Below are 110,064 nucleotides of genomic sequence, written 5' to 3'. Positions count from 1 at the left end.
GCCGGACCGCCGTGCCGAGCGTCGCCGGAAAATATGCCCGCACCGCCACCAGACCGCCCCGCTCGTCCGTCACCCGCGCGAACAATCCGCGCCCGCCCATCTCGGCGATGCGCAGCCCCAATTCGTAATCCTCCACCAAACTCGCCGGATCGAAGGGATCACCCCCGCGTACCGCTGCGATCCGGGCGATCATCGCCGGCGCCACTGCGCATCCCGTGCCCGCCAGCGGCATGCCCGCGCCAAGCGCGGTGCGAACCACCAGACTCTTGGCATGTGCCTCTGCGAACTCGTCCGCATAGTGACCGGACACCAGCCGCGATCCGCGCTTCACCAGCGGCAGCACCGGCAACTGCACCACCGCCCGCCCCTCGATCAGCGTGTCGAACACGGTCAATTCATCGGGATGGACGACATCCTCGGCGTCATGGAACACGATCGCCTTCGTGACGCGTGCGTCCGCCGCATCCGCCGCCAGCAAGGCATGCCATAACGTATTGAGACATCCGGCTTTCGTCGTCGGTCCGGGCGTATCGCCGATCACCAGCCTGATGCGGGGGTCAGTACGGGCCACCGCCGTCGCAGCGGCGATCGTCGGCCCGTCATTGGGGTATAGACCGACATAGATCCGGTAATCGTCATGGCGATACCGGTCGAGCGCGGTCGTCAGCATCGCGCCGATTACCGCTTCCTCGTCCCACGCCGGCACGAACACCGCCATGCGACCGGGCCGGGTCGGTGCCGACAGGGTCATCACCGACAATCGCCGACGTCCGCCTCGCCACGCCCGGCGGATCAGGAAAGCGGCATCGATCAGCAGGTCGTCGATACCGCCGATCAACAGGCCCACGCCGGCGAACAATATTGCTTCCCGCGCGATCGCGTCGATCGCCCCCTGCACTGCCCCCACCGCCGCCCCCCCCTGAAATTACGTCCGAAATGGACGTTTCAGAAGAATGTCGCAACGGGTCAGATCGGGGACCATTGTCCCAACGCGAGCCAGATATAACAACGGGTTGGGTTAACGAAAACGTCAAATGTTGGGGAGCGACAGGCCGGCCAGCCAGTCCCGCCGATACCGGTCTTACGGGGTATCGCGGTTACCGCCGCCGCCGCCGCCGGCACCCGCGGCGCCGACCGTACCGATATTGCCGAACAGATCCTGGAAGAACCCGCGCTGGCGACCCAGCGTCGGCGTCGTCTTGCCATAAGGCGTGATCGACGCCACCTGCTCGATGTCGCCGCGACGGATCGTCGTCACGTTACCGGCGGGGTCGAAGCTGATCTGGATGGTGATCTGCGATTTCACTCGCGGCGTCTGGAAGCCGTAATTGCGGCTGTCGCGCGCGATGTAATACCAGTCGCCGCCGGTGCCGGGCGCGAACTGGCCAGCGATGCTCGGCTTGCCCAGCACCTGCTGCACCGACTGGCGGGTATCGACGCCCGGCTGCACCGAATTGACCAGATCGGCATCGATCACATAGCCCTGGTGCGAACGCAGCGGCGCGCAGCCCCCGACGAGGACGCCGGCGACGAGACTCGCGGCGAGCGCGGCGCGGGCGGACGGGAAACGCATGAAAACACTCCAGGCGGGCGACGCTGGGGTACGAAGCGGCCACCGCCCGCGATTGCATCGGCCACCGAACGCCTCGATATGCGAGGAGCCGGCGGTGTACAAGTCGCACGGCATAGACGGGCGTGGAACATCAGACGTGGAACGATGGAGAGGATGCGGGGCTTGGACTGGCTGAAACGATTATGGCGACCACGGCGCGACGAGGCGACCATTCCGCTCTATCGCGCGATCGTCACCCGTGCGCGGGCCGAGCACTGGTACGTCGCCGGTGCCGTTCCCGATACGGTCGACGGCCGCTTCGATGCGATCGCCGCCGTCCTGTCTATCGTGCTGCTGCGGCTGGAACGGGAACCGGAGGGTGCCGCCCCCGCCACCGCGCTCGCCGAACATTTCGTCGACGACATGGATGCGCAGCTCCGCCAGATCGGCTTTGGCGACATGGTCGTCGGCAAGCAGGTCGGCCGGATGATGGCGGCCCTTGGCGGGCGCCTCGGCGCCTATCGCGACGCCTTTGCCGATGGCAGTCTGGAAGACGCACTGATCCGCAACCTCTATCGTGATGATGCCCCGTCGGCATCGGCGGTGGAGCATGTCGCGACCGAACTGCGGTGCCTGCACGACGATCTATCGACGCGACCGATCGCGACCTTGCTGAGCGGAGAACTGCCATGACCCCCGAATGGAGCCGGCCCGAACGGCTCGACACGATCGGTGAACAGGATCGCACGGTCGATATCGTCGCCGACGAGCACGAGCGCGCGGCACTGGCGCGTCGGTTCGGCATCGTCGCCATCGACGAACTGGCCGCGCACCTGATCCTCCGCCGGGAGGCAACGGGTATCCTGGTCACCGGCACCGTCACGGCTGCGCTGGTGCAGGCCTGTTCGATCACCGGCGACGCCCTTCCGATCGCGATCGACGAGCCCGTCGCGGTTCGCTTCGTCGAACCTTCCCTCAGCGGCGAGGAGATCGAACTGTCCGCCGACGCGCTCGACACGATCGAGATCGAGGGCGGTGCGATCGATCTGGGTGAAGCGGCGGCCGAAACGATGGCGCTGTCGCTCGATCCGTTCCCACGCGGACCAAATGCAGCGGCCGCCCTGAGGGACGCCGGCATCGTCAGCGAGGAAGAGGTCGTCCCCTTCAACGCCTTTGCCGGATTGAAGGCCAAGCTGGAGGGTCGCGACTGACATCGGACACGGCAGCTTGATCCATATCATCCGGCATCGGGACCCAAACCGTAAACTGTCGGTTAAGGACGAAAGGTCCAGAAATAGGGTCGAAAGGGTAAAGGCACGCTATGGCCGCACGCGATGACTGGACCGGTAAGGTCGCCAACGACATGCAAGGCATCTTTGCGTCTGCCGGTCTGGCCGGTGATCGCATCGATGACGCGCGGCTGTCCGGCAGCGCCTTTGGCTCGGTCAGGCGCGGGGCACCACCGCGACGCGCCCGCTGGCTGACGCTGGGCGCCCCCATCGCAGCACTCGTGACGGCGGGCTTCCTGTTCACGCAGATCGACACCGCATCACCCCTGAATGCCGCATCGACGCAGCACGTCACTCCCCGCAAGATCGACCATGTCGCGGCCTACACGGCGATCGCGCCATCGGCTGAGCCGCGCGTCGAGGATGCCGCTCTGCAAACGGCCGACCAGCCAGACGATGCGACGCCGTTGCCAGTTGCGAACGAGGAACGGATTGACGCCCCCCGCATCGTCAGGGTTGCGGCGAAGGTATCCGATGAACGACGACAACCTGCCGTTCGCCGCGTGGCTGTCCCGGCCGATGCAGGATCGCGGGCGGATGGTTGTCGCGCCGGTAGCACCGAGGATGCCTGCATCTATCGCGACGTTCGTGCCGCCGATCGACGTCTGCTCGTGGCATATCAGCGAGCGGTGCAAGCAGGCGTACCGCGTCGCGATCTGGTCGAGGTCCGCCGCGACTGGACGCGCGCATTGGCGATCTCGCTCGACGATCCCGATGAAACGATCCGCCGCTATGATGATCTGGCCGATCAGTTGCGCTATTTGACCGATGCCGGACCAGCGACCCGCTTCGTTGCCAGTGAATAACCGCCCGTGATGTGGACGAAGGCAGCCAGCGACATACCCTGGGGTACGAACGCGTCGGTAGCGGGTGAGCTGGTGTACGCGATCGGCGATGTGCATGGCCGATACGACCTGATGACCCGGTTGCTTGCCCGCATCGCGGACGATGTGAAGGCACGGGGCAACGGTCGGCGGCCGATCGTCGTTTTCTGCGGCGATTACGTCGATCGCGGTCCCGAATCGGCGAAGGTGCTGTCGGCGCTGATCTGGATGCGGACGCACGCCGAATTCGACCCTCATTTCCTGAAAGGTAATCACGAGGAAATGATGCTCGCCTATATCGACGATCCGATCGATGCGCGGGGGTGGCTGAACGTCGGCGGTAGGGAGACGCTGCAATCCTATGGCGTGACGCTGCCCGATCCCGCCGCGTCGGCCGACTATTACCGCGCGCGGGACGAGTTACTGGAACGGATGCCCGCCTCTCACCTGCGCCTGTTGCAGACGCTGTCGTTGTCGCACCGGATCGGCGATTACGCCTTCGTGCATGCCGGCGTACGACCCGGCATCCCTCTTCACCGTCAGGTCGCAGCAGACCTTTTGTGGATTCGCGATGATTTTCTCCATCACAAACGGCGGTTCGAGAAGATCATCGTGCATGGCCATAGCTGGGATTCGGACCAGCCGGTCATTCGCGAACAGCGCATCGGCATCGACACCGGTGCGTACAGGACCGGTGTGCTGACGGCGGTCCGGCTGGAGGACGGCCGGGTCGAATGTCTGCAGGCGCGGATCGATCAGCCGGGCGATCCGGTCCCATCGGTGTCAGCGACACTTTGAATTCTGCGACGAACCCTTTTAGGTTGCACCGCTGCCCCCGCTGGAGTTCGTGAGTGGAATGATAAAAATCCGGTTATGGGCGGCGCTGTGGGCGCTGACGACCCTGGCGCTTTCCCTGTTGTTGTTCGGCAGCCCGGTGGTGAAGATCGGCCTGCCGATCGCGCTTGCCCTGTCCTCCCTGTGTCTGGTGGCGATCGTACCATTCAATGCCCGCAAGCCGGGCGCCCGCATCCGGGTGGCGTTGGGCTGTGCGCTCTACTCGCTGGGAACGCTCGTCGCTCTGGGCGTGGCGATCGTGCAGCAAGCACCGTTGCCACTGGCGGCGCTGGTGCTGCTGTTCGCGCTGTTCGGCTTCTTCCTGACCGGCTGGGCGTGGTTCACCCGCAATCGTCAGCGGCGCGCCGGGTATTTCGACCGCGAGGATTAGCGGCCTATCCGGCGGTCGGCGCAAGCTGCGACGCGATCGACGCCTTGGTGACCATCGCGGTGCCGTTGGGGTCGATCGAGACGACCCAGGGATTGGTCCGATCGCACAGGACACCCCAGGCGGGACGGTTTTCGATCGGTGCGATCGCGAATTCGCGCGTCACATCCTGACACTCTTCACCCGCATCCCGGATTGCGCGCAGGAAGACGCCGGATCGCAATCTGGGCGATAGCGCCTTGATCCGGGCGGCATAGCCGCCGTCCGGTGCCGCCGTCGCGGTGTTCGCCACCGGCGCGGTGGCGGAGGTGCCGCCGTCGCACGCGGCCAGCATCAGCAGGGGCAACGACAAAGCGATCGGTCTGGACATCGAAGGGCCTCCTGATCGTGGAAACGAGTGTCGTTGCCACGGGTTGCTTCACTCTACCGTAATGACGCGTGTTTAACCTGACAGGAATATAGAAGCCGGCTAAACCGCTGAAGGTAAGTGGGAAGAATCGATGAGATCCAGATTCGTCGCGGCTGTCAGCCTGTTCGCTCTTCTCTCCGGATGCGGCGGCGGGGGCGATGACGGCGGCAATTTCACCGGATCGACCCCGACCGGCAGCGCCACGCCGACCCCCACCACCGCAGCCGGCTGTTCCCTGACGGAGCGACAGAACTGGGCGGCGGCGCAGTTGCGCGAATGGTATCTGTTCCCCGATCTGCTGCCGGCCACGCTCAGCCCCGCCGGATACACGACGGTCGACGATTACATCGACGCCCTGACCGCCACCGCCCGCAGCCAGCGGAAAGACCGGTATTTCACGTATCTGACGTCGATCAAGGCGGAGAACGCCTATTACGATGCGGGTGCGAGCGGTGGCTTCGGCATCCGCCTGTCCTACGACAACGCCAACCGCCGGGTCTTCGTGTCGGAGGCGTTCGAGGGCGCGCCGGCACTGGCCGCGGGGATCGATCGCGGTACCGAAATCCTCGCGGTCGGATCGAGCAGCGGCAACCTCGTCACCGTCTCGGCCTTGATGAGTGCGTCCGGCGCGGGGGGCGTGGTCGATGCGCTGGGTCCGGATACCGCCGGCACGACACGGGTGTTTCGCATCGCCAGCGCCAGCGGCGGCACACGCGAGGTGACGGTCGCGAAGGCGGATTATACGCTGGCGCCGATATCCTCCCGCTACGGTGCGCAGATCATCAGCGATGGCGGCAATCAGGTCGGTTACGTCAACCTGCGGACCTTCATCGAGACCGCCGACCCGGCGCTGCGCGAGGCGTTCGCGCGGTTCAAGGCAGCGGGCGTCACGCAGGTGATCGTCGATGTCCGGTACAACGGCGGCGGCCTCATCAAGATCGCGGAATTGTTCAGCGATCTGCTGGGCGGGGCGCGATCGACCAGCGAGGTGCAAAGTTATACCGTATATCGATCGGAGAAGTCGGCCAGCAACTCCACCCGCCTCTACCAGCGCCAGACGCAGGCGATCGCGCCGACGCGGATCGCGTTCATCGGCACCGGCGGCACCGCCTCGGCCAGCGAACTCGTCATCAATGCCGCGATCCCGTATCTGCGGGCCAATGCCGCTCTGGTCGGGACCAATACCTATGGCAAGCCCGTCGGCCAGATCGCCCGCGATTACGACAAGTGCGACGACCGCCTGCGTATCGTGGCACTGGCGACGCAGAACGCGTCGCGTCAGGGCGATTATTATGACGGCCTCGCCAGCAAGGTGGAGGCGAGCTGCCGGGCGACCGACGACACGACATATCAGATGGGCGACCCGCGCGAGGCATCGACCAGGGCCGCGCTCGACTTCCTGGCGGGCCGGGTGTGCAGCCCGATCACCGGCGATGCCAGCGCGCAGTCGGTCCGGGCCAGCGCCACGCGTACGCTGCTGTCGCCGACACGGCCGACGACCGCGCAGCGCGAGGTGCCGGGGCTGTTCTGACCGCCTCAGTCGAGCTTGCGGATCGTCTCGTCCAGCGTGGCGACGGTGATGCCGAACTTCTTGGCGGTCAGCCGGTTCTGCGCCGAGCGGCCGTCGGCGGCGATCGTCAGCCATTGTTCGACCGCGAAACCGCCGGTGCTGGTGAAGGCGAGATGCAGCCGGTCGCCGGTCGTCTCGCCGGTGATCGCGCCCTTCGCGTCGGTCAGCGTGCCGGTGTAGCGGCCGGGTGAGACCTCGCGGATGCGCCATTGGCGCGGCTTGGGGTCGGTGCCCTCGCGGGTGACGATCTGGTCGAGGATCAACGTGTCGCCGTCCATCCGGCCATGGCCCTGCACGTGCACGTCGTGGCCGGCGCGCAGCGCGACCTTGAACCGCCCCTTCCCCTCGGTCCTGCCGCTGAAGAAGCGCAGCGCGTCGAAGGTGGGCGGTGGTGGCGCCGCGGCGGTGAGCAGGGCGAGGGCCGGCAGGGCGGCGACAAGGAAGCGCATGACGGGAGAACGCGCGAAACGGCTTTCGGGTGGCGGCGGGCTGCTCTAGCGCGGACGGCGCAGCAGGAGCGATGGCGTGAGCGACGACGATTACATCTATGACGAGGCAAGCGGCGAGTGGGTCAGTGCGGCGGATGTGGCGACCGCCAGTGCCGAACAGACCGTCGAGGTGCGCGATTCGGTCGGCAACCTGCTGGCCGATGGCGATCAGGTGACGCTCATCAAGGATCTGACGGTGAAGGGCGCGGGCCAGACGCTGAAGCGCGGGACGCTCATCAAATCGATCCGGTTGACCGGCGACGCGCAGGAGATCGACTGCAAGTTCGACGGCATCAAGGGGCTGGTGCTGCGCGCCGAGTTCGTGCGGAAGCGTTGAGCGATGGGTGACGTGCGTCTTGATCCGACATGGCTGGAACCGCTGCGAGGGGAGTTCGACAGCGAGTACATGGCCGCGCTCCGCGCCTTTCTCGTCGCGGAGAAGCAGGCGGGCAAGCGCATCTTCCCGCCCTCGGCCGACTGGTTCCGGGCGCTGGACCTGACGCCGCTGCCGGCGGTGCGGGTCGTGATCCTGGGGCAGGACCCCTATCATGGCGAAGGGCAGGCACATGGCCTGTGCTTCTCGGTCCAGCCGGGGGTGAAGCCGCCGCCCAGCCTGCTGAACATCTACAAGGAACTGCGCACCGATTGCGGGATCGAGCCGGCGACGCATGGCCATCTGGAGCATTGGGCGAAGCAGGGCGTCCTGCTGCTGAACAGCGTGCTGACGGTGGCGAGCGGACAGGCGGCATCGCACCGCGACCGGGGCTGGGAGCGGTTCACCGACGCCGTCATCCGGCTGGTGGCGGCGAAGCCCGATCCGGTCGTGTTCATGCTGTGGGGCAGCTATGCGCAGAAAAAGGCGGCGTTCGTGAAGAACGACGGCACGCATCTGGCGCTGAAGGCGCCGCACCCCTCTCCCTTGTCGGCATACAACGGCTGGTTCGGCAGCCGCCATTTCTCGCAGGCCAATGCCTTTCTGACGAGCCATGGCGAGGCGGCGATCGACTGGGCGTTGCCGCCCGGCTGAGCCTTTCGCCCGTTCTGCATCCGTTCTATGATGGACCCATGCAGACGTCGTTCGGATTCGCGGTGCCGGATGTCGCGCGCTGGGCCGCGCTGCTGGCGCCGGTGCTGATGGGCGTGCCGCCCTTGCTGGTGCGACGGCCCGTGGGGCAACTGGTGAAGTCGATCATCAGCGGCCGGACGCAGGATGCGGTATCGCTGGCGGCCTATGACCGGCTGGTCGCGACGTTCGGCGGTCCCGGCCGGCTGGCGGTCGCGGAACCGGCGGCGGTGGCGCGGGTGATCGCGGACGTCACCTTCGCGGATGACAAGGCGGCGTATGTGGTCGGCGCGATGAAGGCATTGAAGGCGGGGCCGCTGGGCTTCGACCTCGATCCGCTGGGCGGATGGCCGCTGGACGAGGCGCTGGCCTTTCTGGAGACACTGCCCGGCGTGGGGCGAAAGGTGGCGGCCTCCACGCTGAATGCCAGTACGCTGGCGATGCCGGTGATGATCGTCGACGGGCATGTGCTGCGGGTACTCCAGCGGCTGGGCACCGTCGGCCCGCGCGGCGATATCCGCGACGCAAGCGAGACGGTGACGGGGGCGATGCCGGACTGGACGGGCGTGGACTTCCTGCATTTCCACATGGCGACGAAGCGGCTGGGGCAGACGATCTGCCGACCGGAAGCGCCGTTGTGCGATGCCTGTCCGCTCGCCGGCATCTGCCCCGGCGCGCTTGTTGCGAATAGAACTTCGCACTGATTCGCACTCAGACGGGCTTTTTACGTCGCTTCCTGCGGAAAGGATCGCGGGTCGCCGCTTCCCGCTTGGCCGCTTCCAGTTTGCGTTCGAACTCGGGGTCGACATCGGGCATCGTCGCGGGCGGCCGTTCGGGGTCCATATCGGGATCGCGGTGCCAGTGCGGCAGATTGCCGGGGTCGAGATCGGCGCACAGCAGCGCGGTATCGAGGTCGTCCGGCGCCATCAGGCGGTGCGGCTCGGCCGGCGGCACGGGATCGAGCAGCGCCAGCGCATCCTCGATCGCGACGGTCCGGCGCGACGGCGCGTAAGGCTCGGGCGATACCGGCCGGAAGCGATCGGGCATGTGGGCGCGCAACAGGAACATCGCGAGCCGGTCGCTGTAGCGGGTACGCGTGCCGATCACGTTGCCGGTGCGGTCATAGACCTTCTCATCGACCCCCTCGATCGCGCGGCGGGTGACGCTGTCGAGCAGCACCTGCATCGACTGGTCGAGCGCCGCATTCCATGCCGCGGCGAATCCCGCGCCGTCGCGGTCGCGGCGCAGCATATAGGCGCTGCGGGGCGACATATGGACCTCGCGCGCCGCCTGCGTCACCGACCCGGTATCGGCGAGCGCCTCGATAAAGGCTCGCTGCTTCTCGCGGGTCCAGCCATCAGGGCGGCGCTGGCGACGGACGGGGACCCAGTCATAGGCGGCCGGATCGAAGCCATGCGCGTCGAGCGCGCCGTCCTTGGCATCGGTGGCGGTGACGAGCGCGGTGCCGCGCGGCGAAGCGGGATCATGGTGGTCGGTCATGCCCGCCAACAAACGTGAATACCGGCGTGTAGGACAGAGGCGCCGCGATGCTGTTGGACGCTTTTGCGGAACGGTGTGGCCACCGCGCCTCCGTCAGCGGCATGTCTGTCATCGTCGGCGCAGGAGGTGTAGGGTCCGGCCGGGGCCTTCCGCCCCGATCGGAACCGGTCATGGCCAAGAGCCAGCAGAAGTCGAACAAGGAAGTCCGCAAACCCAAGGCGGCCAAGCCGCCCAAGCAGAACGCCTCTGACCCATCGACCAAGGATCGCCCGGTCGGCATCGTCGGCGGCCCCAAGGACTGACACCGTCCTGCCCCGGCGTCCGTGATCGGTGCGTCGGGGCGGATGCCGTTTGCGGGCGGCGGCACGATCGGTAGGGGTCGGGCGTTGGATCGCTTTCAGGAGACCGACATGGCCGAAGCATGGTGGAACGACACGCGCATCGCGGCGAGCGACGATATCGTCACGGTCGAGGGCAACAGTTACTTCCCGCTGTCGTCGGTCGATCCGGCGATGCTGAAGGACAGCGCGACGACGAGCGTATGCCCGTGGAAGGGCACCGCGCATTACTATACGCTGGTCGCGGGCGGCGCGGAGAACCGGGACGCGGCGTGGTATTATCCGGCGCCGAAGGATGCCGCGGCGGCGATTGCCGGGCGGGTGGCGTTCTGGAAGGGCGTGGTGGTGCGGTGAGATTGACATTGGACAATACGTTGTCCATGTTTTGATGATGCAGACCGTGACCTATTCCGAAGCGCGTGAGAATCTGAAGGCGGTGATCGACAAGGTCGCATCCGATCGAGCTCCCGTGATGATTACCCGGCAGCGGGGCGAGAACGTCGTCCTGATTTCCGCCAGCGAATGGGCGGGGATGGAGGAGACGCTGCACCTGATGGCATCGCCGGCCAATGCGAAGCATCTAATGGAGGGCATCGCCCGCCTCGATGCCGGCGAGGGCAAGGAACGGGCGTTGATCGAACCGTGAAATTGACGTTCGACGACGTCGCGTGGACCCAATATGTCGATTGGCTAAACGAGGATAAAAAGGTTGTGGCGCGGGTCAACGCGTTGATCGGCGAGTGCCTTCGCCATCCCTTTACCGGCACGGGCAAGCCCGAGCCGTTGCGACAGAACCTGACGGGTTGGTGGTCGCGACGAATTACTGGTGAGCATCGGCTGGTATACCGGGTGCGGGGATCGGGTGACGCGCAAGCACTTGAGGTACTGTCGTGTCGATATAATTATTAGCGTTTCGGAGAACAGCAACGATGCTATATAGCGAGCATGGCTTACCAAGAACCCCCCGGTAATAAATCCGCGGTACGACGTGCCGGACAAGCAATTTCTCTTGGGACCGCGACTGAAGACGATTATCTAATCGTCGATAAATGGCGCGCGGCTCATGGATATGTTATAAATACTTTCCAAGCGTGGCTTAAAGGTCACATTAATAAGCGAGAAAACTATATCGAGTTTGCCCAGCGCCTTAAGCGCAGGAACACGGTTATAGACAAGCTAAAGCGTAAGAATAGTGTAGGTGATTCCTTGATTGCCGATGTCTCCGCAATGCATGATTTTGCGGGATGTCGAATGATATTTAACGATATTCAACAACTTGTAGAGTTTCGATCATATATACATTCCTCTCAAGTCATGAGAAATGTAGAACATGTTCTTCGGCACGAACCAGATAAGTATAATTATATTGATCGCCCCAAGTCTACTGGATACCGCGGAATACACGATGTCTACCGGCATTTCCCAAGAGGAAGTACGCGAAGTCAGGAAAAAAAGCCTTGGGACGGACTTCTCGTTGAACTTCAATATCGGACACGCGCCCAACATGCTTGGGCGACTGCCGTAGAAATATCAGACCTGCTGGACGGCGAACGGACGAAATTTGAAGTAGATACAAGCGAACGAGGCCAATTTTTTGCAATCGCAAGCGAAATAATAGCTCGCCGCCACGAGGGTCTTTCAAACGCCTTTATTGATGTACCAACACAAACCCTACAATCAAATCTGCAGCAACTCGAAGAAAAAATGGGAATTTTAAGGCGCCTTGAACTACTGAAACAGTTTGAAGATGAAGAGAATCTTCAAAATCACAACGTACTTAACATTCATCGTCGCCCGGATGGGTCGCTAGAATTGGAAGTGCTACCTTTTAAAACTGCTGCAAGTGCTATTGCAAAAGCAAGCGCACTTGAAGCAAGTGAAGAAAGTGTCAATGCAGTTTACGTCCGATCAGACAATCCAAAGCAGCTTAGATCAGCTTATCGAAATTACTTTTATGATCCGATCGATTTCGTCAAAATAATTCAGGCAGAGGGCGGCTTGTAATATAATTAAGAGGTCACTCCGCCGGCAGGTAAACCTCCCCGCCCTTCTCCCGGAACTTCTCGCTCATTTCGGCCATGCCGCGTTCCGCGTCGGCGATCGTGTGGCCGGTGGCGAAGATCGCGCGGTCGGCGTCGGCCTGATCCGCTACCGCACCCGCCGCCAGGAACGTGTCGGCGGGCTGGTTCTGCTTGGCGGCGAATTCGCGGACTTCGGCGGTGATCTTCATCGAGCAGAATTTGGGGCCGCACATCGAGCAGAAATGCGCGGTCTTGGCGCCTTCTGCCGGCAACGTCTGGTCGTGATAGTCCTCGGCCGTGTCGGGGTCGAGCGACAGGTTGAACTGGTCGCGCCAACGGAAGTCGAAGCGGGCGCGGCTGAGGGCGTCGTCGCGCATCTGGGCGGCGGGGTGGCCCTTGGCGAGATCGGCGGCGTGGGCGGCCAGCTTGTACGTCACCACGCCGACCTTCACGTCGTCGCGGTCGGGCAGGCCGAGATGCTCCTTGGGCGTGACGTAGCAGAGCATCGCGGTGCCGTACCAGCCGATCATCGCGGCGCCGATGCCGCTGGTGATGTGGTCGTATCCGGGCGCGATGTCGGTGGTTAGCGGCCCGAGCGTGTAGAAAGGCGCCTCGCCGCAAACCTGCAGCTGCTTTTCCATGTTCTCCTTGATCTTGTGCATCGGCACGTGGCCGGGGCCTTCGATCATGACCTGCACGTCGCTTTCCCACGCGCGGTGGGTGAGTTCGCCGAGCGTGTAGAGCTCGCTGAACTGCGCCTCGTCATTGGCGTCGGCGATGCTGCCGGGGCGGAGGCCGTCGCCGAGCGAATAGGCGATGTCGTACGCCTTCATGATCTCGGTGATCTCGTCGAAGCGTTCGTAGAGGAACGATTCCTTGTGATGGCTGAGGCACCATTTCGCCATGATGCTGCCGCCGCGCGAGACGATGCCGGTGACGCGCTTTGCGGTCATCGGGATATAGGCGAGGCGGACGCCGGCGTGGATCGTGAAATAATCGACGCCCTGTTCGGCCTGTTCGATCAGCGTGTCGCGGAACACCTCCCAGGTCAGGTCCTCGGCGATGCCACCGACCTTTTCCAGCGCCTGATAGATCGGCACGGTGCCGATCGGCACGGGGCTGTTGCGGATGATCCATTCGCGGGTGTCGTGGATGTTGCGCCCGGTGGACAGGTCCATGACGGTGTCGGCGCCCCAGCGGATCGACCAGACGAGCTTGTCGACCTCTGCCGCGACGTTGCTGGCGACCGCGGAGTTGCCGATATTGGCGTTGATCTTGACCAGGAAATTGCGGCCGATCGCCATCGGTTCGGATTCGGGGTGGTTGACGTTGTTGGGGATGATCGCGCGGCCGCGGGCGACCTCGTCACGGACGAATTCCGGCGTGACGAAGTCGGGAATGCTCGCACCGAAGCTCTCGCCGTCGCGGACATAATCCTTCAGCATGGCACGGCCGAGATTTTCGCGGGTGGCGACATATTCCATCTCGGGCGTGATGATGCCGCGACGGGCATAGTGCATCTGGCTGAGGTTCATGCCGGGCTTGGCGCGCAAGGGGCGCTTGATGCTGCCGGGAAATTGCGGGACGCCGCCGGAACGGTCGGGGCCGAGCTGGCCGTTATCCTCCGGCCGAAGTTCGCGGGCGTCGTAGGATTCGACGTCGTCGCGTGCCTCGATCCACGAACGGCGCAGTTGCGGCAGGCCGGCCTGGATGTCGATGTTCGCCTTGGGATCGGTGTAGGGGCCGCTGGTGTCGTAGACGCGCAAGGGCGGCTCGTTCGCCGATGGATCGAGCACGATCTCACGCATGGCGACGCGGACGTCGGGGCTGGTGGGGACGGCGACGTGGATCTTGCGGCTGCCCCGGATCGGGCCGGTGGTGACGCCGATTTCGGTGCGGGCTTGAATGTCGGCCATGTCGTCTCTCCAAAGATCGGAGAGCGGGCACGGATTTCGGGTGAAAACCGCTCCCTCCCTCCGCCGGTGTCAACCGGATCAGGTTCGGCGGGTCGCAACCTGCTGGCTGCCTCTCAAGCGCGCATGAGCGCTCCCCCGGGGATGGCGCCAGCATAGGCGCGTGTCGAGGCGGCCACAAACGAAAAGGGGCCGCGCCGATGTAGCGCGACCCCCTCTCCGGTCGGAGCTGGTAGAAACTCAGGCGGTAGTGCGGACCGCGCCGTTGATACCGGCGGGAAAGAAGCCGCCGCTGCTCGTGCCGGCCGCGCCGTTCAGGTACACGATGTTGAGCACCTGGCTGGGCGAACGGACGAAGGCGATGCCGTTGGCATCGGTCGGCACGATGTTCGAGATCGCGTTCGTGGCACCGACGATACCCTGATCGCGCGAGGAGCCCTGATTGAGCAGACCGGTGTTCGCTGTACCGTCCAGCGTGTCACGCGCTGCCGAGATTTGACCGGTGGCGGTGATGAGCGACTGATTGCTCAGGCCCTTACGGTAGAGGACGGTGCGGATGAGACCGGCATGATATGCCTCGGCCGCATGGATGCCGGCCGCCGCCTCGATCAGCGCCGGGGTGCTGAGCAGCTGGACGCCGCCCATATAAGCCGTGACCCCGACATCCTCGAAGATGAACGCGCCGAGGAGGAAGGCCTCGTCCGATGCGTAGGGATCGAAGGTGGCGGTGCTGGCGACCACGCCGGAGGCGCGGGCGGCGACTGTGAACGAACCCGTGGCGTCACCCGAGATGTTGATCGCCGGTTGAGCGGCGGCCGCGGTCGCACCGATCGCGTTGCGCAGATAGGTGACGTGCGCGATCTCGTCATAGGCGATTTCACGCGCGTACTGAGCCACGACCGGATCGGTGAACTGCACCTGACGCGGGCGACCCGCCGTGGCGGTACCCGACGGTAACACGACCGACCCCTGCGTACCGACACCGGCGGTCAGCGTGCTGCTGATCGGCGTGCCGAACGCGGCGTAGCTGTAGAAATTGGCTTCGAGATATTCGAGCTGCAACGCGAAGTTGAGTACGTCGACCTCGGACACGCCGGTCGTGGCGGTGGGGGTCGGCGTCGGCGTGACGACGGGATCGTCGTCATCGTCGTTACAGGCGGCCAGCATCGACAGGCCACCGGCGGCGACGGCGGCACCACCGGCCATCCGCATGAACCGGCGGCGTTCCAGGCGACGCTTGGCGTTGGCTTCTTCGATCACGTCCAGAATGAAGCGTTCTTCGCTCATGACAGGTCCTCCCTAGAGGAAAAAGTTGGATGCGGGGTGCGGATCAGGATGCTGCGACGCTGGCGCGCAGGTTGCCGTTCAATCCGTTCGGGAAGAAGCCGCCCATCGTGGCTGCCGCGGCGTTCAGATAGACGATGTTCAGTACCTGACTTGGCGTACGGCTGAAGGCGAGACCGTTCGAATCGAGCGGCACGATGTTCGACACCAGCGCGCCGTTGACGGTGGTCGGCGAGATGCCTTGATCGAGATCGCGGGTAGCGCCATCGAGCGAATCGCGGGCGTTCGAGATCAGGTCGGCGTTGGTCCGCAGCGCCGGTACGTCCACGCCCTTGGCGTAGAGCGTCGTGCGGACGATCGCGGCGTGATATGCCTCCACCGCCAGGATGCCGGCGGCTGCCTGAAGGAAGGTCTTGTTGGTGACGAGGGGCGATGCACCCTTGTAGGCGGTGACGCCGACATCTTCGAAAATATAGGCACCGAGCAGGAAGCTGTTGTCGTCCGCATAAGGATCGAACGGCGTCGTCGTGTTACCGGCGGGGATCACACCCGCGGCGCGAGCAGCCGCCGTGAACGGACCGTCGAGCGCGCCGGAGATATTGATCGCCGGCTGGGCGACGGCCGAAGAGCCGAGCGCGCCAGAGCTGCGCAGGAAGGTGACGTGGGCCAGTTCGTCGGCCGCGATCTCGCGGGCATAGGCGCGAACCGCCGGATCGGTGAAGTTCACCGCACGGGCCATATTGGCGCCGGTGCCGGTGATGACCGCACCCTGCGTGCCGGTACCGGTCAACAGATTGGCGGCCAGACCCGTGCCGTTTGCGGCGTACAGATAGAACTGCGCTTCGAGATATTCGAGGTTCAGCGCGAAGTTCAGGATGTCGGCATCGGTGATGGTCGATGTCTGTGCGCTGGCTTTGGTCGAAAAGTTGAGCGCGGCGGCACCGCCGATGGCGAAGGCGCCCATGCCGAAGGCGGCCTTGAAAAACTCGCGTCGGTGGTCGCGTCGCGCGACCCGGCGGTCGAGTGCGTCGATCAATTCTACGCTATCGGTCATGTGTTGATCCCCTGGCAGGCTGCCGACACCAGGGGCGCGACAGAAATCCTCTCACTGCGATCCACGACCGTTGCCGGCCACGAACCGACAACAGAAACGCCGGTGCGTTCCCAAAGGACGCACCGGCGCAAAACTTTATTTACACTATTTTTTACGCCGCATTGCAGCGTGATTTGATGGACTTAGAAGGTGTAGCCGATCCCCGCCGCCGCCAGCCACTGGCCGCGCGATCCGGCCACCGAGACGACGGGGCTGTCGGCGAAATCGTTCAGCATCCGGCGATAATTGACGCCGCCGATCGCCTTCCACCCGTGCAGCAGATCGCCGGTGAGCGAATAGGTGCCGGCGAGGCCGACCGACCAGTTCTTCCAGCCGCCGCGCGCATTGTACACGGCCAGACCGCTCGCCAGGCTCTGCGTGCCGTCGATCGAGTAATAGCTGCGGGCATACCCGCCACCGGCGCGCTCCGCCGAGACGAACAGGCCGACCGCGGTCTTCACGTTCAGCGGCGTGAAATAGGCGACCGTCGGCTGCCAGATATCGCTGTCGTGTGCGTTATTGACGTCGTGGCGATAGCTGAGCGTGGCGGACAGCTTGTCGTAATCGCTGGTGATGACGCCGGTCTTGCCGATGCCGACGAAGCCGCCGAGTTCGATCGCGGTGTTGCGCTCGCCCAGCGCGCGGATGCGGCGATCGTCGATGTTCTTGTTGTTCTGGCGGTTGAAGTTGATGACGCCGATCGGGCCGGCCTGCAGGTCCCACACGGGGCCGGGCCGGTCGCGGATCAGGTCGACCGAGGCGCGGTTGCCGAGGACCTGGATATTATACCCGCTGATCGTCGCCTGCACGGCAGGCGCCGGGACGAAGCGATAGTCGTTCGAGCCTTCGTAATCGGTCAGGTACGCGCCGGCCACCGCGACGGTGATCGTATCCTTGTCGAGGTCGGCGGCAAGCGTCGACGCGGGTGTGGACGATGGCGGCGGCCCGTCCTGCGCCAGGGCGGGAGTAGCGGCGACCAGCGCCGCCGTAGCGGTCATGGTGAATAGGGCGAGACGCAAGACGAGGAACTCCACGACAATATATTACGGCCCCGAAACGCCGCTTCCCCGCTTTGTGTCCGCCCGTGCCGGATCAGAAGATGTAACGCATCCTGACCTGTTGCTCTTCGGCATCACTGTCGATCTGGAAACGGGCGGCAGTGAAACTCGGTGGTCCAAACCCTATCCTGGGATTGCGCGAGAAGCCGAAGCCTTCGCGCGGGATACCGGCAAAGGTATCGAGCCGCTGATTGCCGTTCTCGTCATGGATCACCGCCACTGCATAGCCGCCGCGCGGCAGACCGGCGAACGAGACCTGATGCGTCCCGGCCGGAACCGAGCGGGTGACGGCGTGGGCATCGTCGACGCAGGCGGGGAAATTGTCGGGATCGGCGGTCAGGCAGACGCGCAACAGGCCCTTGGCCGAGCGCATCTGCGCGACATCGACGTCAAGCCGGGCGACCTGCGTCGCGCCCACCAGCAATGGCAACGCCAACAGCGCCATCGCCGCCCGACGCAGCCGCCGCCCGCCGCGCGGCGCGGGCGTGTTCGCGCGTGAAATCACCGATTCCCTTGTCGGTGCCGCACAGCCTGTCCCAGTGCCGGAAATAAAGGCCATAATTGCATCCGTACAATTCATGATGCCGCTGATGATGGCTAGCGGTGATGAGCCAGCCCCCCAGTGCCCCTCTCCACATGAACCGCGGGAAAATCTCCCACCCCATGTGATTGGTGACCCCCATAACCGTCATGATGGTGAGGACCAATGCCAGACCGCCGACATGGATCGGAATCAGGAAGACCAGTAGCGGAATTACCACAGCGCCGGTCAGCGCCTCGATCGGGTGGAACGCCATCGCCGCCCAGGCGGTGGGCGGGCGGCTGGCATGGTGCAGCGCGTGCGCCAGCTTGAAGGGCTTGGGCCGGTGCATCCAGCGATGCGTCCAGTAGAACCACGCATCGTGAAGCAGCAGATAGAGGAAAACCGATACCGGCCAATACCATAGGGGCCAGGCATGGATATCGTCATACACCCGCGTCCAGCCCCGGTTCTGCCAGCCCCAGGCGACGACCCCGGCGGGGATGCCATAGATCGCCGCCGAGGCGAGGCTCCAGATGACCTCGCGGCGGACCTGCGGGTCGAGGCCCATGTACAGGCCGGGATGCTTGCGGCGGGTCGCCCAGGCGAAACCGCCCGATACGATCAGATAGCGGACGCCGACGATCAGCGTCATCGCCAGTGCAGACAGAATGATCGCGATCGTCACGGGCGGGGCCTTAGGCCGGAAGCATTACCAAGTTGATGGGCACTTGCCTGATAATCACGCCGGCGGGCAGGCAGGCCCCACCACGGCGTACCGGGCGACAGGTGATGTTCGTGGTGATAGCCGCCGAAATGGAAGCAGGTCAGCAGCGACAGCGTCGGCGCGATGCGGGCGCTGCGGGCGCGATGCCGGTCGGCGAAGGGCTCGTCGCCTTCGCGATGGGGCAGCCAGGTGCCGAACACGAACAGTTGCGCCACCGCGCCCAGCGCCGGGATCGCCCAGAAGATCGCGATATTGCCGAGCGGTGCGCCCAGCAGCAGGGTATAGACGAGCGCGACGATAGTGATGCGGGCGATCTGGCCGTGCGAATAATAGGTGCGGAAGAATTGGCGGAACCAGCCGATCAGGCGCGGATCGCCGCCATGGAAATCGGGGTCCCCCGCCCCGCCGGCGTGGCGGTGGTGGAGGTGATGCTGGGGCAGCAGCGTGGCGTAGGACAGGCAGGCATAGAGCGACAGGCACGTCGCGCCGACCATGCGGTTCAGGCGCGGATGGCCGGGGGCGAGCGCGCCGTGCATCGAATCATGGGCGATGATGAACAGGCCGGTGCTCAGCCAGGTCTGCACCAGCACCATCACGACGGCGACCGGCACCATGGCCAGGCTCCAGCGCCAGAAGAAGATGCCGGTGATGTGGATCGCCAGCCACGCCGCCACGATGGCGGCGGCGAACGACAGGCCGATACGCGCCTGACGCCGGGCGGCATCCGCCGGTGAGGCCCCGGCGGCACTCATCGCTCGGGCGATGCCGCGTCGGTAGCAATGTGTTCGACCGCCATGTGTTCGGGAGGGTGCGCGGGGCGGCGCTGCGGATCGGCATTGGCGCGCAACTGGGCCTTCAGAACCGATGGCTTGCGCGCGAAAAGGAAGCCGTGGCTGACGGTGCCGTCCTTGCCCTCGACGGCATGATGCAGGCGGTGGGCCTGTAACAGCCGCTTGAAATAGCCCTGCTTGGGCACCCAGCGGAAACCGCCGCGTTGGTGGACGAGCATGTCGTGGACGAACGCGTAGATGCCGCCATAGACGGTGATACCGAGCGCCATCCACCACAGCGGTTCCCACCACAGGCCGACGACGAACAGCACGATCGGCACGATCGCGAAGACGATGGCGTAGAGGTCGTTCTTCTCAAACCAGCCGTCATGATCCTCGTGATGCGACTTGTGCCAGCCCCAGCCCCAGCCATGCATGACGTATTTATGCGCGGCCCAGGCGAAGCACTCCATGAACAGGACCATGAAAGCGACGATCGCGACCTTTTCGACCCATGACATCAGCGGGTGATCCCGTGGCCGGTGGCACAGCGATGCAGCGATTTCAGCATGCCGGCCATATACGCCCGATGGACCCCGGATGCGAGGGGGTCATGCAAGGCGTTCGAGGAACAGCGTCGGCCGATCGCGATACAGCCCCTCGGCATAGACGCCGTAGCCGACATGCGCGGCGAGGCGGAGCGAGGGCGCATTGGCGGGATCGATGATGCAGACGGTGCGCGGCATCCGGGTATCCGCCCAGTCGAACAGCGCCGCCAGCGCCTCGCGCGCGAACCCCTGCCCGTGTGCCCAGCCCATCAGCGTCCAGCCGACCTCCGGCACCCCCTCGAACGACGGCTGCGTGTCGCGGCGGGAGTCCATGATGCCGACGCTGCCGATGCACCGGCCCGATGCGGTTTCGCGGACCATCCACGTGCCATAGCCGCACCAGTCCCAATGGCCCTGGAAGCGCAACAGCCGGTGCCATGATTCCTCGCGAGTCGCAGGACGGCCGATGAGTCCTTCATACACCGCCGGATCGGCCCAGATCGCGGTCAGGTCGTCATGGTCGCCCAGCGCCGGCGGCGTGAGAATCAGGCGCCGAGTTTTCAGGAGGGGGGTGGTCAAAACGTCCATGCCGTGGACGGTAATCCATGACGCCGGGGTGACGGAAAGATTTTCCGCTGGGCGTCGATCTGCGCTAGTCGATGGCGATGGCGACTGTTCACCACTGCGATGTTGCGATCGTCGGCGCGGGCCTGGCGGGCGGGCTGATCGCGCTTGCCTTGCGCGCGCGGCACCCGACGCTCGATGTGCGGCTGGTCGATGCCGCGCCGGTGGTGGGTGGCAACCATCGCTGGTCATTCTTCGGCGGCGACGTGGCGGCGGACGCCCTGTGGCTGGTCAAGCCGCTGGTGACGCATAGCTGGCCGGATCATGCCATCCGATTTCCCAGCCATGCCCGGACGATCGACGAACCCTATTATTCGATCGAGAGCGAGCGGCTGGACGAAGTGGTGCGGCGCGCGATGCCGGCATCGGCGCTGATGCTGGGCCGCAAGGTGCTGGCCGCGTCGGCGACGGCGGTGGTGCTGGCGGACGGCGACCGGATCGAGGCGACGGGGGTGATCGATACGCGCGGGCCGGGCGATCTGTCGACGCTGGACCTCGGCTGGCAGAAGTTCGTCGGGCGCGAGCTGCGACTGGCGGCGGCGCACGACCAGCCGGTGCCGATCATCATGGACGCCACCGTTCCGCAGATCGACGGGTATCGCTTCGTCTATTGCCTGCCGCTGGCGCCCGACCGGATGTTCGTCGAGGACACCTATTACAGCGACACGCCCGATATCGACCATGCGGCGCTGGGCGCACGCATCCATGATTATGCCGCCACGAGGGGCTGGGCGGTCGAGCAGGCGGCGAACGAGGAATCGGGCGTGCTGCCGGTGGCGATGGGTGGCGATTTCGAGGCGTACTGGCGATCCACCGGCAAGGTGGCGAAGGCCGGGATGCGCGCCGGGATGTTCCATCCGACCACCGGATATTCGCTGCCCGATGCGGTGCGTACGGCGATGATGATCGCCGATCGCCGCGATTTCGGCGGCATGGCGCTGCACGATGCCACCCACGCGATGGCCAAGGCGACATGGGCGGCGCGGGGATTTTACCGGATGCTCGACACGATGTTGTTCAAGGCGGCGGAACCGGCGGAACGCTACCGCGTGCTGGAACGCTTCTATACCCTCTCTCCGCGGCTGATCGGCCGCTTCTATGCTGGACAATCGACGATGACCGACAAGGCGCGGGTGCTGACAGGCAAGCCGCCGGTTCCGATCAGCCGCGCGGTACGCGCGATACTGGGTGCCGACCTGAGGACCGGCGCATGAGGCGGGCGATCGTCATCGGTGCGGGCTTCGGCGGCCTGGCGCTTGCGATCCGGCTGCAATCGGCGGGGGTGGAAACCACCATCGTCGAGTCGCGGGACAAGCCCGGCGGGCGTGCCTATTACTGGGAGCGCGAGGGCTTCACCTTCGACGCCGGTCCCACCGTCATCACCGATCCGGCGTGTCTGGAGGAATTGTGGCAGCTGACCGGCCGCGACATGCGCGACGATGTCGTGCTGGAACCGGTCACGCCCTTCTATCGCCTGAACTGGGCGGACGGCACGAATTTCGATTACACCAACGACGACAGCATCCTGCGCGGCGAGATCGAGCGGCTGCACCCCGGCGACTGGGAGGGGTATCAGAAGTTCCTGACCTATTCGGCGGGCGTCTTCCACGAAGGGTATGAGAAGCTGGGCCATGTCGCCTTCCTCGACTTCGCGTCGATGATAAAGGCGGCGCCGGCGCTGGCGAAATATCAGGCGTGGCGGTCGGTCTATTCGATCGTGTCGAGCTTCGTGAAGTCGGAAAAGCTGCGCGAGGCGCTGAGCTTCCACACGCTGCTGGTCGGCGGCAACCCGATGACGACGAGCGCGATCTATGCGTTGATTCACAAGCTGGAACGCGATGGCGGGGTATGGTTCGCCAAGGGCGGCACCAACCGGTTGGTCGCCGGGCTGGTCGCGCATTTCGAGCGGATCGGCGGGACGCTGCGGCTGGGTGATCCGGTCGTGCAGATCGAAACGCTGGGCGACCGTGCGACCGGCGTGGTGACGGAAAGCGGCTGGCGCGGCGAGGCGGACATGGTGGCCGCCAACAGCGACATCATGCACACGTACCGCGACCTGCTGTCCACCTCGCGATCCGCGCAGCGGACCAAGGGAAAGCTGGAGCGCAAGAAATACTCGCCGTCGCTGTTCGTCACGCATTTCGGCATCAAGGGCACATGGCCGGGCATCCCGCACCACATGATCCTGTTCGGCCCGCGCTATAAGGGCCTGCTGGAGGACATCTACGATCACGGCGTGCTGAGCGAGGATTTCTCGCTGTACCTGCATCATCCGACCGTCACCGATCCGGCGCTGGCGCCCGAGGGTCATTCGACCTTCTATGTCCTCGCCCCCGTGCCGCACATGGGCAAGTTCCCGGTCGACTGGGCGGAGGTGACGCCGATCCTGGAGAAGCGCATCCTGGACGAGGTGGGCCGCCGCCTGATCCCCGACATCCACGAACGGATCGTGACGAAGTTCAGCTATGCGCCGAGCGACTTCGCCGCCGACCTGAACGCGCATCTGGGCAGCGCCTTCTCGCTGGAGCCGATCCTGACGCAGAGCGCGTATTTCCGGGTTCACAACCGCGACGATGCGATCCCGAACCTGTATTTCGTCGGCGCGGGCACGCATCCGGGCGCGGGTATTCCCGGGGTGGTCGGAAGTGCGAAGGCGACGGCGAAGCTGATGCTGGAGGGGCGGTAACGAGGTAGCAGACGCCGATGCTGCCCCGCCCCCGTTCCGCCGTCATCCTGCTGGCGTTGATCCTGTCGGCGTGCGGCGGCGGGCGATACCGGCCGGTCAGCGATACGCCGGTCAGGATCGGCCCGCCCTATACGGTACGCGGCACCACCTATACCCCCGTCGCCGATCCCGGATACGACATGCTGGGCGAAGCGAGCTGGTATGGCCGCGAATCCGGCAACCGCACCGCCAATGGCGAACGCTTTCGCGCGAAGGGGATCACGGGCGCGCATACCACGCTGCCGCTGCCCAGTTATGTCGAGGTGACGTCGCTCGATACGGGCCGCACGATCCTGTTGCGGATCAACGATCGCGGGCCGTTTTCCGGACGGCGTATCATCGACCTGTCACGCGGGGCGGCGCAATTGCTGGGGTTGCGGGCGCAGGGCCATGCGGCGGTGCGCGTCCGCCGCGTCGATCCGCCGGAACGCGACCGCGCCCGGCTGCGTGCGGGCAAGCCGGCCACGCCGCGCCCCGATGCCAGCGCCGCGACGATCGCCAACCTGCGCGCGCAACTGGACGCCGCGCGATAACGGCGCGCTGGCGGCTGGATGCGGTCAATCATCTGATTATACGCTTGTATATCTCCACCATTTGCCGTCCCATGCCGATGGGGCGGCGAAGCATATCGCGGTGGGGGCAATGGGCGAGCGAACGAGCGAAGAAAGGCGGCGGGCGATCGACCTGCTGGGCGTGCTCGACACGCCACCGGAAAAGGCGTTCGACGACATCGTGCTGGTCGCCAGCCTGTGTTGCGATACGCCGATCGCGCTGGTCAGCCTGCTCGATGTCGAGCGGCAATGGTTCCGCGCGAGAGTGGGACTCGACGCACCGGAAACGCCGATCGACTGGTCAGTGTGCCGGATCGACATCGATCGCGCGACTTTCCTGTCGATTCCTGACCTGACCGCCGATCCGCGCACCCGCGACAATCCGCTGGTGATGCGTCACCCGCATCTGCGGTTCTATGCGGGCGCGCCGCTTGTCATGCGATCGGGCGCAGTGATCGGCCGGCTGTGCGTGATCGATACGATCGCGCGGCCGGATGGCCTAAGCGAGCAGCAACAGGTGCTGCTGGAGGCGCTGGCGCGGCAAGTTGCCGATCATTTGGAACTACGCCAGATCGCGCGAACCAGCGATCATCTGGCCCGGTTGCAGGCGGCGCTGCTCGACATCGGCGATCGTATCCGTCGCAGCCGGTCGGTCGGCGAAATGACGCAATCGATCGCGCAGATCGTCGGTCATGCGTTGCAGGCGGACCGCGCCGGGTTCGGCACGGTCGATGCCGCCACCGAGACGATCGAGGTCGAACCGGACTGGACCGCCGACGGCGTCGCCAGCGTCGCCGGCCGGCACGGGTTCGAGGAATTCGGCCGTCTGCGCGAGGGGCTGGCGAAGGGCGAGATGCTGGTGATCCACGACGTCACCACCGATCCGCGCACCGCCGCCGATCCATCGCGGATGTTGGCGGTCGGCATCGCGGCACTGGTCAATGTACCGGTGCGCGATCGCGGCCGTACCATCGCGGTGTTCCTGGTCCACGCCACGACCCCGCGCCGGTGGACCTCCACGGAATTGTCGTTCCTGCACAGCGTCGCCGACCGGCTGGAAGCGGGCGTGTCGCGCCACCGGCTGGATCAGCAGCAGCGATCGGTGAACGGCGAGATCAGCCACCGGCTGAAGAACATGTTATCGATGGTGCAGGCGATCGCGACGCAGACGCTGCGCGATGTTCCCGATCGCGGCCCGGTGGCGGTGTTCGAGCAACGCTTGCTGGCGCTCAGCACCGCGCACGACGCGCTGTTGAAAGGCGAATGGATCGCGGCGGATATGGCCGGCATCATCCTCGGCGTGCTGGCGCCGTTTGGGTTTGAGGAGCGGATGCGGCGGACGGGTCCGGTGGTGACGTTGGATGCCGGTGCGGCGATGTCGGTGTCGCTGGTGATCCACGAGATGATGACCAACGCCTGCAAATATGGCGCGCTGTCGAACGACGCGGGCCAGATCGACATCGATTGGACTATCGCCGGCGAAAGTGACGATGCGACGCTGACGATGACGTGGAAGGAACAGGGCGGCCCACCGGTGAAAGAACCGACACGACGTGGATTCGGCGCCAAACTCATCCGCCAAGGTTTGATCGGGACAGGGGGCGTGACCCTTCGTTACCATGAGGCGGGGCTGACGGCGGTGTTCGTCGTACCATTGTCGGCCCTGACGCAAACGTGACGGGGAGTAACGCGTGAACGGCAGGCCACAGGAGATCACCGTACTGGTCGTGGAAGACGAACCGATGCTTCGCCTGCTGGCCGTGGACATGGTGGAGGATGCGGGCTTCACCGCGCTGGAGGCCGCCAATTCGACCGAGGCGGTCCGCATTCTGGAGACGCGGCGCGATATCCAGATCGTGTTCACCGACGTGAACATGCCGCAGGGGATCGACGGGCTCGACCTGGCCACCTGCATTCGTGACCGGTGGCCGTGGATCGAGATCATCATCACATCGGGCAAGCCGTTTCCAATCAACACGCCGCTGCCCGCGCGCAGCGTGTTCTATACCAAGCCCTATCGACAGGCGCAGATCATCGACCAGATCAAACGCATGGCGGCGTAGCTCGTGCACGCTGGCGTAGCTTGCAGCCGCTGGCGTAGCTTGTCGCCGCCGGCGTAGCTTGTGCACGCCGGCGTAGCTTGCAGCCGCTGGCGTAGCTTGTCGCCGCCGTCGCCATCCCCTAGCTGACGGGCATGAAGCGTCTTGCCATCTATTGCGGGTCGGCCACCCCCGCCGACCCCGTCTATCTTGATTCCGCGCGTGAGGTGGGGGCGACGCTCGCCCGGCGCGGCATCGGCGTCGTCTATGGCGGCGGGCGCCTTGGCCTGATGGGTGCGATCGCGGACGGCGCGCTGGCCGCGGGCGGCGAGGTGATCGGCGTGATCCCGCAGGCGCTGGTCGATGCCGAGGTCGCGCATCGCGGCTTGACCGAACTGCACGTCGTGACCGGCATGCACCAGCGCAAGCAGATGTTCACCGACCTGTCGGACGGGTTCGTCACCATTCCCGGCGGCACCGGCACGATGGACGAATTGTGGGAGGCGCTGAGCTGGGCGCAACTGGGATACCATGCCGATCCGGTCGGGCTGCTCAACACCGCCGGCTATTATGACGAGCTGATCGCGTTCTGGCACAAGATGGGGACGGTGGGGTTCCTGCGCCCGCAGCACCGCGACCTGTTGATCGTCGCCGATACGCTCGAAATGCTGCTGGAGCGGATGGGCGCGCATGTGCCGACGCAGCCGATCGTGCGGATGAACGCTTCGGATCTGTGATGGCGGGGGGACCTGTGACGACCCCGGCCGAGCGGGCGGCGCTGGTCGCGGCGGCGCGCACGTCGATCGCGCGTGGATCGAAGAGCTTCGCTGCCGCCAGCAAGCTGTTCGACAAGCCGACGCGGGAGCGCGCGTGGCTGCTCTATGCATGGTGTCGCGCGTGCGACGACATCGCCGACGGGCAGGACCATGGCCATGGCATGACCCGGGTCGACGATGCCCCCGCCCGGCTGGCGATGCTGCGGGCGAAAACGGAGGCGGCGCTGGCGGGTGAGGTCGTGGGTGATATGCCGTTCGACGCGCTGCGCGTGGTGGTCGCCGAGACAGGGATGCCGCACGCCTGGCCGCGTGACTTGATCGCGGGCTTTGCATTGGATGCCGAGGAATGGCGGCCGCGCACCGAGGACGGTTTGTACCGATATTGCTATCACGTCGCGGGCGTCGTCGGGTGCATGATGGCGGTGGTGATGGGCGTGGCGCCGGCCGACGAGGCGACGTTGGACCGCGCCTGCGATCTGGGCATGGCGTTCCAGCTGGCCAATATCGCGCGCGACCTGGACGAGGACGACCGGGCGGGCCGCTGTTACCTCCCGACCGACTGGCTGGTCGAGGTGGATATTCCGCCGGGCGAACAGTTGAAGCCGCAATATCGCCCGCGCCTCGCGATGCTGGCGCGGCGGATGGCGACGCGCGGGGCGGCGTTCGAGGACAGCGCGCGGCGGGGCACGCCGGCGCTGCCTCCACGTGCGGCATGGGCGGTGCTGGCGGCGGCGGGCATCTATGGCGCGATCGGGCGTACGGTCGCTGATCGCGGCGAGCGGGCGTGGGATACGCGGGTAACGACCTCGACCGCCGACAAGCTAGGGTTCATCGCGCGGGCGGGGGTGCAGGCGTGGCGGCGGGCGCGGCTGTATCCGCCGGTACCGCGTGATGCGGCGCTGTGGACGCGACCACGATAGGGTGACATCTCTTGGAGCAGACATGCTCCGACGTCCCCTTCACCGTTTTCCCGCGAAGGCGGGAATCCAGGGTTTTGCATAACAACGATGGTATGTGGTCGTGGCTCTGGGCTCCTGCCTGCGCAGGAGCACCGGGGGGCCTCAGAAAAATCGGTCGATGACGCTCTTCGCCAGCCGCGCCGGGCGCAGCGTTTCCGCGTCCAGGCAGCACCAGCTGGACTTGACCTCGGCCAGCACGACCTCACCCCGGCGGATCACCGTTTCGTAGAAGGCCCGCGCGCCCTGCACCTTTTCGAGAATGACCGTGGCGATCACCTCGTCATCCAGAAAGGCGGGTTTGCGGTACGTGATCTCGTGCTTCAGCGCGACCCACAGGTGCTCCGCCACCGCATCGGCTGGCGCGATCTTTTGCCAATGGCTGACGACCGCCTCCTGTACCCATTTCAGGTAGCTGGCATTGTTCACATGCCCCATGAAGTCGATGTCGGCAGGATCGACCGCGATGGCATAGGCGTGGGGAATAGCCGACATGGATGCATCATAGCATGACGACGGCGGCAGTGCGAACGGCATTGTCGGTATGGGGCGGACAACACTGCCTTTCGCCGGGCCGGGCCAGCGCCTATCTGATATCGATGAAAAGGACCCCATCATGAGCGTCGCGTTCCGGCGCGAGAGCGACGAGGAGCATCTGGAGCCTCGCTTCGAACTGCCGATCCCCGCCGGCCCGAATTTCGTCACCGCCGCCGGCCCCGCGCTGATCGCGGCGCGGGTGGCGGCGCTGGAGGCTGACGTGGCCGCGGCGACCGACGAGTCGCGCGACGTGCTGTCGCGCGAGCTGCGGTACTGGAACACCCGCGCCGCTACGGTCGAGGTGGTCGCGCTGCCGACCGACGACGAGGTCGGGATCGGCAGCCGCGTGACGTTCCGTCTGGACGGACGCGAGCGGCACATCGCCATCGTCGGCCATGACGAGGCGGATGCGGACGAGCGCATCGCCTTCGCCGCCCCGTTGGCGCGCGCGCTGATGGGGACGGGACCGGGCGATCTGGCGGATTTTCAGGGCAGGACGGACGCGATCGAGGTGATCGCGGTGGAGAATAGCTGATGGCCGAGAAGTTCGAACGACACCGCCAGCCGTGGAAGACCGACGAGATCCAGAAGCTGCACCAGCTGGCGAAGAAGGACATGTCGCTGAAGGCGATCGCCAAGGCGCTGACCCGCAGCGAGGAATCGGTGAAGGACCGCGCCAAGTCGGACGGGCTGACGATCGCGAAGTTGCGGTAGTTCCATCTTTGGTTCCCCGGCGGAGGCCGGGGTCCAGTTGGAGAGGTGGATGTAACGGCCACTGGCCCCCGCCAATCCATGTTCCCCAACTGGGCCCCGGCCTTCGCCGGGGAACTTCGCTTTCGGACCCCCCGCATGACCACATCCTATGACGCGATCATCCTGGGCGCCGGGGCGGCGGGGATGATGTGCGCCGCCGTTGCGGGGCAACGGGGGCGGCGCGTGTTGCTGGTCGATCATGTCGCGCGGCCGGGGGCAAAGATCGTCATCTCCGGCGGCGGCCGGTGCAACTTCACCAATACCGGCACGGTGCCGGATCGCTTCCTGTCCGCCAATCCGCATTTCGCCAAGTCGGCGCTGGGTCGCTACACCCCCGCCGACTTCATCGCCCTGGTCGAGCGGCACGGCATCGCGTGGCATGAGAAGACGCTGGGGCAGTTGTTCTGCGACGGATCGGCGAAGCAGATCGTCGAGATGCTGGTCGGCGAATGCGAGCTGGGCGGCGTCGAATGGGCGCTGGGGCAGCCTGCCGACGTCGCGCATGACGGCACCGGTTTCCGCGTGACGATCGGCCCCCGCACCGTCACCGCGCCGGCGCTGGTGATCGCCACCGGCGGACCGTCGATTCCCAAGATCGGCGCGACGGACTTCTCCTATCGCCTTGCCAAGCAGTTCGGGCTGAAGCTGGTCGAGCCGCGCCCGGCGCTGGTGCCGTTGACGCTGGGGCCGGACGAGGCGCTGTTCCGTGAACTGGCCGGCGTGGCGGCGGAGGTCGTGGCGAGTGCGGGCAAGGGATCGTTCCGCGAGGCCGCGCTGTTCACGCATCGCGGCCTGTCCGGCCCGGCGATCCTGCAGGCATCGTCCTATTGGCGGCATGGCGACACGGTGGCGATCGACTTCACGCCGGGTCGTGACCCGGACTGGCTGGTCGAGTTGAAACGCACGCAGCCGCGCGCCAGCCTGCGCCGCTCGCTCGGCCTGCCCGATCGGCTGGCGGAGGCGCTGGCGGGGCAGTTGCAGGTCGCCGACCGGCTGGCCGATGCCCCCGACAAGGCGTTGCGCGGGGCCGCCGAGCGACTCGCGACATGGCCGTTCCGCCCCAATGGCAGCGAGGGTTATGCCAAGGCGGAGGTGACGGTGGGCGGGATCAGCACCGCCGAATTGTCGTCGCAGACCATGGAAGCGCGAAGGATTCCGGGGCTTTACGCGATCGGCGAGGCGGTGGATGTCACCGGCTGGCTGGGCGGGTACAATTTTCAGTGGGCATGGGCGAGCGGATCGGCTACAGGTAACGCGCTCTAGGGCTATGCGCCAGAGACCACGATACGCGATGGTCCGGCGGGCGAAAGCCCCCATATTGGAATTTGATGCTCCCCGATAATCTTCCCGCGTCTCTCTCAGAGGCGCTTGCCGCGCGTGGATACGACCAGCTCACCCCCGTGCAGTCCTCCGTCATCGCCCCCGAGGCGACCGGTCGCGATCTTCTCGTCTCGGCCCAGACCGGGTCCGGCAAGACCGTCGCGTTCGGCCTGGCCATGGCCGACGAGTTGCTCGTCGACGGTGCGTTTCCGGTCGCCGGCCCGCCGCTGGCGCTGGTGATCGCCCCGACCCGCGAACTGGCCCTGCAGGTCAGCCGCGAACTGGAATGGCTCTATGCCGGTGCGCGCATCGCCACCTGCGTCGGCGGCATGGATGCCAGCCGCGAGCGCCGCGCGCTCAACCACGGCGCGCATGTCGTCGTCGGTACGCCGGGCCGTCTGCGCGACCATCTGGAGCGGGGCGCGCTGCGCCTGACGAGCTTGCGCGCCGCCGTGCTGGACGAGGCGGACGAGATGCTCGACATGGGCTTCCGCGAGGATCTGGAACAGTTGCTCGACGCGACGCCCTCAGAGCGGCGCACGCTGATGTTCTCCGCCACCCTGCCCCGCCCGATCGTGGCGCTGGCCAAGACGTACCAGCGCGACGCGCTGCGTATCTCGACGGTCGGCGAGGATCGCGGGCATGGCGACATCGAATATCAGGCGGTCGCGGTCGCGCCGTCCGACATCGAACATGCGGTGGTAAACCTGCTGCGCTTCCACGAGGCGGAGACGGCGATGCTGTTCTGCGCCACGCGCGACAATGTCCGCCATCTGCATGCCAGCCTGGTCGAGCGCGGCTTTGCTGCCGTGGCCCTCTCGGGCGAGCACTCGCAGAATGAGCGCAACGCCGCGTTGCAGGCGCTGCGTGACGGCCGGGCGCGGGTTTGCGTCGCCACCGACGTCGCCGCACGCGGCATCGATCTGCCCAGCCTGAGCCTGGTGGTTCACGTCGAACTGCCGCGCGATGCGGAGACGTTGCAGCACCGGTCGGGTCGTACCGGCCGCGCGGGCCGCAAGGGTATCGCGATGCTGATCGTGCCGTATCCGCGCCGCCGCCGGGTGGACATGATGCTGCGCGGCGCGCGCATCGCCGCCAACTGGCTGCCGGTGCCGTCCGCCGACGACATCCGCAACGCCGATCGCGAGCGCCTGTTGACGAAGCTGGCCGAACCGGTCGAGCTGGACGACGAGGATCGCGCGCTGGGTCAGCGTCTGCTGGAAACCAAGTCGCCCGAGGATGTCGCGGCGATGCTCGTCCGCGCGCTGCGCGCCAGCATGCCGAACCCGGAAGAGATGGCGGACGGCGCAAACGAGCCGCAGCGTCGCGAGGACGGGCATCGCCCCGGCTTCGACGACACCGTCTGGTTCCGTCTCGATATCGGCCGCAACCAGAATGCCGATCCGCGCTGGCTGTTGCCGCTGCTCTGCCGTCGCGGTCACGTGACGCGCGAGGAGATCGGCGCGATCCGCATCGGGCCGGGCGAGACGTTCGTGCAGATCCCGCGCACCGCCGCCGCCAAGTTCGCGGCCTCCGCCGCCAAGACCTCGCAGGGCGGCGACGACGAGAGTGGCATCGCGATCACCCAGTCGGACGGCCCGCCCGCCGGCGGCCAGCGCGCCGCACCGCGTGGCGGTCGCCCACCCAACGCCGGCGGCGGTCGCCCCGGTGGCGCACCGCGCTATCAGGCCAAGCCGAGCCGCCCACGGCGGTAAGAGGGTCGACCTCTACAGCATTGTTCCCCGGCGGAGGCCGGGGTCCAGTTGGGAAGGCCGTGGTGAATTATCGCTGCGCTTCACCCAACTGGACCCCGGCCTCCGCCGGGGAACAATGTATCTGGACCGGATGAAACGCCTTTACACCACCTCGGCCGTCGCATCGGGATCGATCGGTACCGGCCGCAACATCGCCCGCAGCGTCGCCAGCGGCTCAGCATCGGCGGCGCGGGCCAGATCGGCCTCCATCCGGCGATAGGCGGCACGTGCCTCGCGTCCCGCCGCCGTCAGGCGCGCACCGCGGTTCTGGCCACCGCCGGCCGTCGTATCGACCAGCCGGTCGGTGAAACAGCGGTTCATGCCGTCCACCAGTAGCCACGCGCGGCGATAGCTCATGCCCAGCAGGCGGCCGGCGGCGGAGATCGATCCCTCCCGCTCGATCGCGTCGAGCAGCGACACCTTGCCGGGGCCGAGCGCCGCTTCGGTGCCGCAGAACAGTTGCGCCTTCAGCTTCAGGCGGGGCGGGGTGTCGGTCATTTGCCGATCAGCACGTCGCTCGCCTTGACCAGCACGGTCACGGTGTCGCCCTCGGCCAGGCCCAGATCGGCGATCGCCTCTTCGGTGATGCTGGCGGTGACGATGTGGCCGCCGCCGATATCCACCTTCACCGTGCCGTTGACGGCGCCGGGTGCGATGGCGGTGACGGTGCCGGCGAACTGATTGCGCGCGCTGATCTTCATGTTGGTCGCTCCTTGCAGGGCGGCTCTCCTACCACCTCGTCGCATCGCGATCATCGGTCTTTCGTCTCGGGTGGCGGTCGCCGTCTGGCGGTGTATGGGGACGGAAACAACGATGGACAGAGAGCGATGACCGATCCCGAACTGTATCCCGTTCCGGCCGAGTGGCAGGCAAAGGCGCGCATCGACGACGATGGCTATCGCGGGCTGTACGACGCCTCGCTGGCGGACCGCGACGGATTCTGGCTGGAACAGGCGCAGCGGCTGGACTGGATCACGGCACCGCGACAGGCGGGCGACTGGTCGTTCGACAAGGATGATTTCCACATCCGCTGGTTCGCGGACGGCACGCTGAACGTCGCGGCGAACTGCATCGACCGGCATCTGGATACATTGGGCGACACGACCGCGATCATCTGGGAACCGGATGCGCCGACCGAGGAACCGCGCCACATCACCTATCGCCAACTGCATACCGAGGTCTGCCGCTTCGCCAATGTGCTGAAGGCGCAGGGGGTGGCGAAGGGCGACCGGGTGACGATCTACCTGCCGATGATCCCGGAGGCGGCGTTCGCGGTGCTGGCCTGCGCGCGGATCGGCGCGATCCACTCGGTGGTGTTCGGCGGCTTTTCCGCCGACGCGCTGGCCGGGCGGATCGAGGATTGCGGATCGACGCTGGTCATCACCGCCGACGAGGGGCGACGCGGCGGCAAGCGCATCGCGCTGAAGGCGTGCGTGGACGAGGCGGCGAAGAAGGCGCCCTCACTGGAACGAACGATCGTGATCCGGGCGACCGGCGCCGACGTACCGATGGGCGACCGCGACATCTGGTATCATGACGCCGCCGCCGATGTGGTCGCCGACTGCCCGCCGGTCGAGATGGCGGCGGAGGACCCGCTGTTCATCCTCTACACCAGCGGATCGACCGGCCAGCCCAAGGGCGTGCTGCACAGTTCGGGCGGCTATCTGCTCTGGGCGGCGTACACGCACGAACTGGCGTTCGATTACCGGCAGGGCGAGGTGTTCTGGTGCGCGGCCGATATCGGCTGGGTCACCGGGCATACGTACATCCTCTATGGTCCGCTCGCCAATGGCGCGACGACGCTGATGTACGAAGGGCTGCCCAACTGGCCCGATGCCAGCCGTATCTGGCAGGTGGTCGACCGGCACAAGGTCAACACGCTGTTCACCGCGCCCACCGCGCTGCGCGCGCTGATGAAGGAGGGCGATGCGCCCGTCCACGCCACCTCGCGCGCGTCGCTGCGCCTGTTGGGATCGGTCGGCGAGCCGATCAATCCGGAGGCCTGGCGCTGGTATCACGACATCGTCGGCGATGGCCGCTGCCCGGTGATCGACGCCTGGTGGCAGACGGAGACGGGTGGCATCATGATCGCTCCCCTGCCCGGCGCCACCGCGCTGAAACCCGGTTCCGCCACCCGCCCGCTGCCCGGGGTCGAACCGATCCTGGTCGATGAACAGGGCAAGGTGCTGGAGGGCGAGACAAGCGGCAATCTGTGCATCACCGCTAGCTGGCCGGGACAGATGCGCACCGTGTGGGGCGATCACGACCGGTTCTTCCAGACGTATTTTTCGACCTATCCCGGTACCTATTTCACCGGTGACGGCTGTCGCCGCGATGCCGATGGCTATTACTGGATCACCGGCCGCGTCGACGACGTCATCAATGTGTCCGGCCACCGGATGGGCACCGCCGAGGTGGAAAGCGCGCTGGTGCTCCACGCCCATGTCGCGGAGGCCGCCGTGGTCGGGATGCCACACGACGTGAAGGGTCAGGGCATCTATGCCTATGTGACGCTGAACGCCGGGGTCGATGCGACGCCCGCGCTGCATGACGAGTTGCGGCAATGGGTCCGGCGCGAGATCGGACCGATCGCGACGCCCGACGCGCTGCAATTCGCGCCCGCTTTGCCCAAGACGCGCAGCGGCAAGATCATGCGCCGCATCCTGCGCAAGATCGCCGAGGGCGATACCGGCAGTCTGGGCGACACATCGACGCTGGCCGATCCGGCGGTGGTGGACGATCTGGTGGCCGGGCGGATCGGTTGATTGCCGGTGCGAGACACGGCCACCTCGCGATACTAATCTGCGTTGTGGGATTGATGCAACACTGGCACGCGTTTCGGTCGACGAAGACGGGCCGTTGCTTGACGGGCAACGGCCTTGTCCAATAAAACAAATTAATAGATATTATACGTAGGCGATCGGAAGGGTACCCATCAGGGAGTGTCCTGATCGTCAGGGGAGAGGATATGACTGAAAAGCTGAGCGCCCGCGTGGCGCTGTTCACCGCCGCGTCGGTGATCGCGATGGTCCCGGCCCAGGCATTCGGCCAGAACGCCGCCGTTCCGGGTCAGGAAACCCCCGCCGCCCAGCAGGACGTTCCCGCCACCGCCGACGCGCCCGCCGATGAGGGCGATATCGTCGTCACCGGCATCCGCGCGTCGCAGGCGCGCGCGATCGAGGTGAAGCGCAACGCCGACAGCATCGTCGAGGCGATCAGCGCGCAGGACATCGGCAAGCTGCCCGACGTCACCATCTCCGATTCGCTCCAGCGCATCCCCGGCGTGCAGATCCGCCGCGAGGCGGGCGAAGGCGGCGCGATCAACATCCGCGGCTTGCCGCAGGTGACGACGCTGATGAACGGCGAGCAGTTCCTGGGCGCCAACTCGGTCACGACGGTGCAGCCGAACTTCACCGACATCCCGTCGCAGCTGTTCTCCGGCGCGACGGTGTTCAAGTCGCCGACCGCGTCGCTGCAACAGGCGGGCCTGTCGGGCACCGTCGACCTGCTGACGCGCCGTCCGTTCGATCTGAAGCGCGGCCTGACGCTCGCCGCCGCCGCCGAGGGGCAATATGGCGATCGTACGAAGAAGTATGATCCCTCGGTCAACGGCCTCGTCTCGTACAACTCCGGCCGGCTCGGCATCCTGGTGTCGGCCGCGTACAGCGACCTGAACCTCAGCAACAGCTTCCGCGGTATTCAGGACTACGGCGTTTCGCTGCGCACCGAGCGTGGCAGCGATGCGATCCTGAACCCCAATGGCACGATCACGCCCCCCAACCGCGGCGATTTCGCGGTCGGCAACAACGGCATCAGCCGCGGCACGCCGATCCGCAATGCGGCGGGTGTCCTGCAGGGGTACGACGTCAACGGCGACGGCGATGCGAACGACGCGTTCATCACGCCGCAGTCGCACACCGCGTGGAACAAGATCACCAGCCGCGAACGCTTCGGCGCCAACGCGTCGTTGCAGTTCCAGATCAACGACCAGCTGACGCTGACCGCCGACGGCTTCTACACCCGTCAGACGCAATATGACCGCACCGCCGGTTTCCAGTTCCAGGCGGTCGACTGGCAGTCGTCGCCCTACCTGCCGACCAATTCGCGCGACACCGGCGCGATCGTCAACGGCCTGCACCTGAACACGGTCCAGACCTACACCTACGATATGCCGAACTTCGACAGCTATGCCGAGACGTTCCGCGTGAAGTCGGAGTCGCAGAACTACAACGCCCAGCTCGACTGGAACAACGGCAGCACGCTGAAGGCGACCGTGCGCGGCATCTATGGCAAGGCCAGCCGCAAGTCGGATCAGGGATATGTCCAGTACAGCCTGACCAACGGCAAGCAGTGGGCGTATAACGGCATCGGCAACTACCCGGCGTCGATCGGCGGCGACCGTCAGTTCAATCCGACCGGCTATCAAATCTACAGCCAGAAGGCGACGGTCGACTATTCGAGCGGCGCCCCCGTCTTTACCTTCCCGCAGGCGTTCCTCGATCAGGTGCAGGACCCGTCGCGGTACGGCCTGAAGACGATCTCGTCGGAGAACAACGTCTATCAGGACGGCGACATCTGGGCGGTGCGCGGCGATGCCGAGTGGAAGCCGAGCGAGCAGTTCGGGCTGAAGATCGGTGGCCGTTACGGCAAGCGCAGCGTCGACCAGTTCACGTTCGAGCGCGTGTCGCCCTTCTATGCCGGCAACCGTGACAATGCCCAGAACCCGGCGGCGGGTTGCCTGGTCAAGTGGAAGGCGTTCGACGTCAACCTGAACGACCGGTCGTGCAGCGTGCTCGATTCCTCGGGCAATGCCTATACCGCCGGCCTGACCCGGCTGGCCAACGATCCGATCTTCGCCGATCGCCTGAAGCAGGTGTCGCTGCCCGCCAATGGTGCGCCGTCGATCTATGTCTTCGATCCGAAGGCGATCGACAATTCGGAAGCGCTGCAGAACGAATTCTATCCGGGCAGCATCAACAATGTGAACCCGGCCGACTCGTTCAGCATGAACCTGAAGCAAATTTCCGGTTACGCTCAGGTCGATGGCAAGGGTGAGGTGTTCGGCCTGCCCTTCAGCGTCAATGGCGGCCTGCGCGTCGTCAACACGCGTTTCACCGTCCGCCAGAACGTGGTCGGTGCGCCGCAGCCCTACGGCGTGTCGGGGGTGGATGCCGGCGATGTGTACACCAAGCGTGACTTCACCGACTTCCTGCCCGCGTTCAACCTGACGCTGGAAATCACGGACAAGCTGCGCGCGCGTGCCGCCTATGCCAAGACGATGACGCTGCTCGACTTCCTGCAGTGGGGCGGTGGTCTGAACGTCAACTATGCGATCAACACCACGATCAACCCGGCGCGGTTCGAGGCGCAGAGCGCCAACAGCCGTGGCAACCCGAACCTGAACCCGTGGCGGGCGGACAATGTCGAGGCGAGCGTCGAATATTACACCGGCCGCTCCAGCCTGATCGCAGCGGGCGTGTTCTACATCAAGGTCGACAGCTTCATCGCCAACGCCACCATATTCCGCAGCGATATTCCGGACAATGACGGCGTCGTCCGCCGTACGATCCCGGTCAGCACCGTGGTGCAGGGTGAAGGCGGTTCGCTGAAGGGGGCCGAAATCTCGGCCCGGCAGGCATTGGCCGATTACGGCGTGAACGGGTTCTTCGGCGGCTTCGGCGTCGATGCCAACTACACGCTGTCGCTGGGCGATGCCGGCCTGACCGATCTGGCCGGCAAGCAGCAGCCGTTCCAGGACAATTCCAAGCATCAGGCGAACGCCGCGCTATGGTACGAGCAGTACGGCCTGCAGGCGCGCGTTGCGTATAACTACCGCTCGAAGCGGCTGGTGTCGTCGGATTACGGCGGCATCACCGGTCTGGCCCAGTATCAGAAGCCGACCAACTATCTCGATGCGTCGATCGCCTATGACGTGACGCCCAACGTGACGCTGTACGGCCAGGCATCGAACCTGACCGCCGAGACGGAGCGCTATTACCTGACCTTCACCGATCAGGTGTTCAACGAGAACATCTACGAGCGCCGCTTCATCGCCGGCGTTCGCGTGAAGCTGTAACGGCCGACACGATACCCCGAGCCTGCCGCCGTCGTCCCTTCCGGGTCGGCGGCGGTTCTTTTTCGGGGGAGGCATCAGGAACGATCTGGTGGAAGAAGCCCTTGCCAGCCAATCTGCCTCCCCGGCGGAGGCCGGGGCCCAGTTGGGTAAGCGGCTGCGATGAACCACTGCGGCCTTCCCAACTGGACCCCGGCCTCCGCCGGGGAGGCATTAATGGGGCTAAGGGTTCCCTCCGCCACGTAACGATGGAAGAGGTGTCAGCATGAACCAGCAACCAGGCCGCGCGATCCGCTCGATCGTCATCGTCGGCGGCGGCACCGCCGGGTGGATGTCGGCGGCGTATCTGGCGCGGATGCTGGCGCATCTGCCGATCGCGATCACCGTCATCGACAGCGCGGCGATCGGCACGGTCGGCGTCGGCGAGGCCACGGTGCCGGCGATCCGCGACTTCCTGGCCGCCGTCGAACTGGGCGAGCCGGAGGTGCTGCGCGAAACCAGCGGCACGATCAAATACGGCATCCGCTTCGATGGCTGGGCGGCGCCCGACAAGGCGTTCTTCCATCCGTTCGGCCTGTACGGCGTACCGGCGCGCGGGGTCGCGTTCCACCAATATTGGCTGAAGCTGAAGGCGGCGGGCGACGACCTGCCGATCGGCGATTACTGCCTCGCCACACAGCTCGCCGAACGCGGCCTCTTCCTGCCGCCGCCGGACCGGCCTGCGAACGATCTCGGCGTGTTCAACTTCGCGGTGCATTTCGATGCGTCGAAGTTCGCCGCGATGCTGCGCCGCCTGTCGATCGCCAACCGCGTGACGCATATCGACGGCCGCATCGACCGGGTCGACCGCGACGGCGAGGATGGCCGCGTCACCGCCGTGCAACTGGAAGGGGAACGCCGGGTCGAGGGCGATCTGTGGATCGACTGTTCCGGGTTCCGCAGCCTGTTGCTGGGCGAGGCGCTGGAGATTCCCTATGTCGACTGGCGCCACTGGCTGCCCTGCGACCGCGCCATCGCCCTGCCCTGCCGCGCCGCCGCCGTGCCGCGCCCCTTCACCACCGCAACCGCGCGGCCGGCGGGCTGGCAATGGCACATCCCGCTCCAGCACCGCGTCGGCAACGGCCATGTCTATTCGTCCGATCACATGAGCGACGACGAGGCGGAGCGTATCCTGCGCGCCAATCTGGAGGGCGAGGCGCTGGCCGAACCCAACCGGCTGCGCTTCACCACCGGCCACCGCGAACGTTTCTGGGACCGCAACGTCGTCGGCATCGGCCTGTCGTCGGGCTTCCTCGAACCGCTGGAATCGACCAGCATCACGCTGATCCAGTCGGGGCTGGAACGCCTCGTCGCGCTGTTCCCCGACCGCGATGTCGATCCGCGCCTCGCCGCCACGTACAACCGGCAATCGACGCTGGAGTTCGAGCGGGTACGCGACTTCCTGTTCCTGCATTATCAGGCGAACGGGCGGACCGGCGAGCGCTTCTGGGACGAACGCCGCGCAGTATCGCTGCCCGAGACGCTGCAACGCAAGATCGATGCATGGCGCAGCGGCGGCGAGTTCGTCCGGTACGAATGGGAATCGTTTCAGGACGCGAGCTGGCTGAGCATGTATGCTGGCTTCGACGACCTGCCCGCCCGCCACAGCCCGCTCGCCGACCGGTTCGACACCGCTGCCCTGCGCGGCACCTTCGCGCGGATGCGCGATGCGATCGCCGGTACGCTGGCGCATGCCGAGCCGCACGCCGCCTTCCTCGCCCGCCACCCGGCCAACAAATAGCGGCCCGGTAGCTAGGGCTACCGGGCCGAAGTTGACGCCTAGGGAGCTTAAACCTGGCGCGTTCCGTGACCGCCGCCGTCAGCGGCGGTGAACTGCTTAAAGACCGTTGCCCGGCGCCCCGGCGGCGTTGCCGATGGGTGCGGCCTCGTTGTCGAGGTCCACGGCGTTGTCCAGCCCGGTCGCGCCGTTGCCGAATTCACCGTCGAACGCGCCGGCGTTACCCTCGGCCGGGATATCGGTGCTGTTCAGCGACAGGTCGCTTGCCGCCGCGCTGTTCGCGCCGCTGTCGGACGGCGAGCACGCAGCCAGCGAGGCAGCGGCGACCAGCAGCGAGGCGGCGATGATCTTCTTCATGAATAGTCCCTTTCGTGTTGAACCTGATGGTGCGCCATCGTCAGTGCGCGACGCCGCGTAGCGACGCGCCGACCATGGCGAAGAAAGCGCGGCTGCCTGCGCAGCGTTCGGCATTCCATTCGGGATGCCACTGGACGGCGAGCACGTCGGCGCCGCAGGGCTGCGCCCAGATCGCCTCGACCAGCCCGTCACCGGTCGCCACCGCCTCGACCGACAGGCCATGGCCCAGCCGGTCGACGCCCTGATGATGCACCGAATTCACCGACAATTGCCGCGCGCCCGTCGCCCCGGCCAGCCGGCCGCCATGGGTCAGTTCGACATCGTGGCGATGCGCGAACAGCGCCTCGTACGCGTCATCGGGATCGGCACGATCGTCGGCGCCATCGTTCGCCCGGTGGTGACTGCCGCCGCGATCCATCGCCAGCGTACCGCCGAACAGCACGTTGATCTCCTGCATCCCGCGACAGATGCCGAAGACAGGCTTGCCGACCTCGATCATCCTGCCGGCCAGCGCCAGCGCGACCTCGTCGCGTTGCTCGTCCAGCGGCCCCGCGACGGCGTCGCTGCCGTAACGGGCAGGGGCGACGTGCGAGCGCGATCCGGTCAGCAACAGGCCGTCGAGGATGCCGGCCATCTGCGTCGCGTCGGTGATCCCGGCCAGCGCCGGCACCAGCAGCACGGTCGCGTCCGACAGCGTGGTCAGCGGCGCGACGAAGCGGCTGGCAACGACCTGCACCGGCCGATCGACCAATTCGTTGCAGCACAGGACGCCGATCACCGGCTTGCGGGGGATGCTGCCCATCGCTCAGTCCACGCCCAGCAGGGTGTCGCGCACGGCATTGGCCTCCGCCACGGCGGCGACGCGCGCCTCCGGCTGCACGACGATGCTGTGCGGCGGCACGTCGCCCAGCAGCCAGACATTGCCGCCGATCGTCGATCCCGTGCCGATCGTCACCCGCCCCAGGATCGTCGCGCCCGCATAGATCACGACGTCGTCCTCGATGATCGGATGGCGGGCATAGCGTTCGTGCGGCCCCGGTGCCCGCTCGCCGAACGGCGTCCGCGCGCCCAGCGTCACATGCTGGTACAGCCGCACCCGCGCGCCGATGATCGACGTTTCGCCGATGACCACGCCCGTGCCGTGATCGATGAAGAAGCCCTCGCCGATCGTCGCGCCGGGATGGATGTCGATGCCGGTGCGCTCGTTGGCGATTTCGGAGATGATCCGCGCCACGATCGGCGCGCCCAGCACGTGCAGTTCGTGCGCGATCCGGTGGTGCAGGCTGGCGGTGGCGCCGGGGTAGCAGACCAGGATCTCGTCAACGCTGCGCGCCGCCGGATCGCCCAGGAACGCCGCCTCGACATCGCTGTCGATCAGGCGGCGCACCTTGCCCAACGTGCCGGAGAACAGGCGAACGATCGCACCGGCCTGATCCGCGTCGAACCGGCTGCCGCGCGCTTCCGCCTGCCAATATCCCAGTTCGGCGGCGACCTCGCGTTCCAGTTCGGTGGTGGCGCCGATCAGCTTGGCGACGACGAACGCCTCCTCCTCGGTGCCGCCGCCCCGGACATGGCCCAGCCGCCGAGGGTACAGCGCCGCCGCCAGCGTCTCGACGATGCGTTCCAGTGCCGCGCGCGACGGGAAGCTGGCGACGTCGCGCCCCTCGCCCTGCCGCGCCCGCCAGTCGGTCTGCGCCGCCAGCAGGTCGCGCGCCACGTCGGAGATCGACGAGCCGGTGGCGGGGGATTGGGTGAAACCGAGCATGGCGATCAGCGCACCCGACCGATCGACGCCGTGCCGCACGCGGCGGTGGCCGTGGCGTGGTGAATGGCGGGAATCGGATCGGGCAGCATGTTCGTCTCCTTGTCGCGACAATACTACACTGGATCAATAGGAATTGAAAGAAAACCTGTCTGCGACGAAAGCCCGGCTGTGGCGCGACGGTTCGACGCGTCCAGTCCTCCATCAGGCGTTTTCGGCTGGGCAGGCTGCGCCGTTTGGGGTTTGATGCGTTGTCGACCCCAAGGAGACGAGCATGATCGCACTGGCCGGGCAGGATCGCTTTTCGATCGTCACGATAATCGGCGGCGGCACCGGCGCGGATACGCCCGCGCCCGCATGGGAAACCATGTTCGGCTGGCCGGCGAGCGGCGTGCACACCCTGCCGCTGGACGTCACCTCGCTGGGCGATCGCAACATCTGGGCGGCGCGGCTGGACGAGATCGTGCGCGGGGCGGACCGGGCCGTGCTGCTGGTGGCGGACGGGCTGGGCTGTGCGGCCAGTGCCTGGTGGGCACGCCTGTCGCCCGCTGATTACGTCGCGCGGATCGCGGGCGCGGTACTTTTCACGCCCGAGGCCGATGCCGAGAATCGCGACCGTGCCGGCCTGTTCGATTCGCCGCAGACGCGCCTGCCCTTTCCATCGCTGGTGATCCAGCCGGGCGGATCGGCGACCGGCGCGATGCGAGACACCGTCGCCGACTGGGGCAGCCGGCTGGTCGTCAGCGACCGCGAGCGCCAGCGCGACACCGGACTGGTGGCATGGCGGCAGGCGCAACGGCTGTTCCTGCGGCTGACCAATCAGGTGGTCGAACATGAGGTCGGCCGGGCCGAGGCGCTGGCCGGCCGACGCTGAACACCCCACGCGACATAGCCCGTCTTTACGGCACCCGAGCGAAAGCGCCTTCAATTCCCACTCGATAAGTGGATATTAGGCCGTCCTGACGAAGGAGTGGCCGATGAATCGACGACGGGGCAAGGGCGTGGAGTTGCCGACACTGGCGGTGACGGCGATCGTCTATGGCGGCTGGATCGCGCTGACCGCCGTTCACGCGCTGATCCCCTGGCCGCTCCTGATGCTGGCGGGTGGCTGGATCGTCGCGTGGCACGGATCGCTGCAACACGAGGTGATCCATGGCCATCCGACCGGCCGGCGGCGGATCGACGATGCGATCGGGTCGGTGCCGCTGTCGCTGTGGCTGCCGTACCGCGTCTATCGCCGGTCGCATCTGGCGCATCACGGTTCGCCCGCGATCACCGATCCGTTGCAGGACCCCGAGTCGCGTTACCTGCGCGACCATCGCGGGTTCCTGCGACAGGTAGCGCGGCTGCAATCGACGCTGGCGGGGCAGATGATCGCCGGGCCGCCGATCGTCATCACCCGTTTTCTGGCCGGCGAGGCACGGCGCGCGTGGCGCCATCCCCGTGCCGCCATGGCCGACTGGATGCCGCATCTGCTGGGCGTGGCCCTGATACTGGCGTGGCTGGACCATGTCGGGCTTGGCTGGGGCCGGTATCTGGCGATGTTCGTCTATCCCGGCACGGCGCTGTCCCTGCTGCGCTCCTATGCCGAGCATCGCGCCGAACTGACCACCCCCGGCCGCGCCGCCAGCATCGAATCGCGCGGGGCGCTGGCGCTGCTGTTCCTCAACAACAATCTGCACGTCGCGCATCATGAGCGGCCGCTGCTGCCCTGGTATCGGCTGCCCGCCTATCACCGCGCGCATCGCCGTCGCTTTTCGCTGGCGGGATCGCGGCGCTATGCCGGTTATCGCGAGATCGCGCGGCGCTTTCTGTTCGCCGCGCATGACGATCCCGTCCATCCCGGTTATCGACCCGCCGCACCATGACCGCCTGCAGCTTCCTCGGCATGTACGACCTGCCCGCACAGGCGTCCGCCAACGATCGCCTGTGGACCGCGATCGCCACCCGGCTGATCGCGCACGGTATCGCCGCACCGCGCCACCTGACGCGCGACAGGGCGCCGGCGGACCTGTGGAACGACCCGGCCTTGCTGTTCGGGCAGGCGTGCGGCTATCCGCTGGTCAGCCGCGCGCTGCCGCTCCGCATACTCGCGCTGCCCGATTACGACGCGCCGGGGTGCGCGAAGGGCCGCCACCGCAGCCTGATCGTCACCCGCGCCGCCGATCCCGCCGCCACCCTGGCCGATTTTCGCGGCCGCCGCGCCGCGATCAACGACCCCGCCTCCAACACCGGCATGAACCTGTTCCGCGCCGTCGTCGCTCCCGTCGCGCAGGGCAACCGCTTCTTCGCCGATGTCGTCGTCACCGGGTCGCACCGCGACAGCATCCGCGCCATCCTGAACGACGAGGCCGATCTGGCGGCGATCGATGCCGTGACCCATGCCGGCCTCGCCCGGTTCGAACCCGATCTTGTCAGGGGACTGCGCATCGTCGCCGAAACGCCATCGTCCCCCACCCTGCCCTTCGTCACCGCCCGCAGCACACCGGTCGACACCGTCGCGGCGCTGCGCATCGCGCTGAAGGAAGCGATGGCCGATCCTGCCCTTGACGATGCCCGCGCGACGCTGTTCCTGCGCGGCATCGTCGCCGTGCCGCCGGACGCGTTCGCCGCGCTGGGCGCGCTGGGCGCGATGGCGGCAACGGCCGCGGCGCTGGGTTATCCCAACCTCGCCTGACCGGCCGACGGAGCGAGAATGATGCACGCATCGAACCCCGTCGTGGCGGGATACCTGCCGCCCGACAGCCATGTCGCGATCGTCGGTGGCGGTTTCAGCGGGACGTTGATGGCGATCAACCTGTTCCGCTATGGCGGCCCGCGCACCACCCTGATCGAACGGGCGCCGCGACGGCTGGCGCGCGGCATCGCCTATGGCGCGGCGCAGCCCGATCAGTTGCTCAACGTCCGCGCGGCGGGGATGAGCGCCTTTCCCGACGATCCCGATCACTTCGCCCGCTGGCTGCGGACGCAGGGCGACGCCCCGCCCGCCGCCTTCGTCGCGCGATCGACCTATGGCGCCTATCTGCGCGCCACATTGTCCGAAGTGCGCGAACGCGCCGGCGACCGCCTGACGATCGTCGCGGACGAGGTATCGGCGATCGAGCGCACCCCGACCCAGATGCGCCTGACGCTGGCGGCGGGCGAGCCAATGACGGCGGACGCGGTGGTGCTGACGCTCGGCAATCTGCCCCCGCACGTGCCGCCGGGGATCGATGTCGCGGCGCTGCCCGCCGGCGTTTATGTCGACGATCCCTGGGCCATCGACCCGGCCGCAGGGCTGACCCCGGACGATAGCGTCGTGCTGATCGGATCGGGACTGACCGCGATCGACGTCGCGCTGCATCTCGATTCATCCGGCTTTACGGGACCGATCCTCGCCCTGTCCCGGCGCGGGCTGTCTCCCCGCCGCCATGTCGATGGCAGCCCACCCGCCGCCGGCCTGAGCGATCCGCCCGACCTTCCGTTATCGCAGCTCGTGGCGGATGTCCGAGCCGACGCCGCCCGACAGGGCTGGCGCGCGGCGGTCGATGCGCTGCGCCCGGTGACGCAGCGCTGGTGGGAGCGTCAGGACGACGCCACCCGCGCGCGTTTCCTGCGCCATTGCCGGCCGTTCTGGGACGTCCACCGCCACCGTCTCGCGCCGGCCGTCGCCGACCGGATCGACCGGCTGATGGCCAGCGGCCAGCTGACCTTCGCCGCCGGCAAGACGATCGACACCATGCCGGCGACGGACGGCGCGCGCCTGCGCTGGCGGCCGCGCCATGGCGATCTGGTTCGCGCGATCACCGCCCGCCGCATCGTCAACTGCACCGGCCCGCAGGGCGACGTGCTGCGCACCGCCGAGCCGCTGCTGCGCCAGATGGTCGCCACCGGCATGGTCCGCCCGGACGGATTGCGGCTGGGTATCGACGTCGACGCCGGTTCGCGGGTGATCGACCGCGACGGCATCGCGCGGCCCGATCTACACTGCATCGGCCCGATGACGCGCGGCAGCTTCTGGGAAATCGTCGCCGTCCCCGACATCCGCCGCCAATGCGCCGACCTCGCCCGCCGCCTGTCGAACGCGCACTGGATGACCGAAGGCCTGTGATGCGCCATCATGTCGGTTGACCGGCACGCGTGACCTGTGGCAGTCGGCAGCTGGATCAGCGACCGATCGTCGCCACGGTCCAGCGCCACGGCAATCCCCGATTGCGCCGCGTCCGCGGGTGTAGCTCAATGGTAGAGCAGAAGCTTCCCAAGCTTACGACGAGGGTTCGATTCCCTTCACCCGCTCCATCTTGACAGTAAGCGCCTCCGGCGGTTCGCATCCGGTTGCCAGCGCGACGATGCCGGCGAGGCGTCCCTCGACCTGGATCGATACGCCACGGCCATCCGGATTGGGTGTCAGCACAATCCGGTCGTTGAGAGCGCGCAAGGCCGTCGCCGCCTGCGGACCCGCTTCGGGATCAGCCAGTGCGGCTTGCAGGTTCGCGACCTGCCTACGGTAATCCGCGACGATCGCCGGGTGGAGCGCCACGACTGGCAGCGCATCCTGATCCTGCAACTCGGCCAGCGCCGCTTCTCGGTCGTCCCGCGCCTTGTTAAGCGCGTCGCGGAACTGCTCGAACGTCCCGGCGCCAGAGCCGACCGCAGCAACGAGGCGGTCGATGGTCGCTGTCGCATTGGCCAAGCGGCGTTCAGCTGAACCGCGCTCCCGCTGCATCTGGACGGCGCGCTTGGCATGTTCCTCGCGGTACTCAGCTACGAAAACCTCGACCAGATCCGGGTCCAGCATTCGGTCGCGCAGGCCGGCAAGCACGCGACGCTCATAGCTCTCGGTCGAGATCGTGCGGTTATTGTCACAACCGCTGCCCTCCGTGCGGCTGCCACAACCCCAGTAGGTGGCAGTACGGACGTTCCACGAGCTGCCGCAGACACCGCATACGCCGAGACCGGAGAGCATGTGCCGCGCCCGCCGGTGGCGCACCGGTGTCCCGCCCTCACGGCGCCGCAGTGCGCCCTGCACCTTGTCCCACAGTTCCTGATCAATGATGCGCAGGTGCGGCACGTCTTCGATTACCCACTGATCCTGCGGGTTCGGGCGGATGCGGACGCGGCGCGTCATCGGCTCGACCACCTTCGACGTCCGGTTGTGGACGATGCGGCCGATGTAGAGCTCGTTTTGCAGCAGGCCGTTGCCGCGGGTTCGGTCCGGACGGAGCGTCGTCGCGCGCCAGCGGTCGCCACGTGGTCCGGGAATACCGTCAGCGTTCAGCCGCTCGGCGATCCGCTTCGGGCTGATCCCGTCGGCATATTCTTCGAAGATGCGGCGAACGATCGCCGCCTTCTCGGGGTCGATTTCGCGAAGACCGCGGACGGCACGGCCACCGGCGTCGATCCGATTAGCCATGCGATAGGCGTAGGCGAGCCCCGCGGGAGATCGCCCTTGCGCCACTGTGCCCCGCTGGCCGCGCTTGATCTTGGCACCCAGTTCCTTGCGGAAGTTGGCATCCATCATGCCCTTGAGCGTGCCAGTGAGATGGTTGATCTCTCCATCGGACAGCGTGAACAGGCGGACGTTGGCGAAGGCGAGCCGCTCGCGGATCGCAAAACTATCGCCCTCGTGACGAGCGATACGGTCGGTCGACTCGGCTAGGCCCACGCGCACCTGGAATGGTTCGAGTGGCGATATACGTCTCCTGCCCATAGGCTTCGCCAGTGTGGACGGCGCGGCCGGATCAGCCGCGCGTGGAATGCCATCGGAGGGTCGCCGTTTCAAGTCTACGAACGATTTTCGAACAGGAGCAGTCAATTAGACGCCGGATTGCGCGAAATGGCCCCGGCGGGATATCGGCAAGGAAATTTCCAGTGTGTCCCCTGCTTAGTTTGCTGCGTCGGGCGCGCCCAAAGCGCCCTAATCGAGTACTGCGGGCCGGTCAGATTGAGTCACCTGCAATCCTCAAACTTCCGCCACTAGCCACTTACGGCAATGGCGTGTTCCCTTCACCCGCTCCAGACCGTCGCAGTTGATCGTGTGCCGGATGACAATGGGCGCGAATATCGATGCAAGAAGTCATTCTTCCGATCGCCGCGTTGACGATCATGCTTCTTTTCGCGGTACAGGTGCGCAAGCTGATTTCGCACATGATTCTTCATGGCACCGTGCGGCGCGCGCTGAAGACCGATCCGGAAAGCGCCCGTCTGCTGATCGCGAAGCTGGAGCCCGAATCGCGCCTGTCGGCCGGCCTTCTCGGCTGGATCATGGTCGTGGCCGGCGCGGCGATTGGTATCGCAACCGCATTCGGGCCAGCGGACGAGCGATCCGGCAATTGGCAGATCGCCGCCGTCAGCGTGATCGTCGGTGCGGGCGTGCTGGCCTATCTGTGGTGGGCAAGGCGTAATTCCCCAACCTGATGGCGCCGCGCCAGACGGATCAGGCGGCGCGGGCCTCGGCGCGCATCGGCTCACGGTCGTTGGCGGGCGTGGCGGCCGGGGCGGTCGTCAGCACCGGTGCGGCGGCCTGTTGCTTGCGGTAATCGAAATAAAGCGCGATCAGGCTGAACATGGTAACCCCGGACATGGAATTTGCTGCAACGCAGCGCATCCGTCCATGTGTCGTCACCGGCCCACCATCACAACTGCGCAGTCGGTCACCGCGATTGCAGTTGTTGCAAGCATAGATCAGATACCGTCGTCGATCACCTCGCGGCCCGCCCCCCGCAATGCGGCCGTCAGGTCGGCCAGACACGCATCGACCCGCGCCGGATCGGCGCTCCGCACGACGAAATTCGCACCCGTCCGGCCGTCGCGGAAGAACGGATAGCTGCCGATCGCCACTTCCTCATGCGCCTTTTCGGTCGCGCGCAGGATATCGGCGACCTCGCTCTCGCCGACCCAGCAACCGATCGTCCGCGACACGACGGGGCGGCCGCCCTCCAGCGTCCCGGTCAGCGCGTCGAGCATGCCCGCCGTGATGTGGGGGACGCCCGCCATGATGAAGATGTTGGCGATCCGGATGCCCGGCGCGCCCGACACGCGGTTCTCGATCAGCCCCGCCCCCACCGGCACCCGCGCCATCCGCGCGCGCGCCTCGGTCAGGCCGCCGCGCGTTTCGTAATAGCGGGTCAGCGTCGCCATCGCGTCGGGGTGGTGCTCCACGCCGACGCCCAGCGCCGCCGCGATCGCGTCGACGGTGATGTCGTCATGCGTCGGGCCGATGCCGCCGGTGGTGAACAGGTAATCGTTGCGCGCGCGCAGGGTGTTCACCGCCTCGACGATCGCCTCTTCGCGGTCGGCGACCACGCGCACCTCGGCCAGGCGGATGCCCTGCACGTTCAGCCAGGTGGCGAGTTGCGCCACGTTCCGGTCCTGCGTCCGGCCGGAGAGGATCTCGTCGCCGATGACCACCAGCGCGGCCGTCCAGATGCGTTCGCTTGCCATGGCGGCGGCATAGCCTCGCAAATCGGCGCCCGCCACGCTATAACGTTGGGCATGACCGAATATGTCACCGTCACCTCCGACGCGCCCGATGCGCGCACCGGCGCCATCAAGCTGCACGGCCCCGCCGCCTTTGCCGGCATGCACAAGGCGGGGCGGCTCGCCGCCGAAACGCTCGACATGCTGGTGCCGCACATGGTGCCGGGCGTCACCACCGCGGCGCTCGACCGGATGATCTACGATTTCATCCTCGCGGGCGGCGGCGTGCCGGCGACTTTGGGCTATCGCGGCTATACGCATTCCACCTGCATTTCGATCAACCATGTCGTGTGCCACGGCATTCCGTCGGACAAGGCGTTGAAGTCGGGCGATATCGTCAATGTCGACGTCACGCCGATCCTGGACGGCTGGCACGGCGATTCCAGCCGCATGTATTTGATCGGCGACGTACCGCTGAAGGCGCGGCGGCTGGTCGAGGTGACGTATGAGTGCCTGATGCTCGGCATCGAACAGGCCAAGCCCGGCAACCATATGGGCGACATCGCCCATGCCGTGCAGCGTCATGCCGAATCGCATCGTTACGGCGTGGTCCGCGATTTCTGCGGCCACGGCCTCGGCCGGTTGTTCCATGATGCGCCGGAGGTCGTCCATGTCGGTCGCCCCGGCACCGGCCCCGAATTGCGGCCGGGCATGATCTTCACCATCGAACCGATGATCAACATCGGCCGTCCCGACGTGAAGCTGCTCGACGACGGCTGGACGGCGGTGACGCGCGACCGGTCGCTGTCGGCGCAGTTCGAACATTCGATCGGCATCACCGAAACGGGGTGCGAGATCTTCACGACCAGCCCCGCCGGCCTGCATCAGCCGCCCTACGCCTGATCTTCTCAAGCGCATAAAACCAGAGGCAGCGTCCGGAATTGGACGCTGCCTCCAGCCCCGTAGTGACACGGAATGACAACCGCCGAATATCGACGGTCGTTGCCGCCCTAGCGGAAAAACCTCTAAAAATTATGTCCGCCCTGCCACAATGCGGGCCACGACAAGCGTCATTTCGGGGGAAATCGCGGCGACGCTGGCATGGCGGACGATCCGCCGCTATCTGCGCGCCATGACCGAGATCACCGCCACGATCGTCGCCGAACACGGCCTCTCCCCGGAAGAATATGAGCGCGTGCTGCACGCGCTGGGCCGCGAGCCCAATCTGGTCGAGCTCGGCATCTTCTCGGTCATGTGGTCCGAGCATTGCAGCTACAAATCCAGCCGCCTCCACCTGAAGAAGCTGCCGACCACCGGTCCGCACGTCATCTGCGGCCCCGGCGAGAATGCCGGCGTGATCGACATCGGTGACGGACAGGCGGCGATCTTCAAGATGGAGAGCCACAACCATCCGTCCTATATCGAACCCTATCAGGGCGCGGCGACGGGGGTCGGCGGTATCCTGCGCGACGTCTTCACGATGGGTGCGCGCCCGGTCGCCAACCTTAACGCGTTGCGCTTTGGCCGACCCGATCATCCCAAGATGCGGCACCTGATTTCGGGCGTCGTGTCGGGCATCGGCGGTTACGGCAATTGCGTTGGCGTGCCGACGGTGGGCGGTGAGGTGAATTTCCACCCCGCCTATGACGGCAACATCCTGGTCAACGCGATGACCGTTGGCGTCGCCGATCAGGACAAGATCTTCTATTCCGCCGCCAGCGGCATCGGCAATCCGATCGTCTATGTCGGGTCGAAGACCGGGCGCGACGGCATCCACGGCGCAACGATGGCCTCCGCCGATTTCGGCGACGATGCCGATGCCAAGCGCCCGACCGTGCAGGTCGGCGATCCCTTCACCGAGAAGCTGCTGATCGAGGCGTGTCTGGAACTGATGGCGACCGACGTGATCGTCGCCATTCAGGACATGGGCGCCGCCGGCCTCACCTCCTCGTCGGTCGAGATGGCGTCGAAGGGCGGCGTGGGTATCGAACTGGTCATGGACGACGTGCCGCAGCGCGAAACCGGCATGACGCCGTACGAAATGATGCTCTCCGAATCGCAGGAGCGCATGTTGATGGTGCTGAAGCCCGGCCGCGAGGCGGAGGCCGAGGCGATCTTCCGCAAATGGGAACTCGATTTCGCGGTCATCGGCCGTGTCACCGATACTGGCCGCATGGTACTGACGTGGAAGGGCGAGACGGTCTGCGACATCCCCCTCGGGCCGCTGGCCGACGAGGCACCGCTGTATGACCGGCCGCACGTGCCGACGCCGAAGCCCGCGCCGCTGGAGAACACGCCCGGCTCCCCCGATATCGCCGCCGATCTGCTGACGCTGATGGGATCGCCCGATATCGCCAGCCGTCGCTGGATCTGGGAACAATATGACCACATGGTCGGCGCCGACACCGTGCAGCGCCCCGGCGGCGACGCCGCCGTCGTTCGCGTCCACGGCACGGACAAGGCGCTGGCGATGACCACCGACTGCACGCCGCGTTACTGCTTCGCCGACCCGGTCGAGGGCGGCAAGCAGGCGGTGGCCGAGGCGTGGCGCAACCTGACGGCGGTCGGCGCGACGCCGCTCGCCGTCACCAACTGCCTGAACTTCGCCAACCCGCAGCGGCCGGAGATCATGGGCCAGATCGTCGGCTGTCTCGACGGGATGAGCCAGGCGTGCATCGCGCTCGATTTCCCGATCGTCTCGGGCAACGTGTCGCTCTACAACGAATCGAAGGCGACCGGCGGCGGCTCGGCGATCCTGCCGACGCCTGCGATCGGCGGCGTTGGCCTGATGCCCGACTGGTCGAAGAGCATGACCATCGCATTCAAGGCCACCGGCGACATTATCCTGACCGTCGGCACGCGCGGCGGCCATCTCGGCCAGTCGCTATGGCTGCGCGAAGTCCATGGCCGTGAGGAAGGGCCACCGCCGCCCGTCGATCTCGCCGCCGAACGCCGCACCGGCGACTTCGTCCGCGACGCGATCCGTGCCGGCCAGATGACCGCCTGCCACGACGTGTCCGATGGCGGCATTGCCGTGACCATCGCCGAAATGGCGCTGGCCGGCGGCATCGGCGCGATGATCGACCGCAAGCAGCCCTATGACTGCGCACGCTCGTTCTTCGCGGAGGATCAGGGCGTCTATATCGTCACCGTCCACGACCATGCGCTGCTCGATTTCCTCGGCGCCGCCCATGCCGCGGGGGTAGAGGTAGAACCGCTCGGCCGCACCGGCGGCAAGCGCCTGATCTTCGAGCGGCCCGACCGGGATGACGTGGTGGCGCTCGATGCGCTGCGTGCGGCACACGAAGGGTTCTTCCCGACGCTGATGGGATCGGATGCTGCACTGGCGTAAGAATGTCGACGCCACCATTTCGGTCACAGAATGTTAATAAATAGTTAGGAATATCTCTTTACCTTGCTGCACTGCATGATAGCTTCCGTTTCACAGGAGGCGTGATCGTTACCCGTTCGCAGGAATGGACACGTCCCTGAAAACGGGGAGATTTCATGACAAAGCGTATGTTCCGCCACACGATGGCGGCTGCCTTTCTGCTGTCCGCTGCCGGCTCCGCATCGGCAGGCACGGTCATCGGTACGTCCGCCAATGGCCTGAGCTATCAGGCATCGAATACGATCATCGGCACCACCGGCACCGGCACCGTGTTCGCCAATGGCAATCCGACCTATTTCGCGACCGACCAGAAATACAGCGGCGTCGTATCGCTCATCATGAACCAGGGTGCGGCCGGCAGCTTCATCTGTTCGGGTGCCCTGCTGGCGGACCGCATGTCGATCCTGACCGCCGGCCACTGCGTCAGCGGCGGTGCCGGTACGGCCAACCCGATCGCGACGACCGCCTATTTCTATAACGGCACCGATCCCGATGTCGTCCCCAGTGCCAGCCCGTTGGCGACCGCGATCACCGTCAGCGAGTATTTCGTCAACGCCGGCTATACCGGACAGGTCATCGATCAGAACGACATCGCCGTCCTCCGCCTGTCGGAAGCGGCACCGCTGTTCGCCACCAGCTATGGCCTGTACACCGACAATCTGACCGGCACCGATTTCAACGTCGCCGGCTTCGGCCGTCGTTCGACGGTCGGCGGCGCGATCGGCGCCGATGCCGGCGCGGGCCGTCGTCGTCAGGGTGACAACACCTATGACTTCCGTCTGGGGGACGATGTCTTCAACGGCGGTCTGGATTTCCTGAGCCGCGGCGGGTCAGAAATCGACAACGTCTATGTCGCCGATTTTGACAGCGGCCGTCGCGTGAACGATGCCGCCTGCATCGTTTCGGGCGATGTTGGTGTCGAGAGCTATCAGTTCTGCAATCTGGGTCGCGGCGCCCGCGAGGCATCGATTTCCAACGGTGATTCGGGCGGCCCCAGCTTCGTCGACGGCAAGATCGCCAGCGTCACGTCGTTCGGCCTGAGCTTCGGCACCGAATATGGCGACGTCGACGGCACGTTGAACTCGTCGTTCGGCGAATTCGGCGGCTATGTCCCCACCTCGATCCACGCCAGCTGGATCAACAGCGTGCTGGCGGTGCCGGAGCCGTCGACCTGGGCGATGATGCTGACCGGGTTCGGCCTGACCGGCCTGGCGCTGCGCCGCGGCCGTCGCCGCACCCGCGTTACCTTCGCCTGACACATGTGTGCCCCCCCCTGCGATGATAGCGTCGCAGGGGGGCGCCTCCTTTTCGGGCGGCAAGGCGCTATCGCCCGCGCCGCCACCGTGCCAATCGGCGGCGATGATTCCCGACCCTGACGTCCAGACACCTGCCGACACCCGGTTCGACACGCTCGACGTCATCCGCGGCGTCGCGGTGATGGGCATCCTGGTCGCCAACCTGCCCGCGTTCGCGCTGCCCCGCGCCGCCTATTTCTCGCCCTTGGCCTGGGGTGGCACCGGCCCTGCCGACATCGCCATCTGGTTCGCCAATTTCGTGCTCGTCGAGGGCAAGATGCGCGGCCTCTTCTCGTTCCTGTTCGGCGCTTCGATGCTGCTGGTCATCGATCGCGCCGGCCGCGACGGGGCGCAGGTGCATCTGTGGCGGATGGCGACGCTGTTCGTGATCGGTTGCCTGCACCTGTACCTGATCTGGTGGGGCGACATCCTCAGCCATTATGCGCTGGTCGGCGGCCTCGCGCTGATGTTCGCGCGGCTGCCCGTCCGCGCGCTGGTGGCGGCGGGGATCATCACGCTGGCGATGGAGACGGTCATCAGCGGCATCGCCACGCAGATGCTGTTCGACAGCGCACCGCGCAACACCGCCGCCGCCACCGCGATCTGGAACGGCTATGCCGCCATTTTCGGCGCGCCCCCCGCGGCCGTGCTGTCGGGGGACATCGCCGGGCAGGGCGGCGGCTGGTGGACGGGCGTCCGCTGGCGCTGGGACCATGCCGATGCCCCGTTCGCCTCGCTTTTCTATGTCGGCCTGCAGACGTTGAGTGCGATGCTGTTCGGCATGGCGGCATATCGCAGTGGCTTCCTGACCGGAGGCTGGTCGCGGGCGCGGTATCGCCGCTGGGCCACCGGGTGCCTGGGCCTCGCCCTGCCCGCCTATGCGCTGCTCGGCTGGCTGACGATCGCGCATGGCTTTGACCAGCGCTGGGTGATGACCGGATCGATCTTCGCCAGCGAGCCGATCCGGATGATCGCCGTGGTCGGCTATGCCGCGCTGATCGTGTTGCTCATCCGGCCCGGTGGCGGCCTTACACGACGACTGGCGGCGACCGGCCGCACCGCCTTCACCAATTATATCGGCACCAGCGTGCTGATGACGTTCGTGTTCGGATGGGGCCTGCACCGGTTCGGCGCCTGGGACCGCGCCACGCTCTACCTGCTGATCCCGCCCGTCTGGGGTTTGATGCTGTGGTGGCCGACGCCGTGGCTGACGCGATACCGCTACGGCCCGCTGGAATGGCTGTGGCGCGCGATGGCCCGGATGGAACGACCGGCGATGCGGCGTTAATTCAGCCCGGCATCGCCCGGCGGCCGAAACCGCCCGCCACCGGCCGGCGCACCGGCACCACCGGATTCGCCTCACGCTCCAGCAGGGCCAGCGTCTGTTCGAACAGCGGCCGCAACCGCGTCACCTGTTCCAGCGCTTCCTCGGGCGTGTCCTGCCGCTCGACGCAATCGCGCGCCGCAACCTCGATCGTCTCGGCCAGCGCCGCCAGCGGCATCGCACCGAATTGCCGCGCCTCGCCCTTCAGCGTGTGCGCCGGGATGACCAGCGCCGCCGCCTGATTCGCGCGCATCGCCGCCTCGATCGCGGCGACCGACTTCACGCCATCCTCGCGAAAATAGCCGAGAATGCGCACGAAGCCCGTTCCCAGTTCGGACTTGGCCGCCGCAAAGGCCACCCCATCCACCAACGTGCTTCCGTCCAGCGACACCCGACTGCTCCCGCGACTTCCCGGTTCCAGCCCAAGCCGTAGCGCCATCCGGTAAACAGAAGGTTGCCGCCCGCCGATTCGAGCGGGAGCTGCCCCCTTACTCCTTCGTATCGAACGGATTCTTCGGCGCCCGCATCGTGACGCGCACCGGCACCGCCCCGAATCCCAGTTCACGCCGCATCGAATTGACCAGATACCGTTCGTAACTCGCCGGCAGCTGGTCGACGCGGGTGCCGAAGATCACGAAGCTCGGCGGCCGTGTCTTCACCTGCGTCACGTACCGCATCTTGATACGGCGACCGCCCGGCGCGGGCGGGGGGTTCGCCTCGATCGCGTGTTCGAACCAGCGGTTCAGTTCGCCGGTGCCGACCCGCTTCGACCACGCCTCGCGCACCTCGAACGCCGCGCCGATCAACTGATCGATGCCGCGCCCGGTCGCGCCCGACACGGTGATGACGGTGACGCCCTTCACCTGGCTCAGGCCGTCCTCCAGCGCCTTCTTCACGCCATTGAACAGCGACGACGCATTTTCGGCGATGTCCCATTTGTTCAGCGCGATCACCAGCGCGCGGCCTTCGGACAGCACCTTGTCGGCGATGCGCAGGTCCTGCGCCTCCAGCCCCAGCGTCGCATCGAGCAGCAGCACGACGACCTCGGCGAAATCGACCGCGTGGAGACCGTCGGCGACCGACATCTTCTCCAGCTTGTCCTGCACCTTGGCCTTCTTGCGCATGCCGGCGGTGTCGATCAGCTTCACCGCATGGGGGCGGCCGAGCAGGTCCATCCACGTCCAGTCGACCGCGATCGAATCGCGGGTAATGCCCGCCTCCGGCCCGGTAATCAGGCGATCCTCGCCCAGCATCCGGTTGATGAGCGTCGATTTGCCCGCATTCGGACGACCGACGATTGCCAGCTTCAACGGCGCGTCGAGCCGCTCGTCGTCCTCGTCCTCTTCCTCGGGCGGGAATTCGTCCTTGTCCTTGTCGATGATCGGCAACAGCGCCTCGAACAGGTCGCCCACGCCCTCGCCATGTTCGGCCGACATCTGCACCGGATCGCCGAAGCCCAGGCTCAGCGATTCAAGGATACCCTGGTCGCCGGTCTTGCCCTCCGCCTTGTTGGCGACGAGGATGACCGGAGTGGCGGACTGCCGCAGCCAGCGGGCGATCTCCTCGTCCAGCGGCACGATGCCGGCGCGCGAATCGAACAGGAACAGCGCGACATCGGCCTGCGCGATCGCCGCCTCGGTCTGCAACCGCATCCGGCCGGGCAGCGTCTGGGCGTCGTGATCCTCATATCCGGCGGTGTCGATGACGCGGAAATCGAGGCCGACCAGACTGGCATCGCCCTCCCGCCGGTCGCGCGTCACGCCGGGCCGATCATCGACCAGCGCGAGTTTCTTGCCGACGAGGCGGTTGAACAGAGTCGATTTGCCGACATTCGGCCGGCCGACGATCGCGACCACGGGGAGTTTGGGCATCGTGGCGCTGTAGCCGCAGACGGGCGCGGCGTCACCCCGCCGCTAGAGCGGGGCGGATAGCCGCGCAGGAACATAGGGTTCAGCCCCAAATTGTTCCCCGGCGGAGGCCGGGGTCCAGTTGGGAAAGCCATCGTGACTTACCGCAACCCTTCACCCAACTGGACCCCGGCCTCCGCCGGGGAACAGCGCTATTTCGTCAGGCCCCGGATCACCGCGACCCTGCAAACCCGATCAACGATACGCCGCGATCTGCCCCTTCTGGTCCAGCACGTACAGTGTCTGGTTGGCGACGATCGGCGACAGGCCGAACGGCACCTTGGTTTCGATCGTCTGCACCACACTGCCATCGGTGGGCGAGGCGAAGACGATCTGGCCGCGCGAATTGGTCATCACCAGCCGGTTGCCCGCCAGCACCGGGCCGAACCATGTGATCGGCCCCGACCGCTTCTTGATGTTGCGGAACCGCGGCAACTGCGCGATCCAGCGCGCCTTGCCGCTCGCCCGCGACAGCGCCGCCAGCCGCGCATCGTCGGTCACCACGAACAGCCACTCGCCCGCGATCCACGGCGTCGAGATACCCGCGAGGTTCTGCTCCCACAGCCGCTGGCCGGTCGACAGTTCCAGCGCGACCATTCGCCCGCCCTGCCCGACCGCATAGACGCGGCCCTGATCGATAACCGGCGCCGCGTCGATATCGGCCAGACTCGACACCGACGTCGTGATCGACGTGCGCGACAAGGCGTCCTGCCACAGCACGCGGCCATTCTCATACCGATAGGCGGACAGTTCGCCGCTGGAATAGCCCGCGACCACCGAACCCTGGCTGGCGGCGGGGGCGGCGACGCCGAACACGCCTTGCGTCTCCAGCGTGCCGGACTGCGCCCATTGCACCTTGCCGTCGGCCTGATTGATCGCGAAGATCTGGTTGTCCTGCGACAGGACGTACACGTTGCCGTTGGCGACCGTCGGCGCCCCGCGCAGCGGCCCGCCGGGCTTGGCTCGCCACAATTCCTTGCCGTCCGCCGCGTTCAGCGCAACGACATCGCCCAGACCGTCATCGGCATAGACCTTGCCGTCGTCGTAACTCACGCCGCCGCCGAAACGCGATCCGCTGTTCTTCTTGCCGGGCGACAGTTCGACCGTCCACAGCGTCGCGCCGGTATCGGCCGCGATCGCATGGACCGCCGCGGCGACATCGATGACGAACATCTTGCCCTCAGCCACCACCGGCGTCGCCGCCAGCCGCTCGCGCGGGGAGCCGCCGTTGATCGTCGCCTGCCACAAGCGGGCCGGCGTTGCGCCGAGCGCAAGCTGGCCCATCGACTTGGCGGCATTGCCCCCCGGCTGCGACCAGGCGTCGTTCGCGGCAGGGGCGGGCAGCGTCACCTGCACATCGGCCAGCGACGGGTCGGTCGCGACGCCGTTTTCCGACGTCAGGATCGACACGCGTTCGCCGACGGTCGGCGTCTTCTTGGGACCACCGCCCTTGAAGATGCCGCACGCGCTCAACGCCACCAGAGCCGCCACCATCACCGGGGCACGGAAATGCTTGATCATTGCGACGGGCTATCCTGATTGGTGGGGCTGCCGGCGGGCTTTCCGGCCGCACCCGACGGAAGGGCATCGACGCCCAATACGCCCGCCATCTGAACGGCACGTTGACGCAGCGAATCGGGCACGCCCTCGTCCCGCGCGATCCGGCCGAACAACTGCCCCGCCTGCGCCTGCTGGCCCAAACGGATCTGCGCGAGCGCCATCATCTCGCCGGCACTGCCCAGCCACGGATTGCCCGGCACCGCCAGCGGCCGCATCCGCTCGACCACCGTCTGCGGCTTCAGCGTATCATATTCGGCGGCGGTCTGGCGGATCAGCGCCAGATCGCGGAACGGCTGGCCGACGCCGCTGTCGGTCGCGACCGAGGCGAACAATGCCGCCGCGCCCTTCAGGTCCTGCTTCTGGAGCAGCAGATCGGCCTGCGTGAACTTCGCCAGCGCCCGGTATCCGGCGGCGTCCGATCCGGCGAGCGACTTCAGCGGCGCCGCGGCCTTGTCGAACTGCCCCTGCCCCAGCGCATCGAACGCGGTCTGCAATTGCTCGCCCTCGGCACCGGCGGTCTCGCGGCCACGGTGCTGCCAGAACAGGAACCCGCCCAGCAGCGCCAGCGCGGCGACGACGCCGGCGATCGACCACAACCCCCATTTCGTCCAGAAACTGGTCAGGCGATCGCGGCGAACCTCGTCATCGACTTCGCGAAGAAAGGCCACATTGGTGTCGGGCGGCAGGGCCAAGGACTAGCTCCGGGAAAGGCAGGCGGGAAAAAAACGGGCAGGATCGGGGAACCAGCGCCTTTAACGACGTTGCCCGCGAAACGGAAGCGGATCAATCCGCCGCCCGTGCCTTGGCCGCATAGACCTGTTCCACGCCGGGAAAGCTGCGCGCCTTCACCTCGGCGGCATAGCGCGCGGCGGCATCCTGTATCCGCGCGCCGAGATCGTCGTACCGCTTCACGAAGCGCGCGGTGCGGTCGAACATGCCCAGCATATCCTCGGCCACCAGCACCTGCCCGTCGCACTGCGCCGATGCGCCGATGCCGATCACCGGACACGACACGGCGTGCGTGATCGCCACCGCGATCGGCTCCACCACCCCTTCCAGCACCATGGCGAACGCGCCCGCCGCGTCGATCGCGGCGGCATCCGCCATGATCTTCGCCGCCTCCGCCTCGGTCCGGCCGCGCACGCCGTATCCGCCCAGCACGTTCACCGCCTGCGGCGTCAGGCCGATATGGCCCATCACCGGAATGCCGCGTTCGGACAGAAAGCGCACGGTCGGGGCCATCGCCTCGCCCCCCTCCAGCTTCACCGCCGCCGCGCCGGTTTCCTTCAACAGCCACGCCGCGCTGTCGAACGCCTGTTCGGGCGACCGCTCGTAACTGCCGAACGGCATGTCGATCACGACCACCGCATGGTAACTGCCGCGCACCACCGCCGCGCCGTGCGCCGCCATCATCGCCAGCGTCACCGGCACCGTCGAGGGCAGGCCATAGATCACCTGCCCCAGACTGTCCCCGACCAGCAGCATGTCGCAATGCGGATCGAGCAACTGCGCGTTGCGCGCGGTGTAGGCGGTAAGCATCACCAGTGGATCGCCACCGCCCTCGCGGCTGGATTTGCGCGCGCGCATCGCGGGCACGGTCAGGCGCTTCAGCGGGGCCGGCGTCGGGTTGGCGCGGCTGGTGGCGGTGTCGAGCGTATAGGTCGTGGACATGGCGGCGATCCTTACCCCCGCCAGTTCACCCGATCCAGCCTCGCCGCCGCGCGCGCGACGCCAGCCACAGCTGGAACACGCCCACGCCCAGGATCAGCGCCGGAAATCCCGTCGCCTCCACCACGCCCTTGTGCGCGATCAGGTCGGTCGCGAGGAACACCCAGCCGAACATCGCGACGATCCCGACCAGCGACACGATGAAGAACTGCCGCGCCACCGTCGATCGCAGCAACAGCGCCAGCGCACCGGCAAAGCCGGTTCCCACCGTCATCGCGAACAGCGGATTATACCACATCGGCAGCGCCGCATAGAACATCCGGTCATAGGCGGTCGACGTGCCCATCGCGTCCGCGCCCAGCCGCACCTGCTGGATGCAACTGACGATCCCCATCGCGCCCCACAGCATCAACAGGATCGCCACCGACCCGAACCACCGCGGCACCCGCCGCCGGTCAGACCCCCGATAACCGCCCCAGTCGCCCATCACCGCCCCCTTCATCTGCAAGAAGGTGTGCGCCGACTGCCACGATCAGGCAAGTATGCTCAGCGAACCGGAAACAGCCCCGCATAAGCCACCGGATCGAACCCGGCCTGCACCGCATCCCCCGTCACCACGATCGGCCGCTTGATCGCCGACGGATGCGCCAGCATGATCCGCACCGCCTTGTCCGCATCGAGATCGGCGCGGGTCTCCTCGGGCAGCTTGCGGAACGTCGTCCCCCTGCGGTTCAGTACCGTCTCCCACCCCAGCCGATCGACCCACCCGCGCAAGGTCGCCTCGTCCACGCCGGCCTTCTTGTAGTCGTGGAAGTCATACGCGACGCCCTCGGCATCCAGCCATGCCCGTGCCTTCTTCACTGTGTCGCAATTGGGGATGCCGTACAGTGTGATCGTCATGCGAAGCCTCGACTTAGGGAGTTCAGTGCTCCGTTAGCGAGCGGGCGCCGGAAAAACAGCCATGTCGCTTTCGCCCAATAGCCGACGCCGACATCAGAGCCGAACTTCAAGCAGACCTTCGCGGTCGCAAACCCAAGATGAGGCAAATTCCAGCACTTCGTTGAGCGGTTCGCCGGGGTGGGCCGCTGTGACCAAAAACCGCCCCTCGTCGCTTCCGTCGCCGATCACCACCAAATCAACCTCAAGTTCCACTTTCTCCGCATCGTCACCCGCAATGGATATGAGACGAACACCGTCCCGGAGACAGCGCTCGATGAATTTCGCCAAGGCTTCATGGTCTGCTATGGGTGAATGGAGGATTATTCGAGGCGGGAGCGACATACGCTCATGGTAAAGCACGAATGTCCGCTGCCCACCAATGCTGGTCATCGGCCGCAATCGATAACTGACAAATGTCCCCTCAAGGCGTCGCCAGCTTCATCACCACCAGCCCGCTGACGATCAGCAACGCCGCCGCCACCCGCATCGGGCTGACCGCCTCGCCGAACACCATGATCCCGACGGCGAACGCCCCCACCGCGCCGATTCCCGTCCAGATCATGTACGCGGTGCCCAGCGGCAACGTCCGCATCGACCATGACAACAGGCCGAAACTGACGATCATCCCGCCGATCGTCACGACACTCGGCAACACCTTCGAAAAGCCGTGCGACTGCTTCATCGCACTTGCCCAGACGATCTCGAACAAACCGGCCAGCACCAGGGAAATCCACGCCATGACAGCCTCCTTCAGGCTGCCGGGCCGTCCCGGTCTTGAACACCCCGACACGGGGGCGGGAACGTGGTCGCCGCGCCCCGGAAATAGTCGACGGACGACCGGCTTTCAACAGCGTTCCCCGGCGGAGGCCGGGGCCCAGTCGGGAAGGCCAAGGTAACTCGTTACGATCGCTCACCCAACTGGACCCCGGCCTCCGCCGGGGAGCAAAAGGGTCGAAAACCCCGACCGATCGGGTAGAAGCCTCAACCATGACCCACCCGTTCTACTCGCTCCACCGCCAGCGCATGGTGCGCGTCGCCGCCGCCACGCCCGGCGCCAGCGTCGGCGATACGCGCGCCAATGCGGCGGCGACGCTGGCACTGGCGCAGGACGCGGATGCGCGCGGAGTCGATCTGTTGGTGTTCCCCGAACTCAACCTCACCAGCTACGCGATCGACGACCTTCACCTGCAATCGGCGCAACAACGCGCGACGCGAGACGCGATCGCGGCGGTGGTCGCGGCCAGTGTCGATCTGAAACCCGTGCTGCTGGTCGGCGCCGCGCTGGAACGGAACGGTCGCCTGTACAATTGCGCGGTCGCGATCGCGCGCGGCCGGGTGCTGGGCGTCGTACCGAAGACGTTCCTGCCCAACTACCGCGAATATTACGAGAAGCGCTGGTTCGCGAGCGGCGGCGGCCTCACCGGCCTGACGATCGATCTGAACGGCGAGGAGGTGCCATTCGGCCCCGACCTGATCTTCGCCGCCAGCGACCTGCCCTTCTTCACCTTCCATGCCGAGATCTGCGAGGATTACTGGGCGCCCACCCCACCCTCGACGATGGGCGCGCTGGCCGGGGCGCTGATCTGCTGCAACCTGTCCGCGTCGAACATCGTCATCGGCAAGGCGCGCGAGCGGGCGATGCTGGCGGCGGCGCAGTCGGCGCGCGGCGTCTGCGCCTATGTCTATGCCGCCGCCGGGATCGGCGAGAGCACGACCGACGTGGCGTGGGACGGACAGGGCCTGATCCACGAACTCGGCGAGCAGATCGCCGGATCCACGCGGTTCGCGCGCGTGCCGCACCTGACCGTCGCCGACATCGATACCGAGCGGTTGGTGCAGGAGCGCAGCCGCTTCGGCACCTTCAACGATGCCGCCACCTTCGCCGGCCATCCCGAAACCCGCTTCCGCCGCATCGGCTTCGCGCATGGCGAGGATATCCACGACCATGGCCTCGAACGCGCCGTCCGCCGCTTCCCCTTCGTCCCCAACGATCCCGCCAAACGCGACGCCGACTGTTTCGAAGCGTTCAACATTCAGGTCGAGGCGCTGGCGAAGCGCCTGGAGGCGGCGCACGCGAAGACGCTGGTGATCGGCGTCTCCGGCGGCCTCGACTCGACCCACGCGCTGATCGTCGCGGCCAAGGCGATGGACCGGCTGGGTCGGCCGCGCGGCGATATCCTCGCCTTCACCCTGCCCGGCTTCGCGACCGGCGAGGGGACGAAGGCCAATGCCTGGGCGCTGATGCGCGCGCTCGGCTGCACCGCCGACGAGATCGATATCCGCCCCGCCGCCCGCCAGATGCTGGGCGATATCGGCCATCCCTTCGCCGACGGCGAACCGCAATATGACGTGACGTTCGAGAACGTGCAGGCAGGCCTGCGCACCGATTACCTGTTCCGCCTCGCCAACCAGCGCGGCGGTATCGTGCTGGGAACGGGCGATCTCAGCGAGATGGCGCTCGGCTGGTGCACCTACGGCGTCGGCGACCAGATGAGCCATTATGCGGTCAACACCGGCGTGCCCAAGACGCTGATCCAGTTCCTGATCCGCTGGTGCATCCGCGACGGCCAGTATGACGCCGCGACCAACGACGTGCTGAACGCGATCCTGGCGCAGGAAATCTCGCCCGAGTTGGTGCCGGCGGGCGCGGACGGTGCGCTGCAATCGACCGAGTCGATGATCGGCCCCTATGCCCTCAACGATTTCTTCGCGCACTACGTGCTGCGCCACGGCCTCGCCCCGTCGAAGATCGCGTTTCTCGCCTGGCATGCATGGCGCGACGTGGACGCGGGCCGCTGGCCGGCGGACTTTCCGGCGGACGCACGCGTCGCCTATGATCTGCCGACGATCCGCCATTGGCTGGAGAAATTCTGCTACCGCTTCTTTCAGACCAGCCAGTTCAAACGGTCCGCTTTGCCCAACGGTCCGAAGGTCTCGGCCGGCGGCGCGATCAGCCCGCGCGGCGACTGGCGCGCGCCGTCCGATGGCACGGCGCAGGTCTGGCTCGATGAACTGAGCGTCAACCTGCCGTAATCATCTTGAAATAAATTGCGCACAGGCGCATTGTCCCCAGCCTATGACAGTGCCTCCACCGGATGGATCGCGCGATCGCCGGATCGAGGACCCTTCCAACCTTTGGCTGATCCATCCCGCCAGCCGCCTGCTGTTGCCGTGGACGCTTGCGCGCGGCATTTCGGCCAATGCGGTGTCGGTCGCCGGACTGGTGCTGGGGGCGGCGGCGGCACTGGCCTATGCCCGGTTCGAGGCGTGGCCGCTGGCGGTACTGGGCTTGGTCCTGTCGATCGGCTGGCTGGTCGCCGACGGTCTGGACGGCATGGTCGCGCGCGCGACCGGCACTGCCAGCCCGCTCGGCCGGATGCTCGATGGCCTGTGCGATCACGGCGTCTTTGCTCTGATCTATGTCGTGCTGGCGATCGAGGTCGGCACGGTCGGTGGCTGGGTCCTCGCCTTCGCCGCCGGTGCCGCCCACGCTGTGCAGTCGAGCCTGTATGAGGGCGAGCGCAGCCGCTTCCACCGCCGGATAAAGGGCGTGGCGCTGGTTGCTACGACGGCCCCGGCCAGCGACAGCCCTCTGGTTCGCCTCTACGACTGGTTCGCCGGCAGCCCCGATCGGCTGGCGCGCGCGTTCGAACATCGGCTGGCCGCCTCGCCCGAACCGCTGGTGCTGGGCGCGCGCTACGGCGCCGCCGCCGTGCCGCCGATGCGGCTGCTGTCGCTGGAAACCGCCAATGTCCGGGTCGGGGCAATCTTCATCGCCTGCCTGATCGGCGATCCACGCATCTTCTGGTGGTTCGAGATCGTGCCTCTCACGCTGATCGCCGTTGCCGGTCTCGCCTGGCATCGCCGGGTGGAACGGTCGCTGCTCACGTCAACTTCTCCCGCCCCGGCCGACGCGCCGGCGCGTTATCTCGTCAAGGAATAGGACTGTAATGGCCAACATCCGGATCGCCATCGTCGGCATCGGCAACTGCGCAAGCTCGCTCGTTCAGGGGCTGGAGCATTATGGCGAAGGGACCAATGACGCCGTCGGCCTGATGCACTGGGAAGTCGGCGGTTACCGCCCCAGCGACATCAAGGTCGTGGCCGCATGGGACGTCGATGCGCGCAAGGTCGGTAAGGATGTGGCCGAGGCGGTCTTCGCCAAGCCCAATTGCACCGCCGTCTTCGCCGCCAACCTCCCCGCCACCGGCACCGTCGTCAAGATGGGCAAGGTGCTGGACGGCGTCGCCGAGCATATGGCCGATTACAAGGACGACCGCACCTTCATCGTCGCCAACGACACGCAGCCGTCGAAGGAAGACGTGATCGCCGAGCTGAAGGCGACCGGCGCCGACGTGCTGATGAACTACCTGCCCGTCGGTTCGCAGGAAGCGACCGAATTCTACGCGGAATGCGCGCTGGAAGCCGGTGTCGCCTTCGTCAACAACATCCCCGTCTTCATCGCGTCGAACCCGGTCTGGGCCAAGCGGTTCGAGGACGCCGGCGTCGCGATCGTCGGCGACGACATCAAGGCACAGCTGGGCGCGACCATCGTCCACCGCGTGCTGACCGACCTGTTCGCCAAGCGCGGCGTGAAACTGGACCGCACGTACCAGTTGAACACCGGCGGCAACACCGACTTCCTGAACATGTCGAACCACCGTCGTCTGGAATCGAAGAAGATTTCCAAGACCGAAGCAGTACAGTCGGTCGCAGCGGAGCGTCTCGACGACGACAACGTCCATATCGGCCCCAGCGATTACGTGCCGTGGCAGAACGACAACAAGGTCTGCTTCCTGCGCATGGAGGGGCAACTCTTCGGCGGCGTGCCGATGAACCTCGAACTCCGTCTCTCGGTCGAGGATTCGCCCAACTCCGCCGGCGTCGCCATCGACATGATCCGATGCGCGAAGATAGCGAAGGATCGCGGCATCGGCGGCGTCATCGACCCCGCCAGCGCCTATTTCTGCAAGCACCCCCGCACCCAGATGACCGACGACCTCGCCCAGCTAGAGGTCGAGAAGTTCATCGCGGCTGCCTGACGGGATAACGACGCGATGATCCGCAACGCCGTCCTGCTCGCCGCCGGCTATGGCAGCCGGCTGCGGCCGGCGGCACCGTACAAGCCGCTCTGCCCGGTCGCCGGCCGGCCGCTGATCGACCATGCCCTGACCGGCATGGCCGAGGCGGGGCTGACGCGCGCGATCGTGGTGCTGGGTTATGGGGCGGAGCCGATCGCGGCGCACCTCGCCAGCCGCGCCTGGCCGCTGGCGGTGGAGACGGTGATGACCCGCGACCACCGCGAGCCCAACGGCGTCTCCGTCCTCGCCGCCGCCCCCGCGCTGGCCGGCGAACCGGCGGTGCTGGCGATGTGCGACCATCTCGTCGCTCCCGCCCTCTACGCCCGCCTCGCCACCACGGGCATCGGCAACGGCGCAACCCTCGGCATCGATCGCCGCATCGGCCACCCCTGGGTCGATCCCGACGACGTGACCTGGGTGAAGACCGACGGCGACGACATCGTCGCGATCGGCAAGGGCATGGCGGATGCCGACTGCTACGACACCGGCGTCTTCGCGATCGGCCCCCGCCTGTTCGCCGCGCTCGGCAGCCTTGGCGCCCCTTCCCTCACCGAAGGCATGCGCCTCCTCGCCGCCGACCGCCGCGCGCATGTGGTCGATTGCAGCGACCTCGACTGGATCGACGTCGACGACGCGCCCGCGCTGGCCAAGGCAGAGGCATGGCGGCTGACGCTGGCCGCCTGATTTGGGTGATGCTGGAAGGTGATTAGGTACGGTAGGCAGTTTTCAATCTGGCGATGTAAACAAGACCAACTTCACACAGCACTCCATCATGTTAAGCCGATCGAAAATAAGATCGCCCCACTCTTTCTCATCGTCGCGCCCCGGAAAAATAGGAACGGGTTTAGTCTAACCTCAACCTAAATTTCCGCCGCCCCGCCCGTTACCACGACACCCGCACCACCGCCCCGACCGGCGCATCCAGTCCCGGTACGGCGATCGTCTCGCTGCCGATCCGCACCAGCCCGGGCGCTACCGCCTCGCCCGTCACCAGGCCACCCGGCAGCAGCGCCGCCGGCGTGCCTTCGGCCACCACCCGCCCCGCTTCTATCCGCACCAGATGATCGCCGAGCAGCCGGACCTCGTCCTCGCGGTGGGTCACGTACAGCATGGGCAGCCCGAACCGCTTCAGCGCGGCGATGAAGCTCAGCACCTCGCCCCGCCGTGCCTCATCCAGCGCCGATACCGGCTCGTCGAGCAGCAGCAGGTCGGGCTGGCTCAGCAGCGCGCGGCCGATCGCCACCCGCTGGCGCTCGCCGCCCGACAGGTCGAGCGGCCGGCGATCCAGCAGATGGCCGATCGCCAGCACCTCGATCACCGCGTCGCGCTCGATCCGCCGCTCGCCCGGCACGGCCTTGGGCGCACGCCGCCAGCCGTACGTCAGGTTGCGCTCGACCGACAGGTGCGGGAACAGGCGCGCGTCCTGATGGACGATGCCGATCCGCCGTCGCTCCGCCGGCACCGCGATGCGGGCGGCGGTGTCGGTCAGCACATGGTTGCCCACCGCCACCACCGCCTCGTCCGCGCGGACCAACCCCGCGACGATGGCGAGCGTCGCCGACTTGCCCGCGCCCGATGGCCCGAACAACATGGTGATGCCGTCCTCCGGCCCGGTAAACGCCACGTCCAGCCGGAAGTCGCCCAGCCGGTGCCGCGCCCTGACCCGCATCACCGCCCCGCCCGGCGGCGACCGATGCGCAGCAGCAACTCCGACAGCAAGAGCCCCGCCAGTGCCGCCGCGAACGAGATACCCGACAGACGCGCCGCCGCGCCCTCGCCCCCCGGCACCTGTAACGCCGCATAGATCGCCAGCGGCAGCGTCTGCGTCTCCCCCGGAATGTTCGCGGCGAAGGTGATGACCGCGCCAAACTCGCCCAGCGCCGCCGCGAAGCCGACCACCGCCGCCGCAACCAGCCCCGGCAGCGCCAGCGGCAGCACGATCGTGAAGGCCCGGTCCCAAGGCCCTGCCCCCAGACTACGTGCCGCCTCTTCGAGTCGCGGATCGACCCCCTCGATCGACAGCCGCACCGCGCGCAGCATCAGCGGAAAGGCCGATACCCCCGCCGCCAGCGACGCCCCCGCTGCCGTGAACGCCAGCCGGATGCCCCATACCTCGTCCAGCCAGCGCCCGATCGGCCCCTGCGTCCCGAACAGGATCAACAAGACGAAGCCGATCACCACCGGCGGCAGGATCAACGGCGCATGCAGCAGCGCATCGAGGAGGAACCGCCCCGGAAACCGCACCCGCGCCAGCAGCCACGCGAACGCCGTCGCCGCGATCAGCCCCCAGAAGGTCGCGGCTCCCGCGATCCGCAGGCTCAGGCGCAGCGCCTCCCACTCCTCGGGTGTCAGCATCGTCAGCCGAGTGGCCGGAAGCGATAGCGGCGGAAGATCGCCCTGGCCTCCGCGCCGCCCAGGAACCGGTAGAAGGCCACCGCCCCGGGCTTCGCGCCCCGGATCACGGCGGCGGGATAGATGATCGGCGGATGGCTGGCGGCGGGGAACAGGCCGACGATCCTGACCGCCGGTTCGGCCACTGCATCCGTTTCGTACACGATGCCAAGCGGTGCCTCGCCCCGCGCGACATAGGACAGCGCTGCCCGCACGTCCTGCGCCGGTGCGAGCCGATCGGCGACGGATGTCCACACGCCCAGCCGGGTCAGCGCCGCCTGCGCATATCGCCCCGCCGGCACGCTGCGCGGATCGCCGACCGCCAGCCGGTTACGATCGCCCAGCGCAGTGGCCAGCGGGAAGCCGGGCCGGATGCGCAGGCTGACACGACTCGCGCGCGGCGCCACCAGCGCCAGCCGCCCGCCGAGCAGATCGCGGCGGGCACCCGGCTGCAACCGCTCGCCCTTTTGCAACTGATCCATCCATGACGGTTCGGCCGAGACGAACAGATCGGCGCGTGCCCCCGCCTCGATCTGGCGCGCACCGGTGCCGCTGGAGGCGAAGGAGAACCGCACCGGCTGGCCCGTCCGCTGCGTGTACGCCCGCCCGACCATTTGCAGCGCATCGGTCAGCGAGGCGGCGGCGAACACCGTCAACGGCTCGCGCGGCTGGGCGGCCAGCGGCGGCGCCATGCCGATACCGGCCATTGCGGCCATCCATCCCAGCACCAGGCGCCTGCCAACCGGGTGATATGTCCGCATGCTATCCTCCACTGCCGTATACGGCCGGCTATACCGGGTGACATCGATGGGCAAGGGCGACGCCGGCCGGATCGGCTGTCGATCGCTGGACACTCCCCCGCCGGCTGCGCGATGTCTGAAGGATGCAGACCCACTCCACGCCCGAACTCGGGATCATCGAAGCGTTTTTCGGCCCCGCCTGGTCCTGGGCTGAGCGGACCGCGGTGATCGATCACCTCGCCCCCGCCGGCTATGGCTTCTACCATTATGCGCCCAAGAGCGACGCGCACCTCCGTCGGCGCTGGGATGAGCCGCATCCGCCCGAGGCCGCCGCGGCGATCGCCGCCTTCGCCGCGCATTGCCGCTCTCGGGGGGTGCGATTCGGTGTCGGCCTGACCCCGTTCGAGGTGCATGTCGATTTCGACGACGGCGCCCGCATGCGACTCGCCGCCCGACTCGCCGCGCTGGATGCAATCGGCATCGACGACCTCGCCATCCTGTTCGACGACATGCGCGGCGACCTGCCCGACCTCGCCGAGCAACAGGCGGCGATCGTCGATTTCTGTGCGAGCCGGACATCCGCGACCAGGGTCTATGTCTGCCCGACCTATTATTCCGACGATCGCGTGCTCGACCGCGTCTTCGGCGAGCGCCCGGCGGGCTATCTGGAGACGCTCGGCCGCCTGCTCGATCCGGCGATCCGCATCTACTGGACGGGCGAAGAGGTGTGTTCGCGGGAGATCGGCCCCGGTCATCTCGCCGATGTCGCCGCGCGGCTGGGGCGACCGGTATGCCTGTGGGACAATTACCCCGTCAACGATGGCCCGCGCATGTCCGATCACCTGCACCTGCGAGGCTTCACGGGTCGGTCCGCCGCCAACGCCGGTCATTTGCAGGCGCATGCCATCAACCCGGCGTTGCAGCCGCTGCTCGGTTGCATCCCAGCGCTGACGCTGCCGTCATTATACGACATGAAAGATGCCTATCGGTACATGACGGCATTCCGAGAGGCGGCAATGACGATCGCTGGGGAACCGCTCGCGGGTATGCTTGAGGCAGACCTATTGTCCTTTCAGGACAGTGGCTTGATGCGCCTTTCGACGCGGCGCGAAGCGCTCGAAAATCGGTATAAGGCCGTCAACCATCCCGTCGCAGCGGAAGTCCTGAAATGGCTCAATTCCGGATATAACGTATCAGCCGATGACGTTCAGACTCAGTAAACAATCACACTTTTCGACGTTTTCGACCCTCCCTGTGTCTTTTTGACACGGTTTGGGAACAAAATCTTAGTGAATGCGTGATTATATCTATGCTGCGCTGCAACCAAATCCTAAAGGCTGCGTTAAGCGCTCGGGATGGAAGGCCATGACTGTGCGCTCTGGCGAGGTGCTGGAACGGCGACGGCCAACCTTCTGCTTAAAGGGAGTATCTCTATGGTTATGAAAATTGCGGCAGTAGCCGGTCTGTTTACCGCGATCGCGTCGCCTGCTTCGGCGGCAACTTTCGTCACCCAGCTGGGTAGCGCCGCATCCTTCGCAGCCCCTGCCGGCACCGCGATCACCTTCGATGGTGCGCTGCCGACCGGTTTCTCCCTGACCCCGACCAATTCGTCGATCGTCAGCGGCGATCTGGCCAACCAGTACGCACAGCCCGCATTCAGCGACGGCAGCCGCTATCTCGCCGTTCTGAACGGTGGTTCGGCCGTTCTTCAGTCCACCACGGGCTTCGACTCGGTCAGCTTCTTCCTGGGTTCGATCGATTCGTTCAATTCGGTCCAGCTGCTCAGCACGACCGGTCAGGTCATCGGCACGTTCGCTGGAAGCCTGTTCACGGCCAATGCCAATGGCAACCAGGACATTCCGCAGACGAACCGCCGCGTCACCTTCACGCGCAGCGCGGGCGACGCGATGATCGGCGGCATTAATTTCATCAGCGGCGGTAACTCGCTGGAAGTCGACAACGTCGTATTCGCCGTTCCCGAGCCTTCGACCTGGGCGCTGATGTTCCTCGGATTCGGCATGGTCGGTACGGCGATGCGTTATCGCCGTCGGAGCAAGTCGGTCACCTACGCCTGATCCTTTAACGGATTGGGACAAAAGCCGTCGGCCTATCGGTCGGCGGCTTTTTTCGTATGGGTAATCAGGTGCCGCCAGTCAGGCGATAGCGAGTTCGGCAACGGGGATCGTCTGCGGCCGCAGATAGGCACCGTTGAATCCCGACAATCGTTGCAGTCCGACCAGGTCCAGTACCGTCAGGCCGCCGCGCCGCGACGTGATCATCGACCGGCTGCGCAAATCCTGCAGCACCCGGTTCACATGAACCGGCGTCAGCCCCAGCGTGTCGGCGATCTCCTCCTGCGTCAGCGGATAGAAGCGCGATCCCTGCCCGTCGGGTGCGGTCATCGACAGGCGTTCGGACAACTCGCAGAACAGATGCGCCACGCGTTCCAGTGCATGACGACGCCCCATGTTCACGATCCACGCCCTGAGTATCGCCTGCTCCACCAGCGAACACCAGGCCAGCGCATGGCCGACCGCCGGATCGGTCCGTTCCAGCGCATTGATCGCCTGTGGCAGGATATAGGCCACGCGCACGGGCGTGAGTGCCATGATTCCCTGATCCATCCGGGCGAGCGTCGTGCACCGCAGATCGCAAAGATCGCCGGGCAGCAGCAACGAGGTGATCTGACGTGCGCCGCTCGGTAACAGTTTATAACGTGCCGCCCAGCCGCTCATGATGAGATGAACCCGATCGGCGCGCTCACCGTCATGAACGATATTGACGCCACGACCGATATCGCGAACATCCCAACACAGGTCGAGCAGTTCCCGAATATCCGGTTCTTCGAGACGGCAGCACTGCCGCAATCGCGCGATCAGCGGATTATCGTCCACGACGCTCTCCCTTTTGGCCCTGCGCTAAGGGTCATTGATACTGTCGATAGCATTACCCCCAGCATCGGCCATCATCTGAACGAATGATGGCATCTTCTTCGTCCCGAAATGGTACGGAATCGTAATCAATTTCGGTCCTTCCTAGGTAATCCACTGTCGTTCCGGATTCGATCCAAATTCTCAGCAAAACCTATGTTACTGAAAACCTTCGTAACAACGAACTTTTGTTGTTCTGCCACGATCCATAATGGTGCGATGAACGCCAGATGAAGGCTGGATGAACATCGCTAGGTCCGTCGTCGTCATGACGTACCGGCCCGGCGGACAATCCAGCTCATGCAGACGATCGGCACCCCCGCCGGGGCAGGCGGTGCGTTGCCGCAACAGGGAGGATCACCGGGATGGCCACGCGCTTGAACGTCGCCCAGCATGGTCGGCATTCACCGAATATTATCCTGCTGTCCGAATTCCGCGCTCGCGACATAGACATAGATGTCGATCGCGGAGACATCGGCGACGATGGGTACGAGCCGCTGGCCGAAATGATGCACGAAGTCGCACAGGAACTGGCAACCGACAGCGTGCTGGCCGCTTGGCACGAAACGGACGACCAGCCCCGGATCATGTTCGTCAGCGGCGCCGGCGAACCCGGATCGTCGGCCGAACGTGACTTGATCGCCGCTGCAAAGGTCGCCGCCGCCAAGTCGACCCCGGTGTGCCACACACCACCGGCGGACGAGACAGGCGGATCGACGATGGTCACCGCCCGGATTCCTGCCAGCGACGGCGTCGCGACGGTAACGATCACCGTGCGACCACGCGTAGCCGGTGCCTATGGCGATCCGTGTGACGTTGGCACGCGGCTGGCGGCGATGGTGAAGCCGTTCTTTCGCCTGTGGTCGCTGCGTTCACGAGCGATGGCCCGCATCCAGGGACTGACATCGGCGATCAACAGCAGCGATGTCGGCACGTTGCTGGTCAACGGACATGGCGAACTGGTGTTCGTGAATGCCGCGGCCGAACTGATGCTGGCGCGCAACGACGGTATCCGTCGTGCCGGTTCGATCCTGAGCGCCACGCGGCTGGCCGATACGATGCGCCTGCAGGCCGCGATCGAACATGTGTTCAGCGGTAGCGCGCCGCGGGATGGCAGCATGGCGGAAGCCCCGGTGGTCGCACTGCAACGCAAGACCGGCCGCCCGCTCCTGGCGGTGATCGTCCCGAGCGAGTCGCATGGCGCGGGCCATGACGATGTCGCGGCCGTGGTCCGGGTGTTCGATCCCGACCGCGATCTCGACACGCTGCTGGCGCCGGTATGCAGACTGTATGCGCTGTCGCCGGTCGAGGCACGCCTCGCCTGCCTGCTCGCCGGTTCGGTGTCGTTGACGGATGCCGCGGTCCAGATGCGCGTGCAGGAACAGACCGCGCGGTCGTATCTGAAGCAGATCTTCCTGAAGACCGATACCAACCGGCAGGCCGAACTGGTCGCGTTGCTGCTGAAAAGCGCGGTGCGGGCGGCCCCCCATTGCCGCACCACGCTGATCTGACGGTCTCGTCGCGCATCCCGTTTGGCGACAGGGCGCGACCCACCCCCCAAATCAGGGGGAGGAGAAGGCGATGAACGGGGGGCCGCTATTCTACCAAGCTGGGGCAGCGCCACTGCCGGATAGAGAGGATATTTCCCCTGTGCCGATCCAGGCGCCGCACCGTCCCTTCCATCGCTCCGTCGGTTTCGGAGAAACGGCAGGCGTGGCGTAATTCATGGAAGGATGACCGATGAAGACCCAGCTCTTTCGTTCCTGTTCCGTCGCTGCCCTGTTGATCGCGGCGCCATCCATCGCGATCGCGCAGGACACCACGAACACTGCCGGCGCCGGCCAGACCGCCGCCAACAACAGCTCCTCCGCCACGACCGATCAGTCGAACAGTTCGACCAATGTCGCCGACAGCGGCAACGGCAACGACCTGTCGACCAACGTTTCCGACAGTGGCAACGACAATTCCGACAACTCCACCAATGTCGCGGATTCGGCGAACGACAGTTCGGATAACTCGACGAACGTAGCCGACAGCGGCAACGATAATTCCGACAATTCCACCAACGTCGCCGATTCGGGCAACGATAATTCCGACAATTCGACCAATGTCGCAGACAGCGGTAACGGCAATGACCTGTCGACCAACGTTTCCGACAGTGGCAACGATAATTCGAACAGCTCGACCAACGTGGCTGACAGCGGCAACGACAATTCGAACAGCTCGACCAACGTGGCTGATTCGGGCAATGACAATTCCAACAACTCGACCAATGTCGCAGACAGCGGCAATGGTAACGATCTGTCTTCTGACGCATCGACGAATGTGTCCGATTCGGGCAACGACAATTCGAATAATTCGACCAACGTCGCGGACTCCGGCAACGGCAACGATCTGTCGACCGACAATTCGAATGCAGGAAACGACAATTCGGATAATTCGACGAATGTCGCCGACAGTGGTAACGGCAACGACCTGTCCACCAACGCGTCGGTCAATGACTCGGGGAATGACAATTCGAACAACTCGACGAATGTAGCCGACTCGGGCAACGACAATTCGGATAGTTCGACCAACGTCGCGGATTCGGGCAACGACAACTCGACCACGACGAACACCGACAATTCGGACAATTCGACGAACGTCGCCGACAGCGGCAACGACAATTCGGACAATTCGACCAATGTGGCCGATTCCGGCAACGGCAATGATCTGTCGACCGACACGACCGTCGCCTCCTATAACACGAACAGCGGCAACGACAGTTCGAACAGCAACAACGATGCGTCCACCGACTCGTCGGACAACCGCACGACCACCGGTGGCCGGGTTGCCGCCAGTGACAGTTCGAACGTCACCGACAGCAGCGACAATTCCACCACGACCAACAACGTGGCGGACAGCGGCAACGATAATTCGGATCGTTCGACCAATGTCGCGGACAGCGGCAACGACAATTCGGACAATTCGACCAACGTGGCCGACAGCGGCAACGACAGTTCGAACAACAGCGTTGCCGAGGGTCGTTCCGCCAACAACGGCAGCACGGCGACCGACAATTCGAACAATTCGACGAATGTCGCGAATTCGGGCAATGACAGCCGCGACCAGTCGGACAACTCCGATAACTCGACCTATGTCGCCAACAGCGGCAATGACAGCTCGGTCAACGACAGCAACAACATGACCGATATGTCGACCAAGACCGGCGTCGCCAGCACCAGCAACGTGTTCGGCGATAGCGCTCTGGTCGCCAGCGCCACGTTGTCCAGCTATGTCACCGGCGTCACCGTGACCTATGCCGGCGGCGACAGCGGCGGGCCGAACACCAACAACAGCATCAACACCGATGGCAGTTCGTTCCAGAACTTCGCTGGTATGCAGGCGTTGAACCAGAACACCGGCGTCGGCGCTTCGCAAAATGCGAACGTCAGCGTCGCGGTCTCGGCCGGCGATATCTCGATGTAACCGACTCCCTCGAAACCGGCGGTGCATGGCGCCGCCGGTTCTTTTCCTTTTTCCGAGGAGCGTCTGATGATCTCCCTTCCGGGCCGCCCCGCCCTCGGCATCTGGGGCACAGCGCTCGCCATGACCTTCGCGACCGCGGCAGCCGCGCAAACGGCGCCGGCCACGACCGAAGCGGTCGCCGCTTCCCCCTTCGATGTCACGACGGTCGACGACGCCGCCCTGCACGACATCGCCGGACGCGCCGACACCGCCCGGATCGCGACCAATACGCAGAATGCCGGCGTGTCGCGCAACAGCGTCGGTGACAATTCGAGCACCGGCAATGCGCAGATCGCGGACAACGCATTCCAGAACATGTCCGGGCTGTCGATCCTGAACGTCAATACCGGCAACAACGTCGCGATCAACGCGGCGATGGCGGTCAATATCTCGATCACCCCGGGGCAGTGATGCGAGCTGCGGCCTTGTTCCTGCCGGTGTTCCTGCCGGTCGCACTGTCGGCCTGTGCCGATCATGTCGTCGGCACCACGCGGTTCGTGGCGCCGGTCGGCCCGGTCGGCGATTACGCCGTACCCGTCACCAGCGTCGTCGAGCGCAAATTCGATGGCGTCATCCGCCAGCGATACGATTTCAGCTGTGGATCGGCGGCGCTCGCGACGCTGCTGCGCTATCATTACGATCTGGCGGTGCGCGAGGACGATGCGTTTCGCGGCATGTGGGCGCGGGGCGATCGCGAGCAGATCCGCCGGGTCGGTTTCTCGCTGCTCGACATGAAGCGCTGGCTGGCCAGCCACCAACTGTCGGCGGACGGATACAAGGTTTCACTGGACAAGATCGCCGCCACCGGTGTTCCCGGCATAGCGCTGATCGCGGTCAAGAATTACCGCCATTTCGTCGTCGTGAAGGGCGTGCAGCGTGGCGAGGTGCTGCTCGGTGATCCGTCGAGCGGCCTGACGGTGATGCCGCGTGCCGAATTCGAGAGCGCGTGGAACGGCATCTATTTCGTGCTGTCGCAGGATCAGGCGCGGGCCAAGTCGCGCTTCAATCAGGACCGGCAATGGATCGCCTATACGCGCGCGCCGATCGGCGGGCGGTTCGCCGATCCGGTCAGCCAGCAGGCATTGTCTTTGACCAATCCCTTTCGTGGAGATTTCTGAGATGCACGGCGTCCTGATCCTCCTGTTGATGACGCAGGCCGCGCCGATCGTCGCACCGGCACCCGCCCCGTTACAGGATCCGTTGCCCAACGAGGTGCTGGCGACGCAGCGCGGCGGATTCCGGTTGCCGAGCGGGATCGACGTCGCGCTGACCGTCCAGACGCAGACCGCGATCAACGGCGCGGTGGTGCTGCGATCGGTGTTCCAGGCGGATCGCGGCACGCCCACCCTGACCGTCTATGCCCCCCGGCCGGGCGAAACGGTGGCGGCCGATGGTGGCCATGCAGGCGCCAGCGGCGATCCGGCGATGCCCGTCGTCACCTATGACAGCCGTAACGGCATTCAGATCAGCGCAAGCGGCGGGACGCCGGCGGTGTCGCTGACCCTGTCGGGCGGCGCGGCGTCGGCAGCGACGGGACTGGCACCCGTCACCGGCGACGTCATGACCGACAATGGCACCGTCAGCCAGTCGACGCGGGGCGCCCTGCAGGTCGCGGAGTTGCGGGCCGCCGACCTGACGATCACGCATCTGGCGGGCAGCGCGTTCGGGACGGCGATCGCCAATGCGGGGAACGACCGCGCGATCGATACGTCCACCGCGGTCGGCATCGACCTGCGCAATGCCGGGCCGGATGTGCTTGGATCGTCGATGTTGCGGGTGCAGGATGTGGCGATCAACGCCATGCAATTCCGTCAATGAGGGGCCAATGAGGGGAACTGGATTCGTCGCCGCGCTGCTCGCAGGAACGGGGCTGGCCGCCCTGCCCGCCGAGGCTCAACGCCGCCCCGCCCGCCCCACCGTCCAGCAACAACTCGATGCAGCGCAGGCGCAGTTGAAGGCGCAACAGGCGCGGATCGATGCGCAGGACGAGCGCCTTGCCGAATTGCAACGCCGGCTCGACCAGTCGCAGGCCGTGGCGGCCGCCTCGACGCCCACCAGCGCGCCCCCCGCCCCCGCCGTGCTGGCGGCGCAGGCGGGGGCGCCGGGAACGCCGGGCGATCCGGCGGGGGTGCTGCAACCGCCGCTCGCGCCGCTGGAACGCGTCGGTCAGGCCCCCGTGGCGGAGGACCGGCCGATCGAACTGGCGGTGCTCGACAGCGCCGGCAGCATCGTGACACGCAAGGGGCAACTGACCGGCGAGGTGCAGCTTGATTATGCCCGCGCCGACCGCAACCGGGCGGTGTTCCGCGGGATCGAACTGGTCGAGGCGGTGCTGGTCGGCGTGTTCGATATCAACGAAAGCCGGCAGGACGTCATCACCAGCTCCGCCGCGCTGCGTTACGGGCTGACCGACCGGCTGGAACTGGGCGTCCGTTTGCCGGTGGTGCACCGGTCCGATTCGTCGATCCTCGCGCCGATTTCGGGCAGCACGACCAACGATGCCGCCGCCACCATCGACAATTCGGTGAAGGGCAACGGCATCGGCGATTTGGAGGTGACGGCGCGATACCAGCTGCTCGATGGACGGGGCGGCACGCCGTATCTGATCGCCAACCTGCAAGGGGTGATCCCGACGGGGAGCGATCCGTTCGCGATCCCGCGCGATACGCTCGGCCGGGCGCGCCGCGCCGCCACCGGTGCCGGGTTCTGGGGGATCGCGCCCAGCCTGACGGCGATCCTGCCCAGCGATCCGGTCGTGCTGTTCGGGACGCTCGGGTACACGTTCAATCTGGGCAAGCATGTGAACACCGAGATTCCGCCGGTGCTGATCTCCTATGTCGATCCCGGCGATGCGATCTCGGCGAGTGCGGGCATCGGTATCTCGTTCAACCAGCGGACGACGCTGAACCTGGGTTACGCGCATAGCTGGGCGTTGGGAACGAAGACGCGGACGCAATTGCTGCAATCCAATGCGACATGGAGCGAGATGCGGATGACGACGTCGCGCGACCTGCAGATCGGGCGGTTGCTGTTCGGCGTCACGTACCGTGTCACCGACCGGTCGAGCATCAACTGGTCGGTCGAACTGGGCGCCACCGACGATGCGACCGATCTGCGCACCGTGTTGCGGGTGCCGACCGTGCTGCTGACCGGCCGCTGACGGGATCGGCGGACGCGGAAAGTCACTAAAGTCACACTCACGGCCGCGCGTGCGCATGTGCCTGCGCGCACGCCCGCGATTATAACGCTGGTTCGGGCGATGGACGGTGGGAAAGAGCGATCGTTGGTCGGGAATAACGTAGCGGCGCGGTGTAGGACATACCGATAATTGCACACCACTCGGTTCCCCGGCGGAGGCCGGGGTCCAGTTGGGCGAACAATTGCGATAGCTTACGATGACCTTCCCGACTGGACCCCGGCCTTCGGGGAACAGGAGGGTCGATACGGTAAAGCGCAACGACCCACGCCGATGTCATTTCGGCAGGGGCTGGCCGATCAGTGCGCGGGCCGTGCGGTAGCAGTCGTCGATGTGACCGTTGCCGATCAGCTTCATCGCGCCGAAGCTGATCGTGGCCGCGACCGCCGATCCGATGAAGGGCACATATTTGGCCACCGACGCGGTGGCGACGCGGACGCCCATCCGCTTCAACAGCGCGACCACCAGCTTGCGCGTCACCATGCGGCCGATCACGTTGTTGCCCATGCTCGACGCGATCACCAGCACCTGCTGGCCCATGCGCGGTTCCAGTTTCTGCACCTGTTCGTGATCCAGTTCGAACTTCGCGCTGATCGCGGGCAGCATGTTCGACAACAGGCCGACATCGGCGACCAGATCGGCGCCCGGCACGGGCACCACCGCCGCCCCCGCCGACATCATCGATCGCTGCGTCACCATCCGCCGGCATTCGTCGCGAAGCCGGTCGAGTTCGGCGATATCGGTAATCATCGGCGTGCGGTCTCCGGGTGGGGAATATCCCCCGATCGCCGCCTAACGCACGAGCGGGCCATTCGCCTCCGCTAGAGCATCGAGCGCTTAATCCGACCCGTTCGTGCTGAGCGAAGTCGAAGCACTTTGGGGAGAGGAAGCCTTCGACTTCGCTCAGGCCGAACGGTCAGAGGTGGACTCGATTTCACGCAGTTTGCTCTAATTGCCGGCCGACCGCCGCCATCACCATCGCATGCGCACGATCGACGATCTCGTCGAGCGACGGCGTCCCCGCGAACAGCGTGCGCGCCTCGGCCAGCAGGGCGTCGCGGCTGGGCAGATGCGGGTGGAAACGATGCCACAACGCGCCCGACGCCTCCGCCTGCGCGACCAGCGTGGCGCGCAGCGCCGCCAGCTCCGCCTCCGGCCAGCTCGCGCGCAGGCGGCCGGCAATCCGCTCCGCGCAGAACCGGTCGGCGAGCTGTTCGGAGGTGCGGGCGATCACCTTGGCACCGAGTCGCTGTTCGTTGCGCAGCACCCCGACCGGCGGCTTCTTCAGCGCCGACACGATGCCGACCCATGACAGCATCGTCAGGATGTAGAAGGTCATGTCGACCTCCCACCAGCGAAAGCCCTGCCGTGCGCTGCTCTGGAACGCGTGGTGGTTGTTGTGCCAGCCCTCGCCCATGGTCAGCAGGGCGAGCGCGATGTTGTTGCGCGAATCGTCGCCGGTCACATAGCGGGTCGAGCCACGGACATGCGCCAGCGAGTTGATGCAGAACGTCGCGTGATAGACGAGCACCGTGCTCCACACGAAGCCGACGACCAGCCCCGACCAGCCGCCGATGGCCAGGCAGATGAGCGCAAGGCCGATCGCCGGCACATGTTCGTAGCGGTGCAGCCAGCGCAGTTCGGGATAGCGGGTCAGGTCCGGCACCACCGACAGGTCGGCGGCGTCGTGTTTGCGGGCGAAGATCCAGCCGACATGGCTATAGAGGAAACCGGTGTGGCGCGGCGAATGCACGTCGTCGGGCGTGTCGGCATAGCGGTGGTGATGGCGGTGCTTGGCCGCCCACCACAGCACGCTCTTCTGCGCGGTGCTTTGCGCCAGCAGCGCCAGCACGAACTGAAAGGCGCGGCTGGTGGTATAGGCGCGGTGCGAGAAATAACGGTGATACCCCGCCGTCACGCCGAACATCCGCAACGCGTACAGGACCGCGCCCATCACCAGCGCCGTCGTCGTCACTCCCGTCCAGATCGCGGCGAAGGCGGCGAGGTGGATCAGCAGGAAGGGGACGGCCGAGGGATAGACGATGTCGTCGGCATGCGCGGTCTGGTTCATCGCGATCCGGTTAGCGCCTGATTGTGCTCAGGAAAAGGCGGTGCGCAGAATGAAGGGGGCGCGCCGACACACTCCTGAGACGGATCGGACGTATATCGCCGGTGATGGACGAAGGCGGTTGGATGGGTTGGTCCGGTCGCTTTTTCTCCCCCTCCATGCCGGTGAACGCCGGGAGCCATGGACATGGATGTCGGGGCTGGGTTGCGCACGCCATCCGGGTGGACCGCAACCATGGGTCCCGACGTTCGTCGGGATGACGGTGAAAGCAATATACGATCCGCCCCCAGAAGGGGATCGGCGGCGGGTTCTATCCTATCGCACTCCGGCTTCTCATCAACGGCTGGATGCGCGTGCCGAATGCCTCCACCCCTTCGAGGAAATCGTCGAAGGTCAGCAGCACGCCGCCGGTGTTCGGCACCGTCGCCATCTCGTCCAGCATCCGCGCGACGCTTTCATAGCTGCCGACCAGTGTCCCCATGTTGATGTTCACCGCCCCCTCCGGTGCGGCGAGCTGGCGGACGTTGGTGGTGGCGTTGTGCCTGTCGGCCGCGCCCTGATCGGCGAGCCACGCGATCGCCTCGTGATCGACGCCGTCGTTGTACAGGCGCCATTTCGCCATCGCTGCTTCGTCCGTCTCCGCGGCGATAATCATGACGAGGACGAAGACGGACACGTCGCGCCCGGTCTTCGCGGTGGCCAGCGCGAGGCGTTCGTTGTTCCCGGCAAAGGCGGTCGGCGTGTTCACGCCCTTGCCCAGACAAAAGGCATAGTCCGCCCATTGCGCGGAAAACGCCAACCCTTCGTCGGACGAGCCCGCGCAGATGATCTTCATGTCGCCGTCGGGCTTCGGTCGGACGAGGCAGTCGTCCATCCGGTAATATTCGCCCTTCAGGTCGCTGCGCCCCGTCTCCCACAACTCGCGCAGGATCTGCGCATATTCGCCGAGCATCCGGTAGCGGTTGCGAAAATGCTCGTCGCCGGGCCACAGCCCCATCTGGCTGTATTCGGGTCGCTGCCAGCCGGTGATGAGGTTCAGGCCGAACCGCCCGTGGCTGATCGAATCGATCGTGTTGCACATCCGCGCGGCGAAGGCGGGCGGGATGATGAGCGTGGGGCAGGTGGCGTAGATCTTGATGCGTTCGGTGACGGCGGCGAGACCGGCCATCAGCGTGAAACTCTCCAGCCCATATTCCCAGAACTCGGTCGCGCCGCCGAAACCGCGCAGCTTTATCATCGAGAGCAGGAAATCGAGGCCGTGCTCCTCCGCCTTGAGCGCGATCGCCTTGTTCAGATCGAACGACGGCATGTATTGCGGCGCGGTCTTCGAGATCAGCCAGCCATTGTTGTTGATGGGAACGAAGACGCCGACCTGCATGTCACCTGATCCCTTATTCGCCGTCGAGCCAGTCGAGCAGCCATCGGTTGAAATGATCGGCGCGGGTGACGTTGCACGCATGGCCGCCCTCCGCCAGTTGCGCGAGTTGCGATCCCGGCAGCCGCGCGTGCATCCGCGCGGACGCGGCGGGCGGCACCAGCATGTCGTCGTCGCTCGACACGAACAGCGTCGCCGGCCTTAGTTGCGCGAGGCGTTCTACCACGTCGAAGCGGCGGGCGGCGGCGATGCGGCGTTCGATCATGTCGGCACCGGGGAAATGCGTCAGTTGCGCCTCTTCCTCGGCGAGCAACTGGTCGTGATGGTCGCTGATCCATTGCGGTGGATAGAGGAACAGCGGCTGCGCATGGAGATAGGCGCGTGGGCCGCTGGCGCGCAGCAGGGCGAGACGCGTGTCGAAACAGCGCGCGGTATGCCGGTCGAGCCGCGCCCAGCCGTTGATGACCACCAGCCGATCGACCCGCTCCGGCGTTGCCAGCGCCATCGTCATGCCGGCCATGCCGCCGACCGCATGGCCGATCACCGCCGCCCGCTCGACGCCGAGTCCGTCGAGCAGCAGGCGCATGTCGTCGGCCAGCGACTCCAGCGTCAATATACCCTCGACCGCGCGGTCCGAGCGGCCGGTGCCGCGATGGTCGTAGACGATGACGCGGTGCCGGGCGGCCAGCGCGGCGAGGTTGGGCGCCCAATATCCCGCCGATCCGCCGAGGCCGGACGACAGCAGCAGCACCGGTGCGTCGGCGGGGCCGTGCAGTTCGTGGTACAGCCCGGCGACGAGGGCCATCAGGAGAGGTGCGCGACCGAGGCGATCTCGACCAGGCAATCGGCCTTTACCAGCTCTGCCTTGATGCAGTATCGCGCCGGCTTCGCACCGGGAAAATACTCGGCATAGACGGCATTGAACGCGGCATAATCGGCGAAGTCCTTCAGGAAGATGTGGTTCATCGCCACATCCTCCAGCGTCGCGCCCGCCGCCGCCAGCGTGGTGCGGATCGTGTCGAGCACCACCCGCGTCTGCGCCGCCGCATCGCCTGGATGCAGCACCACGCCACCCTCGCCCAGCGCCAGCACGCCCGAGACATAGACGGTGTTGCCCGCCTTCGCGCCGGCCGAATAGGGCGCGATGGGGGTGGGGAATTCGGGTGGATTGATCGGTTCGAAGGGCATGGCTTTCCTCAAATCAGGCGGCGGGTTGCTGGCCGACGGCGCCGCAGAAATCGGCGACGGTCGCCACCCAGCCGAAGAACTTCTCGACATTGTAGACGGTCGCCGCCTGGATGAAATCCGGCCCCAGATGATGCGTCGCATCCTCCAGCATCACACCGAAATATTCGAGGTGGAAGCCGTCACGCAGCGTCGATTCGACGCACACGTTACTGGCGATGCCGACGAACACGATCGTACGGATGCCGCGCGCGCGCAGGATGCTGTCGAGCTGCGAATTGAAGAACGCCGAATAGCGCGTCTTGTGGACGCGGATGTCTCCGGGCTGCGGGGTCAATGCATCGACCAGTTCGTAGTCCCAACCACCGCGCGCCAGCAATTGCCCGGCAAGCTCCGGCCGCGCGCGCATCGTCTTCAGCGCGTTCGATTTGTGCCAGTTGGGCGAGGCGGGGGTGCCGGCCTCGACATACTCGCCGTCCCAGCCGTTCTGGAGGAAGATCACGGGCATCCCCGCACCCCGCGCCGTATCCAACACCTGCGCGATGCGGCCGATGACGGAGGTGGCACCGGCGATGTCGAAGCCGGCCAGATCGACATAGCCGCCTTCGGTCGCATAGGCGTTCTGCATGTCGATCACGACGACGGCGGTATCGGCGGGCGACAGGCGGATCGGTTCAGGCCGCGCGGGCAACACCATGGTGCCGGCGGTGTGCGCGGGACGGTGATCGACGACGCCGGGTGGTTGATCCATGTCGCGCATGATTGTGCAGATGCACAATTTGTACAAGCGCCTCGTTTTCAAGCGGAGCGTGCTTGCGATCGGCCGATGCGCAGACCACCGTCGCCGGCATGATCGAACACATCACATTGCCACAGGCCCGCCGGATCGCGCTGGCGGCGCAGGGGTTCGGCGAGCGTACGCTGCATATCGATCCCCCGGTCAATCAGGGCCATCTGCGCCGCACCATCGACCGGCTGGGCCTGCACCAGATCGACAGCGTCAACGTGCTGGTCCGCGCGCACTACCTGCCCGCCTTTTCGCGACTCGGCGGCTATGACCGGACCTTGCTCGACCGCGCGGCATGGGGACCGCGCGGGGAGCGCCGGATGTTCGAATATTGGGCGCATGAGGCGTCGCTCCTGCCGCTGATGTCGCACCCCCTGTTCCGCTGGCGCATGACGCGCGCCGATCGTGGCGAGGCGGGGTATGGCAGCATGCGCCTGTTTGCGGGCGAGCGCCGGGCGGAGGCGATGGCGTTGCTGGACCGCATCCGCATGGACGGCCCCATCGCCGCGTCGGACATCGAAACGGGGCGCACCGGCTGGTGGACATGGAGCGAGCCGAAACGGATGCTCGAATGGCTGTTCTATGCCGGCCACATCACCACGCTGACCCGGCGGCGGGGGTTCGAGCGGGTGTACGACCTGACCGAACGGGTCATCCCGCCCGCCATTCTCGCCTTGGCGACGCCGGACGAGGCGACCGCGCAGCGGATGCTGATCGACCGGGCCGCCCGCGCGATGGGCATCGCCACCGCCGGCGAGCTGCGCGATTATTTCCGCCTCGACCCCGCTTCCACCCGGCTGGCGATCGCTACGCTGTGCGAAGAGGGGGCGTTGCGCCCCGTCGAGATACCCGGCTGGCCGGCGGCCTTCCTGCACCGGGACGCCCGCCGTCCGCGCCGGATCGCCGCGCAGGCGCTGCTGGCACCGTTCGACCCGCTGATCTGGGAACGGGCGCGCACCGAGCGGCTGTTCGGCTTCCGCTATCGGATCGAGATCTACACGCCGGCCGATCGCCGCCAGCACGGCTATTACGTTCTGCCGTTCCTGTACGGCGAGCGCCTCGTCGCGCGGGTCGACCTGAAGGCGGATCGTGCGGCCGGGCGGTTGCTGATGCAGGCGGTGCACCGGGAGGCGGATGCGCCAGCCGAAGCGATCGCGGCGCTGGAGGCCGAATTGCGACGGATGGCAAGCTGGCTCGATCTGGAAACCGGACCGGTCTGAGCGTCAGGTGCCCGACAGGCTGGCGATCTGCTGATCGATGAACAGGCGGATGCCGCTGTCCATCTGTGCCGGATCGTCCTGAACCAAGGCGATCCGGCGACAGCAGACGCCCATCATCATCAGGTCCGCCGCAATCGCCACGCGTTCGTCCGATGCATCGGGCACCGCCTGGCACAAAGCGAGGACGGTGTTCTGCCGGATGCGCGCATCGCATTGGAGCATGATGGCGTTGATCCGCTCGTTGCGGGCTGACTCGGCGAGCAGTTCGGGCATCAACGATGCGTCGTCCTGCGTCGTCTTGCGCAGGATCAGGTCGATCATCCACGTGCGGACCCCGGCCAGGTCGCCCCGATCGATCGCCTGCCGTAATCCATCCTCGTCCAGCAGCACCGCCATGTTCTGTTCGGCGATGGCGGCGACGATATCCTCCTTGCAGGCGAAATCCCGGTAAATCTGGCCGACCTTGATCCCCGATGTCGTCGCGATCTGGGCGATGCCGGTGCTGTGAAAGCCATGTTCGGCAAACAGCGTACGGGCGGATTCGACGACCTTGTTACGACGGATGGCCGCGCGGTTCGTCTCGGCCGGACCCGCTGTTTCTGGCATTCCGACGTTGTGCACCGCAGCATCCTCCTTGACGAACATGAACGATCGGTTTAGCCGCCGAAACAGGTGAGTGAACGCTCGCTCACACCTTTGTCGCCGAGGACCCCGATGGTCAAGCATGTCGCCCCGCTTATTTCGCTGCTTTTTCTGGCAGGTTGCGGTGGAAAGGAAGAGGCACCGCCCGCCCCGCCGCCCCCGCAGATCGGATTCGTGGCGGTGCGTCAGGAGCCGGTGACGCTCACCATTGAGCTGCCGGGCCGCACCAGCGCCTATGAAACGTCGGAAGTTCGGCCGCAGGTGAACGGTCTGGTCACGGCGCGCCTGTTCCAGGAGGGCGATTTCGTCCGCGCCGGCCAGCCGCTCTATCGGATCGATCCCTCGCCCTATCAGGCGCAGGTCGCCAGTGCGCGCGCCGCCGTGGCGCGGGCGCGGGCCGCGATCGCATCGAGCAAGGCGCTGGCCCGTCGATATGGCGAACTGGTGAAGATCAACGCCATCTCGAAGCAGGATTTCGAGAACGCCACCACCTCCGCCCAGCAGGCGGAGGCCGATGTCGCCGCCCAGCAGGCGGCGTTGCGTACCGCGCAGATCGATCTGGCGCGCACCACCATCCGCGCGCCGATCGCCGGCCGGATCGGCCGCTCGGTCTTCACCACCGGCGCGCTGGTGTCGGCGGCGCAGACCGATCCGCTGACCACGATCCAGCGGATCGACCCGATGTACGTCGATATCCAGGAATCGAGCGCCGACCTGTTGCGCCTGCGCCAGCAGATCATGGCCGGTTCGCTGTCGCGCGGCGGCGGTGCCGCGCGCGTCCGCCTGAAACTGGAGGACGGATCGACCTATCCGACGGAAGGGACGCTGAAGTTCGCCGACGTCACCGTCGATCCCGCCACCGGTACGCAATCGATCCGCGCGCTGTTCGGCAATCCGCGCGGCCTGTTGCTGCCCGGCATGTTCGTCCGCGCCGAACTGGTCGAGGGGACGCAGGCGAATGCCATGCTGGTGCCGCAGCGCGCGGTGACGCGTGACGAAAAGGGCCAGCCGACCGCGCTGGTCGTGGGCCAGGGCGACAAGGTGGAGAGCCGTACCCTCACCGCGCCGCGCACTATCGGCGCCAACTGGCTGGTCACCGCCGGCCTGAAAGTCGGCGACCGGGTGATCGTGGAGGGCGCGCAAAACCTGCGCCCCGGCACGCCGGTGAAGCCCGTGGTCTATGACGAGAAGGCGGCCGCGAAGCAGCCTGCGCAGGGGGCGGCGCAGGGGGCGGCTCAGGGTCAGCCGGCCGCCAACGGTCAGGCCAAGTAACGATGGCCCGCTATTTCATCGATCGACCCATCTTCGCATGGGTCATCGCGATCATCCTGATGCTGGCCGGCGTGCTGGCGATCCGCAGCCTGCCGATCGCCCAGTTCCCGACGATCGCGCCGCCCGCCGTCACCATCACCGCGACCTATCCGGGCGCCGATGCGACGACGCTGGAAACCACGACGACGCAGATCATCGAGCAGCAGTTGAAGGGGATCGACAACCTTCGCTATTTCTCGGCCTCGTCGTCATCGGCCGGCAGCGTCACCATCACCGTGACGTTCGAACAGGGCACCGATCCCGACATCGCGCAGGTGCAGGTCCAGAACAAGCTGCAGGCCGCCACCGCGCTGTTGCCGCAGGAGGTGCAGCGCCAGGGGCTTCAGGTCGCCAAATCGGCCGCCAATTTCCTGCTGATCGTCGGCCTGTATTCCGAGAACGGCTCGCACACCGGCAGCGATCTGGCCGATTATACCGTGTCGCGATTGCAGGACCCGATCAGCCGCGTCAGCGGCGTCGGCGAGTTGCAGATCTTCGGTGCGCAGTACGCGATGCGCATCTGGGTCGATCCGATCAAGCTCAACAGTTACCAGTTGACGATCGCCGACGTGACGGCGGCGGTGCAGGCGCAGAACGCGCAGGTTTCCGCCGGCCAGATCGGTGGCCTGCCCTCGCCCAAGGAGCAGATGCTGAACGCGACCGTCTCGGTCCAGTCGCGGCTCCAGACGCCCGAGGAATTCGGCAACATCCGCCTGAAGACCAATGCCGGTGGCGCGGTGGTGCGATTGAACGATGTCGCGCGGGTCGAACTGGGCGCCGAGAATTACGGGTTCGACCTTCAGTATAACGGCCACCCCGCGTCCGGTTTCGGCGTGAAGCTGGCACCGGGTTCCAACGCGCTCGATACCGTCACGCTGGTCAAGGAACGGGTCGAGGAAATCGCCAAGGGTTTCCCCGGCGACGTGAAGGTCATCTATCCGTACGACACGACGCCGTTCGTGCGTCTGTCGGTGGAACAGGTGATCCACACGCTGGTCGAGGCGGTGATTCTCGTCTTCCTGGTCATGTTCCTGTTCCTGCAGAACTGGCGGGCGACGCTGATCCCCACGATCGCGGTGCCGGTCGTGCTGCTCGGCACGTTCGGCGTGATGGCGCTGGCCGGATATTCGATCAACACGCTGACGCTGTTCGGCATGGTGCTGGCGATCGGCCTGCTGGTCGATGACGCCATCGTCGTGGTCGAGAACGTCGAACGCCTGATCCAGACCGAAGGGCTGTCGCCCAAGGAAGCCGCGCGCAAATCGATGGACGAGATCACCGGCGCACTGGTCGGTATCGCCCTCGTCCTGTCGGCGGTGTTCCTGCCGATGGCGTTCTTCGGCGGATCGACCGGCGTGATCTATCGCCAGTTCTCGATCACGATCGTGTCGGCGATGGTCCTGTCGGTCATGGTCGCGCTGATCCTGACACCCGCACTGTGCGCCACGATCCTGAAGCCGCACGACAAGGACAAGCCGGAGGGCAAGGGGCCGCTCGCGCGCTTCTTCCGCTGGTTCAACGACAAGTTCGATCGCGGCACGCAGAAGTACGAAGGCACCGTGAAGAGCACGGCACGCGGCTGGAAACGGTCGATGCTGGTCTATCTGGTGATCGTCGGCATCATGGCGTTCCTGTTCATCCGCCTGCCCACGGGCTTCCTGCCCGACGAGGATCAGGGCACCGTCATCGCGCTGGTGCAGGGGCCGTCGGGCGCCACCGCATCGCGCACCGACAAGGGCCTGACGCTGGTCCGCGAGCACTTCCTGAACGCCGAGAAGGCCAATGTGAACGGCGTGTTCACGATCAACGGCTTCTCGTTCGCGGGGCAGGGCCAGAATGCCGGCCTTGCCTTCGTCCAGCTCAAGGACTGGGAGCATCGCTCGGGCGCCGACAACAAGGCACAGGCGATCGCCGCGCGCGCCATGGGGCCGTTCTCGCAGTTCCACGATGCGATGATCTTCGCGCTGGTGCCGCCGGCGGTGCAGGAACTGGGCAACGCCACCGGTTTCGACGTCCAGTTGGTCGATACCGCCGGCATCGGTCACGCCAGGCTGCTCGCCGCGCGCAACATGATGCTGGGCATGGCGATGCAGGATCAGCGGCTGGCACAGGTCCGCCCGCTCAGCCTGGAGGACGCGCCGCAGCTGAAGGTCGATGTCGATCAGGACAAGGCGCGCGCGCTGGGTCTCGATCTGGGAGAGATCAATTCGACCATCTCGACCGCATGGGGCGGGGCGTACGTCAACGACTTCATCGATCGCGGTCGCGTGAAGCGCGTCTATATCCAGGCGGACCAGCCGTTCCGCATGGCACCGGAGGATATCGCCGACTTCTTCGTGCGCGGTTCGACCGGGGCGATGGCGCCGTTCACGTCCTTCTCGACGCTCAACTGGGCGCAGGCACCGGTGCAGCTGACGCGGTACAACGGCCAGCCGGCGATGCAGATTCAGGGATCGCCGGGTCAGGGCCTCAGCACCGGTGCGGCGATGGCCGCGCTGGAGGAAATGCATGCCAAGGTGCCACCCGGCACCGCACTGGAATGGACCGGCCTGTCCTATGAAGAAAGGTTGTCGGGCGGTCAGGCGCCGGCGCTGTACGGCCTGTCGCTGCTGATCGTCTTCCTGTGCCTGGCTGCATTGTACGAAAGCTGGTCGGTGCCGATCTCGGTGCTGCTGGTGGTGCCGCTGGGTGTGGTCGGCGCGTTGCTGGCCGCTTGGCTGACCGGGCTGAACAACGACATCTATCTGCAGGTGGGCCTCATCACCACGATCGGCGTGTCGGCGAAGAACGCGATCCTGATCGTCGAATTCGCCGAGGAGCGCATCCAAACCGGCATGCATCCGTTCGAGGCGGCGGTGGAGGCGGCCAAGCTGCGGCTTCGCCCGATCCTGATGACGTCGCTCGCCTTCGTCTTCGGCGTGCTGCCGCTGGCGGTGTCGACCGGTGCGGGTGCGGGTGGCCAGAACGCGATCGGCCGGGCGGTGGTCGGCGGCATGTTGTCGGCGACGATCCTGGCGATCTTCTTCGTGCCGATGTTCTTCGTCGTGGTCAGCCGCCTGTTCGGCCACGGCAAGGAAGATCATGACGACAAGAGCGCCTCATCGGACATCACGCCCGATGGCGGCAATCGATCATCCGATGGCGGCACCGCGCCGCAGGGAGCGTAACCCCGTGACCAAGCTCTCGCTTTCCGTACTGCTCGCGGCGACGATGCTCGCCGGCTGCAACCTGGCCCCCACCTATGTCCGGCCGGCGGGCGCGATCCCGGCGACCCTGCCGCAGGGTGGACCCTACCCCGCCGCGGCGACCGACGCGCGCGACGTGACGGCGATCGGGTATCGCGACTTCTTCGTCGATCCCCGCCTGCGTCAGGTGATCGAGACGGGCCTCGCCAACAACCGCAACCTGCGCATCGCGGCGGGCAACGTGTTGCAGGCGCGCGCGCAATACCGCGTCCAGCGGGCCGATCTGGTCCCCACCACCACGCTGTCGGGGTCGGGCACCTATACGAACAACATCTTCGGTGCCGCCGGTGCGGCATCCGGCGGTGGCACGGGCGGAGCGGGCACGGGAACGGGTGGCACCGGCGGGACGGGCGGCACGGGCGGCACGGGCGCTGGCGTCACGACGGGATCGTCCACGAACATCGAGGCGTATTCGGTCAATGCCGGTTTCTCGCAGTTCGAGCTCGATCTGTTCGGTCGGCTCCGCAACCTGACCACGGCGGCGCAGGAACAGTATTTCGCGTCAGAAGAAGCGCAGCGATCGACGCGGATCAGCCTGATCGCCGAAATCGCCACCGCGTGGCTGACGATGGCGTCGGATCAGGAACAATTGCGCCTGTCGCGCGAGACGTTGAAGACGTTCCAGCAGACGCTGGACCTGACGCAGGCGCAGTTCCGCATCGGCGTCGGTTCGGAACTGGAAGTGCGTCAGGCGGAAACCAATTTCCAGTCCGCGCGCAATGATATCGCGACGTTGCAGACCACCATCGCGCGCGACCAGAACGCGCTGAATCTGCTCGTCGGCACCACCGTGCCGGCTGACCAGTTGCCCAGCGATCTGGGCGATCGCGCCTACACGCTCGATGCGCTGCCGGGCGATCTGTCGTCCGATGCGCTGTTGCGCCGGCCCGACGTGTTGCAGGCGGAACATCAGTTGATCGCGCAGAACGCCAATATCGGCGCGGCGCGCGCGGCGTTCTTCCCCAGTATCTCGCTGACCGCGACGCTGGGTACGATCAGCACCGCGCTGTCCGGCCTCTTCGGCGGCGGCAGCTTTACCTATACCGGCACACCGGCCGTCTCGCTGCCGCTGTTCGACGGCGGCCAGCGCAAGGGCAATCTGGATTACGCCCGCGCCTCGCAACAGGTCGCGGTCGCGACCTATGAACAGGCGATCCAGACCGCGTTCCGCGAAGTCGCCGATGCGCTGGCGCAGCGCGGGACGATCGGCGAGCAGGTGTCGGCACAGGCGGCGCGCGCCAATGCGGCGGGGATCACCGCCCGCCTGTCGGATGCCCGGTTCCGGGCCGGGGTGGATTCGTTCCTGACGACGCTCGACTCGCAACGCTCCGCCTATGCCGCGCGTCAGGCGCTGGTGACGACGCGGCTGACGCGGGAGAACAATACGGTCGAGCTGTACCGGTCGCTGGGCGGCGGCTTGCGGTAGTCCGCTGCCGTCATCGTCGCTTCGGCGGGGGTGACGGCGTACCGTTCCGATACAGGGCCGGCGCCTGTCACGGAACTGTCGCACGCCGCGACCATAGGTCCGGCATGGCCACTACCGCGCTCTCCGTCAGCGAATCCGTTCCGCAAAGTAGCGGGCCACGGCTCGATCACCGGCATCACCCCGCCGGCCGCTGGCTGTTCGTGGCGGCGCTGGTCGGCGGCCTCGCCTATGCCGGCATCAGCATCCTGAACGACACGCAGCAGGTCGGCGAGCAACTGGCGTTCGGCGTGTTCGCATTCCTCGGCCTCGCGCTGGTGATCGCGCTGGGGTTCGAATTCGTGAACGGGTTCCACGACACCGCCAACGCGGTCGCGACGGTGATCTACACGCACGCGATGCCGGCGCCGCTGGCGGTGGTGTGGTCGGGCTTCTTCAATTTTCTGGGCGTGATGCTGTCGTCGGGCGCGGTCGCCTATTCGATCGTCACGCTGCTGCCCGTCGATCTGGTCCTGCATGTCGGCAGCGCGGGCGGTTATGCGATGATCTTCGCCTTGCTGCTGGCGGCGGTCGGCTGGAATCTGGCGACATGGCTGGTCGGCCTGCCCAATTCGTCGAGCCATGCACTGATCGGATCGATCCTGGGCGTCGGGTTCGCCAACCAGTTGCTGTCGGGCAATGGGGGGACATCGGGCGTCGACTGGGGTCAGGCGCAAAAGGTGCTGACCGCGCTGCTCGTGAGCCCGCTGGTCGGGTTCGCGGGCGCGTTCGTGCTGTTGCTCGTCATGAAGCGGATCGCCCCCGATCCGGTCCTGTACGAAGCACCCAGGGCGGACCAGCCGCCGCCGCGCGGCATCCGCGCGCTGCTGATCTTCACCTGTACCGCGGTCAGCTTCGCGCATGGCGGCAATGACGGGCAGAAGGGCATGGGCCTCATCATGCTGATCCTGATCGGCTGCGCGCCCACCGCCTATGCGCTGAACCGTACCGTCCCCGACAGCGCCACGCCCGCCTTCGTCCGGTCCGCCGATGCCGCGACGCAGGCGTTCGCGCGGCAGGCGGATGGCGTGCGGCTGACCCCTGACGCCGCGCGCGCCGCGCTGACCGACGCGCTGCGCGATCGCCATGTCGAGGGGGCACGCACCTTTGCCGGGCTCGCCACCCTGTCGGACGACGTGTCGGACCGGATCGCGTCCTATGGATCGCTGCGCAAGGTGCCGGCCGCCGCGACGCCGAACCTGCGCAACGACATGTACCTCGTCCTCGATGCCGCCGCGCTGGTGCAGAAGGACGAAGCGACGCGCGCGCGGATGAGCGCCGCCGATCTCGACGCGGTCCACGCCCATGCCGAACGGCTGCAACAGGGCACGCGCTACATCCCCGGCTGGGTGAAGGTGGCGGTCGCGCTGGCGCTCGGTCTCGGTACGATGGTCGGATGGAAGCGGATCGTCGTCACCGTCGGCGAGCGGATCGGCAAGTCGCACCTGACCTATGGCATGGGCGCGTCGGCCGAACTGGTCGCCGCCTCCACCATCCTGCTCGCGGAACGGTTCGGGATGCCGGTGTCGACGACGCATATCCTGTCGTCGGGCGTCGCCGGTGCCTCGGTCGCCAACGGCGCCGGGCTGCAACGCCGCACGGTGCGCAACATGGCGCTGGCCTGGGTGCTGACCCTGCCGGCGGCGATGGCGCTGTCGGGCCTGTTGTACTGGTTGTTGCTGACGATCGCGACCGCCAGCGGTCTTTGACGGGTCAGGGGCAGGCCGGCTCGCGCCGACCCGCCCCTTGTCGATACCCTCTTTACCGTTGCGGCGCGGGTGCCGCCGTCGGTGCCGGGGCGGGCGGTGGCGTCACCGCGCCGCGAGCCACCGGGCGACCGGCAACCGGTGCGGCACCGGCGGGTGGCGGCGGCGGTGCATCGGCACCGGCCGGGGGAGGCGGCGGCGCGTTGCCATCGGCGGGCGGCGGCGGCGGGGGACCGTCATGGCCGGGACCGTGTCCGGGGCCATGGCGGGGACCACCATCGGGGCCACCATCCGGACCATCCTTGGGTCCGCCATCGCGACCGGGGCCGTGACCCGGGCCATGGCGCGGGCCGACCTCGGTGATCCGGCCCTGCGGATCGACCAGATAGGATGCGCGCAACTGGCCGTCGTCATAGCGGCCCTGCACCATCACCGCGCTGCCGCGGGTCAGGTTGGCGCTCGCCTCGCGCCCCCCGGCCACCATCGTGCGGCCAGTGGCGTCCTGCACGATCAGCCGGTCGCCATAGATCTCGGCGACCCGGCCCTTCACCGTCACCACGCCGTTCGTCGCGGGCAGCTTCGCGATCGCGGTCGGCACCGTCGGTGCCATCTCGATCGTCGGCCGGGTCAGCGACACCGCCCCCGCCCCGCCGGCCGCACCGACCGCGAGAAGGACGGCGGCACCGATGCCGAGGCGGGTGCGGGGCGTTCCGAAAGTTCTGTAGTTCATCATCAACTCCTGTCGTTGGTCGATGAGGGCTTCTACCGTGCCGTGGCCCACGCCCGCTGAACCGCACGGTTCAGTTTCCGTTTAGCCTGCCGGGATAGCGAACCATCCATGCGTATATTGCTTGTCGAAGACGATGCCGATCTGGGTCCAGCCATCGCGCGCGCGTTGCGGGCGGAGCATTTCGCGGTCGATCTGGCGACCGACGGGATCGACGGCGCGCATCTGGGCGAGACGGAATTGTTCGACGCCGCCGTCCTGGACCTGGGCCTGCCGGGCAAGGACGGCGTCACCGTGCTGGGCGAATGGCGCCGCGCCGGGCGCACCATGCCCGTCCTGATCCTGACCGCGCGCGAGGCATGGTCGGACAAGGTCGCGGGCTTCAAGGCGGGCGCCGACGATTACATGGTGAAGCCGTTCCGCGTCGAGGAATTGGTGATGCGCCTGCGCGCGCTGGTCCGCCGCGCCGCCGGCCACGCCGCCGCGCGGGTGACGTGCGGGCCGCTGGCGTTCGAGACGCAGACCGGCCAATTCGAGCTGGACGGGATGCCGCTGAAACTCACCGCGTTCGAATGGCGTGTGCTGTCGGCGCTGATGCTGCGCAAGGAAGCGGTGATCGAACGGCTCGACCTGCTGGAGCGGGTGTATGAGGGCGATGCCGATGTCGATTCGAACAGCCTGGAGGTGATCGTCGGTCGGCTCAGGCGCAAGATCGGCGCGACGATGATCGAAACCGTGCGCGGGCGCGGGTATCGGCTGACCGCGAGCGTCGCGGCATGATCCTGCGCGCGCCGCGATCGATGCAGGGGCGGCTGTTCGCGCTGTCGCTGCTGGCGACGTTGGTGGCGTTGCTGATCGCCGCCTGGGGCATTGCGGGCGTACTGGAACGCTTCGTCGTCGCCGGCATCGACCAGCGGCTGGATGCGGAGATCGCCCTGCTGGCGAGCGCAGTGGACGGGGACGGCCGCATCGACCGCACCCGGATCGAGGCGCGACGCGGTGTCATGCAGTCCGGCGGCGGCTGGCGCTGGCGTATCGAAACGCCGCGCGGGGCGATGGGATCGACCGACCTGCCCGCGCTGGCGGATGGCCCGCCGGGTCCGCCCGGACTCCACGGCCCGCGCGACGATCGGCGGGATGGCCCGGATGGCCCGGATGGGGAACCGCGGGCGATCGACGGACAGACGGAACAGGGCGTCCGCCTGCACGCCCGCCGCTATACCATCGCGACGGCCGCCGGCCCCGTCACCATCACCGCTGCCGCCCCGCGCCGGGTGATCGCCCGGCCGATTCGCGATGCGATCGTGCCGTTGCTGATCGTGCTGGCGATGCTGGGTATCGTGCTGACGCTGGCGGCGTGGGTGCAGTTGCGGCTTGGCCTGCGCCCGCTTCGCCAGTTGCAGGGTGCGGTGGCGGCGATCCGGGCGGGGCGGGCCGACCGGGTCGACGAGGACCAGCCGACCGAGTTGCGGCCGCTGGCGGCGGAACTGAACGCGCTGGCCGCCGATAACGAGGCGGCGCTGGCATCGGCGCGGATGGCCGCCGCCAATCTGGCGCATGCGTTGAAGACGCCCGTCGCCACGCTGGCGCTGGCGGTGCGGGACGATCCCGAACGGGCGCGTCAGGTGGCGCGGATCGATGCCACCATCCGCCATCATCTGGGCCGCGCGCGTGATGGCCATGCCGGCGCCCGCGTCGTCACGCCGCTGGCGCCGGCCGTCGCGGCCTTGGTCCATGTGGTCGAGCGCCTGCATGCCGGCCGTGACGTGACCATCGACGCTGCCATTCCGGCCGACCTCGCCGTACGTCTCGATGCGCATGATCTGGACGAGATCGTCGGCAATCTGATCGACAATGCCGCCCGCCATGCCAAAAGCGCGGTGCGGATCGTGGCGGCTCGCGAGGATCGGATGGTCCGGTTGTCGGTGATCGATGACGGCCCGGGCATCGCCGCTGCCGATCGTCAGCGCGCCACCGATCCGGGCGTGCGACTGGACGAGCGTGGGGACGGCCATGGCTTCGGGCTGGCGATCGTCCGCGATCTGGTGGCGCTGCACGGCGGTGGCCTGTCGCTGGACGAGGCGCCGGGTGGCGGGTTGGCCGTGACGGTGACGATACCGGCGGCGCTTTCCTGAAACCCGCCTATTCGATCGGCAACCGCCGTGCCTCGCGGATCGCCAAGCCGACCAGCAATGCCGTCGACAACAATACCCCGGCGACCATCGCGCCGGTTCCTAACAGACCACCGGTCGTCATGTCGGTCGTGGCGCGCACCCCTACGTTACCAATACGGGCACTGAATTCGGCGATCTGGCGCTGGTCCAGTCGCGACGACAATCGATCGGGTAGCGACAAGATCAGCTGCGCGGCCGCTTCGCATCGACCTGCGCGAACTCGACGCCGGATTTGCGGCAATCCGCACCGATGACCGGATAGGGAATGTCGGTGTTGCGCGCCAACTGGTCGGGCAACGCCGCGCGGCATTCGGCCATCGTCACATAATGCGTCGGCATCACGCGGGCGGGCGTGCATTGCTGGTTGCCGTCACCGCAACCCAGGATCGCCATTACGAAGAACATCGATTCCATCAGCGTCTCCAGTCACCCGGCAAAACGGGTCATTGCGCCGCATGGTTCCGGTTAACCAAACCACGCCCGCGAATGACTCCCGGTGTTGCACGCGGGCCGCATAGCCACGACATAAGGAACACATGCCGCCCCTCTCCCAATCCGCCGCCATGCCCACGACCGGGGCGGAACAGCCGCTGCTCCCCACGCTGCGCCGGTTCTTGCCCTATCTGTGGCCGGCGGGGGAGCCGGGGCATCGCGCGCGGATCGCGGGGGCGATGGCGCTGGTCCTGTGTTCCAAGCTGATCCAGGTCTTCGGTGCCGCCTATACCCTGAAATACGCGGTCGATCGCATGGCGGCGGGGGCCGGCGGCGTCGATCGCAATGCGGCGACGCTCGTGATCCTGCTGGTGCTCGCCTATGCCGCGTCGCGGTTCGGGACGACGCTGTTCGACAATCTGCGCAACGCGGTGTTCGAACGGGTCGGGCAGGACGCGACCCGGCGGCTGGCGGCGGACGTGTTCCGGCACCTGCACGGCCTGTCGCTGCGCTTCCATCTGGAACGTCGCACCGGCGCCGTGACCAAGGTGGTGGAGCGCGGCACCAAGAGCATCGATACGATGCTGTACTTCCTGCTGTTCAACATCGCACCGACGGTGCTGGAACTGGGGCTGGTGCTGGGCATCTTCTGGCGTAGCTTCGGCCTGTGGCTGGTCGGGGCGACCGTGGTGATGGTAGTCGCCTATATCTGGTTCACGCGCGTCGTCACCGACTGGCGCAACGCGCTGCGCACGCGAATGAACGATCTGGATACCGGCGCGGTCGCGCATGCGGTCGATTCGCTGCTGAATTTCGAGACGGTGAAGTATTTCGGCGCCGAGGAGCGCGAGGCGCGGCGGTACGAGAACGCCGTCGATGCCTATGCGCGCGCCGCCACCAAATCCGAAAACTCGCTGGCATGGCTGAACGTCGGGCAGGCGGCGATCACCAACCTGATGCTGGGCGGCGGCATGGCGTATGTCGCGTATGGCTGGAGCCGCGGCAGCTTTTCGGCGGGCGACGTCGTGTTCGTGTCGACGTTGCTGGCGCAGCTGTTCCGCCCGCTCGACCTGCTCGGCATGGTCTATCGAACGATCCGGCAGGGCGCGATCGACATGGCGAGCATGTTCGCGCTGATCGATACCGCACCCGACATCGCCGACGCGCCCGGCGCCGTACCGCTGCACGTCACGCGCGGGCATGTGCGGTTTGAGGATGTGCGCTTCGGCTATGATCCCGATCGCGCGATCCTGCGCGGGCTGGACATCGACGTCCCCGCCGGCACCACGCTGGCCATCGTCGGATCGTCGGGTGCGGGCAAATCGACCCTCGCGCGGCTGTTGTATCGCTTCTACGATGTCGAGGGCGGGCGCATCACCATCGATGGTCAGGATATCGCTACGGTCACCCAAGCCTCCCTGCGCGGGGCGATCGGCATCGTGCCGCAGGATACCGTGCTGTTCAACGACACCATTGGATACAACATCGCCTATGGCCGCGAAGGCGCGAGCGACGACGAGGTCGTGCGCGCCGCGCAGGGTGCCGCCATCGCCGGCTTCATCGAACGCCAGCCCGACGGCTATCTGACCCGCGTCGGCGAGCGCGGCCTGAAGCTGTCCGGTGGCGAGAAGCAGCGCGTGGCGATCGCCCGTACCCTGCTGAAGAATCCGCCGATCCTGATTCTGGACGAGGCGACCAGCGCGCTCGACAGCCGGACCGAGGCGGATATCCTCGCCACGCTGGAGGCGGTGGAACGCGGGCGCACGACGATCGTCATCGCGCACCGCCTGTCGACGGTGGTCCATGCCGACCAGATCATGGTGCTGGATGCCGGCATGGTCGCCGAACGTGGCACGCATGCGGAATTGCTGCGCCGGGGCGGCCTGTATGCCGAAATGTGGGCGCGGCAGGCGCGCGAGCGGGAACAGGCGCTGGCGGCGGAATAGGCCGTCAGGCGATCAGGTCGCGCGTCTCCGGATGCTCGGTGACATAATGCGCGACGAAGCTGCACGCCGGCACGATCCGCTCGTCCCGCTCCCTCACTTGTGCCAGCGCGCCGGCGATCAGCCGCGTCGCCACCCCCTGCCCGGCCAGCGCATCGGGTACTTCGGTATGGGTGAAGACCAGCGTATCGCCCTCGCGATCATAGGCGGCGATGGCGGTGGTGCCGTCGATCGTCAGTTCGAAACGGCGTTCGGCGGGATTGTCGCGGACATCGGTCATGACGGCACAACGCACGGGTCGCGATGCGGTTACGCGCAGGTCAGCCGGATTTCGCGCGCCGGCTTGTCGAATATCAGCGTCGAGCACCGACGCAGCACGTCCGCGCCCAGCGACAGGCGATCCCGCTCCGGATCATATCGCTTGTCGCGCGCGACGACGACGATCTCGTCCGGGTCGGGCGGCGGCGCATCCGCATCGGGGATCGCGGCGGCGTTGCCGACATCGGCGGTCCTGACACCCAGCCCGGCGATCGACAGCGGTCCGATCGCGATCGGCCGGTCGAGCCGCATCCGCCGCACCGGCCGCTCGATCCCGAATGCGATCTCGGTCGTGAAGCGCGTATCCTCCATGCCGCCGCCATAGGCCTCGGCCAGTCGCCGCCCCGCATTGGCGGTCGCCAGCGTATGCGGATGATGCGGATCGAACCGCACCCGCATCGGTTTACCGCCCACGTCGATCCGTGCGAACAGGCCGCCCCAACCGACCATCGGTCCATCCTGCTCGATCATCGGCAGCGTCACCGTCCGCTCGCCCGGCAAGGGCTTCTGGAACACGAAGCGCACCACCGGCTCGGCCAGCCCGCCGGGGCCGACCACCCCGTCCAGCCCCGCCACATAGGGTCGCGGCGCCCAGGCCACCGTCGCGCGACGCGGCGTATCGCCGAACCGCGCCATCGTGGTGTGACCGCGCACCAGTTCGGGGCCGACCGCGACGTGGAGCAGCACATCGCCGGCCCGCAGCCGCGCCCGCTTCGCCGTCGCTTCCGTCAGGATCGGGATGCTGAACGCCGCCGGATCGATCCGCATCCGTGCGGTCACGCGGTTGACGGGCACATCGACCTCGCCCAGCCCCGGCACCAGCCGCTCGGGCAGGGGCGCCCCGGCGGTCGTCGCCACGGCCGCCAACGCCAGCCACGCCGTCACCGCCATCCGCCGCGCCATCGCCATGTCCGCTCTCCCACGATGACGATAGCGCGGGGCACGGCGGACGCAATCGCCGCCCGTGCCATTGTGGCGGCATCCCGCACGGCCTAGATCGCCCCCGATGGTCCCCGATCCCCTCCCGACCCTGCAACGCGTCTTCGGCTTTCCCCAGTTTCGCGGCGTGCAGGCCGATGTGGTGGACCGCGTGCTCAATCACCGCCGCACGCTGGCAGTGATGCCGACCGGCGCGGGCAAGTCGCTTTGTTATCAATTGCCGGCGGTGATGATGGAGGGGACGTGCGTCGTCGTGTCGCCGCTGATCGCGCTGATGCACGACCAGTTGCGCGCCGCCGAGGCGGTGGGCATCCGCGCCGCCACGCTGACCAGCGTCGACCAGAACCGGGGCGAGACGCTCGCCCGGTTCCGCGCGGGCGAACTCGACCTGCTCTACATCGCCCCCGAACGCGCCTCGACCGGGCATTTCCGCGAGTTGCTGGGCGAGGCGAAGCTCAGCCTGTTCGCGATCGACGAGGCGCATTGCGTCAGCGAATGGGGGCACGACTTCCGCCCCGATTACCGCCTGCTCGAACCGTTGATGGACGCGTTCCCCGACGTCCCCCGCCTGGCGCTGACCGCCACCGCCGATGCGCACACCCGCGCCGATATCGTCAAGCAGCTCGGCATTCCGGCGGACGGCATGATCGTATCGGGCTTCGACCGGCCCAATATCCGCTATTCGATCAGCCCGAAGGCGAACACGTCGAAACAGATCGCCGACCTGATCGCCGCCACCCCCGGCCCCGGCATCGTCTATGCCCAGACCCGCGCCGCGACCGAGAAACTGGCCGAGGCGCTGGCGAAGACCGGGCGCCCGACCCGCGCCTATCATGCCGGTCTCGACCCGCATATCCGCGCGAAGAACCAGTCCGATTTCGTGGCATCCGAGGACATGGTGATCTGCGCCACCGTCGCGTTCGGCATGGGCATCGACAAGCCCGACGTCCGCTTCGTCGCGCATGCCGGCCTGCCGAAATCGATCGAGGCCTATTATCAGGAAACCGGCCGCGCCGGCCGCGACGGCGATCCTTCCGTCGCACACCTGTTCTGGGGCGCCGAGGATTTCGCCCGCGCCCGCCAGCGGATCGGCGAAGTCGAACCCGAACGCCAGCCCGGCGAGCGCCAGCGTCTCGCCGCGCTCGGTGCGCTGGTCGAAACCGGCGGGTGCCGCCGCCGCGTGCTGCTGAAGCATTTCGGCGAGGATCTGGTCGATGATTGCGGCAATTGCGACAATTGCCTGGGCTCCCCCGACGCCGTCGATGCGACCGAGGTCGCGCGCAAGTTCCTCTCCGCCGTGTTCCGCACCGGCCAGATGTTCGGCGCGACCTATATCGAACAGGTGCTGCTCGGCCAGTCGACCGACCGCAGCGTCGATCGCGGACACGAGAACCTGTCCGTCTGGGGCATCGTCGAGGGTGACGAGAGCGCGCTGGTGAAGCCCGTCGCCCGCGCGCTGGCGTTGCGCGATGCGGTGCGGACCAACGAGCATGGCGGGCTGGAATTCGGCCCCGGCGCGCGGCCGCTGTTGAAGGGCGAGGCGACGCTGTCGGTCGTCATCCCGCCCAAACGCGAACGCCGGGGCAAGCGTGTCGCCGCCGTCGCCGCGAACCCGGCGGACAATCCGCTGTTCGAGGCATTGCGCGCGAAACGTCGCGAGCTGGCGCAGGCGGCCGGCGTCCCACCCTATGTCATCTTCCACGATTCGGTGCTGCGCGACATGGCGGCGCAGCGTCCTGCGTCGCGCGCGGAACTGTCGATCCTGTCGGGGATCGGTGCACGCAAGCTCGATGCGTATGGCGACGCGTTCATCGAAGTGATCCGGAACGAGGCATGACCGGCGCCTAAAAGGGCTGACGCGGGCCTTTTCATCGCTTAGGGTTAATGCATGATCCGTCCCCTCAACGACCGCGTCGCGGTGGCCCCGCAGATTTCGCCCGACGACGTGGCGGCGATCGCCGCCGCCGGTTATGTCGCGATCGTCAACAACCGCCCCGATGGCGAGGAGCCGGGGCAACCCACCGGCGACGAAATCCGTATTCAGGCGGAGGCCGCCGGCCTGACCTATGTCGCCATTCCCGTGACGGCAGCGGGGTTCAGCCATCCGCAGATCGAGGCGATGACCGCCGCGCTGGCCGCCGCCGATGGCCCCGTGCTGGCCTATTGCCGGTCGGGTACGCGGTCGTGCAACCTGTGGGCGCTGGCCGCCGCGCGCGCCGGTCGCGATCCGACGCTGATCGTCGCGCAGGCGGAGAATGCCGGATACGACCTGTCGGGCATGCGACCGACGCTGGACGCGCTCGCGAGCCCGCAGTGATCGCACCACTGGCCGACGCCGACCCTCTGGCGATCGGCGGCGCGGCGGCACTGGCCGCCCTGGTGGCGATCGGGATCGGCTGGACGACGGTGCGCCGCCGCCGGGTGGAGCCGATCGGCAGCCTGGAAGACGCGGCCGACGCGGTCGAGGCGATGTTGGGCGGCTCACGGGTCGCTGGCGCCGTCGTCGGCGCCGACGGGATCGGCGCGCTGGCGGTGACCGATGACGGGCGGGTCGCGGCGATCAAGCGCCGTGGCCACCGCCTGATCGCGCGTGAGGTGACATGGCGCAGCGTGCGTTCCACCGCCGCGGGCATCCTGATAGAAACCGGCGATCCGCGGCTGGGCGAGGTCGCGCTGGCTGGCGTCAACGCCCTCGACATCCGCCGCCTGGCACCGAAAGCGAAGAATCGATGATCGGCAACACGACGGCAGCGGCGGCACAGGCACCGCATCTCTACCAGCGTTTCATCCTGTGGATCGGCGACGGCACCGGCCTGCCCGATACCGTGCTGCATATCCATGCCGGGCTGGCGGTGCTGATGCTCGCCCGCCTCGCCACGCGGCGGTCGCTGGGCAGTTTCATCCCGCTGTCGGTGGTGGTCGTCGCGGAGCTGTTCAACGAGGTGATGGACCGGCTGATCTATGGATCGTGGCGCTGGCCCGATACGCTGGGCGATATCGCCAACACGCTGTGGTGGCCGACCGCGATCTGCATCGGCATCCGCCTGCGCCCGATGATCGGCCGTCGCAAGGCTTACTGATCCACGCACAGAAACGCACATTACGCCTGTATTCGTGTTCCTGCGAAGGCAGGAACCCAGAGCCACACCTGACATCGTTTATGGTTCTGGGCTCCCGCCTTCGCAGGAGCACGGTGCTATCGATCGCCACGCCTAATCCATAAAAAAGGCCCGGTGCGTTTCCGCACCGGGCTTAAGGTCGTCCGCAGGAGGAACGTCGGTGGGGGGCGGATCTGTGCCCGCCCCCGAACTCAATAATTGTAGGCGCGCTCGCCATGCTCGTTGATGTCGAGACCTTCGGCCTCGACCTCGGCCGACGGGCGGAGACCCATCGTCATCTTGAGCCCGTAGAACAGCACCGCGGAAACACCGCCGGACAGGACCAGCGTGACCAGCACCGCCTTGATCTGGGTCAGCACCTGCGCGCCCATGTCATAGGTGCCGGCGACCGACGGGAAGACGGTGTAGTCGAACCACCCCTGACCGCCGAGCGCGGGGTCGGCGACGATGCCGGTGCCGATCGCGCCGATGATGCCGCCGACGCAGTGGATGCCGAACACGTCGAGCGTGTCGTCATAGCCGAACTTGTTCTTGATCGTCGTGACGAAGAAGAAGCAGACGCCCGACGCGACGAAGCCCAGCAGGATCGACGTCATCGGTGCCGCGAAGCCCGACGCCGGGGTGATCGCGACGAGGCCGGCGACCGCCCCCGACACGCCGCCCAGCAGCGACGGCTTCTTGTGCACGATCTGCTCGATCACCGCCCACGCGACCGCCGCCGCCGCGGTGGCGACGAAGGTGTTGATGAACGCGACCGCCGCGACGCCGTTGGCCTCCAGGTTGGAGCCGGCGTTGAAGCCGAACCAGCCCACCCACAACAGGCTGGCGCCGATCATGGTCATGGTCAGCGAGTGCGGCGGCATCGGCTCGGTCTTGTAGCCGTTACGCTTGCCGATGATGAAGCAGCCGACCAGCCCGGCGATGCCGGCATTGATGTGCACCACCGTACCACCGGCGAAGTCGAGCGCCCCCCAGCCGTACAGCAGGCCGGTGTCGGTCGGCGTGTCGGACAGGAAGTCCGGGCCGGCCCAGTACCAGACCATGTGCGCCATCGGGAAATACACGATGGTCAGCCACAGCACGACGAAGATCAGCAGCGGCGTGAACTTCACCCGCTCCGCGAACGCACCGACGATCAGCGCCGGCGTGATGCACGCGAAGGTCATCTGGAAACAGACGAACGCATATTCGGGGATATAGACGTTGTTCGAGAACGTCGCCGCATAGGTGGAGGCCGAAACCCCCGCGAGGAACATCTTCGAAAAGCCGCCGACAAACGAGTTACCGCTGGTGAAGGCCATGCTGTAACCCCAGCAGACCCAGACGAGGCTGGCGACCGACACGATCATGAACACCTGCATCAGCACGCTGAGCATGTTCTTGGTCCGGACGAGGCCGCCATAGAACAGCGCCAGCGCCGGCACCGACATCATCAGCACCAGCGCCGACGAGATCAGCATCCAGGTCGTATCGCCCTTGTTGACCATCGTGGCCATCTGTTCGGCGGTCGGTGCCTTGATCGGGCCGGCAGCCGCCTGCGCCCATGCGGGCGCGGCGACGAGCGCGGCAGCGGCGAGGCCACCCGCACTCGCCATCATGCGAGACAATTTCATCATTCCCCCCTTCACAGCGCCGAATCGTCGGTTTCGCCGGTGCGGATGCGCACCGCCTGTCCGACGTCGAGCACGAAGATCTTGCCGTCACCGATCGCGCCGGTGTTCGCGGACTGCTGGATCGCCTCCACCACCCGGTCGGAAAGGGCGGCGGCGCAGACCACCTCGATCTTGATCTTGGGCACCATGTTGGTGCTGTATTCGGCCCCGCGATAGATTTCGGTCTGGCCCTTCTGGCGCCCGAAACCCTTGACCTCGGTGACCGTCATGCCCGCCACGCCCAAGGTGGTGAGCGCTTCCCTCACCTCGTCGAGCTTGAACGGCTTGATGACCGCAATGACCAGCTTCATCCCGCCCCCTTTTGGATGATGTTCCAGTATGCCGCGTTGCAACGAACGTGCCATATCGCTCGTCGAGGCGGGTGGTGGGGGCGAGCGGGCGCCGGGCAGAAGCTAACGAATAATTAACAGGCAGCGATGTGCAATTGCCTGTTTATTGGGCAGTGATGATACGCTCCGCCGTCGCGAGATCGTCCTCGTCCACCATCACCCGCACCGGGATCAACAGCCAGCTGCCATCCGCGATGCTGCTGCCGGCATCGAACGCGACCGCGTCGATCCCTTCGGATTCCAGTCGTCCGATCACGATATGCGCCTCGTTGCGATTGAAGCGGCCGAGTTCGACGAGGCTCATGACATCCCACTCCATTGACGCGCATTGATGATACGCATAATTTCAGCGCATGAAGCACGACGATATCACGCCCGCCAAGCGTCGTCCTGTCAACTTGTCGCTGGACACCGGCATCGTCGCCGCAGCGCGCGAAGCCGGCGTCAATCTGTCACGTGTCACCGAGGCGGCCCTTCGCGTTGCCATCAAGCAAGCGCGCGAACGCCAGTGGCGGGAGGATAATCGCGAGGCGATCGGTCATTTCACCGACTGGTACGAGAAGAACGGCGATCCATTGGCCCATCTGACCGCTCTCTGATGGCGCAATTCGATGTCGTGCGCGTCACGGGCAACGTCCTCGTACTCGATTGCCAATCCGATTTTCTCGGCGACCTGCCCACGCGTTTCGTCGTACCGCTGCGTCCGTCCGATCAGATCATGTTACCCCGTCTGACGCCGACGTTCACCGTAGACGGCCAGTCGCTGACCATGCTGACGCCCCTTGCCCGGAGCATCGCCAAGCGCGACATTCTCGGCATCGTCGTCAGCCTGGCGGAGCATGAATATGAGATCAAGGCCGCCCTCGATATGCTCGTCAGCGGCTTCTAACCGGCCGCCGTGCCGCCCACCGTCAGTCCCTCGACCAGCAACGTCGGCTGACCCACACCGGCCGGCACGCCCTGCCCGCCCTTGCCGCAAACGCCGATGCCCTCGTCCAGCGCGAAGTCGTTGCCGATGCCCGTCACCTTGGTCAGCACGGTGGGGCCGTCCCCGATCAGCGTCGCGCCCTTGATCGGCGCGCCCAGCCTGCCGTCCTCGATCATGTACGCCTCGGTGCAGCTGAAGACGAACTTGCCCGACACGATATCGACCTGCCCGCCGCCGAAGCTCTTGGCAAAGATGCCCTTCTTCACGCGCGATAGCAGTTCGGCGGGATCGTCCCTGCCGCCCTTCATGAAGGTGTTGGTCATCCGCGGCATCGGCGCATGCGCATAGCTTTCGCGGCGACCATTGCCCGTCGCGGCCATGCCCATCAGCCGCGCGTTCAGCCGGTCCTGCATGTACCCCTTCAGGATGCCGTCCTCGATCAGCACCGTCTCGCGCGTCGGCGTGCCCTCGTCATCGATCGACAGCGATCCGCGCCGGTCGGGGAGCGAGCCGTCATCGACGATCGTGATCCCCGGCGCCGCGACCCTCTCGCCCAATCGACCCGAAAATGCCGACGTGCCCTTGCGGTTGAAATCGCCCTCCAGCCCATGGCCGATCGCCTCGTGCAGCAGCACGCCGGGCCAGCCCGGCCCGAGCAGCACGGTCATCTCGCCCGCCGGTGCGGCGACCGAATCGAGATTCACCAGCGCCTGCGCCAATGCCTCGTCGATCCCGCGCTGCCACGTCGCTTCCTCGAACAGCCGGTCATAGAGGTAGCGGCCACCGATCCCGAACGTCCCCGTCTCGCGCCGGCCATTCTGTTCGACCACGATCTGCACGTTCAGCCGCACCAGCGGGCGCACGTCGGTGGCGACAAAGCCGTCCGGTCGCACGATCTCGACCACGCTCCACGATCCCGACAGCGACACCGATACCTGCGCCACGCGCGGATCGCGCGCGCGGGCGGCGGCATCCACGGTCTGGCACAAATTCACCTTGTCGGCGAAGGGGATCAGGTCGAGCGGATCGGCGTCGGTGTACAGGTGCCGGTTGGTCCCCTGCGGCGGCGCGGCCTTCGTGGCGGTGGACGGATCGATCAGCGCCATCGTCTGCGCGGCACGCCTGATCGCCGCCCCGGTCAGCTCGCTGGCATGCGCGAAGGCGGTCGTCTCGCCGGACACCGCGCGCAGGCCGAAGCCGGCATTGGTGTCGTAGCTCGCCGTCTTCAGCCGGCCGTCGTCGAAGCCGAACGCCTCGGACTTGCGATATTGCAGGAACAGTTCGCCATCATCGGCCTTGCCCAGCGCATCGGCGGTCAGCGCCTGCGCCGCCTCCGGCGTGAGTTCACGGTAGAGGAACGAGCGCGGATCGAGATAGGCCATGGCTCGCAATATAGGTGCGGGCGGCCGAAGGTCCACGGGCGTTGCGCGTATAAGTCGCGGGGAAATCAGGGCCGCGTCATGGCGAAGCCATGCCGTCGAACGGCGCGGGCGAGTCCGACCGTCGGCCGATCGGCGGCCCGTCTTCGTGTGTCGGGTTAGAGGCTGGCGCCTTCACTGATATCGGGCAGCTTGCCCTGATCCTTGCCATCGGCCGGGCCGCCGATCAGCACGAAGCGCCGGTCACAATAGCCGCAATCGACATACCCATGCTCGTCGATCTGCAACCACACGCGCGGATGGCCGAGTGCGGCGCCGCCCGGAATGTCGGTGGCGCCGTCGCAGGCGACACGGGACTGGCTGACATGGGTGATTTCGAGCGGCGGGTGCATGGCCGCATCCGATAGCAAGTGCGGCCCCCGCCGCCAATCCCGTACTTGGCGGATCGCGTCGCGAGGCCTATCGCGCGGTCATGACCGAAGCGGCGATCTCGATCCAGAACCTGTCCAAGACCTATGCCGGCGGCAAACGCGCGCTGGACGGCGTGTCGTTCGATGTGCCGCGCGGGCAGATATTCGGCCTGCTTGGCCCCAACGGCGCCGGCAAGTCGACGCTCATCAATATCCTGGCAGGCCTCGTCAACAAGACGGACGGGTCGGCCTCGATCTGGGGCTTCGACATCGACGCGCACCCGCGCAATGCGAAGGTGTCGATCGGCATCGTCAATCAGGAAATCCTGTTCGACCCGTTCTTCACCCCGATCGAGACGCTGGAAATCCAGGCCGGGCTGTACGGCGTGCCTAGGACGCAGCGGCGGTCGATGGAATTGCTGCGTGCGGTGCATCTGGAGGACAAGGCCAATGCCTATGCCCGCACCCTGTCGGGCGGCATGAAGCGGCGGCTGATGGTGGCCAAGGCGATGGTCCATTCCCCGCCCGTGCTGGTGCTGGACGAACCGACCGCCGGCGTCGACATCCAGCTGCGCCAGCAATTGTGGGAATATGTCCGCTCGCTCAACGAGGCGGGCGTCACCGTGGTGTTGACCACGCATTACCTCGAAGAAGCCGAGCAACTGTGCGACCGGATCGCGATCATCAACCATGGCAAGGTCGTCGCCAACGAACCGACCCGCGAACTGGTCGGCCGCGCGCAGGAGAAGGTCGTGGTCGTCACGGTCGACCGCGATCTGGACGTGGCGCCCGATGCAGGCTGTTTCGACAAGGTCGTGCTGAAGGGCAACCGGATGCTGGAGATCACCTATAACAAGGCCCGCGTGAACGCCGGCGAGGTGCTGGCCGCGGTGACGCGCGACGGCCTCGGCATCGTCGATGTCTCGACGCGCGAGGCCGATCTGGAGGACGTGTTCCTCAATCTGACGCGCGCTTCAACCTGACTGGGAGCGTCGCGGCCGGCCCCTTCCCCGCGTCGACGTGACGGGGCGGACGGCGATCGCGCCGGCGATCAGGATCGCGGGCATATAGATGAACGAGTTGAGCGTCGCATCCGCCATCGCCAGCAGCACGATCATCGCCAGCGGCAACGTCTCGTCATCGGCCGCCCACGCGGCATAGGCGACCCGCCG

Annotated in this window: 119 protein-coding genes, 1 tRNA gene and 1 riboswitch (2 of these 121 only partly in view); of the genes, 66 read left to right on the top strand and 54 right to left on the bottom strand. The window is 66.5% G+C overall.

Features of this window, described 5'->3' with window-relative positions:
• Nucleotides 1-907: the 5' portion of a glycosyl transferase family protein gene (locus JAO74_RS13855; RefSeq protein WP_199039110.1), read on the bottom strand. The gene continues 485 nt to the left of window position 1, outside the view; only the first 907 of its 1,392 coding nucleotides appear in the window; its start codon is at nucleotides 905-907; its stop codon lies beyond the left edge, outside the window.
• A gap of 174 nt (nucleotides 908-1,081) precedes the next feature.
• Nucleotides 1,082-1,573 (bottom strand): outer membrane protein assembly factor BamE, encoded by a 492-nt coding sequence (locus JAO74_RS13850; protein WP_199039107.1) that lies wholly within the window; start codon nucleotides 1,571-1,573, stop codon nucleotides 1,082-1,084.
• Nucleotides 1,574-1,726: 153 nt separating this feature from the next.
• Between JAO74_RS13850 and JAO74_RS13845 the strand changes: the two genes are divergently transcribed.
• From JAO74_RS13845 to JAO74_RS13825, 5 genes are all read left to right on the top strand, one after another.
• The gene (locus JAO74_RS13845) at nucleotides 1,727-2,245 is read left to right on the top strand and encodes a ubiquinol-cytochrome C chaperone family protein (protein ID WP_199039104.1); all 519 of its coding nucleotides are present in this window, start codon (nucleotides 1,727-1,729) and stop codon (nucleotides 2,243-2,245) included.
• The gene (locus JAO74_RS13840) at nucleotides 2,242-2,763 is read left to right on the top strand and encodes a YceD family protein (RefSeq protein WP_199039101.1); all 522 of its coding nucleotides are present in this window, start codon (nucleotides 2,242-2,244) and stop codon (nucleotides 2,761-2,763) included. The genes JAO74_RS13845 and JAO74_RS13840 overlap by 4 nt, the downstream gene beginning before the upstream one ends.
• Before the next feature lie 110 nt (nucleotides 2,764-2,873).
• Nucleotides 2,874-3,647: a hypothetical protein gene (locus tag JAO74_RS13835; protein WP_199039098.1), complete on the top strand. Its 774-nt coding sequence runs from the start codon at nucleotides 2,874-2,876 to the stop codon at nucleotides 3,645-3,647.
• Between the two features lie 9 nt (nucleotides 3,648-3,656).
• Nucleotides 3,657-4,463, top strand: coding sequence for a metallophosphoesterase family protein (locus JAO74_RS13830; RefSeq protein ID WP_199039094.1), 807 nt, complete (start codon nucleotides 3,657-3,659; stop codon nucleotides 4,461-4,463).
• A 58-nt stretch (nucleotides 4,464-4,521) separates the two neighbouring features.
• The gene (locus JAO74_RS13825; RefSeq protein WP_199039091.1) at nucleotides 4,522-4,890 is read left to right on the top strand and encodes a hypothetical protein; all 369 of its coding nucleotides are present in this window, start codon (nucleotides 4,522-4,524) and stop codon (nucleotides 4,888-4,890) included.
• A 4-nt stretch (nucleotides 4,891-4,894) separates the two neighbouring features.
• Here the strand turns inward: JAO74_RS13825 and JAO74_RS13820 are convergent, their stop codons facing one another.
• On the bottom strand, nucleotides 4,895-5,257 hold the full coding sequence (locus tag JAO74_RS13820) for a hypothetical protein (protein WP_199039088.1): 363 nt from the start codon (nucleotides 5,255-5,257) through the stop codon (nucleotides 4,895-4,897).
• A 130-nt stretch (nucleotides 5,258-5,387) separates the two neighbouring features.
• Here JAO74_RS13820 and JAO74_RS13815 point away from each other — a divergent pair, with 130 nt between their 5' ends.
• Nucleotides 5,388-6,827: a S41 family peptidase gene (locus tag JAO74_RS13815; RefSeq protein WP_199039085.1), complete on the top strand. Its 1,440-nt coding sequence runs from the start codon at nucleotides 5,388-5,390 to the stop codon at nucleotides 6,825-6,827.
• A gap of 5 nt (nucleotides 6,828-6,832) precedes the next feature.
• Here JAO74_RS13815 and JAO74_RS13810 read toward each other — a convergent pair whose 3' ends face one another.
• Nucleotides 6,833-7,315, bottom strand: a complete 483-nt coding sequence (locus JAO74_RS13810) for a DUF3833 family protein (protein WP_199039082.1) — start codon at nucleotides 7,313-7,315, stop codon at nucleotides 6,833-6,835.
• A gap of 76 nt (nucleotides 7,316-7,391) precedes the next feature.
• Here JAO74_RS13810 and JAO74_RS13805 point away from each other — a divergent pair, with 76 nt between their 5' ends.
• From JAO74_RS13805 to JAO74_RS13795, 3 genes are read left to right on the top strand one after another with little or no spacing between them, the layout of a single operon-like run.
• Nucleotides 7,392-7,691 carry an alkylphosphonate utilization protein gene (locus JAO74_RS13805; RefSeq protein ID WP_199039079.1) on the top strand — a complete coding sequence of 100 codons (300 nt, stop codon included), beginning with the start codon at nucleotides 7,392-7,394 and terminating at the stop codon, nucleotides 7,689-7,691.
• Nucleotides 7,692-7,694: 3 nt separating this feature from the next.
• Nucleotides 7,695-8,381 (top strand): uracil-DNA glycosylase, encoded by a 687-nt coding sequence (gene ung, locus JAO74_RS13800; protein WP_199039076.1) that lies wholly within the window; start codon nucleotides 7,695-7,697, stop codon nucleotides 8,379-8,381.
• Nucleotides 8,382-8,419: 38 nt separating this feature from the next.
• A complete protein-coding gene (locus tag JAO74_RS13795; RefSeq protein WP_199039073.1) occupies nucleotides 8,420-9,121 on the top strand; it encodes an endonuclease III domain-containing protein in 702 nt (233 codons plus the stop codon).
• A 7-nt stretch (nucleotides 9,122-9,128) separates the two neighbouring features.
• On the opposite strand, the gene JAO74_RS13790 is transcribed toward JAO74_RS13795, so the two are convergent.
• Nucleotides 9,129-9,917: a helix-turn-helix domain-containing protein gene (locus JAO74_RS13790; RefSeq protein WP_199039070.1), complete on the bottom strand. Its 789-nt coding sequence runs from the start codon at nucleotides 9,915-9,917 to the stop codon at nucleotides 9,129-9,131.
• A 170-nt stretch (nucleotides 9,918-10,087) separates the two neighbouring features.
• On the opposite strand from JAO74_RS13790, the gene JAO74_RS19090 reads away from it, so the two are divergent.
• From JAO74_RS19090 to JAO74_RS13770, 5 genes are all read left to right on the top strand, one after another.
• Entirely contained in the window at nucleotides 10,088-10,219 is a 132-nt protein-coding gene (locus JAO74_RS19090) for a hypothetical protein (protein ID WP_269845947.1), read from the top strand.
• A gap of 108 nt (nucleotides 10,220-10,327) precedes the next feature.
• On the top strand, nucleotides 10,328-10,609 hold the full coding sequence (locus JAO74_RS13785; RefSeq protein ID WP_199039067.1) for a DUF427 domain-containing protein: 282 nt from the start codon (nucleotides 10,328-10,330) through the stop codon (nucleotides 10,607-10,609).
• A gap of 34 nt (nucleotides 10,610-10,643) precedes the next feature.
• A complete protein-coding gene (locus tag JAO74_RS13780) occupies nucleotides 10,644-10,901 on the top strand; it encodes a type II toxin-antitoxin system Phd/YefM family antitoxin (protein WP_233151000.1) in 258 nt (85 codons plus the stop codon).
• Nucleotides 10,898-11,164 (top strand): Txe/YoeB family addiction module toxin, encoded by a 267-nt coding sequence (locus JAO74_RS13775; protein WP_199039061.1) that lies wholly within the window; start codon nucleotides 10,898-10,900, stop codon nucleotides 11,162-11,164. Before JAO74_RS13780 ends, JAO74_RS13775 begins: the two co-directional genes overlap by 4 nt.
• Nucleotides 11,165-11,200: 36 nt before the next feature.
• Nucleotides 11,201-12,259 carry a RelA/SpoT domain-containing protein gene (locus tag JAO74_RS13770; RefSeq protein WP_199039058.1) on the top strand — a complete coding sequence of 353 codons (1,059 nt, stop codon included), beginning with the start codon at nucleotides 11,201-11,203 and terminating at the stop codon, nucleotides 12,257-12,259.
• A 13-nt stretch (nucleotides 12,260-12,272) separates the two neighbouring features.
• On the opposite strand, the gene thiC is transcribed toward JAO74_RS13770, so the two are convergent.
• From thiC to JAO74_RS13725, 9 genes are all read right to left on the bottom strand, one after another.
• Entirely contained in the window at nucleotides 12,273-14,192 is a 1,920-nt protein-coding gene (gene thiC / locus JAO74_RS13765; RefSeq protein WP_199039055.1) for a phosphomethylpyrimidine synthase ThiC, read from the bottom strand.
• Between the two features lie 38 nt (nucleotides 14,193-14,230).
• Nucleotides 14,231-14,339: riboswitch (TPP riboswitch) on the bottom strand.
• A 90-nt stretch (nucleotides 14,340-14,429) separates the two neighbouring features.
• A complete protein-coding gene (locus JAO74_RS13760) occupies nucleotides 14,430-15,476 on the bottom strand; it encodes a ferritin-like domain-containing protein (RefSeq protein WP_199039052.1) in 1,047 nt (348 codons plus the stop codon).
• 43 nt (nucleotides 15,477-15,519) lie between these two features.
• The gene (locus tag JAO74_RS13755; RefSeq protein WP_199039049.1) at nucleotides 15,520-16,527 is read right to left on the bottom strand and encodes a ferritin-like domain-containing protein; all 1,008 of its coding nucleotides are present in this window, start codon (nucleotides 16,525-16,527) and stop codon (nucleotides 15,520-15,522) included.
• A 182-nt stretch (nucleotides 16,528-16,709) separates the two neighbouring features.
• Nucleotides 16,710-17,564, bottom strand: coding sequence for a MipA/OmpV family protein (locus tag JAO74_RS13750; protein ID WP_199039046.1), 855 nt, complete (start codon nucleotides 17,562-17,564; stop codon nucleotides 16,710-16,712).
• Nucleotides 17,565-17,658: 94 nt separating this feature from the next.
• On the bottom strand, nucleotides 17,659-18,069 hold the full coding sequence (locus tag JAO74_RS13745) for a DUF2141 domain-containing protein (RefSeq protein ID WP_199039044.1): 411 nt from the start codon (nucleotides 18,067-18,069) through the stop codon (nucleotides 17,659-17,661).
• Nucleotides 18,014-18,799 carry a sterol desaturase family protein gene (locus JAO74_RS13740; protein WP_199039256.1) on the bottom strand — a complete coding sequence of 262 codons (786 nt, stop codon included), beginning with the start codon at nucleotides 18,797-18,799 and terminating at the stop codon, nucleotides 18,014-18,016. Before JAO74_RS13740 ends, JAO74_RS13745 begins: the two co-directional genes overlap by 56 nt.
• Nucleotides 18,800-18,828: 29 nt before the next feature.
• Nucleotides 18,829-19,623 (bottom strand): fatty acid desaturase, encoded by a 795-nt coding sequence (locus tag JAO74_RS13735; RefSeq protein ID WP_199039041.1) that lies wholly within the window; start codon nucleotides 19,621-19,623, stop codon nucleotides 18,829-18,831.
• Complete coding sequence (locus tag JAO74_RS13730; RefSeq protein WP_233150999.1) at nucleotides 19,620-20,162, bottom strand: sterol desaturase family protein; 543 nt, start codon at nucleotides 20,160-20,162, stop codon at nucleotides 19,620-19,622. The genes JAO74_RS13735 and JAO74_RS13730 overlap by 4 nt, the downstream gene beginning before the upstream one ends.
• A gap of 90 nt (nucleotides 20,163-20,252) precedes the next feature.
• Entirely contained in the window at nucleotides 20,253-20,777 is a 525-nt protein-coding gene (locus JAO74_RS13725) for a GNAT family N-acetyltransferase (RefSeq protein ID WP_199039038.1), read from the bottom strand.
• 77 nt (nucleotides 20,778-20,854) lie between these two features.
• Between JAO74_RS13725 and crtY the strand changes: the two genes are divergently transcribed.
• The 7 genes from crtY to JAO74_RS13690 all read left to right on the top strand — a co-directional run bounded on the left by crtY (nucleotide 20,855) and on the right by JAO74_RS13690 (nucleotide 27,824).
• Complete coding sequence (gene crtY / locus JAO74_RS13720; protein ID WP_199039035.1) at nucleotides 20,855-22,027, top strand: lycopene beta-cyclase CrtY; 1,173 nt, start codon at nucleotides 20,855-20,857, stop codon at nucleotides 22,025-22,027.
• Complete coding sequence (locus tag JAO74_RS13715; protein ID WP_199039032.1) at nucleotides 22,024-23,499, top strand: phytoene desaturase; 1,476 nt, start codon at nucleotides 22,024-22,026, stop codon at nucleotides 23,497-23,499. The genes crtY and JAO74_RS13715 overlap by 4 nt, the downstream gene beginning before the upstream one ends.
• Before the next feature lie 17 nt (nucleotides 23,500-23,516).
• Nucleotides 23,517-24,071: a septal ring lytic transglycosylase RlpA family protein gene (locus tag JAO74_RS13710; protein ID WP_199039029.1), complete on the top strand. Its 555-nt coding sequence runs from the start codon at nucleotides 23,517-23,519 to the stop codon at nucleotides 24,069-24,071.
• Between the two features lie 61 nt (nucleotides 24,072-24,132).
• Entirely contained in the window at nucleotides 24,133-25,767 is a 1,635-nt protein-coding gene (locus JAO74_RS13705; RefSeq protein WP_233150998.1) for a sensor histidine kinase, read from the top strand.
• A 13-nt stretch (nucleotides 25,768-25,780) separates the two neighbouring features.
• Nucleotides 25,781-26,152: a response regulator gene (locus JAO74_RS13700; RefSeq protein ID WP_332908814.1), complete on the top strand. Its 372-nt coding sequence runs from the start codon at nucleotides 25,781-25,783 to the stop codon at nucleotides 26,150-26,152.
• Between the two features lie 131 nt (nucleotides 26,153-26,283).
• Nucleotides 26,284-26,865 carry an LOG family protein gene (locus tag JAO74_RS13695; protein ID WP_199039025.1) on the top strand — a complete coding sequence of 194 codons (582 nt, stop codon included), beginning with the start codon at nucleotides 26,284-26,286 and terminating at the stop codon, nucleotides 26,863-26,865.
• Nucleotides 26,865-27,824, top strand: a complete 960-nt coding sequence (locus tag JAO74_RS13690; RefSeq protein ID WP_199039023.1) for a phytoene/squalene synthase family protein — start codon at nucleotides 26,865-26,867, stop codon at nucleotides 27,822-27,824. The genes JAO74_RS13695 and JAO74_RS13690 overlap by 1 nt, the downstream gene beginning before the upstream one ends.
• 141 nt (nucleotides 27,825-27,965) lie before the next feature.
• Here the strand turns inward: JAO74_RS13690 and JAO74_RS13685 are convergent, their stop codons facing one another.
• The gene (locus tag JAO74_RS13685) at nucleotides 27,966-28,355 is read right to left on the bottom strand and encodes an acyl-CoA thioesterase (protein WP_199039020.1); all 390 of its coding nucleotides are present in this window, start codon (nucleotides 28,353-28,355) and stop codon (nucleotides 27,966-27,968) included.
• A 121-nt stretch (nucleotides 28,356-28,476) separates the two neighbouring features.
• Between JAO74_RS13685 and JAO74_RS13680 the strand changes: the two genes are divergently transcribed.
• The 4 genes from JAO74_RS13680 (at nucleotide 28,477) to JAO74_RS13665 (ending at nucleotide 32,185) form a co-directional block, all read left to right on the top strand.
• A complete protein-coding gene (locus JAO74_RS13680; protein WP_199039017.1) occupies nucleotides 28,477-28,932 on the top strand; it encodes a GreA/GreB family elongation factor in 456 nt (151 codons plus the stop codon).
• Nucleotides 28,932-29,111 carry a hypothetical protein gene (locus JAO74_RS13675; RefSeq protein ID WP_199039014.1) on the top strand — a complete coding sequence of 60 codons (180 nt, stop codon included), beginning with the start codon at nucleotides 28,932-28,934 and terminating at the stop codon, nucleotides 29,109-29,111. Before JAO74_RS13680 ends, JAO74_RS13675 begins: the two co-directional genes overlap by 1 nt.
• A 135-nt stretch (nucleotides 29,112-29,246) precedes the next feature.
• Nucleotides 29,247-30,413, top strand: a complete 1,167-nt coding sequence (locus JAO74_RS13670) for a BaiN/RdsA family NAD(P)/FAD-dependent oxidoreductase (RefSeq protein WP_199039011.1) — start codon at nucleotides 29,247-29,249, stop codon at nucleotides 30,411-30,413.
• A gap of 65 nt (nucleotides 30,414-30,478) precedes the next feature.
• A complete protein-coding gene (locus tag JAO74_RS13665) occupies nucleotides 30,479-32,185 on the top strand; it encodes a DEAD/DEAH box helicase (protein ID WP_199039008.1) in 1,707 nt (568 codons plus the stop codon).
• A gap of 141 nt (nucleotides 32,186-32,326) precedes the next feature.
• Here JAO74_RS13665 and JAO74_RS13660 read toward each other — a convergent pair whose 3' ends face one another.
• Complete coding sequence (locus tag JAO74_RS13660) at nucleotides 32,327-32,722, bottom strand: winged helix-turn-helix domain-containing protein (RefSeq protein WP_199039005.1); 396 nt, start codon at nucleotides 32,720-32,722, stop codon at nucleotides 32,327-32,329.
• The gene (locus JAO74_RS13655; protein WP_056530305.1) at nucleotides 32,719-32,925 is read right to left on the bottom strand and encodes a TOBE domain-containing protein; all 207 of its coding nucleotides are present in this window, start codon (nucleotides 32,923-32,925) and stop codon (nucleotides 32,719-32,721) included. The genes JAO74_RS13660 and JAO74_RS13655 overlap by 4 nt, the downstream gene beginning before the upstream one ends.
• Nucleotides 32,926-33,051: 126 nt before the next feature.
• Here JAO74_RS13655 and acs point away from each other — a divergent pair, with 126 nt between their 5' ends.
• The 3 genes from acs to JAO74_RS13640 all read left to right on the top strand — a co-directional run bounded on the left by acs (nucleotide 33,052) and on the right by JAO74_RS13640 (nucleotide 40,077).
• A complete protein-coding gene (gene acs / locus JAO74_RS13650) occupies nucleotides 33,052-34,989 on the top strand; it encodes an acetate--CoA ligase (protein WP_199039003.1) in 1,938 nt (645 codons plus the stop codon).
• Between the two features lie 203 nt (nucleotides 34,990-35,192).
• Nucleotides 35,193-38,300, top strand: a complete 3,108-nt coding sequence (locus tag JAO74_RS13645) for a TonB-dependent receptor (protein ID WP_199039001.1) — start codon at nucleotides 35,193-35,195, stop codon at nucleotides 38,298-38,300.
• Nucleotides 38,301-38,562: 262 nt separating this feature from the next.
• Nucleotides 38,563-40,077: a tryptophan halogenase family protein gene (locus JAO74_RS13640; RefSeq protein WP_199038999.1), complete on the top strand. Its 1,515-nt coding sequence runs from the start codon at nucleotides 38,563-38,565 to the stop codon at nucleotides 40,075-40,077.
• 96 nt (nucleotides 40,078-40,173) lie between these two features.
• Here the strand turns inward: JAO74_RS13640 and JAO74_RS13635 are convergent, their stop codons facing one another.
• The 3 genes from JAO74_RS13635 to epsC are packed head-to-tail and all read right to left on the bottom strand — an operon-like array spanning nucleotide 40,174 to nucleotide 42,196.
• A complete protein-coding gene (locus tag JAO74_RS13635; protein WP_199038997.1) occupies nucleotides 40,174-40,431 on the bottom strand; it encodes a hypothetical protein in 258 nt (85 codons plus the stop codon).
• A gap of 40 nt (nucleotides 40,432-40,471) precedes the next feature.
• Nucleotides 40,472-41,233 carry a gamma-glutamyl-gamma-aminobutyrate hydrolase family protein gene (locus JAO74_RS13630; RefSeq protein ID WP_199038995.1) on the bottom strand — a complete coding sequence of 254 codons (762 nt, stop codon included), beginning with the start codon at nucleotides 41,231-41,233 and terminating at the stop codon, nucleotides 40,472-40,474.
• Nucleotides 41,234-41,236: 3 nt separating this feature from the next.
• Nucleotides 41,237-42,196, bottom strand: coding sequence for a serine O-acetyltransferase EpsC (epsC, locus tag JAO74_RS13625; protein WP_199039236.1), 960 nt, complete (start codon nucleotides 42,194-42,196; stop codon nucleotides 41,237-41,239).
• A 271-nt stretch (nucleotides 42,197-42,467) separates the two neighbouring features.
• Between epsC and JAO74_RS13620 the strand changes: the two genes are divergently transcribed.
• From JAO74_RS13620 to JAO74_RS13600, 5 genes are all read left to right on the top strand, one after another.
• The gene (locus JAO74_RS13620) at nucleotides 42,468-43,067 is read left to right on the top strand and encodes an alpha/beta hydrolase (protein ID WP_199038992.1); all 600 of its coding nucleotides are present in this window, start codon (nucleotides 42,468-42,470) and stop codon (nucleotides 43,065-43,067) included.
• Nucleotides 43,068-43,170: 103 nt separating this feature from the next.
• Nucleotides 43,171-44,061 (top strand): fatty acid desaturase, encoded by an 891-nt coding sequence (locus JAO74_RS13615; protein WP_199038990.1) that lies wholly within the window; start codon nucleotides 43,171-43,173, stop codon nucleotides 44,059-44,061.
• Nucleotides 44,058-44,870: a phosphate/phosphite/phosphonate ABC transporter substrate-binding protein gene (locus JAO74_RS13610; RefSeq protein ID WP_199038988.1), complete on the top strand. Its 813-nt coding sequence runs from the start codon at nucleotides 44,058-44,060 to the stop codon at nucleotides 44,868-44,870. The genes JAO74_RS13615 and JAO74_RS13610 overlap by 4 nt, the downstream gene beginning before the upstream one ends.
• Before the next feature lie 18 nt (nucleotides 44,871-44,888).
• Entirely contained in the window at nucleotides 44,889-46,283 is a 1,395-nt protein-coding gene (locus JAO74_RS13605; protein ID WP_233150997.1) for an FAD/NAD(P)-binding protein, read from the top strand.
• A gap of 114 nt (nucleotides 46,284-46,397) precedes the next feature.
• Nucleotides 46,398-46,471, top strand: a tRNA-Gly gene (locus JAO74_RS13600).
• Here the strand turns inward: JAO74_RS13600 and JAO74_RS13595 are convergent.
• Entirely contained in the window at nucleotides 46,437-47,843 is a 1,407-nt protein-coding gene (locus JAO74_RS13595; protein WP_199038986.1) for a recombinase family protein, read from the bottom strand. The genes JAO74_RS13600 and JAO74_RS13595 overlap by 35 nt on opposite strands.
• 434 nt (nucleotides 47,844-48,277) lie before the next feature.
• Between JAO74_RS13595 and JAO74_RS13590 the strand changes: the two genes are divergently transcribed.
• A complete protein-coding gene (locus JAO74_RS13590; RefSeq protein ID WP_199038984.1) occupies nucleotides 48,278-48,589 on the top strand; it encodes a hypothetical protein in 312 nt (103 codons plus the stop codon).
• A gap of 19 nt (nucleotides 48,590-48,608) precedes the next feature.
• Here the strand turns inward: JAO74_RS13590 and JAO74_RS13585 are convergent, their stop codons facing one another.
• Both JAO74_RS13585 and JAO74_RS13580 read right to left on the bottom strand, forming a co-directional pair.
• Nucleotides 48,609-48,755, bottom strand: a complete 147-nt coding sequence (locus tag JAO74_RS13585; protein ID WP_199038982.1) for a hypothetical protein — start codon at nucleotides 48,753-48,755, stop codon at nucleotides 48,609-48,611.
• A 101-nt stretch (nucleotides 48,756-48,856) separates the two neighbouring features.
• Complete coding sequence (locus tag JAO74_RS13580; protein ID WP_199038980.1) at nucleotides 48,857-49,615, bottom strand: competence/damage-inducible protein A; 759 nt, start codon at nucleotides 49,613-49,615, stop codon at nucleotides 48,857-48,859.
• A gap of 51 nt (nucleotides 49,616-49,666) precedes the next feature.
• Between JAO74_RS13580 and map the strand changes: the two genes are divergently transcribed.
• From map to JAO74_RS13560, 4 genes are all read left to right on the top strand, one after another.
• A complete protein-coding gene (gene map, locus JAO74_RS13575; RefSeq protein ID WP_199038978.1) occupies nucleotides 49,667-50,494 on the top strand; it encodes a type I methionyl aminopeptidase in 828 nt (275 codons plus the stop codon).
• A gap of 229 nt (nucleotides 50,495-50,723) precedes the next feature.
• Complete coding sequence (gene purL / locus JAO74_RS13570) at nucleotides 50,724-52,943, top strand: phosphoribosylformylglycinamidine synthase subunit PurL (RefSeq protein ID WP_199039231.1); 2,220 nt, start codon at nucleotides 50,724-50,726, stop codon at nucleotides 52,941-52,943.
• Nucleotides 52,944-53,098: 155 nt separating this feature from the next.
• Nucleotides 53,099-54,238, top strand: a complete 1,140-nt coding sequence (locus tag JAO74_RS13565; protein WP_199038975.1) for a trypsin-like serine protease — start codon at nucleotides 53,099-53,101, stop codon at nucleotides 54,236-54,238.
• 103 nt (nucleotides 54,239-54,341) lie between these two features.
• Complete coding sequence (locus JAO74_RS13560) at nucleotides 54,342-55,565, top strand: DUF418 domain-containing protein (RefSeq protein WP_199039228.1); 1,224 nt, start codon at nucleotides 54,342-54,344, stop codon at nucleotides 55,563-55,565.
• A 1-nt stretch (nucleotide 55,566) separates the two neighbouring features.
• On the opposite strand, the gene JAO74_RS13555 is transcribed toward JAO74_RS13560, so the two are convergent.
• From JAO74_RS13555 to JAO74_RS13515, 9 genes are all read right to left on the bottom strand, one after another.
• Nucleotides 55,567-55,992, bottom strand: a complete 426-nt coding sequence (locus JAO74_RS13555; protein ID WP_332908812.1) for an Hpt domain-containing protein — start codon at nucleotides 55,990-55,992, stop codon at nucleotides 55,567-55,569.
• A 97-nt stretch (nucleotides 55,993-56,089) separates the two neighbouring features.
• Nucleotides 56,090-57,472 carry a ribosome biogenesis GTPase Der gene (gene der, locus JAO74_RS13550; RefSeq protein ID WP_199038969.1) on the bottom strand — a complete coding sequence of 461 codons (1,383 nt, stop codon included), beginning with the start codon at nucleotides 57,470-57,472 and terminating at the stop codon, nucleotides 56,090-56,092.
• A 231-nt stretch (nucleotides 57,473-57,703) separates the two neighbouring features.
• The gene (locus JAO74_RS13545) at nucleotides 57,704-59,029 is read right to left on the bottom strand and encodes an outer membrane protein assembly factor BamB family protein (protein ID WP_199038966.1); all 1,326 of its coding nucleotides are present in this window, start codon (nucleotides 59,027-59,029) and stop codon (nucleotides 57,704-57,706) included.
• The gene (locus tag JAO74_RS13540) at nucleotides 59,026-59,760 is read right to left on the bottom strand and encodes a tetratricopeptide repeat protein (protein ID WP_199038963.1); all 735 of its coding nucleotides are present in this window, start codon (nucleotides 59,758-59,760) and stop codon (nucleotides 59,026-59,028) included. The genes JAO74_RS13545 and JAO74_RS13540 overlap by 4 nt, the downstream gene beginning before the upstream one ends.
• A gap of 91 nt (nucleotides 59,761-59,851) precedes the next feature.
• Nucleotides 59,852-60,739, bottom strand: coding sequence for a 3-methyl-2-oxobutanoate hydroxymethyltransferase (panB, locus tag JAO74_RS13535; protein WP_199038961.1), 888 nt, complete (start codon nucleotides 60,737-60,739; stop codon nucleotides 59,852-59,854).
• Nucleotides 60,740-60,764: 25 nt separating this feature from the next.
• Complete coding sequence (locus tag JAO74_RS13530; protein ID WP_199038960.1) at nucleotides 60,765-61,223, bottom strand: hypothetical protein; 459 nt, start codon at nucleotides 61,221-61,223, stop codon at nucleotides 60,765-60,767.
• Nucleotides 61,224-61,282: 59 nt separating this feature from the next.
• The gene (locus JAO74_RS13525) at nucleotides 61,283-61,636 is read right to left on the bottom strand and encodes an ArsC family reductase (RefSeq protein ID WP_199038958.1); all 354 of its coding nucleotides are present in this window, start codon (nucleotides 61,634-61,636) and stop codon (nucleotides 61,283-61,285) included.
• A gap of 93 nt (nucleotides 61,637-61,729) precedes the next feature.
• The gene (locus JAO74_RS13520) at nucleotides 61,730-62,065 is read right to left on the bottom strand and encodes a hypothetical protein (protein WP_199038956.1); all 336 of its coding nucleotides are present in this window, start codon (nucleotides 62,063-62,065) and stop codon (nucleotides 61,730-61,732) included.
• Nucleotides 62,066-62,096: 31 nt separating this feature from the next.
• The gene (locus tag JAO74_RS13515; RefSeq protein WP_199038954.1) at nucleotides 62,097-62,414 is read right to left on the bottom strand and encodes a DMT family transporter; all 318 of its coding nucleotides are present in this window, start codon (nucleotides 62,412-62,414) and stop codon (nucleotides 62,097-62,099) included.
• A 248-nt stretch (nucleotides 62,415-62,662) separates the two neighbouring features.
• Here JAO74_RS13515 and JAO74_RS13510 point away from each other — a divergent pair, with 248 nt between their 5' ends.
• From JAO74_RS13510 to JAO74_RS13495, 4 genes are read left to right on the top strand one after another with little or no spacing between them, the layout of a single operon-like run.
• Nucleotides 62,663-64,708, top strand: coding sequence for an NAD(+) synthase (locus tag JAO74_RS13510; protein ID WP_199038951.1), 2,046 nt, complete (start codon nucleotides 62,663-62,665; stop codon nucleotides 64,706-64,708).
• A 43-nt stretch (nucleotides 64,709-64,751) separates the two neighbouring features.
• The gene (locus tag JAO74_RS13505) at nucleotides 64,752-65,618 is read left to right on the top strand and encodes a CDP-alcohol phosphatidyltransferase family protein (RefSeq protein ID WP_199038949.1); all 867 of its coding nucleotides are present in this window, start codon (nucleotides 64,752-64,754) and stop codon (nucleotides 65,616-65,618) included.
• Between the two features lie 7 nt (nucleotides 65,619-65,625).
• Complete coding sequence (locus JAO74_RS13500; protein WP_056530238.1) at nucleotides 65,626-66,717, top strand: inositol-3-phosphate synthase; 1,092 nt, start codon at nucleotides 65,626-65,628, stop codon at nucleotides 66,715-66,717.
• A 15-nt stretch (nucleotides 66,718-66,732) separates the two neighbouring features.
• Nucleotides 66,733-67,440, top strand: coding sequence for a phosphocholine cytidylyltransferase family protein (locus JAO74_RS13495; RefSeq protein WP_199038947.1), 708 nt, complete (start codon nucleotides 66,733-66,735; stop codon nucleotides 67,438-67,440).
• Nucleotides 67,441-67,639: 199 nt separating this feature from the next.
• Here JAO74_RS13495 and JAO74_RS13490 read toward each other — a convergent pair whose 3' ends face one another.
• From JAO74_RS13490 to modA, 3 genes are read right to left on the bottom strand one after another with little or no spacing between them, the layout of a single operon-like run.
• Entirely contained in the window at nucleotides 67,640-68,425 is a 786-nt protein-coding gene (locus JAO74_RS13490; protein WP_199039225.1) for an ATP-binding cassette domain-containing protein, read from the bottom strand.
• Nucleotides 68,425-69,111, bottom strand: a complete 687-nt coding sequence (gene modB, locus JAO74_RS13485) for a molybdate ABC transporter permease subunit (RefSeq protein ID WP_199038945.1) — start codon at nucleotides 69,109-69,111, stop codon at nucleotides 68,425-68,427. The genes JAO74_RS13490 and modB overlap by 1 nt, the downstream gene beginning before the upstream one ends.
• A gap of 2 nt (nucleotides 69,112-69,113) precedes the next feature.
• Nucleotides 69,114-69,908, bottom strand: coding sequence for a molybdate ABC transporter substrate-binding protein (modA, locus tag JAO74_RS13480; RefSeq protein ID WP_233150996.1), 795 nt, complete (start codon nucleotides 69,906-69,908; stop codon nucleotides 69,114-69,116).
• Between the two features lie 122 nt (nucleotides 69,909-70,030).
• On the opposite strand from modA, the gene JAO74_RS13475 reads away from it, so the two are divergent.
• Nucleotides 70,031-71,107 (top strand): beta-N-acetylglucosaminidase domain-containing protein, encoded by a 1,077-nt coding sequence (locus JAO74_RS13475; RefSeq protein WP_199038942.1) that lies wholly within the window; start codon nucleotides 70,031-70,033, stop codon nucleotides 71,105-71,107.
• Between the two features lie 135 nt (nucleotides 71,108-71,242).
• Nucleotides 71,243-71,962 carry a PEPxxWA-CTERM sorting domain-containing protein gene (locus tag JAO74_RS13470; RefSeq protein ID WP_199038939.1) on the top strand — a complete coding sequence of 240 codons (720 nt, stop codon included), beginning with the start codon at nucleotides 71,243-71,245 and terminating at the stop codon, nucleotides 71,960-71,962.
• Between the two features lie 78 nt (nucleotides 71,963-72,040).
• Here the strand turns inward: JAO74_RS13470 and JAO74_RS13465 are convergent, their stop codons facing one another.
• Complete coding sequence (locus JAO74_RS13465; RefSeq protein WP_233150995.1) at nucleotides 72,041-72,622, bottom strand: Crp/Fnr family transcriptional regulator; 582 nt, start codon at nucleotides 72,620-72,622, stop codon at nucleotides 72,041-72,043.
• 33 nt (nucleotides 72,623-72,655) lie between these two features.
• On the opposite strand from JAO74_RS13465, the gene JAO74_RS18785 reads away from it, so the two are divergent.
• The 7 genes from JAO74_RS18785 (at nucleotide 72,656) to JAO74_RS13435 (ending at nucleotide 79,484) form a co-directional block, all read left to right on the top strand.
• On the top strand, nucleotides 72,656-72,868 hold the full coding sequence (locus JAO74_RS18785) for a hypothetical protein (RefSeq protein WP_233150994.1): 213 nt from the start codon (nucleotides 72,656-72,658) through the stop codon (nucleotides 72,866-72,868).
• A gap of 314 nt (nucleotides 72,869-73,182) precedes the next feature.
• Entirely contained in the window at nucleotides 73,183-74,328 is a 1,146-nt protein-coding gene (locus tag JAO74_RS13460) for a helix-turn-helix transcriptional regulator (RefSeq protein ID WP_199038933.1), read from the top strand.
• A gap of 229 nt (nucleotides 74,329-74,557) precedes the next feature.
• Nucleotides 74,558-76,285 (top strand): beta strand repeat-containing protein, encoded by a 1,728-nt coding sequence (locus tag JAO74_RS13455; RefSeq protein ID WP_199038930.1) that lies wholly within the window; start codon nucleotides 74,558-74,560, stop codon nucleotides 76,283-76,285.
• 66 nt (nucleotides 76,286-76,351) lie between these two features.
• A complete protein-coding gene (locus tag JAO74_RS13450; RefSeq protein WP_199038927.1) occupies nucleotides 76,352-76,735 on the top strand; it encodes a hypothetical protein in 384 nt (127 codons plus the stop codon).
• Nucleotides 76,735-77,442, top strand: a complete 708-nt coding sequence (locus tag JAO74_RS13445) for a C39 family peptidase (protein ID WP_199038924.1) — start codon at nucleotides 76,735-76,737, stop codon at nucleotides 77,440-77,442. The genes JAO74_RS13450 and JAO74_RS13445 overlap by 1 nt, the downstream gene beginning before the upstream one ends.
• A gap of 1 nt (nucleotide 77,443) precedes the next feature.
• Nucleotides 77,444-78,142, top strand: a complete 699-nt coding sequence (locus JAO74_RS13440; protein WP_233150993.1) for a hypothetical protein — start codon at nucleotides 77,444-77,446, stop codon at nucleotides 78,140-78,142.
• Between the two features lie 7 nt (nucleotides 78,143-78,149).
• Nucleotides 78,150-79,484: a transporter gene (locus JAO74_RS13435; RefSeq protein WP_199038918.1), complete on the top strand. Its 1,335-nt coding sequence runs from the start codon at nucleotides 78,150-78,152 to the stop codon at nucleotides 79,482-79,484.
• A 312-nt stretch (nucleotides 79,485-79,796) separates the two neighbouring features.
• Here the strand turns inward: JAO74_RS13435 and JAO74_RS13430 are convergent, their stop codons facing one another.
• The 6 genes from JAO74_RS13430 to rutB form a co-directional block, all read right to left on the bottom strand.
• Nucleotides 79,797-80,270, bottom strand: coding sequence for a hypothetical protein (locus tag JAO74_RS13430; protein ID WP_199038915.1), 474 nt, complete (start codon nucleotides 80,268-80,270; stop codon nucleotides 79,797-79,799).
• Between the two features lie 184 nt (nucleotides 80,271-80,454).
• Nucleotides 80,455-81,591: an acyl-CoA desaturase gene (locus JAO74_RS13425; RefSeq protein ID WP_199038913.1), complete on the bottom strand. Its 1,137-nt coding sequence runs from the start codon at nucleotides 81,589-81,591 to the stop codon at nucleotides 80,455-80,457.
• 307 nt (nucleotides 81,592-81,898) lie between these two features.
• Entirely contained in the window at nucleotides 81,899-82,966 is a 1,068-nt protein-coding gene (gene rutA / locus JAO74_RS13420; protein ID WP_199038911.1) for a pyrimidine utilization protein A, read from the bottom strand.
• 13 nt (nucleotides 82,967-82,979) lie between these two features.
• Entirely contained in the window at nucleotides 82,980-83,768 is a 789-nt protein-coding gene (gene rutD, locus JAO74_RS13415; protein WP_199038908.1) for a pyrimidine utilization protein D, read from the bottom strand.
• Complete coding sequence (locus JAO74_RS13410; RefSeq protein ID WP_199038905.1) at nucleotides 83,768-84,151, bottom strand: Rid family hydrolase; 384 nt, start codon at nucleotides 84,149-84,151, stop codon at nucleotides 83,768-83,770. The genes rutD and JAO74_RS13410 overlap by 1 nt, the downstream gene beginning before the upstream one ends.
• Nucleotides 84,152-84,164: 13 nt before the next feature.
• Entirely contained in the window at nucleotides 84,165-84,899 is a 735-nt protein-coding gene (rutB, locus tag JAO74_RS13405; protein WP_269845946.1) for a pyrimidine utilization protein B, read from the bottom strand.
• A gap of 62 nt (nucleotides 84,900-84,961) precedes the next feature.
• Between rutB and JAO74_RS13400 the strand changes: the two genes are divergently transcribed.
• A complete protein-coding gene (locus JAO74_RS13400; RefSeq protein WP_233150992.1) occupies nucleotides 84,962-86,155 on the top strand; it encodes a winged helix-turn-helix domain-containing protein in 1,194 nt (397 codons plus the stop codon).
• Between the two features lie 3 nt (nucleotides 86,156-86,158).
• Here the strand turns inward: JAO74_RS13400 and JAO74_RS13395 are convergent, their stop codons facing one another.
• Entirely contained in the window at nucleotides 86,159-86,761 is a 603-nt protein-coding gene (locus JAO74_RS13395; protein WP_199038899.1) for a TetR/AcrR family transcriptional regulator, read from the bottom strand.
• 108 nt (nucleotides 86,762-86,869) lie between these two features.
• Between JAO74_RS13395 and JAO74_RS13390 the strand changes: the two genes are divergently transcribed.
• From JAO74_RS13390 to JAO74_RS13375, 4 genes are all read left to right on the top strand, one after another.
• Nucleotides 86,870-88,069: an efflux RND transporter periplasmic adaptor subunit gene (locus tag JAO74_RS13390; RefSeq protein ID WP_199038896.1), complete on the top strand. Its 1,200-nt coding sequence runs from the start codon at nucleotides 86,870-86,872 to the stop codon at nucleotides 88,067-88,069.
• A gap of 2 nt (nucleotides 88,070-88,071) precedes the next feature.
• Complete coding sequence (locus JAO74_RS13385) at nucleotides 88,072-91,275, top strand: efflux RND transporter permease subunit (RefSeq protein ID WP_199038894.1); 3,204 nt, start codon at nucleotides 88,072-88,074, stop codon at nucleotides 91,273-91,275.
• Nucleotides 91,276-91,318: 43 nt separating this feature from the next.
• Entirely contained in the window at nucleotides 91,319-92,779 is a 1,461-nt protein-coding gene (locus JAO74_RS13380; RefSeq protein ID WP_233151009.1) for an efflux transporter outer membrane subunit, read from the top strand.
• Between the two features lie 104 nt (nucleotides 92,780-92,883).
• Nucleotides 92,884-94,524: an inorganic phosphate transporter gene (locus tag JAO74_RS13375; RefSeq protein WP_199038892.1), complete on the top strand. Its 1,641-nt coding sequence runs from the start codon at nucleotides 92,884-92,886 to the stop codon at nucleotides 94,522-94,524.
• Between the two features lie 52 nt (nucleotides 94,525-94,576).
• Here JAO74_RS13375 and JAO74_RS13370 read toward each other — a convergent pair whose 3' ends face one another.
• Complete coding sequence (locus JAO74_RS13370) at nucleotides 94,577-95,251, bottom strand: hypothetical protein (RefSeq protein ID WP_199038889.1); 675 nt, start codon at nucleotides 95,249-95,251, stop codon at nucleotides 94,577-94,579.
• Nucleotides 95,252-95,359: 108 nt separating this feature from the next.
• Between JAO74_RS13370 and JAO74_RS13365 the strand changes: the two genes are divergently transcribed.
• On the top strand, nucleotides 95,360-96,028 hold the full coding sequence (locus JAO74_RS13365; RefSeq protein ID WP_199038886.1) for a response regulator: 669 nt from the start codon (nucleotides 95,360-95,362) through the stop codon (nucleotides 96,026-96,028).
• Nucleotides 96,025-97,383, top strand: a complete 1,359-nt coding sequence (locus tag JAO74_RS13360; protein WP_199038883.1) for a sensor histidine kinase — start codon at nucleotides 96,025-96,027, stop codon at nucleotides 97,381-97,383. Before JAO74_RS13365 ends, JAO74_RS13360 begins: the two co-directional genes overlap by 4 nt.
• A gap of 7 nt (nucleotides 97,384-97,390) precedes the next feature.
• On the opposite strand, the gene JAO74_RS13355 is transcribed toward JAO74_RS13360, so the two are convergent.
• Together JAO74_RS13355 and JAO74_RS13350 are read right to left on the bottom strand one after the other, a co-directional pair.
• Nucleotides 97,391-97,603 carry a hypothetical protein gene (locus JAO74_RS13355; RefSeq protein ID WP_199038879.1) on the bottom strand — a complete coding sequence of 71 codons (213 nt, stop codon included), beginning with the start codon at nucleotides 97,601-97,603 and terminating at the stop codon, nucleotides 97,391-97,393.
• A 2-nt stretch (nucleotides 97,604-97,605) separates the two neighbouring features.
• Nucleotides 97,606-97,836 (bottom strand): hypothetical protein, encoded by a 231-nt coding sequence (locus JAO74_RS13350; protein WP_199038876.1) that lies wholly within the window; start codon nucleotides 97,834-97,836, stop codon nucleotides 97,606-97,608.
• A 122-nt stretch (nucleotides 97,837-97,958) separates the two neighbouring features.
• Here JAO74_RS13350 and JAO74_RS13345 point away from each other — a divergent pair, with 122 nt between their 5' ends.
• Nucleotides 97,959-99,800 carry an ABCB family ABC transporter ATP-binding protein/permease gene (locus tag JAO74_RS13345; RefSeq protein WP_199038874.1) on the top strand — a complete coding sequence of 614 codons (1,842 nt, stop codon included), beginning with the start codon at nucleotides 97,959-97,961 and terminating at the stop codon, nucleotides 99,798-99,800.
• Between the two features lie 4 nt (nucleotides 99,801-99,804).
• On the opposite strand, the gene JAO74_RS13340 is transcribed toward JAO74_RS13345, so the two are convergent.
• A complete protein-coding gene (locus JAO74_RS13340; RefSeq protein ID WP_199038871.1) occupies nucleotides 99,805-100,077 on the bottom strand; it encodes a GNAT family N-acetyltransferase in 273 nt (90 codons plus the stop codon).
• 29 nt (nucleotides 100,078-100,106) lie between these two features.
• Complete coding sequence (locus JAO74_RS13335; protein WP_199038868.1) at nucleotides 100,107-101,024, bottom strand: hypothetical protein; 918 nt, start codon at nucleotides 101,022-101,024, stop codon at nucleotides 100,107-100,109.
• 97 nt (nucleotides 101,025-101,121) lie between these two features.
• On the opposite strand from JAO74_RS13335, the gene recQ reads away from it, so the two are divergent.
• Genes recQ through JAO74_RS13315 form a run of 4 tightly spaced genes read left to right on the top strand, consistent with a single transcriptional unit; the run spans nucleotide 101,122 to nucleotide 104,134 of the window.
• Nucleotides 101,122-102,891: a DNA helicase RecQ gene (recQ, locus tag JAO74_RS13330; protein ID WP_199038865.1), complete on the top strand. Its 1,770-nt coding sequence runs from the start codon at nucleotides 101,122-101,124 to the stop codon at nucleotides 102,889-102,891.
• Between the two features lie 51 nt (nucleotides 102,892-102,942).
• Nucleotides 102,943-103,371 (top strand): TIGR01244 family sulfur transferase, encoded by a 429-nt coding sequence (locus tag JAO74_RS13325; protein ID WP_199038862.1) that lies wholly within the window; start codon nucleotides 102,943-102,945, stop codon nucleotides 103,369-103,371.
• Nucleotides 103,368-103,787: a hypothetical protein gene (locus tag JAO74_RS13320; RefSeq protein ID WP_332908811.1), complete on the top strand. Its 420-nt coding sequence runs from the start codon at nucleotides 103,368-103,370 to the stop codon at nucleotides 103,785-103,787. The genes JAO74_RS13325 and JAO74_RS13320 overlap by 4 nt, the downstream gene beginning before the upstream one ends.
• Nucleotides 103,784-104,134, top strand: coding sequence for a hypothetical protein (locus JAO74_RS13315; protein ID WP_199038859.1), 351 nt, complete (start codon nucleotides 103,784-103,786; stop codon nucleotides 104,132-104,134). Before JAO74_RS13320 ends, JAO74_RS13315 begins: the two co-directional genes overlap by 4 nt.
• A gap of 230 nt (nucleotides 104,135-104,364) precedes the next feature.
• Here JAO74_RS13315 and JAO74_RS13310 read toward each other — a convergent pair whose 3' ends face one another.
• The 3 genes from JAO74_RS13310 to JAO74_RS13300 form a co-directional block, all read right to left on the bottom strand.
• The gene (locus JAO74_RS13310) at nucleotides 104,365-105,786 is read right to left on the bottom strand and encodes an ammonium transporter (protein ID WP_199038856.1); all 1,422 of its coding nucleotides are present in this window, start codon (nucleotides 105,784-105,786) and stop codon (nucleotides 104,365-104,367) included.
• Nucleotides 105,787-105,797: 11 nt separating this feature from the next.
• Complete coding sequence (locus tag JAO74_RS13305; protein ID WP_056530143.1) at nucleotides 105,798-106,136, bottom strand: P-II family nitrogen regulator; 339 nt, start codon at nucleotides 106,134-106,136, stop codon at nucleotides 105,798-105,800.
• A gap of 142 nt (nucleotides 106,137-106,278) precedes the next feature.
• On the bottom strand, nucleotides 106,279-106,479 hold the full coding sequence (locus tag JAO74_RS13300; protein WP_199038853.1) for a putative signal transducing protein: 201 nt from the start codon (nucleotides 106,477-106,479) through the stop codon (nucleotides 106,279-106,281).
• 49 nt (nucleotides 106,480-106,528) lie between these two features.
• Here JAO74_RS13300 and JAO74_RS13295 point away from each other — a divergent pair, with 49 nt between their 5' ends.
• Complete coding sequence (locus tag JAO74_RS13295) at nucleotides 106,529-106,774, top strand: type II toxin-antitoxin system CcdA family antitoxin (RefSeq protein WP_199038850.1); 246 nt, start codon at nucleotides 106,529-106,531, stop codon at nucleotides 106,772-106,774.
• Nucleotides 106,774-107,064: a CcdB family protein gene (locus JAO74_RS13290; protein ID WP_199038848.1), complete on the top strand. Its 291-nt coding sequence runs from the start codon at nucleotides 106,774-106,776 to the stop codon at nucleotides 107,062-107,064. The genes JAO74_RS13295 and JAO74_RS13290 overlap by 1 nt, the downstream gene beginning before the upstream one ends.
• Here JAO74_RS13290 and tldD read toward each other — a convergent pair.
• Together tldD and JAO74_RS13280 are read right to left on the bottom strand one after the other, a co-directional pair.
• Nucleotides 107,061-108,485: a metalloprotease TldD gene (gene tldD, locus JAO74_RS13285; protein WP_199038845.1), complete on the bottom strand. Its 1,425-nt coding sequence runs from the start codon at nucleotides 108,483-108,485 to the stop codon at nucleotides 107,061-107,063. The two genes, JAO74_RS13290 and tldD, sit on opposite strands and share 4 nt — an antisense overlap.
• Nucleotides 108,486-108,640: 155 nt before the next feature.
• Nucleotides 108,641-108,874, bottom strand: coding sequence for a zinc-finger domain-containing protein (locus tag JAO74_RS13280; protein WP_199038842.1), 234 nt, complete (start codon nucleotides 108,872-108,874; stop codon nucleotides 108,641-108,643).
• An 80-nt stretch (nucleotides 108,875-108,954) separates the two neighbouring features.
• Between JAO74_RS13280 and JAO74_RS13275 the strand changes: the two genes are divergently transcribed.
• Complete coding sequence (locus tag JAO74_RS13275) at nucleotides 108,955-109,875, top strand: ABC transporter ATP-binding protein (protein WP_199038840.1); 921 nt, start codon at nucleotides 108,955-108,957, stop codon at nucleotides 109,873-109,875.
• On the opposite strand, the gene JAO74_RS13270 is transcribed toward JAO74_RS13275, so the two are convergent.
• Nucleotides 109,867-110,064, bottom strand: the final stretch of a protein-coding gene (locus tag JAO74_RS13270; RefSeq protein ID WP_199038837.1) for a hypothetical protein. 1,173 nt of this gene lie beyond the right edge of the window; 198 of the gene's 1,371 nt are visible here — the last part of the coding sequence; its start codon lies off the right edge, out of view — the gene reads right to left on this strand; it ends in the stop codon at nucleotides 109,867-109,869. The genes JAO74_RS13275 and JAO74_RS13270 overlap by 9 nt on opposite strands.

It is taken from the genome of Sphingomonas mollis, from assembly GCF_016427505.1.
GTDB classification, from domain to species: domain Bacteria; phylum Pseudomonadota; class Alphaproteobacteria; order Sphingomonadales; family Sphingomonadaceae; genus Sphingomonas; species Sphingomonas mollis.
The sequence above is the reverse complement of the archived record's forward strand: the minus strand, read 5'-3'. Positions and strand labels throughout refer to the sequence as shown.

Bases quoted from the DNA above. Each gene is read 5' to 3' on its own strand.
- JAO74_RS13325 (WP_199038862.1), top strand. From the start codon at position 102,943: ATGATCCGTCCCCTCAACGACCGCGTCGCGGTGGCCCCGCAGATTTCG.
- JAO74_RS13810 (WP_199039082.1), bottom strand. From the start codon at position 7,315: ATGCGCTTCCTTGTCGCCGCCCTGCCGGCCCTCGCCCTGCTCACCGCC.
- thiC (WP_199039055.1), bottom strand. From the start codon at position 14,192: ATGGCCGACATTCAAGCCCGCACCGAAATCGGCGTCACCACCGGCCCG.
- JAO74_RS13580 (WP_199038980.1), bottom strand. From the start codon at position 49,615: ATGGCAAGCGAACGCATCTGGACGGCCGCGCTGGTGGTCATCGGCGAC.
- JAO74_RS13615 (WP_199038990.1), top strand. From the start codon at position 43,171: ATGAATCGACGACGGGGCAAGGGCGTGGAGTTGCCGACACTGGCGGTG.
- JAO74_RS13830 (WP_199039094.1), top strand. From the start codon at position 3,657: ATGTGGACGAAGGCAGCCAGCGACATACCCTGGGGTACGAACGCGTCG.
- JAO74_RS13505 (WP_199038949.1), top strand. From the start codon at position 64,752: ATGACAGTGCCTCCACCGGATGGATCGCGCGATCGCCGGATCGAGGAC.
- JAO74_RS13375 (WP_199038892.1), top strand. From the start codon at position 92,884: ATGGCCACTACCGCGCTCTCCGTCAGCGAATCCGTTCCGCAAAGTAGC.
- JAO74_RS13475 (WP_199038942.1), top strand. From the start codon at position 70,031: ATGCAGACCCACTCCACGCCCGAACTCGGGATCATCGAAGCGTTTTTC.
- map (WP_199038978.1), top strand. From the start codon at position 49,667: ATGACCGAATATGTCACCGTCACCTCCGACGCGCCCGATGCGCGCACC.
- JAO74_RS13380 (WP_233151009.1), top strand. From the start codon at position 91,319: ATGCTCGCCGGCTGCAACCTGGCCCCCACCTATGTCCGGCCGGCGGGC.
- JAO74_RS13545 (WP_199038966.1), bottom strand. From the start codon at position 59,029: ATGATCAAGCATTTCCGTGCCCCGGTGATGGTGGCGGCTCTGGTGGCG.
- JAO74_RS13465 (WP_233150995.1), bottom strand. From the start codon at position 72,622: ATGAGCGGCTGGGCGGCACGTTATAAACTGTTACCGAGCGGCGCACGT.
- JAO74_RS13845 (WP_199039104.1), top strand. From the start codon at position 1,727: ATGCGGGGCTTGGACTGGCTGAAACGATTATGGCGACCACGGCGCGAC.
- JAO74_RS13780 (WP_233151000.1), top strand. From the start codon at position 10,644: ATGATGCAGACCGTGACCTATTCCGAAGCGCGTGAGAATCTGAAGGCG.
- JAO74_RS13660 (WP_199039005.1), bottom strand. From the start codon at position 32,722: ATGACCGACACCCCGCCCCGCCTGAAGCTGAAGGCGCAACTGTTCTGC.
- JAO74_RS13695 (WP_199039025.1), top strand. From the start codon at position 26,284: ATGAAGCGTCTTGCCATCTATTGCGGGTCGGCCACCCCCGCCGACCCC.
- JAO74_RS13795 (WP_199039073.1), top strand. From the start codon at position 8,420: ATGCAGACGTCGTTCGGATTCGCGGTGCCGGATGTCGCGCGCTGGGCC.
- JAO74_RS13435 (WP_199038918.1), top strand. From the start codon at position 78,150: ATGAGGGGAACTGGATTCGTCGCCGCGCTGCTCGCAGGAACGGGGCTG.
- JAO74_RS13760 (WP_199039052.1), bottom strand. From the start codon at position 15,476: ATGAGCGAAGAACGCTTCATTCTGGACGTGATCGAAGAAGCCAACGCC.
- JAO74_RS13530 (WP_199038960.1), bottom strand. From the start codon at position 61,223: ATGGGCGACTGGGGCGGTTATCGGGGGTCTGACCGGCGGCGGGTGCCG.
- JAO74_RS13410 (WP_199038905.1), bottom strand. From the start codon at position 84,151: ATGCCCTTCGAACCGATCAATCCACCCGAATTCCCCACCCCCATCGCG.
- JAO74_RS13350 (WP_199038876.1), bottom strand. From the start codon at position 97,836: ATGGAATCGATGTTCTTCGTAATGGCGATCCTGGGTTGCGGTGACGGC.
- JAO74_RS13395 (WP_199038899.1), bottom strand. From the start codon at position 86,761: ATGCCAGAAACAGCGGGTCCGGCCGAGACGAACCGCGCGGCCATCCGT.
- JAO74_RS13670 (WP_199039011.1), top strand. From the start codon at position 29,247: ATGACCACATCCTATGACGCGATCATCCTGGGCGCCGGGGCGGCGGGG.
- JAO74_RS19090 (WP_269845947.1), top strand. From the start codon at position 10,088: ATGGCCAAGAGCCAGCAGAAGTCGAACAAGGAAGTCCGCAAACCCAAG.
- JAO74_RS13445 (WP_199038924.1), top strand. From the start codon at position 76,735: ATGCGAGCTGCGGCCTTGTTCCTGCCGGTGTTCCTGCCGGTCGCACTG.
- modB (WP_199038945.1), bottom strand. From the start codon at position 69,111: ATGCTGACACCCGAGGAGTGGGAGGCGCTGCGCCTGAGCCTGCGGATC.
- JAO74_RS13310 (WP_199038856.1), bottom strand. From the start codon at position 105,786: ATGAAATTGTCTCGCATGATGGCGAGTGCGGGTGGCCTCGCCGCTGCC.
- JAO74_RS13490 (WP_199039225.1), bottom strand. From the start codon at position 68,425: ATGCGGGTCAGGGCGCGGCACCGGCTGGGCGACTTCCGGCTGGACGTG.
- JAO74_RS13510 (WP_199038951.1), top strand. From the start codon at position 62,663: ATGACCCACCCGTTCTACTCGCTCCACCGCCAGCGCATGGTGCGCGTC.
- JAO74_RS13785 (WP_199039067.1), top strand. From the start codon at position 10,328: ATGGCCGAAGCATGGTGGAACGACACGCGCATCGCGGCGAGCGACGAT.
- JAO74_RS13390 (WP_199038896.1), top strand. From the start codon at position 86,870: ATGGTCAAGCATGTCGCCCCGCTTATTTCGCTGCTTTTTCTGGCAGGT.
- JAO74_RS13370 (WP_199038889.1), bottom strand. From the start codon at position 95,251: ATGAACTACAGAACTTTCGGAACGCCCCGCACCCGCCTCGGCATCGGT.
- JAO74_RS13835 (WP_199039098.1), top strand. From the start codon at position 2,874: ATGGCCGCACGCGATGACTGGACCGGTAAGGTCGCCAACGACATGCAA.
- JAO74_RS13430 (WP_199038915.1), bottom strand. From the start codon at position 80,270: ATGATTACCGATATCGCCGAACTCGACCGGCTTCGCGACGAATGCCGG.
- JAO74_RS13745 (WP_199039044.1), bottom strand. From the start codon at position 18,069: ATGGCGCTGTTGGCGTTGCCATTGCTGGTGGGCGCGACGCAGGTCGCC.
- JAO74_RS13665 (WP_199039008.1), top strand. From the start codon at position 30,479: ATGCTCCCCGATAATCTTCCCGCGTCTCTCTCAGAGGCGCTTGCCGCG.
- JAO74_RS13495 (WP_199038947.1), top strand. From the start codon at position 66,733: ATGATCCGCAACGCCGTCCTGCTCGCCGCCGGCTATGGCAGCCGGCTG.
- JAO74_RS13690 (WP_199039023.1), top strand. From the start codon at position 26,865: ATGGCGGGGGGACCTGTGACGACCCCGGCCGAGCGGGCGGCGCTGGTC.
- JAO74_RS13850 (WP_199039107.1), bottom strand. From the start codon at position 1,573: ATGCGTTTCCCGTCCGCCCGCGCCGCGCTCGCCGCGAGTCTCGTCGCC.
- JAO74_RS13560 (WP_199039228.1), top strand. From the start codon at position 54,342: ATGATTCCCGACCCTGACGTCCAGACACCTGCCGACACCCGGTTCGAC.
- JAO74_RS13605 (WP_233150997.1), top strand. From the start codon at position 44,889: ATGATGCACGCATCGAACCCCGTCGTGGCGGGATACCTGCCGCCCGAC.
- purL (WP_199039231.1), top strand. From the start codon at position 50,724: ATGACCGAGATCACCGCCACGATCGTCGCCGAACACGGCCTCTCCCCG.
- JAO74_RS13305 (WP_056530143.1), bottom strand. From the start codon at position 106,136: ATGAAGCTGGTCATTGCGGTCATCAAGCCGTTCAAGCTCGACGAGGTG.
- JAO74_RS18785 (WP_233150994.1), top strand. From the start codon at position 72,656: ATGAACGATATTGACGCCACGACCGATATCGCGAACATCCCAACACAG.
- JAO74_RS13635 (WP_199038997.1), bottom strand. From the start codon at position 40,431: ATGAAGAAGATCATCGCCGCCTCGCTGCTGGTCGCCGCTGCCTCGCTG.
- JAO74_RS13655 (WP_056530305.1), bottom strand. From the start codon at position 32,925: ATGAAGATCAGCGCGCGCAATCAGTTCGCCGGCACCGTCACCGCCATC.
- JAO74_RS13360 (WP_199038883.1), top strand. From the start codon at position 96,025: ATGATCCTGCGCGCGCCGCGATCGATGCAGGGGCGGCTGTTCGCGCTG.
- JAO74_RS13790 (WP_199039070.1), bottom strand. From the start codon at position 9,917: ATGACCGACCACCATGATCCCGCTTCGCCGCGCGGCACCGCGCTCGTC.
- rutB (WP_269845946.1), bottom strand. From the start codon at position 84,899: ATGGATCAACCACCCGGCGTCGTCGATCACCGTCCCGCGCACACCGCC.
- der (WP_199038969.1), bottom strand. From the start codon at position 57,472: ATGCCCAAACTCCCCGTGGTCGCGATCGTCGGCCGGCCGAATGTCGGC.
- acs (WP_199039003.1), top strand. From the start codon at position 33,052: ATGACCGATCCCGAACTGTATCCCGTTCCGGCCGAGTGGCAGGCAAAG.
- panB (WP_199038961.1), bottom strand. From the start codon at position 60,739: ATGTCCACGACCTATACGCTCGACACCGCCACCAGCCGCGCCAACCCG.
- JAO74_RS13300 (WP_199038853.1), bottom strand. From the start codon at position 106,479: ATGAGCCTCGTCGAACTCGGCCGCTTCAATCGCAACGAGGCGCATATC.
- JAO74_RS13275 (WP_199038840.1), top strand. From the start codon at position 108,955: ATGACCGAAGCGGCGATCTCGATCCAGAACCTGTCCAAGACCTATGCC.
- JAO74_RS13340 (WP_199038871.1), bottom strand. From the start codon at position 100,077: ATGACCGATGTCCGCGACAATCCCGCCGAACGCCGTTTCGAACTGACG.
- JAO74_RS13335 (WP_199038868.1), bottom strand. From the start codon at position 101,024: ATGGCGATGGCGCGGCGGATGGCGGTGACGGCGTGGCTGGCGTTGGCG.
- recQ (WP_199038865.1), top strand. From the start codon at position 101,122: ATGGTCCCCGATCCCCTCCCGACCCTGCAACGCGTCTTCGGCTTTCCC.
- JAO74_RS13630 (WP_199038995.1), bottom strand. From the start codon at position 41,233: ATGGGCAGCATCCCCCGCAAGCCGGTGATCGGCGTCCTGTGCTGCAAC.
- JAO74_RS13565 (WP_199038975.1), top strand. From the start codon at position 53,099: ATGACAAAGCGTATGTTCCGCCACACGATGGCGGCTGCCTTTCTGCTG.
- JAO74_RS13825 (WP_199039091.1), top strand. From the start codon at position 4,522: ATGATAAAAATCCGGTTATGGGCGGCGCTGTGGGCGCTGACGACCCTG.
- JAO74_RS13645 (WP_199039001.1), top strand. From the start codon at position 35,193: ATGACTGAAAAGCTGAGCGCCCGCGTGGCGCTGTTCACCGCCGCGTCG.
- JAO74_RS13500 (WP_056530238.1), top strand. From the start codon at position 65,626: ATGGCCAACATCCGGATCGCCATCGTCGGCATCGGCAACTGCGCAAGC.
- JAO74_RS13710 (WP_199039029.1), top strand. From the start codon at position 23,517: ATGCTGCCCCGCCCCCGTTCCGCCGTCATCCTGCTGGCGTTGATCCTG.
- JAO74_RS13820 (WP_199039088.1), bottom strand. From the start codon at position 5,257: ATGTCCAGACCGATCGCTTTGTCGTTGCCCCTGCTGATGCTGGCCGCG.
- JAO74_RS13610 (WP_199038988.1), top strand. From the start codon at position 44,058: ATGACCGCCTGCAGCTTCCTCGGCATGTACGACCTGCCCGCACAGGCG.
- JAO74_RS13715 (WP_199039032.1), top strand. From the start codon at position 22,024: ATGAGGCGGGCGATCGTCATCGGTGCGGGCTTCGGCGGCCTGGCGCTT.
- JAO74_RS13770 (WP_199039058.1), top strand. From the start codon at position 11,201: ATGGCTTACCAAGAACCCCCCGGTAATAAATCCGCGGTACGACGTGCC.
- JAO74_RS13840 (WP_199039101.1), top strand. From the start codon at position 2,242: ATGACCCCCGAATGGAGCCGGCCCGAACGGCTCGACACGATCGGTGAA.
- JAO74_RS13725 (WP_199039038.1), bottom strand. From the start codon at position 20,777: ATGGACGTTTTGACCACCCCCCTCCTGAAAACTCGGCGCCTGATTCTC.
- JAO74_RS13620 (WP_199038992.1), top strand. From the start codon at position 42,468: ATGATCGCACTGGCCGGGCAGGATCGCTTTTCGATCGTCACGATAATC.
- JAO74_RS13640 (WP_199038999.1), top strand. From the start codon at position 38,563: ATGAACCAGCAACCAGGCCGCGCGATCCGCTCGATCGTCATCGTCGGC.
- JAO74_RS13685 (WP_199039020.1), bottom strand. From the start codon at position 28,355: ATGTCGGCTATTCCCCACGCCTATGCCATCGCGGTCGATCCTGCCGAC.
- JAO74_RS13735 (WP_199039041.1), bottom strand. From the start codon at position 19,623: ATGAGTGCCGCCGGGGCCTCACCGGCGGATGCCGCCCGGCGTCAGGCG.
- JAO74_RS13295 (WP_199038850.1), top strand. From the start codon at position 106,529: ATGAAGCACGACGATATCACGCCCGCCAAGCGTCGTCCTGTCAACTTG.
- JAO74_RS13280 (WP_199038842.1), bottom strand. From the start codon at position 108,874: ATGCACCCGCCGCTCGAAATCACCCATGTCAGCCAGTCCCGTGTCGCC.
- ung (WP_199039076.1), top strand. From the start codon at position 7,695: ATGGGTGACGTGCGTCTTGATCCGACATGGCTGGAACCGCTGCGAGGG.
- JAO74_RS13590 (WP_199038984.1), top strand. From the start codon at position 48,278: ATGCTTCTTTTCGCGGTACAGGTGCGCAAGCTGATTTCGCACATGATT.
- JAO74_RS13815 (WP_199039085.1), top strand. From the start codon at position 5,388: ATGAGATCCAGATTCGTCGCGGCTGTCAGCCTGTTCGCTCTTCTCTCC.
- JAO74_RS13740 (WP_199039256.1), bottom strand. From the start codon at position 18,799: ATGACGCTGATCGTCGGCGTCCGCTATCTGATCGTATCGGGCGGTTTC.
- JAO74_RS13730 (WP_233150999.1), bottom strand. From the start codon at position 20,162: ATGTCATGGGTCGAAAAGGTCGCGATCGTCGCTTTCATGGTCCTGTTC.
- JAO74_RS13675 (WP_199039014.1), top strand. From the start codon at position 28,932: ATGGCCGAGAAGTTCGAACGACACCGCCAGCCGTGGAAGACCGACGAG.
- epsC (WP_199039236.1), bottom strand. From the start codon at position 42,196: ATGCTCGGTTTCACCCAATCCCCCGCCACCGGCTCGTCGATCTCCGAC.
- JAO74_RS13425 (WP_199038913.1), bottom strand. From the start codon at position 81,591: ATGAACCAGACCGCGCATGCCGACGACATCGTCTATCCCTCGGCCGTC.
- JAO74_RS13520 (WP_199038956.1), bottom strand. From the start codon at position 62,065: ATGACCAGCATTGGTGGGCAGCGGACATTCGTGCTTTACCATGAGCGT.
- rutA (WP_199038911.1), bottom strand. From the start codon at position 82,966: ATGCAGGTCGGCGTCTTCGTTCCCATCAACAACAATGGCTGGCTGATC.
- JAO74_RS13345 (WP_199038874.1), top strand. From the start codon at position 97,959: ATGCCGCCCCTCTCCCAATCCGCCGCCATGCCCACGACCGGGGCGGAA.
- crtY (WP_199039035.1), top strand. From the start codon at position 20,855: ATGGCGACTGTTCACCACTGCGATGTTGCGATCGTCGGCGCGGGCCTG.
- modA (WP_233150996.1), bottom strand. From the start codon at position 69,908: ATGCGGACATATCACCCGGTTGGCAGGCGCCTGGTGCTGGGATGGATG.
- tldD (WP_199038845.1), bottom strand. From the start codon at position 108,485: ATGGCCTATCTCGATCCGCGCTCGTTCCTCTACCGTGAACTCACGCCG.
- rutD (WP_199038908.1), bottom strand. From the start codon at position 83,768: ATGGCCCTCGTCGCCGGGCTGTACCACGAACTGCACGGCCCCGCCGAC.
- JAO74_RS13290 (WP_199038848.1), top strand. From the start codon at position 106,774: ATGGCGCAATTCGATGTCGTGCGCGTCACGGGCAACGTCCTCGTACTC.
- JAO74_RS13515 (WP_199038954.1), bottom strand. From the start codon at position 62,414: ATGGCGTGGATTTCCCTGGTGCTGGCCGGTTTGTTCGAGATCGTCTGG.
- JAO74_RS13585 (WP_199038982.1), bottom strand. From the start codon at position 48,755: ATGTCCGGGGTTACCATGTTCAGCCTGATCGCGCTTTATTTCGATTAC.
- JAO74_RS13755 (WP_199039049.1), bottom strand. From the start codon at position 16,527: ATGACCGATAGCGTAGAATTGATCGACGCACTCGACCGCCGGGTCGCG.
- JAO74_RS13470 (WP_199038939.1), top strand. From the start codon at position 71,243: ATGGAAGGCCATGACTGTGCGCTCTGGCGAGGTGCTGGAACGGCGACG.
- JAO74_RS13385 (WP_199038894.1), top strand. From the start codon at position 88,072: ATGGCCCGCTATTTCATCGATCGACCCATCTTCGCATGGGTCATCGCG.
- JAO74_RS13315 (WP_199038859.1), top strand. From the start codon at position 103,784: ATGATCGGCAACACGACGGCAGCGGCGGCACAGGCACCGCATCTCTAC.
- JAO74_RS13460 (WP_199038933.1), top strand. From the start codon at position 73,183: ATGGCCACGCGCTTGAACGTCGCCCAGCATGGTCGGCATTCACCGAAT.
- JAO74_RS13455 (WP_199038930.1), top strand. From the start codon at position 74,558: ATGAAGACCCAGCTCTTTCGTTCCTGTTCCGTCGCTGCCCTGTTGATC.
- JAO74_RS13525 (WP_199038958.1), bottom strand. From the start codon at position 61,636: ATGACGATCACACTGTACGGCATCCCCAATTGCGACACAGTGAAGAAG.
- JAO74_RS13450 (WP_199038927.1), top strand. From the start codon at position 76,352: ATGATCTCCCTTCCGGGCCGCCCCGCCCTCGGCATCTGGGGCACAGCG.
- JAO74_RS13440 (WP_233150993.1), top strand. From the start codon at position 77,444: ATGCACGGCGTCCTGATCCTCCTGTTGATGACGCAGGCCGCGCCGATC.
- JAO74_RS13680 (WP_199039017.1), top strand. From the start codon at position 28,477: ATGAGCGTCGCGTTCCGGCGCGAGAGCGACGAGGAGCATCTGGAGCCT.
- JAO74_RS13750 (WP_199039046.1), bottom strand. From the start codon at position 17,564: ATGACCGCTACGGCGGCGCTGGTCGCCGCTACTCCCGCCCTGGCGCAG.
- JAO74_RS13365 (WP_199038886.1), top strand. From the start codon at position 95,360: ATGCGTATATTGCTTGTCGAAGACGATGCCGATCTGGGTCCAGCCATC.